Annotated in this window: 102 protein-coding genes, 1 tRNA gene and 2 pseudogenes (2 of these 105 running past the window's edge); 62 read left to right on the top strand and 43 right to left on the bottom strand. The window is 71.3% G+C overall.

Features of this window, described 5'->3' with window-relative positions; all coding sequences use genetic code 11:
- From HNR14_RS06190 to HNR14_RS06135, 12 genes are all read left to right on the top strand, one after another.
- Nucleotides 1–668, top strand: the 3' portion of a protein-coding gene (locus HNR14_RS06190) for an alpha/beta fold hydrolase (RefSeq protein ID WP_179700337.1). It extends 367 nt beyond the left edge of the window; only the last 668 of its 1,035 coding nucleotides appear in the window; its start codon lies beyond the left edge, outside the window; it ends in the stop codon at nucleotides 666–668.
- Between the two features lie 80 nt (nucleotides 669–748).
- Nucleotides 749–1,426: a class I SAM-dependent methyltransferase gene (locus tag HNR14_RS06185; protein WP_179700336.1), complete on the top strand. Its 678-nt coding sequence runs from the start codon at nucleotides 749–751 to the stop codon at nucleotides 1,424–1,426.
- Nucleotides 1,427–1,512: 86 nt separating this feature from the next.
- On the top strand, nucleotides 1,513–2,130 hold the full coding sequence (locus HNR14_RS06180; protein ID WP_179700335.1) for a hypothetical protein: 618 nt from the start codon (nucleotides 1,513–1,515) through the stop codon (nucleotides 2,128–2,130).
- A gap of 94 nt (nucleotides 2,131–2,224) precedes the next feature.
- Nucleotides 2,225–3,247: an alpha/beta hydrolase gene (locus tag HNR14_RS06175; protein ID WP_179700334.1), complete on the top strand. Its 1,023-nt coding sequence runs from the start codon at nucleotides 2,225–2,227 to the stop codon at nucleotides 3,245–3,247.
- Nucleotides 3,248–3,407: 160 nt separating this feature from the next.
- Complete coding sequence (locus tag HNR14_RS06170; protein WP_179700333.1) at nucleotides 3,408–3,794, top strand: DUF6264 family protein; 387 nt, start codon at nucleotides 3,408–3,410, stop codon at nucleotides 3,792–3,794.
- A 129-nt stretch (nucleotides 3,795–3,923) separates the two neighbouring features.
- Nucleotides 3,924–4,697, top strand: a complete 774-nt coding sequence (locus HNR14_RS06165; protein ID WP_179700332.1) for a C40 family peptidase — start codon at nucleotides 3,924–3,926, stop codon at nucleotides 4,695–4,697.
- A gap of 36 nt (nucleotides 4,698–4,733) precedes the next feature.
- A complete protein-coding gene (locus HNR14_RS06160) occupies nucleotides 4,734–5,012 on the top strand; it encodes a hypothetical protein (RefSeq protein WP_179700331.1) in 279 nt (92 codons plus the stop codon).
- 94 nt (nucleotides 5,013–5,106) lie between these two features.
- Complete coding sequence (locus HNR14_RS06155; RefSeq protein ID WP_179700330.1) at nucleotides 5,107–5,550, top strand: hypothetical protein; 444 nt, start codon at nucleotides 5,107–5,109, stop codon at nucleotides 5,548–5,550.
- 346 nt (nucleotides 5,551–5,896) lie between these two features.
- Complete coding sequence (locus tag HNR14_RS06150) at nucleotides 5,897–7,027, top strand: AI-2E family transporter (RefSeq protein ID WP_179700329.1); 1,131 nt, start codon at nucleotides 5,897–5,899, stop codon at nucleotides 7,025–7,027.
- A gap of 94 nt (nucleotides 7,028–7,121) precedes the next feature.
- Complete coding sequence (locus HNR14_RS06145; RefSeq protein ID WP_179700328.1) at nucleotides 7,122–7,904, top strand: FCD domain-containing protein; 783 nt, start codon at nucleotides 7,122–7,124, stop codon at nucleotides 7,902–7,904.
- Nucleotides 7,901–9,169, top strand: coding sequence for an MFS transporter (locus tag HNR14_RS06140; RefSeq protein WP_179700327.1), 1,269 nt, complete (start codon nucleotides 7,901–7,903; stop codon nucleotides 9,167–9,169). The genes HNR14_RS06145 and HNR14_RS06140 overlap by 4 nt, the downstream gene beginning before the upstream one ends.
- Before the next feature lie 53 nt (nucleotides 9,170–9,222).
- The gene (locus tag HNR14_RS06135) at nucleotides 9,223–10,062 is read left to right on the top strand and encodes a helix-turn-helix domain-containing protein (protein ID WP_179700326.1); all 840 of its coding nucleotides are present in this window, start codon (nucleotides 9,223–9,225) and stop codon (nucleotides 10,060–10,062) included.
- Nucleotides 10,063–10,169: 107 nt separating this feature from the next.
- Here the strand turns inward: HNR14_RS06135 and HNR14_RS06130 are convergent, their stop codons facing one another.
- Complete coding sequence (locus tag HNR14_RS06130) at nucleotides 10,170–11,177, bottom strand: NAD(P)-dependent oxidoreductase (RefSeq protein ID WP_343064562.1); 1,008 nt, start codon at nucleotides 11,175–11,177, stop codon at nucleotides 10,170–10,172.
- Between HNR14_RS06130 and HNR14_RS06125 the strand changes: the two genes are divergently transcribed.
- The gene (locus tag HNR14_RS06125; protein ID WP_179700324.1) at nucleotides 11,163–12,056 is read left to right on the top strand and encodes a LysR substrate-binding domain-containing protein; all 894 of its coding nucleotides are present in this window, start codon (nucleotides 11,163–11,165) and stop codon (nucleotides 12,054–12,056) included. The two genes, HNR14_RS06130 and HNR14_RS06125, sit on opposite strands and share 15 nt — an antisense overlap.
- A 79-nt stretch (nucleotides 12,057–12,135) precedes the next feature.
- Here HNR14_RS06125 and HNR14_RS21325 read toward each other — a convergent pair whose 3' ends face one another.
- Nucleotides 12,136–15,603: an Ig-like domain repeat protein gene (locus HNR14_RS21325; RefSeq protein WP_179700323.1), complete on the bottom strand. Its 3,468-nt coding sequence runs from the start codon at nucleotides 15,601–15,603 to the stop codon at nucleotides 12,136–12,138.
- A gap of 429 nt (nucleotides 15,604–16,032) precedes the next feature.
- On the opposite strand from HNR14_RS21325, the gene HNR14_RS06115 reads away from it, so the two are divergent.
- Nucleotides 16,033–16,821 carry a hypothetical protein gene (locus HNR14_RS06115; RefSeq protein ID WP_179700322.1) on the top strand — a complete coding sequence of 263 codons (789 nt, stop codon included), beginning with the start codon at nucleotides 16,033–16,035 and terminating at the stop codon, nucleotides 16,819–16,821.
- A gap of 83 nt (nucleotides 16,822–16,904) precedes the next feature.
- Entirely contained in the window at nucleotides 16,905–17,798 is an 894-nt protein-coding gene (locus HNR14_RS06110) for a L,D-transpeptidase (protein WP_179700321.1), read from the top strand.
- Nucleotides 17,799–17,803: 5 nt separating this feature from the next.
- Here HNR14_RS06110 and HNR14_RS06105 read toward each other — a convergent pair whose 3' ends face one another.
- The 6 genes from HNR14_RS06105 to ctaD form a co-directional block, all read right to left on the bottom strand.
- On the bottom strand, nucleotides 17,804–19,219 hold the full coding sequence (locus HNR14_RS06105; RefSeq protein WP_179700320.1) for an MATE family efflux transporter: 1,416 nt from the start codon (nucleotides 19,217–19,219) through the stop codon (nucleotides 17,804–17,806).
- A gap of 92 nt (nucleotides 19,220–19,311) precedes the next feature.
- Complete coding sequence (locus HNR14_RS06100) at nucleotides 19,312–19,791, bottom strand: MarR family winged helix-turn-helix transcriptional regulator (RefSeq protein WP_021761224.1); 480 nt, start codon at nucleotides 19,789–19,791, stop codon at nucleotides 19,312–19,314.
- A gap of 49 nt (nucleotides 19,792–19,840) precedes the next feature.
- Nucleotides 19,841–21,013: a thiolase family protein gene (locus tag HNR14_RS06095; protein ID WP_179700319.1), complete on the bottom strand. Its 1,173-nt coding sequence runs from the start codon at nucleotides 21,011–21,013 to the stop codon at nucleotides 19,841–19,843.
- Between the two features lie 72 nt (nucleotides 21,014–21,085).
- Nucleotides 21,086–21,697, bottom strand: coding sequence for a vitamin K epoxide reductase family protein (locus HNR14_RS06090; protein WP_179700318.1), 612 nt, complete (start codon nucleotides 21,695–21,697; stop codon nucleotides 21,086–21,088).
- A gap of 4 nt (nucleotides 21,698–21,701) precedes the next feature.
- Complete coding sequence (locus HNR14_RS06085; protein WP_179700317.1) at nucleotides 21,702–21,950, bottom strand: hypothetical protein; 249 nt, start codon at nucleotides 21,948–21,950, stop codon at nucleotides 21,702–21,704.
- On the bottom strand, nucleotides 21,947–23,656 hold the full coding sequence (gene ctaD, locus HNR14_RS06080) for an aa3-type cytochrome oxidase subunit I (protein WP_179700316.1): 1,710 nt from the start codon (nucleotides 23,654–23,656) through the stop codon (nucleotides 21,947–21,949). Before ctaD ends, HNR14_RS06085 begins: the two co-directional genes overlap by 4 nt.
- 138 nt (nucleotides 23,657–23,794) lie before the next feature.
- Between ctaD and HNR14_RS06075 the strand changes: the two genes are divergently transcribed.
- The gene (locus HNR14_RS06075) at nucleotides 23,795–24,418 is read left to right on the top strand and encodes a helix-turn-helix domain-containing protein (protein ID WP_179700315.1); all 624 of its coding nucleotides are present in this window, start codon (nucleotides 23,795–23,797) and stop codon (nucleotides 24,416–24,418) included.
- Nucleotides 24,419–24,430: 12 nt separating this feature from the next.
- Here the strand turns inward: HNR14_RS06075 and HNR14_RS06070 are convergent, their stop codons facing one another.
- Entirely contained in the window at nucleotides 24,431–25,309 is an 879-nt protein-coding gene (locus HNR14_RS06070) for a hypothetical protein (RefSeq protein WP_179700314.1), read from the bottom strand.
- Nucleotides 25,310–25,404: 95 nt separating this feature from the next.
- A complete protein-coding gene (locus HNR14_RS06065; protein WP_179700313.1) occupies nucleotides 25,405–27,939 on the bottom strand; it encodes an MMPL family transporter in 2,535 nt (844 codons plus the stop codon).
- 85 nt (nucleotides 27,940–28,024) lie between these two features.
- On the opposite strand from HNR14_RS06065, the gene HNR14_RS06060 reads away from it, so the two are divergent.
- From HNR14_RS06060 to HNR14_RS06050, 3 genes are all read left to right on the top strand, one after another.
- Complete coding sequence (locus HNR14_RS06060; RefSeq protein ID WP_179700312.1) at nucleotides 28,025–28,606, top strand: TetR/AcrR family transcriptional regulator; 582 nt, start codon at nucleotides 28,025–28,027, stop codon at nucleotides 28,604–28,606.
- Nucleotides 28,607–28,853: 247 nt separating this feature from the next.
- Nucleotides 28,854–32,300: a DUF7507 domain-containing protein gene (locus HNR14_RS06055; protein WP_179700311.1), complete on the top strand. Its 3,447-nt coding sequence runs from the start codon at nucleotides 28,854–28,856 to the stop codon at nucleotides 32,298–32,300.
- A 31-nt stretch (nucleotides 32,301–32,331) separates the two neighbouring features.
- Complete coding sequence (locus HNR14_RS06050; protein WP_179700310.1) at nucleotides 32,332–32,739, top strand: hypothetical protein; 408 nt, start codon at nucleotides 32,332–32,334, stop codon at nucleotides 32,737–32,739.
- A 33-nt stretch (nucleotides 32,740–32,772) separates the two neighbouring features.
- Here HNR14_RS06050 and HNR14_RS06045 read toward each other — a convergent pair whose 3' ends face one another.
- Complete coding sequence (locus HNR14_RS06045) at nucleotides 32,773–33,438, bottom strand: TetR/AcrR family transcriptional regulator (protein WP_179700309.1); 666 nt, start codon at nucleotides 33,436–33,438, stop codon at nucleotides 32,773–32,775.
- A gap of 96 nt (nucleotides 33,439–33,534) precedes the next feature.
- Here HNR14_RS06045 and HNR14_RS06040 point away from each other — a divergent pair, with 96 nt between their 5' ends.
- Entirely contained in the window at nucleotides 33,535–35,262 is a 1,728-nt protein-coding gene (locus tag HNR14_RS06040) for an MDR family MFS transporter (RefSeq protein ID WP_246311530.1), read from the top strand.
- A 23-nt stretch (nucleotides 35,263–35,285) separates the two neighbouring features.
- A complete protein-coding gene (locus HNR14_RS06035) occupies nucleotides 35,286–35,780 on the top strand; it encodes a MarR family winged helix-turn-helix transcriptional regulator (protein ID WP_246311529.1) in 495 nt (164 codons plus the stop codon).
- A 33-nt stretch (nucleotides 35,781–35,813) separates the two neighbouring features.
- Here HNR14_RS06035 and HNR14_RS06030 read toward each other — a convergent pair whose 3' ends face one another.
- Nucleotides 35,814–36,950, bottom strand: coding sequence for an ABC transporter permease family protein (locus tag HNR14_RS06030; protein ID WP_179700308.1), 1,137 nt, complete (start codon nucleotides 36,948–36,950; stop codon nucleotides 35,814–35,816).
- Between the two features lie 53 nt (nucleotides 36,951–37,003).
- Between HNR14_RS06030 and HNR14_RS06025 the strand changes: the two genes are divergently transcribed.
- Complete coding sequence (locus HNR14_RS06025) at nucleotides 37,004–37,771, top strand: hypothetical protein (protein WP_246311528.1); 768 nt, start codon at nucleotides 37,004–37,006, stop codon at nucleotides 37,769–37,771.
- Between the two features lie 58 nt (nucleotides 37,772–37,829).
- Here HNR14_RS06025 and HNR14_RS06020 read toward each other — a convergent pair whose 3' ends face one another.
- The gene (locus HNR14_RS06020) at nucleotides 37,830–38,840 is read right to left on the bottom strand and encodes a PHP domain-containing protein (RefSeq protein WP_179700307.1); all 1,011 of its coding nucleotides are present in this window, start codon (nucleotides 38,838–38,840) and stop codon (nucleotides 37,830–37,832) included.
- Between the two features lie 51 nt (nucleotides 38,841–38,891).
- Between HNR14_RS06020 and HNR14_RS06015 the strand changes: the two genes are divergently transcribed.
- Nucleotides 38,892–39,449 (top strand): dihydrofolate reductase family protein, encoded by a 558-nt coding sequence (locus HNR14_RS06015; protein WP_179700306.1) that lies wholly within the window; start codon nucleotides 38,892–38,894, stop codon nucleotides 39,447–39,449.
- A gap of 112 nt (nucleotides 39,450–39,561) precedes the next feature.
- Nucleotides 39,562–41,553: an acetate--CoA ligase gene (acs, locus tag HNR14_RS06010; RefSeq protein WP_179700305.1), complete on the top strand. Its 1,992-nt coding sequence runs from the start codon at nucleotides 39,562–39,564 to the stop codon at nucleotides 41,551–41,553.
- Nucleotides 41,554–41,662: 109 nt separating this feature from the next.
- On the opposite strand, the gene glgX is transcribed toward acs, so the two are convergent.
- Nucleotides 41,663–43,747, bottom strand: a complete 2,085-nt coding sequence (glgX, locus tag HNR14_RS06005) for a glycogen debranching protein GlgX (protein WP_179700304.1) — start codon at nucleotides 43,745–43,747, stop codon at nucleotides 41,663–41,665.
- A gap of 207 nt (nucleotides 43,748–43,954) precedes the next feature.
- On the opposite strand from glgX, the gene HNR14_RS06000 reads away from it, so the two are divergent.
- The gene (locus tag HNR14_RS06000) at nucleotides 43,955–44,218 is read left to right on the top strand and encodes a toxin HicA (protein WP_343064425.1); all 264 of its coding nucleotides are present in this window, start codon (nucleotides 43,955–43,957) and stop codon (nucleotides 44,216–44,218) included.
- A complete protein-coding gene (locus HNR14_RS05995) occupies nucleotides 44,215–44,541 on the top strand; it encodes a type II toxin-antitoxin system HicB family antitoxin (RefSeq protein WP_179700303.1) in 327 nt (108 codons plus the stop codon). The genes HNR14_RS06000 and HNR14_RS05995 overlap by 4 nt, the downstream gene beginning before the upstream one ends.
- Here HNR14_RS05995 and treZ read toward each other — a convergent pair.
- On the bottom strand, nucleotides 44,538–46,241 hold the full coding sequence (gene treZ / locus HNR14_RS05990) for a malto-oligosyltrehalose trehalohydrolase (protein ID WP_179700302.1): 1,704 nt from the start codon (nucleotides 46,239–46,241) through the stop codon (nucleotides 44,538–44,540). The two genes, HNR14_RS05995 and treZ, sit on opposite strands and share 4 nt — an antisense overlap.
- Nucleotides 46,238–48,574 carry a malto-oligosyltrehalose synthase gene (gene treY, locus HNR14_RS05985; RefSeq protein WP_343064561.1) on the bottom strand — a complete coding sequence of 779 codons (2,337 nt, stop codon included), beginning with the start codon at nucleotides 48,572–48,574 and terminating at the stop codon, nucleotides 46,238–46,240. The genes treZ and treY overlap by 4 nt, the downstream gene beginning before the upstream one ends.
- Before the next feature lie 191 nt (nucleotides 48,575–48,765).
- On the opposite strand from treY, the gene HNR14_RS05980 reads away from it, so the two are divergent.
- The 3 genes from HNR14_RS05980 to HNR14_RS05970 all read left to right on the top strand — a co-directional run bounded on the left by HNR14_RS05980 (nucleotide 48,766) and on the right by HNR14_RS05970 (nucleotide 49,965).
- Nucleotides 48,766–48,939 (top strand): CsbD family protein, encoded by a 174-nt coding sequence (locus HNR14_RS05980; RefSeq protein WP_021765607.1) that lies wholly within the window; start codon nucleotides 48,766–48,768, stop codon nucleotides 48,937–48,939.
- A 161-nt stretch (nucleotides 48,940–49,100) separates the two neighbouring features.
- Entirely contained in the window at nucleotides 49,101–49,634 is a 534-nt protein-coding gene (locus HNR14_RS05975; RefSeq protein WP_179700300.1) for a DUF6611 family protein, read from the top strand.
- A 49-nt stretch (nucleotides 49,635–49,683) separates the two neighbouring features.
- Nucleotides 49,684–49,965, top strand: a complete 282-nt coding sequence (locus HNR14_RS05970; protein ID WP_021765609.1) for a hypothetical protein — start codon at nucleotides 49,684–49,686, stop codon at nucleotides 49,963–49,965.
- A 27-nt stretch (nucleotides 49,966–49,992) separates the two neighbouring features.
- Here the strand turns inward: HNR14_RS05970 and HNR14_RS05965 are convergent, their stop codons facing one another.
- From HNR14_RS05965 to HNR14_RS05955, 3 genes are all read right to left on the bottom strand, one after another.
- Nucleotides 49,993–50,844 carry a 3-hydroxyacyl-CoA dehydrogenase gene (locus tag HNR14_RS05965; protein WP_179700299.1) on the bottom strand — a complete coding sequence of 284 codons (852 nt, stop codon included), beginning with the start codon at nucleotides 50,842–50,844 and terminating at the stop codon, nucleotides 49,993–49,995.
- A complete protein-coding gene (locus tag HNR14_RS05960; protein WP_179700298.1) occupies nucleotides 50,841–51,521 on the bottom strand; it encodes a TetR/AcrR family transcriptional regulator in 681 nt (226 codons plus the stop codon). The genes HNR14_RS05965 and HNR14_RS05960 overlap by 4 nt, the downstream gene beginning before the upstream one ends.
- 78 nt (nucleotides 51,522–51,599) lie before the next feature.
- A complete protein-coding gene (locus tag HNR14_RS05955; RefSeq protein ID WP_179700297.1) occupies nucleotides 51,600–52,340 on the bottom strand; it encodes a DUF308 domain-containing protein in 741 nt (246 codons plus the stop codon).
- 136 nt (nucleotides 52,341–52,476) lie between these two features.
- Between HNR14_RS05955 and HNR14_RS05950 the strand changes: the two genes are divergently transcribed.
- A complete protein-coding gene (locus tag HNR14_RS05950; RefSeq protein ID WP_179700296.1) occupies nucleotides 52,477–52,839 on the top strand; it encodes a DUF2200 domain-containing protein in 363 nt (120 codons plus the stop codon).
- Between the two features lie 21 nt (nucleotides 52,840–52,860).
- On the opposite strand, the gene HNR14_RS05945 is transcribed toward HNR14_RS05950, so the two are convergent.
- A complete protein-coding gene (locus tag HNR14_RS05945; protein ID WP_179700295.1) occupies nucleotides 52,861–53,805 on the bottom strand; it encodes a quinone oxidoreductase family protein in 945 nt (314 codons plus the stop codon).
- Nucleotides 53,806–54,038: 233 nt separating this feature from the next.
- On the opposite strand from HNR14_RS05945, the gene HNR14_RS05940 reads away from it, so the two are divergent.
- The 4 genes from HNR14_RS05940 to xrtR all read left to right on the top strand — a co-directional run bounded on the left by HNR14_RS05940 (nucleotide 54,039) and on the right by xrtR (nucleotide 56,926).
- Nucleotides 54,039–54,281, top strand: coding sequence for an LPXTG cell wall anchor domain-containing protein (locus tag HNR14_RS05940; RefSeq protein ID WP_179700294.1), 243 nt, complete (start codon nucleotides 54,039–54,041; stop codon nucleotides 54,279–54,281).
- A gap of 11 nt (nucleotides 54,282–54,292) precedes the next feature.
- On the top strand, nucleotides 54,293–55,648 hold the full coding sequence (locus HNR14_RS05935; protein WP_179700293.1) for an XrtP-associated glycosyltransferase: 1,356 nt from the start codon (nucleotides 54,293–54,295) through the stop codon (nucleotides 55,646–55,648).
- Complete coding sequence (locus HNR14_RS05930) at nucleotides 55,632–56,336, top strand: hypothetical protein (RefSeq protein ID WP_179700292.1); 705 nt, start codon at nucleotides 55,632–55,634, stop codon at nucleotides 56,334–56,336. The genes HNR14_RS05935 and HNR14_RS05930 overlap by 17 nt, the downstream gene beginning before the upstream one ends.
- A gap of 65 nt (nucleotides 56,337–56,401) precedes the next feature.
- Nucleotides 56,402–56,926: an exosortase R gene (xrtR, locus tag HNR14_RS05925; RefSeq protein ID WP_179700291.1), complete on the top strand. Its 525-nt coding sequence runs from the start codon at nucleotides 56,402–56,404 to the stop codon at nucleotides 56,924–56,926.
- 42 nt (nucleotides 56,927–56,968) lie between these two features.
- Here the strand turns inward: xrtR and HNR14_RS05920 are convergent, their stop codons facing one another.
- A complete protein-coding gene (locus HNR14_RS05920) occupies nucleotides 56,969–57,943 on the bottom strand; it encodes a helix-turn-helix domain-containing protein (RefSeq protein ID WP_179700290.1) in 975 nt (324 codons plus the stop codon).
- An 85-nt stretch (nucleotides 57,944–58,028) separates the two neighbouring features.
- Between HNR14_RS05920 and HNR14_RS05915 the strand changes: the two genes are divergently transcribed.
- From HNR14_RS05915 to HNR14_RS05905, 3 genes are all read left to right on the top strand, one after another.
- Nucleotides 58,029–58,247, top strand: a complete 219-nt coding sequence (locus tag HNR14_RS05915) for a hypothetical protein (protein ID WP_218874982.1) — start codon at nucleotides 58,029–58,031, stop codon at nucleotides 58,245–58,247.
- Between the two features lie 32 nt (nucleotides 58,248–58,279).
- A complete protein-coding gene (locus HNR14_RS05910; RefSeq protein ID WP_179700289.1) occupies nucleotides 58,280–58,933 on the top strand; it encodes an HAD-IA family hydrolase in 654 nt (217 codons plus the stop codon).
- 145 nt (nucleotides 58,934–59,078) lie between these two features.
- Nucleotides 59,079–60,080 carry an aldo/keto reductase gene (locus tag HNR14_RS05905; RefSeq protein WP_179700288.1) on the top strand — a complete coding sequence of 334 codons (1,002 nt, stop codon included), beginning with the start codon at nucleotides 59,079–59,081 and terminating at the stop codon, nucleotides 60,078–60,080.
- 19 nt (nucleotides 60,081–60,099) lie between these two features.
- Here HNR14_RS05905 and HNR14_RS05900 read toward each other — a convergent pair whose 3' ends face one another.
- The 3 genes from HNR14_RS05900 to HNR14_RS05890 all read right to left on the bottom strand — a co-directional run bounded on the left by HNR14_RS05900 (nucleotide 60,100) and on the right by HNR14_RS05890 (nucleotide 61,959).
- Complete coding sequence (locus tag HNR14_RS05900; RefSeq protein WP_039922054.1) at nucleotides 60,100–60,465, bottom strand: hypothetical protein; 366 nt, start codon at nucleotides 60,463–60,465, stop codon at nucleotides 60,100–60,102.
- 199 nt (nucleotides 60,466–60,664) lie between these two features.
- Nucleotides 60,665–61,654 carry a zinc-binding dehydrogenase gene (locus HNR14_RS05895; RefSeq protein WP_246311526.1) on the bottom strand — a complete coding sequence of 330 codons (990 nt, stop codon included), beginning with the start codon at nucleotides 61,652–61,654 and terminating at the stop codon, nucleotides 60,665–60,667.
- 8 nt (nucleotides 61,655–61,662) lie between these two features.
- On the bottom strand, nucleotides 61,663–61,959 hold the full coding sequence (locus HNR14_RS05890; RefSeq protein WP_021765299.1) for a GNAT family N-acetyltransferase: 297 nt from the start codon (nucleotides 61,957–61,959) through the stop codon (nucleotides 61,663–61,665).
- Nucleotides 61,960–62,149: 190 nt separating this feature from the next.
- On the opposite strand from HNR14_RS05890, the gene HNR14_RS05885 reads away from it, so the two are divergent.
- The 4 genes from HNR14_RS05885 to HNR14_RS05870 all read left to right on the top strand — a co-directional run bounded on the left by HNR14_RS05885 (nucleotide 62,150) and on the right by HNR14_RS05870 (nucleotide 64,085).
- The gene (locus HNR14_RS05885) at nucleotides 62,150–62,950 is read left to right on the top strand and encodes a dienelactone hydrolase family protein (protein WP_343064424.1); all 801 of its coding nucleotides are present in this window, start codon (nucleotides 62,150–62,152) and stop codon (nucleotides 62,948–62,950) included.
- The gene (locus HNR14_RS05880) at nucleotides 62,950–63,348 is read left to right on the top strand and encodes an MmcQ/YjbR family DNA-binding protein (protein ID WP_179700286.1); all 399 of its coding nucleotides are present in this window, start codon (nucleotides 62,950–62,952) and stop codon (nucleotides 63,346–63,348) included. The genes HNR14_RS05885 and HNR14_RS05880 overlap by 1 nt, the downstream gene beginning before the upstream one ends.
- Before the next feature lie 36 nt (nucleotides 63,349–63,384).
- Nucleotides 63,385–63,457: transfer RNA gene (locus HNR14_RS05875), tRNA-Arg, on the top strand.
- 148 nt (nucleotides 63,458–63,605) lie between these two features.
- Entirely contained in the window at nucleotides 63,606–64,085 is a 480-nt protein-coding gene (locus HNR14_RS05870; protein WP_179700285.1) for a nucleoside deaminase, read from the top strand.
- 55 nt (nucleotides 64,086–64,140) lie between these two features.
- Here the strand turns inward: HNR14_RS05870 and HNR14_RS05865 are convergent, their stop codons facing one another.
- Nucleotides 64,141–66,762: a family 78 glycoside hydrolase catalytic domain gene (locus HNR14_RS05865; RefSeq protein WP_179700284.1), complete on the bottom strand. Its 2,622-nt coding sequence runs from the start codon at nucleotides 66,760–66,762 to the stop codon at nucleotides 64,141–64,143.
- 171 nt (nucleotides 66,763–66,933) lie between these two features.
- Here HNR14_RS05865 and HNR14_RS05860 point away from each other — a divergent pair, with 171 nt between their 5' ends.
- Nucleotides 66,934–67,965, top strand: coding sequence for a LacI family DNA-binding transcriptional regulator (locus tag HNR14_RS05860; protein ID WP_179700283.1), 1,032 nt, complete (start codon nucleotides 66,934–66,936; stop codon nucleotides 67,963–67,965).
- A gap of 3 nt (nucleotides 67,966–67,968) precedes the next feature.
- Here HNR14_RS05860 and HNR14_RS21320 read toward each other — a convergent pair whose 3' ends face one another.
- Genes HNR14_RS21320 through HNR14_RS05840 form a run of 4 tightly spaced genes read right to left on the bottom strand, consistent with a single transcriptional unit; the run spans nucleotide 67,969 to nucleotide 76,319 of the window.
- Nucleotides 67,969–68,877, bottom strand: coding sequence for a CPBP family glutamic-type intramembrane protease (locus HNR14_RS21320; RefSeq protein WP_179700282.1), 909 nt, complete (start codon nucleotides 68,875–68,877; stop codon nucleotides 67,969–67,971).
- Between the two features lie 41 nt (nucleotides 68,878–68,918).
- Nucleotides 68,919–70,811, bottom strand: a complete 1,893-nt coding sequence (locus HNR14_RS05850) for a penicillin acylase family protein (RefSeq protein WP_179700281.1) — start codon at nucleotides 70,809–70,811, stop codon at nucleotides 68,919–68,921.
- On the bottom strand, nucleotides 70,808–73,117 hold the full coding sequence (locus tag HNR14_RS05845; protein WP_179700280.1) for a beta-galactosidase: 2,310 nt from the start codon (nucleotides 73,115–73,117) through the stop codon (nucleotides 70,808–70,810). Before HNR14_RS05845 ends, HNR14_RS05850 begins: the two co-directional genes overlap by 4 nt.
- A 40-nt stretch (nucleotides 73,118–73,157) precedes the next feature.
- A complete protein-coding gene (locus HNR14_RS05840) occupies nucleotides 73,158–76,319 on the bottom strand; it encodes a family 78 glycoside hydrolase catalytic domain (protein ID WP_179700279.1) in 3,162 nt (1,053 codons plus the stop codon).
- A 233-nt stretch (nucleotides 76,320–76,552) separates the two neighbouring features.
- Here HNR14_RS05840 and HNR14_RS05835 point away from each other — a divergent pair, with 233 nt between their 5' ends.
- The 6 genes from HNR14_RS05835 (at nucleotide 76,553) to HNR14_RS05810 (ending at nucleotide 86,307) form a co-directional block, all read left to right on the top strand.
- Nucleotides 76,553–77,557 (top strand): ABC transporter permease subunit, encoded by a 1,005-nt coding sequence (locus HNR14_RS05835; RefSeq protein WP_218874980.1) that lies wholly within the window; start codon nucleotides 76,553–76,555, stop codon nucleotides 77,555–77,557.
- Nucleotides 77,554–78,444, top strand: coding sequence for a carbohydrate ABC transporter permease (locus HNR14_RS05830; protein ID WP_179700278.1), 891 nt, complete (start codon nucleotides 77,554–77,556; stop codon nucleotides 78,442–78,444). Before HNR14_RS05835 ends, HNR14_RS05830 begins: the two co-directional genes overlap by 4 nt.
- A 75-nt stretch (nucleotides 78,445–78,519) precedes the next feature.
- Entirely contained in the window at nucleotides 78,520–79,965 is a 1,446-nt protein-coding gene (locus HNR14_RS05825) for an ABC transporter substrate-binding protein (protein ID WP_179700277.1), read from the top strand.
- Nucleotides 79,966–80,065: 100 nt separating this feature from the next.
- Nucleotides 80,066–83,446: a hypothetical protein gene (locus HNR14_RS05820; protein WP_179700276.1), complete on the top strand. Its 3,381-nt coding sequence runs from the start codon at nucleotides 80,066–80,068 to the stop codon at nucleotides 83,444–83,446.
- Nucleotides 83,447–83,536: 90 nt separating this feature from the next.
- A complete protein-coding gene (locus tag HNR14_RS05815) occupies nucleotides 83,537–84,547 on the top strand; it encodes a LacI family DNA-binding transcriptional regulator (RefSeq protein WP_179700275.1) in 1,011 nt (336 codons plus the stop codon).
- 20 nt (nucleotides 84,548–84,567) lie between these two features.
- A complete protein-coding gene (locus HNR14_RS05810; RefSeq protein ID WP_343064423.1) occupies nucleotides 84,568–86,307 on the top strand; it encodes an ABC transporter ATP-binding protein in 1,740 nt (579 codons plus the stop codon).
- 28 nt (nucleotides 86,308–86,335) lie between these two features.
- On the opposite strand, the gene HNR14_RS05805 is transcribed toward HNR14_RS05810, so the two are convergent.
- The 3 genes from HNR14_RS05805 to HNR14_RS05795 are packed head-to-tail and all read right to left on the bottom strand — an operon-like array spanning nucleotide 86,336 to nucleotide 90,449.
- Nucleotides 86,336–88,498 (bottom strand): alpha-galactosidase, encoded by a 2,163-nt coding sequence (locus HNR14_RS05805; RefSeq protein ID WP_179700274.1) that lies wholly within the window; start codon nucleotides 88,496–88,498, stop codon nucleotides 86,336–86,338.
- Nucleotides 88,495–89,202: a FadR/GntR family transcriptional regulator gene (locus tag HNR14_RS05800; RefSeq protein WP_179700273.1), complete on the bottom strand. Its 708-nt coding sequence runs from the start codon at nucleotides 89,200–89,202 to the stop codon at nucleotides 88,495–88,497. The genes HNR14_RS05805 and HNR14_RS05800 overlap by 4 nt, the downstream gene beginning before the upstream one ends.
- Nucleotides 89,199–90,449, bottom strand: coding sequence for a mandelate racemase/muconate lactonizing enzyme family protein (locus tag HNR14_RS05795; protein ID WP_179700272.1), 1,251 nt, complete (start codon nucleotides 90,447–90,449; stop codon nucleotides 89,199–89,201). The genes HNR14_RS05800 and HNR14_RS05795 overlap by 4 nt, the downstream gene beginning before the upstream one ends.
- A gap of 77 nt (nucleotides 90,450–90,526) precedes the next feature.
- On the opposite strand from HNR14_RS05795, the gene HNR14_RS05790 reads away from it, so the two are divergent.
- From HNR14_RS05790 to HNR14_RS05740, 11 genes are all read left to right on the top strand, one after another.
- Nucleotides 90,527–91,267 (top strand): SDR family NAD(P)-dependent oxidoreductase, encoded by a 741-nt coding sequence (locus tag HNR14_RS05790; RefSeq protein ID WP_179700271.1) that lies wholly within the window; start codon nucleotides 90,527–90,529, stop codon nucleotides 91,265–91,267.
- A gap of 150 nt (nucleotides 91,268–91,417) precedes the next feature.
- Complete coding sequence (gene aqpZ / locus HNR14_RS05785; RefSeq protein ID WP_179700270.1) at nucleotides 91,418–92,200, top strand: aquaporin Z; 783 nt, start codon at nucleotides 91,418–91,420, stop codon at nucleotides 92,198–92,200.
- 99 nt (nucleotides 92,201–92,299) lie between these two features.
- On the top strand, nucleotides 92,300–92,503 hold the full coding sequence (gene cspE, locus HNR14_RS05780; RefSeq protein ID WP_021760779.1) for a transcription antiterminator/RNA stability regulator CspE: 204 nt from the start codon (nucleotides 92,300–92,302) through the stop codon (nucleotides 92,501–92,503).
- Between the two features lie 118 nt (nucleotides 92,504–92,621).
- On the top strand, nucleotides 92,622–93,977 hold the full coding sequence (gene gad, locus HNR14_RS05775) for a glutamate decarboxylase (RefSeq protein WP_179700269.1): 1,356 nt from the start codon (nucleotides 92,622–92,624) through the stop codon (nucleotides 93,975–93,977).
- 58 nt (nucleotides 93,978–94,035) lie between these two features.
- Nucleotides 94,036–94,638 carry a TetR family transcriptional regulator gene (locus HNR14_RS05770; protein WP_179700268.1) on the top strand — a complete coding sequence of 201 codons (603 nt, stop codon included), beginning with the start codon at nucleotides 94,036–94,038 and terminating at the stop codon, nucleotides 94,636–94,638.
- A gap of 85 nt (nucleotides 94,639–94,723) precedes the next feature.
- The gene (locus HNR14_RS05765) at nucleotides 94,724–96,430 is read left to right on the top strand and encodes an MDR family MFS transporter (protein ID WP_246311525.1); all 1,707 of its coding nucleotides are present in this window, start codon (nucleotides 94,724–94,726) and stop codon (nucleotides 96,428–96,430) included.
- Nucleotides 96,431–96,545: 115 nt separating this feature from the next.
- The gene (locus HNR14_RS05760; protein WP_179700267.1) at nucleotides 96,546–96,830 is read left to right on the top strand and encodes a hypothetical protein; all 285 of its coding nucleotides are present in this window, start codon (nucleotides 96,546–96,548) and stop codon (nucleotides 96,828–96,830) included.
- 48 nt (nucleotides 96,831–96,878) lie between these two features.
- Nucleotides 96,879–97,280: an SRPBCC family protein gene (locus tag HNR14_RS05755; RefSeq protein WP_179700266.1), complete on the top strand. Its 402-nt coding sequence runs from the start codon at nucleotides 96,879–96,881 to the stop codon at nucleotides 97,278–97,280.
- A gap of 96 nt (nucleotides 97,281–97,376) precedes the next feature.
- Complete coding sequence (locus HNR14_RS05750; protein WP_179700265.1) at nucleotides 97,377–97,934, top strand: dihydrofolate reductase family protein; 558 nt, start codon at nucleotides 97,377–97,379, stop codon at nucleotides 97,932–97,934.
- Nucleotides 97,935–98,167: 233 nt separating this feature from the next.
- On the top strand, nucleotides 98,168–99,898 hold the full coding sequence (locus HNR14_RS05745; protein WP_179700264.1) for an ABC transporter transmembrane domain-containing protein: 1,731 nt from the start codon (nucleotides 98,168–98,170) through the stop codon (nucleotides 99,896–99,898).
- 1 nt (nucleotide 99,899) lies between these two features.
- Complete coding sequence (locus HNR14_RS05740) at nucleotides 99,900–101,894, top strand: ABC transporter ATP-binding protein (RefSeq protein WP_179700263.1); 1,995 nt, start codon at nucleotides 99,900–99,902, stop codon at nucleotides 101,892–101,894.
- A 68-nt stretch (nucleotides 101,895–101,962) separates the two neighbouring features.
- On the opposite strand, the gene HNR14_RS05735 is transcribed toward HNR14_RS05740, so the two are convergent.
- A complete protein-coding gene (locus HNR14_RS05735; RefSeq protein WP_021758329.1) occupies nucleotides 101,963–102,244 on the bottom strand; it encodes a hypothetical protein in 282 nt (93 codons plus the stop codon).
- Between the two features lie 140 nt (nucleotides 102,245–102,384).
- Between HNR14_RS05735 and HNR14_RS05730 the strand changes: the two genes are divergently transcribed.
- Nucleotides 102,385–103,347 (top strand): formylglycine-generating enzyme family protein, encoded by a 963-nt coding sequence (locus tag HNR14_RS05730; RefSeq protein ID WP_179700262.1) that lies wholly within the window; start codon nucleotides 102,385–102,387, stop codon nucleotides 103,345–103,347.
- Nucleotides 103,348–103,368: 21 nt separating this feature from the next.
- Here HNR14_RS05730 and HNR14_RS05725 read toward each other — a convergent pair whose 3' ends face one another.
- Entirely contained in the window at nucleotides 103,369–103,911 is a 543-nt protein-coding gene (locus HNR14_RS05725) for a type 1 glutamine amidotransferase domain-containing protein (protein WP_179700261.1), read from the bottom strand.
- A 55-nt stretch (nucleotides 103,912–103,966) separates the two neighbouring features.
- Between HNR14_RS05725 and HNR14_RS05720 the strand changes: the two genes are divergently transcribed.
- The gene (locus tag HNR14_RS05720; protein WP_179700260.1) at nucleotides 103,967–104,791 is read left to right on the top strand and encodes an aldo/keto reductase; all 825 of its coding nucleotides are present in this window, start codon (nucleotides 103,967–103,969) and stop codon (nucleotides 104,789–104,791) included.
- On the opposite strand, the gene HNR14_RS05715 is transcribed toward HNR14_RS05720, so the two are convergent.
- A complete protein-coding gene (locus HNR14_RS05715; protein WP_179700259.1) occupies nucleotides 104,733–105,287 on the bottom strand; it encodes an MFS transporter in 555 nt (184 codons plus the stop codon). The genes HNR14_RS05720 and HNR14_RS05715 overlap by 59 nt on opposite strands.
- A 130-nt stretch (nucleotides 105,288–105,417) precedes the next feature.
- A pseudogene (locus HNR14_RS21485) lies at nucleotides 105,418–105,855 on the bottom strand (MFS transporter); the annotation flags it as partial.
- Nucleotides 105,856–106,135: 280 nt separating this feature from the next.
- Here HNR14_RS21485 and HNR14_RS05705 point away from each other — a divergent pair.
- Complete coding sequence (locus HNR14_RS05705; RefSeq protein WP_179700258.1) at nucleotides 106,136–106,762, top strand: TetR/AcrR family transcriptional regulator; 627 nt, start codon at nucleotides 106,136–106,138, stop codon at nucleotides 106,760–106,762.
- A 102-nt stretch (nucleotides 106,763–106,864) separates the two neighbouring features.
- On the opposite strand, the gene HNR14_RS05700 is transcribed toward HNR14_RS05705, so the two are convergent.
- From HNR14_RS05700 to HNR14_RS05670, 7 genes and pseudogenes are all read right to left on the bottom strand, one after another.
- Nucleotides 106,865–109,003: a S9 family peptidase gene (locus HNR14_RS05700; RefSeq protein WP_179700257.1), complete on the bottom strand. Its 2,139-nt coding sequence runs from the start codon at nucleotides 109,001–109,003 to the stop codon at nucleotides 106,865–106,867.
- 4 nt (nucleotides 109,004–109,007) lie between these two features.
- Nucleotides 109,008–109,397, bottom strand: coding sequence for a hypothetical protein (locus HNR14_RS05695; protein ID WP_179699273.1), 390 nt, complete (start codon nucleotides 109,395–109,397; stop codon nucleotides 109,008–109,010).
- A 100-nt stretch (nucleotides 109,398–109,497) separates the two neighbouring features.
- A pseudogene (locus HNR14_RS21480) lies at nucleotides 109,498–109,788 on the bottom strand (FUSC family protein); the annotation flags it as partial.
- A gap of 745 nt (nucleotides 109,789–110,533) precedes the next feature.
- Nucleotides 110,534–111,427, bottom strand: coding sequence for an ROK family protein (locus HNR14_RS05685; RefSeq protein ID WP_179700256.1), 894 nt, complete (start codon nucleotides 111,425–111,427; stop codon nucleotides 110,534–110,536).
- Nucleotides 111,424–112,164, bottom strand: a complete 741-nt coding sequence (locus tag HNR14_RS05680; protein ID WP_179700255.1) for a copper homeostasis protein CutC — start codon at nucleotides 112,162–112,164, stop codon at nucleotides 111,424–111,426. Before HNR14_RS05680 ends, HNR14_RS05685 begins: the two co-directional genes overlap by 4 nt.
- Nucleotides 112,161–113,159 (bottom strand): asparaginase, encoded by a 999-nt coding sequence (locus HNR14_RS05675; protein ID WP_179700254.1) that lies wholly within the window; start codon nucleotides 113,157–113,159, stop codon nucleotides 112,161–112,163. Before HNR14_RS05675 ends, HNR14_RS05680 begins: the two co-directional genes overlap by 4 nt.
- Nucleotides 113,152–113,674 carry the 3' portion of an amino acid ABC transporter permease gene (locus HNR14_RS05670; protein WP_246311523.1) on the bottom strand. The gene runs 335 nt beyond the window's last position, so the window shows 523 of its 858 coding nt (coding positions 336–858); its start codon lies beyond the right edge, outside the window; its stop codon occupies nucleotides 113,152–113,154. Before HNR14_RS05670 ends, HNR14_RS05675 begins: the two co-directional genes overlap by 8 nt.

The following is a 113,674-nucleotide window of genomic DNA, read 5'->3' as shown; positions in this document are numbered from 1 at the left end:
CGTCCGTGCGCCGCCTGGTGCTCTACGGCGGCTGGGCATCCGGATCGCAGGTCGCGGCGCCCGCCGTGCGGGAGCACCTCCTCGGCCTCATCGAAGCGCACTGGGGTCTCGGCTCCGACGTGCTCACCGACGTCTTCGCGCCCGACGCGGGCGCCGCGCTGCGTGCGGAGATCGGCCGGTACCAGCGCGCCTGCTCGACCGCCGCGACCGCCCGCGCCCTGCTCGGGATGAGCTACGCGCTCGACGTCAGCGACCTCCTGGGCAGCGTGCGTGCCCCGACGCTGGTCGTGCACCGCGAGCACGACCGCGCGGCTCCCGTCGCCCAGGCGGAGGCGCTCGCCGCGGGCATCCCGGACGCGCGCCTGGTCGTGCTGCCCGGGCGATCACACCTGCCGTACGTGGGCGATGCGTCGGCCCTCGTGGCGACCATCCGCCGCTTCCTCGGATTGCGCGCGCTGCGGGAGGGCAGCGGGATGCTGACCCCACGACAGCAGGAGGTCGCCGCCCTCGTCGGCGAGGGCCTCACCAACCGGCAGATCGCCGCGCGGCTCGGCATCGAGGAGCGCTCGGCCGAAGGTCACGTCGACCGCATCCGGCAGCGGCTCGGACTCCGCTCCCGTGCGCAGCTCGCGGCCTGGTACGCAGCTCAGCGCGACGGCCGGGCGTGAGGCGGAGCGATGCGGTCGACGCGGCGAAGTGGGGTGGTTCCACGCCTGCCCGCGTGGCCCGGAGCGGCGACGCTGAGGCCATGACCGAGACCGATACCGAGACCGATGCCGAGACCGTCCAGCCGCCCGCCTTCGAGCAGCACGCCCTCCGCGGGCGTTTCAACGCCGCCTTCTTCCACGCGATGGATCCGGTGCTGCAGCGCAGCCTCCAGCCGCACAAAGACCGCGTCTTCGCCGACCTCCCCGGCACCGTCGTCGAGATCGGCTCGGGCGTCGGGGCCAACCTCCGCTACCTGCCCTCCGGCGGCACGCTCGTCGCCGTCGAGCCCAACCGGTACATGCACGACGGGCTCGCGGCCGCGGCGCGCGAACACGGCATCCACCTGGACCTGCGCGCGCGGGTGGCCGAAGACACCGGCCTCGCCGCGGGGAGCGTCGACACCGTGATCTCGTCGCTGGTGCTCTGCACCGTGCGGCAGCCGGAGGCGGTGCTCGCCGAGATCCGCCGCATCCTGCGACCGGGTGGGACCTTCCGCTTCGTGGAGCACGTGGAGGCCGCGCCCCGCACCCCGACCCGGGCGGCGCAGCGCCTGTGCAGGCGGCCGTGGGCATGGACCTTCGAGGGCTGCTCGTGCGAACGCGACCTCGAGGGCGCGGTCCGCGCCGCCGGGTTCGCCGACGTGGACGTCGAGAGGTACCGCATCCACACGCCGTTCCTGCCGTTCAACACGCAGATCGCGGGGGTGGCGCGAGCGTGAGTGACGCCGGTCGACGGTGATTTGACAGCGTCGACCTCGGATCGCCACGATCGGTCCATGCGCACTGCGAACCCACCCGCCGTCCCGTGGCGGTGAGATCGCCCGAGGAGGCGGCCTTCCTGCTGGGAGTGCATCCGGCCGCCTCGTCCGACGACATCCAGCGCATGTACGAGTGGAGTGTGCAGACGCACGATCCCGAGGACCGCGATGGCCTCGACCTGCTCACCCAGGCGCGGGAGGTGCTGCTGCGATCACGGGGTGCGGCTCCCCGCAGGCAGGGAGGTGCGCCGCGACGTCGCGGCCTCTCCACCGGGGCGATCGTCGGGATCTCGATCGGTGGCGCGGCTCTGCTGGGAGTGGTCGCCCTCCTGGCCGGGATCGCCGTCGTCGGTCCCGGCGACGTCGCCGGCGCGTTCGGCCCGCGGCACGCGGCATCCTCGACGGAAGGAGCGGTCGAGGTGCTCGACGGCGTCACCGTCCGCTACTCGGGGGAGGGGTGGACCTTCCTCCTCGATTCACCCCAGGACTGTCCCGCGGCCAAGGTCGTCGTCGGCTTCGCGGACACGCCGGGAGGCGAGTCCGTCGACGTGCTGACCGACACGGCACCGCTCCAGGCCGGCGTGACGTACACCTACGCGCCGGCCGACCAGGCGTCCACGCATCCCTACGCGCACATCGACGAGATCGTCTGCCACGCGATGTGACGCGCGAAGATGGTCCCCCGGGACGATCTTTCCGCTCGCGCCGCTGGTACCCGCGCCCGATCCGCCGCCGGGTCGGCCGCCATACGTTGAATACATGAATACCCGCACCGACGGATCCGGTCCTCTCTCCACCCCGAACGACCCTCACGACACCCCGCCGGCCCGCGCGCCGCGCCGCGGGAGGACGTTCCTGAAAGCCACCGCGTTCTCGATCGCGGGCCTCGTGGCCGTCGTCGGCGTCACGCTCGCCGTCACCTCCATCTCCAACGCCGTCGCCACGTCGGCCGAGGCGAAGGAGATCGAGCAGTACGGCCAGAAGGTCGACGTCGACGGCAAGAAGATGAACGTCGTCGTGAGCGGCCAGGGCGACCAGACCATCGTGCTGCTGCCCGGCTTCGGCACGTCGTCGCCGGCCCTCGACTTCGGCCCGCTCACCGAGAAGCTCGACGTGGACTACCGCACCGTCGTCGTGGAGCCGTTCGGCTACGGCCTGAGCGACCAGACCGACCGGCCGCGCACCTCCGCCAACATCGTCTCCGAAGTGCACGACGCGCTCGGCGAGCTCGACATCCACCGCTACGTGCTGATGGGCCACTCGATCGCCGGCATCTACGGTCTCGAGTACGCCAACGCCTACCCCGACGAGGTGACCGCGTTCGTGGGCATCGACAGCAGCGTTCCGACGCAGCCCGGGATGGACGACGAGCTGCCGATCGGGGCCATGCAGGCCATGAAGTCGCTCGGCCTGATGCGCGTGCTGACCGACCTGGCGGGCGACCCCTACGCCGGGGCGTCGTTCAGCGATGACGCGAAGAAGCAGATGACGATGCTCTCGATGCAGAACAGCCTGAGCCCGACCTACGTCGATGAGACGGAGCATTTCTCGCAGAACTTCCGCGACGCGCAGCGGCTCACCTTCCCCCGCGACCTCCCGGTGCTCCTGTTCGTGCAGGACGACAACACCGACGTGCAGGGGTGGATGACGCTGCACGAGGAGCAGGCGGCGAGCGTCGACCGCGGCGAGGTCGTTCCCCTGTCTGGCGAGCACTACCTCCACCACACCCTCTCGGCGGAGATCGCGCAGGGCGCCCAGCGGTTCCTGAACGAACCCCGCTGATCCGCCTGCCGGGTCTCGCTCGTCGCGCCCCGGCGCGGTAACGTGGCCCGACATCGGGGGGACTCGCCTATCGGGGCGACTCGTCTGGTTCGATTTCCAGAGTCCTCCACCATTCGATCCATCGGGGGAGGGGAGGGTGCCGTACCGGCACGCGCTCTCCATGTTCGACGAACCGACGGACCCGTGGCAGGTGAACAGTCGTCCTCCGGAGAGTCGGCCTCCTTCCACCGGGGATCTGACGTCGACCATCCTTCTGCTCGTCGTGCTCCTCGTCGCGGGAGTCGCGCTCTCGTTCGTGGTGCTGCTCGAGCACATGTCCGTGGCCCGCTGCGCCGGATCGCACGGTTGCGATTTCGCGCTGCTCGGAGTCACCACCTGGATCGTGCCGGCGGTCGTCCTGATCGGCGTTGCCGCGACGATCGCCGGACTCGCCGCACGCACGAAGACCGGATTTGTCTCCTGGTGGCTCCCGCTCGTCGGACTCGTCTTCACCGGTCTGGCGTTCGTCATCGCCTCCGCCTTGGTCGACCAGGCCACCGCGATCTGAGAGAACCCGAACCCGCAGCGGCGTCCTTTGCCGGTCGCGCCCAGAGTGGCCCGCCTAGGCTCGATCGGGTTGGGGAGGCCGGTCTGCACCGGGAGCACGCACTCACGGGGACGACGCGGAAGGAACGGGATGGCCACGAGCGGACGAGCGCGCCATCGGATCGAGCCCGGGACGACCCGGCCCGGGCGGAGACGGGCTGAGAAGCCCGAGACCACGAGCCGCTCCGATGACCGTCACCGCACCGGCCGTGCCGCCGCCTTCACCGCCTCCGCCGCAGCCCTCGCCCTGATCGGGGTCGTCGCCGTCGTGCCGCCCGCCGACGCCGCCACCTCGGCCACCGCGCTCGTCGACGCCTCGATGCTTGCGTCGTCGTCGTCCGCGAGCGGTTCCGGCGCCACGAAGAGTCAGCACCTGGCCTTGGCCCGCTTCGCCGCCTCCACCATCAGCCGCGACACGCCCGTCGCCTCCGCCCTGGCGGGTGTGGTGCAGTCCGAAGGCGGCGCCGCCGGAGACCAGGCCGCGTCGGCCATCATGGACTCCCTCGCCGCGGGAGGCGCCCGGGCTGCGATCGTGAACGCCGCGCTGTCGTACCTCGGCACGCCGTACGTCCTCGGCGGCGCGTCGCACTCCGGCATCGACTGCTCGGGACTCGTGATGGAGGCGTATGCCGCTGCGGGCATATCCCTCGGCCACCTCGTGCACCTTCAGGACGACGCCGGCACCGTGATCCCCGAGTCGGAGGCGAAGCCGGGCGATCTGGTCGTCTTCGATGATGAGGAGCACATCGGGATCTACCTGGGGAACGGTACGCTGATCCATGCACCCGATGTCGGACGCGATGTGTCGATCACCACGGTCTGGCAGGGCGTCGCGCACCACTTCACCCGCATCCTTCCCGGCTGACCCGCCGCGGGAGCCTCGACGCGAACGGAGGAACCCATGTCCGTCAGAACCGTCCGAGCACTCTGGTGCATCGTCCCCTTCGCGCTGGTCGTCGCCGTCGTCGCCTTCGCCCTCGTCGGCGCTCCCGGGATCGATCACGGACTCTCGACCACGAAGGTCCCGTCGCACACCGTCCTGACCCGTCGCGAGTGGGTCGACATCGGCATCGGCCTGCTCTTCACCCTGATCGCCCTGGTGACGGCCGCGCGGCTGCTCGGCGGTCGCCGCCGCACCGCAGCAGCCGCAGAACCCGCAGAGGCCCTCGTCACCAACTGAGATCCCGCCGCCGAGGTTCACGTAGTGGCGGCTTCGGGTCCCGGAATGAGCGCAACGACGTGAACCTCGGCGCCACGCTGGCTAGGCTCCCGGCATGGAGGGCTGGGGGAGGCGCGTCGTAGCGAGTGCGCTCGCGGCCGCGCTCGCGCTGACATTCGCCGGTTGCGGGTCGTCGGCCCGTTTCGGGATCGACCGCTGCCTGCCCGCCCCGCTCGAGGTGGCGCCGTCAGGGCCGGACGCGGGAACCACGGTCACCGTCTCCAGCCCCGCTGCGGAATGCGACCTCGGCTACTCCGCGGGGCACACGTACTCCGTCACGCTCGTCGCAGAGGGGGTGCCGGGCACTCCGGGCACCCAGACGCCGCCGGTGGAGGTGGAGGTCGCCGCCGACGGTTCCTTCAGCGTCCCCCTCGCGATACCGGACGACTTCCCGCGCGGCGACGCGTCCGTCGTCGTGACCGGGAGTCCGTACGACGAGTGCGGGAAGGACGGCACCGGATCCTGCGCCGGCTACACCGCGGCCGTCCGCGTCCGCTGACAGGGGGTCCCTGCTCTCGGCGATCGTCCAGGCTTACCGGCGGAGACCGCCGAGGATGCTGTCAGCGATGGCAACCAGGAACTCGGCTGCACGAGACGCCCACAGTCGCAACGTCCAAGGCCGTTCTTGCTCCATCGTGCACGCCCTGTCTTGATCCGATCGACACATGTTAGCGGGCCGACCCGATTACGCGTAGAGCCAGTTGGCGATCGCCGGGTGAGCTGCGAGTCAGATCTCGGCGGATGTCAAGGTCCTCCGCCCCGGAATGGCCCGGTGGTACGGTCGTGGTCCGGGCCTGTGCGGGCGGGCGCGGGATGGCCGAGCACCCGCGCTGAAGGCAGGGGACATGAAGCGCAGAAGCGATCCGGAGGCCGTGGCGGGTTCGCCCGCCGCCAGCGCCGCTCCTCATAGAGGTACCCTGCGCCGCATCCACCCCTTCACGTTCGGACTGGTCGGCGCGCTGGGCGTGCTCGTCGCCCTGCTGATCGGCTCCGTCATCGGCCAGCTCTCGACGGTGCTCGTCTACATCGGGCTCGCGCTGTTCCTTGCCCTCGGCCTCGACCCCATCGTGTCGTTCATCGAGCGCAAGCTCCCGCGCGGCGCCGCGGTCAGCATCGTGGTTGCCGTGGTGATCCTGGCGTTCGCGGGGATCATCCTTGCCATCGTCCCCGTGCTCGTCCAGCAGATCACGCACCTGGTGCAGACGCTGCCGACCACCATCGAGGACTTCACCAAGAGCAGTTGGTACAAGGACGTCACCAACCAGTACGGCGACAGCATCCAGCAGGGCCTGGACGGCGTGCTCAACTTCTTCAAGGACCCGGGCAACCTCGCCACCATCGGCGGCGGCCTGATCGCGGTCGGCGCGGGCATCGCCGGCGGACTGACCGGCGTGACGATCGTGCTCATCCTGACCCTGTACTTCATGGCGTCGCTGCGCTCGATCAAGCGGATCGCCGCCCGCTTCGTGCCGGAGTACCGCCGCGAGGGCTTCGCCGAGCTCGTCGACGACGTCTCCGGTGCGGTCGGCCGCTACGTGATCGGACAGGCGAGCCTGGCGCTGATCAACGGCATCCTGAGTCTGATCTTCCTCACCATCATCGGTGCGCCCCAGCCTGCGCTCCTCGCCCTGATCGCCTTTCTCGGATCGCTGATCCCGCTGGTCGGAACGCTGATCGGCGCGATCATCAACTCGCTGATCTGTCTGCTCGCGTCGCCCCTCACCGCGCTCGTCGCGTTCATCTACTACCTGGTCTACATGCAGGTGGAGGCGTACGTGCTCAGCCCGCGCATCATGAACAAGGCCGTGGCGGTGCCGGGCGCGATCGTCGTCATCGCGGCGGTCGGCGGCGGCACGATCGGCGGGATCCTCGGGGCGCTTGTCGCGATCCCGGTCGCGGCCAGCGCGATCATCATCATCCAGAAGGTCGTCTTCCCGGCGCAGGACCGCAAGGTGGTTCCCCCGATCGACGCATAAGTCGGGCGGGGGCCGGCGAGGGGTCGATTCAGCCGGTTTGCCATGTCGGCAAACTTTGTCCGACATTTGATCATTTGCTGCTAGCGTGGCCGTCATGCCTCGCCTCGCCCCGAACGTCCCGCTCTCGGAACGCATCGCCATCCAGCTGCGCCAACGCATCGCCGAGGGGGAGTTCCCGGTCGGCACCCTGCTCCCGACCGAGGTCGATCTGGCCCGGGAGTTCGACGTCAGCCGCGGCTGCGTCCGGGAGGCCGTTCGCTCCCTCGTGCACGCCGGGATGCTGGGTGCCCGCGCCGGGTACGGGACGTTCGTCGTCGCGACCAGCGATCTGGCACCCGCGCTCGCCCGTCGGCTCGAGCACGACCGCATCGCCGACGTGCTCGAGGTGCGGCTGCTGCTGGAGCGCGAAGGCGCCCGGCTGGCCGCGACCCGCGCGACGCCGGGGCAGCGGGAGGTGCTGGCCGAGGCGCTGGCGGAGCGCGCCACCGCCCGCGACACCGGCGACGCCCCCGCGTACGCCGAGGCGGACCGCCGGTTCCACCGCGCGATCTTCGAAGCCTCCGGCAACGTGCTGCTGGCCGAGCTCTACCGCGGGGCAGGCGGCAACGATCAGGCGCTCCTCCACCTGGACTCGCCGGACGTCGACCTCGACGCCCTCGCCGACGACATCGCGCGCATCGACGCGACGCACGTCGAGCTGGTGGCGGCGATCGAGGCCCGCGATCCGGATCGCGCCGCGGACGCCGCCGAACGGATGGTGCACGTCGCCCACGCGCAGGCCGGGTTCGAACCGTCGCAGGATGACCAACCCACGGCGCAGCCCACGGCCCAGCCCACAGCCCAGCCCGCCGACCAGCCCGAGGAGAACGCCCGATGAGCACCGAGACCCGTCCCACCCCCGCCCAGCGGGCCGCGCGGGCGCCCGCCGCCATCCGCCCGCTGCGGCCCGCCCTGGTCATCGCCGGACTGCTGCTCGTGGCCGGCAACCTCCGCGCCGGCATCACCACGGTCGGCCCGGTGCTCGCCGAGCTGCAGCACGACCTGGGGCTGTCGTCGCTGACGGCGTCCATCCTGATCAGCCTCCCGCTGCTCGCGTTCGCGTTCGTGTCGCCGGTCGCCCCGGCGTTCGCGCGCCGCCTCGGCCTCGAGCGCGCGCTCGGCGTCGCGCTCGCCAGTCTCGCGGTCGGGCTCGTGGTCCGCTCGCTGCCCGGACTGCCGCTCCTCTGGGTCGGCACGGGGCTGCTCGGCGTCGCCATCGCGATCCTGAACGTGGTGCTGCCCGCGCTTGTGAAGCGCGACTTCCCGACCCGCATCGGGCAGGTCACGGGCGCCTACTCGGCCGTGCAGGCCTCCTTCGCCGCGATCGCCGCCGGTGCCGCCGTGCCGGTCGCCGCGCTCACAGCGTGGGGCTGGCGCCTCCCGCTCGGGATGTGGGCGGGCCTCGCGCTCATCGCCCTCGCCGTCATGGTGCCGCAGCTGCGCCGCCGCACGGTCGTGCCGCCGTCCGAGGACGACGTCGCTCTGACCGAGCCGCACCACACCGCGCCCTCGGGTCGCGCGGCCGGCGCCCGGTCGCCCTGGGGCACGGCCATCGGCTGGCAGGTGACCGCGTTCATGGGGCTGCAGTCGGTCGGCTTCTACGTGTTCATCACCTGGCTTCCGTCGATGGAGGGCGCGGCCGGGGTGGATGCGGCCGCCGCCGGTGTGCACCAGCTGCTGCTGAACGCCTTCGGCATCGGGGGCAGCCTGCTCGCCTCCACGCTCATCCCGCGCTTCCGCGACCAGCGACTGCTCGCCGTCGCCGGACCCGCGCTCTTCGCGCTCGCCGCGCTCGGCGTGCTGCTCGCCCCGCAGCTCGGCGGTGTCTGGGCGAGCATGGCCGGGCTCGCCGGCGGGTCGAGCATCGTGCTCGCGCTCTCGTTCTTCGGCCTGCGCACCCGGCACCATGACCAGGCCGCCGCACTCTCGGGGATGGCCCAGTCGGTCGGCTACGTGCTGGCCGCCGCGGGCCCGATCGCCGCGGGTGCGCTGCACGACGCGACGGGCTCGTGGACGCCGGCGCTCGCCATCCTCGTCGGGCTGCTCGCCGTGCTCGGCGTGTTCGGCTACCTCGCGGGGCGCGCTCGGGTGATCGCGGACTGAGCCCGCCGCTACGGATTCCCGGTGCATGACCCATGCCGTAGGCTCGGTGCACCATGAGCGAAGGGCCGTCGAACGAGGCACCGGCGCCGGCGGGGTTCGGCTTCCGCCAGCGGACGGCCGGCGACGCCGTGGAGACGTGGGACGTCACCCTCGACGGCGTCGGGTTCGCCCGGCACCGGCACGAGACGTACGGGATCGGCGTGACGCTCTCCGGCGTGCAGCGGTTCTACTACCGCGGCGAACACCACGCGGGGCTCGTCGGACAGTGGCACATCCTCCACCCCGGCGAACTGCACGACGGGATGCCCGGAGACGCCGAAGGCATCGCCTACCGCATCTTCTACGTCGACCCGGCGGCGATCCGCGCGGCGGGTGGGACGACGGGCCTGCCGTTCGTGCGCGACCCGATCGCGCGGCCCGACCGTCTGCCGCTCCCCGGCGCGGCCACGGTCGCCCGCTGGTCGGCCGCGGGCGACGAGCTGCAGGAGGTGGAGGTCGTCGAAGCGCTCGCGCGCGTGCTGGTCACCGCCTCCGGGGGCGCGTCGCCGGCATGGTCGAAGCGGGTCGACCTCCCCGCCGTGCTTCGGGTGGCGCAGGCGCTGCGCGACGAGCCGCAGTCGGGTTGGAGCGCCGCGCGGCTCGAGGGGTTGTCAGGGCTCAGCCGGTGGGAGCTCGCCCGGCAGTTCTCGGCGGCCCTCGGCACGAGCCCGAGCCGCTACCGTTCGGCCAGCCGGGTGCGGGCGGCGCGTCGGCTCCTCGCCGACGGCTGGTCGCTCGCCGACGCCGCCGCCGCGGCCGGGTTCAGCGACCAGGCGCACCTGACGCGCGTGTTCCGCGAGACGCAGGGGCTGACGCCCGGCCGCTGGCGCGCCGCGCAGCGCGCCCCGCGCTGACCCGCGCTCCGCGCCCCACCTCCACTCCTCCCCGCCGAGCGGTCGAATTCTTCGCCGCCTCGGCCGTTTCGCGTGCACTTCGTGCCGCCTCGCCGCCCGGCCCCTCGTCAGCGGCGCGAGAAGGGTGCCCGCGCCGCGAGCGCGGTGACCACCGCGGCCATGTCCTCGCCCGCCCGGCCGCTTGCAGCGGTCTCGGTGAACAGCTCGCGGCACACGGTGATGAGGGGATGGGCCGAGCCTGCTTCGCGCGCCGCGTCCTCGATGAGGGCGGCGTTCTTGAGTACGTCGCCGATCGCCGCCTGCGGCGAGAGGTCGCCGTCGACGAGCTTGGCCGCCTTGCCGCGCGAGACGGCGGAGGCCATCGGGCCGGCGTCGAGCACCTCCCGCAGCACCCGCGGGTCCGCCCCGGTCACCTCGGCGAAGTGGAACGCCTCCGCGAGCCCCGTCACCATCGTGATGAGGAAGGTGTTGACCGCGAGCTTCATCGTGAGCGCCGCCGGAACGGCGCCGCAGACGAACCGCTGCGCACACATCGCGTCGACGATCGGCGCGACCTCGGCGACCGCCTCGTCCGGTCCGGCCAGCATCGCGACGAGCGTCCCCTCGGTCGCGGGGACGCGGGAGCCGGAGACGGGCGCCTCGACGTACGCACCGCCCGCTGTCGCGATCGCGGCTGCGAGCCCTCGGGAGTAGCCGGGCGTCATGGTGCCCATCTGCAGGACGATCCGGCCGGCCACCCGCTCGGCGAAGGCCGGACCGGCGCGGTCGAGCACGGCGTCGATCGCGTCCTCGGTGGCGAGCATGAGGATGACGGTGCGGCAGCGGGCGAACAGGTCGTCGACATCCCGGGCGATCGTGGCGCCGGCCTCGGCGAGCTCGGCGGCGGGGCCGGGCGAACGGTTCCAGACGACGAGGTCGACACCGGCCGAGAGGAGGTTGGCCGCCATCGGCCGCCCCATGATGCCGAGCCCGGCGAAGCCGACGGGGGAGGAGGTGGCGGAGTGCATGCTCCAGGGTCGCCCGCGACGGCACGCCGGGTCTTGAACGGATGTGCGACTACGGTGGGAGTCGCCACAACCGTCCCTTGTGTCTGGAGCCGCATGCGCGAACCCGATCTCGACAGCCTCCGCCTGCTCGTCGGCGTCGCCGCGTCCGGGAGCCTCTCGCGAGCCGCGCAGGCGACCGGCGTCTCCCAGCAGGCCGCGTCGGCGCGGATGGCCGCGCTCGAACGCGACCTCGGCGTCGCCCTCCTGACGCGCACTTCCCACGGCACCCGCCCGACCGGAGCCGGCGCGATCGTCGTCGAGTGGGCGACTGAGCTGCTCGCCGCCGTCGACCGATTCTCGTCCGCCACGGCGGCGCTGCGCGCGCCCGAGTCCGGGAGCCTCCGCGTGGCCGCGAGCATGACGATCGCCGAGCATCTCGCCCCGGCGTGGCTCACGGTTCTGCGGGCAGCCGAGCCCGGCGTGCGCATCGAGCTGACCGCGGCGAACAGCGTCGGCGTGGTGGAGGCCGTGCGCGGCGGGGCAGCGGATCTCGGCTTCATCGAGACCCCCGACCTCCCCGCGGGACTCCCGCACCGCACGATCGCGACCGACGAGCTCGTGGTCGTCGTCGGCCCCCGACATCCGTGGGCCCGACGCCGCTCGGGCGTGACCGCCGCCGAACTCGCCGCCGCCCCGCTCGTCGTCCGCGAGAGCGGCTCCGGGACGCGCCTGGCACTCGAACGGGCGCTCGCCGAGGCGGGTCTCGCACCCGTCGAACCGGCGCTCGCGCTCTCGACGACGAGTGCGATCCGCTCCACCGTCGCGGCCGGCGCCGGACCGGCCGCGCTCAGCATCCTGGCCGTCCGCGACCAGCTCGCGCAGGGCTCCCTCGTGCGGGTGCGCGTCCTCGACCTGCGCGTCATCCGCCCCCTGACCGCGATCTGGAGCGGAGGCGCCGCGCCCGCCTCGTCCGCCGCGGCCCACCTCCTCCGCCTCGCCGCCCGCTGACACCGCCCGCGCCAAACCGCCGAGTACGCGATTTCTCTGCGTACTCGGCGGTTTTTGGCCCCAGGTTCTTCGTACTCGGCTACTCCGCGATGCGGCGGCGGCGCGAGGCGGCGAGGAGGCCGGCTCCTGCGAGCAGCACGGTCACCCCGGCGAGCAGCCAGAGGCCGATCGCCGATCCCGTCTCGGCCAGCGCGCTCGCGCCGGCCGCAGCCGAACCCGTGCCGGATCCCGAGCCGGTCGATCCCGCTCCGCCCGTCTCGGATCCGCCGGTGGAGGCCGCCGGCGCGACGGTCACCGCGATCGGGTCGGAGGTGGAGGCGCTCGCGGTGGCGGTGCGGGCGAAGGAGGCCGTGATCGCGTGATTGCCGGCGGCGAGACCTCCGGGGAGCGTCAGGGTCGCGACGCCGTCCACGACCTCCACCTCTCCGAGCACCGTCGGCGCGGCCACCGCGACGAGGGCGGAAGCCGTCGCCGTGGGAGCGGCGGCCGGCTCGCCTCCGTCGAGGAAGGCGACCGTGCCCGCGGTGTCGCGGCCGGTCACCGTTGCGGTGAAGGTGACCTTCTGCCCGGCCGTCGGCGTCGCCGGGGACACGGTGACCGTCGTCGCGGTCGGTGCGAGCACCGAGACCGACACCGTCGCCGCACGGCCCGAACCGGAGCCCGTCGCCGTCGCGTCGGCGGGACCGAGGTCGGCGTCCTCTGCGACGGGCACCACGACCGAGGCCGTGCCGTCCGCATCCACGACCGCGGTGCCGAGGTCGGTGGCGCCGTAGCGGAACGCCACGGTCTCGCCGGCCCGGTACCCGGTCGCGCGGAGGGTGAACGAGTCGCCCGGAGCGACGTCCTCGGCCGAGGTCTCGAGCGGGACGGGGTTCGTCGCGGCGGCGAGCTCGGCGCACACGTCTCCCTGCGCGCCGACCGGGGCCAGCGCGGGAGCGGCACCCGTCACCCCGTCGTCCTCGCGGACGGTGAGGTTGGCGAAGGCGCTCGCGCCCATGACGGCGTTCGTGCTGTTCGTCACGCTGACCTTGAAGGCCGTGCTGGGCGAGGCGGAGGCGGCGGTGTTGCCGAGCGTCGGCACGGTGACGGCCTTGCAGGTCTCGCCGGGGGCGAAGGCGACCTTCTCCATCCCGATCCCGACGCCGACCGATCCTGCCGCCGCACCGATGACGCTGACGTAGGCCGTGACCGCCGACTTCTCCGCGCGGTTCAGGTAGACCGCGACGTCGGCGCTGCCGGGGCCGTTGCCCTCCTCGACAATCGTCGGCGCGACGTTCACCGAGGTCCGCGTCTGCACCACGGCGGTCCCGACGGACGGGGTGTCGAAGGCCAAGTCGGAGAGGTAGACGCCTCCCGTTCCGGTGCCGTCCGCGCCGACCGCTGCCGTGAGACGCACCTCACGCACGTCGGTCAGGTCGATGCCGGTGATGGTGGAGGTCGGGATGGTCAGCTGCTGCAGCACGACCTTGTTGAGGGTCGTGTTCGTCCCGCCCGGCATGCGGTTCACGGCGAGCGGGTTCACCGCGGAGGCGGCGATCGCGAACGTCTTGCCCGCGCCGTCCACGACGGTGATCCGGAAGTCGGTGCCGTTCTGCACGGCCTCGTCCGGCGCCGTCTTCAGCGTGAGCTGGGACTGTCGCGAGACGTCGCGGTGTTTCGCCGGGACGGTCACGCGCAGCTCGCCCGTGCTCGGCACGGCGGGATCGGTGGTCGATGCTCCGGTCCAGAGGAACCGGGTCACCGGGAACTCGGGCACGTTCGGCGCGAACGATCCGGGAGTCCAGTGCGGCACCTGGGCGGAGGCCTTGGTCGTGGCGCAGAACGGGAGCGACTGCGGCACGGTGCGGCCGGTCAGGTTCGTGCAGACCACGGCGGTCGCGCCTCCCGAGACGCGCACGAGCGAGCTCGTCTCGGTGAAGTCGTTCACCAGGGAGGTCTTCGAGGCGGGCTGCGTCGCCATCGTCCGCACGTCGGCGTAGGTCGTCGACGCGGTGGACGGCTTGACCGATCCGTCGAACAGCGACTGGAACTGCGTCTCGCCGCCCATGGTGAGGCGGAAGAAGCCGGTCATGTAGCTGACGCCGACCTGGTACTGCTGCGCCGCCGTCATGCGCGTCGGGTTGGTGGTCGCGCAGGTCGACGTGGTGTCGGTGGTGCGCCAGTCGTCGCCGGTGGCGGCCGGGTAGAGGCCCGGCGTCCACACGGTGTTGAAGAAGTTGTGGTTCGCTCCCATCACCCAGACGGCGGAGCGCAGCACGTCGTCGTCGAACGCGTGGCGCGAGTCGTCGATGAAGTGCTGGCCCTGCTGGTTGGAGACGTCGCCGTCGCAGTAGGGGAGGAACACGGCGGTCGGCACGTCGGGCAGCGTCATGCGGCCGAAGTCGACGGGTGCGAGCGGGAGCACCGACTCGATGCCGTACGGCTTCGCCAGCGCCTGGTTGAGGGTCGCCGCCGAGACGACGCCCTCGCCACCGCGCGAGTGGCCCATGATGCCGACGTGCCCGAGGTCGAAGCGTCCCTTCAGCGACGCGGCGGTGATGCCGGAGGCGGCGGCGGGCTGATCGGTGCGGGTGGTCGCCCGCACGAGGGCCTCATCCAGGGTCCGGGTCGTCGTGGTGCTCGGGACGGTGCTGGTCGCGGTGGTGATGTCGTCGTACGCGACCGCGTCGCCGGCCGTGGCCTTCGCCAGCATCCCGAGGGTGTCGAGGATGAGCTGGCCGCGGGCCTGCGCGCCGTAGTCGAGCGCGAGCTGGTTGTCGTTCGAGTTGACCGAGTTGGCCGCGATCGAGAGCACGTTGTAGCCGCGCGAGGCCAGCGCCCGCGCCGTGCCCTCGTAGCCGAGGTACGAGCGGATGTTCATCTGCGTCGGGCCGCAGGGCCAGCGCAGCGGGTTGGCTCCGGTGCCCGAGCACGAGGTGTGGCGGCCGTGCAGCAGGACGATCGTCGGCCGGGCGCCGGCCGCATTCGTCAGGTACATCTTGCCGGTGAGCTCGCCGCGGATGCCGCCGATCGCGGCCAGCGGTACGGCCTGGTCGCCGAAGTCGTACTCGGCCTCGGTGACCGCGTACGAGCCGAGGTCGGCCGGGTCCTCGACGGCGGCGAGCTGTGCGAACGACTTCAGCTGCTTGGTGAGGGTCGTGTTCTCGGGGACGGCCGGTGTGGCCGGAGCCTCGGGCGTCTCGGCGGCCTTGTCGTCGTCACCGCTCGACCATCCCTTGGTGACCGAGGAGGCGTTCGCGACGGCCGGGTCGGTGGTGACGACCCCGAGGGTCAGTCCGTCAGCCGACTCCGTGGCGAGGCCGATCGGCTCGCCGTCGACGACGAGGGTCGGTGCGTCGTCGACCATGGGCAGCGGCTCGTCGAGCTCGAGGGTGACGACGTAGCCGCCGGGGGAGGTGGTGACCGCCCAGTCGGAGCCGGAGGCCACGACCGGGTCGGGGGCGGGAGCCGCGAGGGCGGCGGGGGCGGTCGTCAACGCGACGACCGGGATGAGGGCTGCGGCGACGGTGAGCGCGATCCGTCGTCGTACAGGCAGGCGTTTGGGCACGGTTCTCCTAGCTCGGGGGCGTGGGGGAAGGTCGCCCGGGCATGGCGAAGCAGCCGGTCCGGGCGGCGAGGAGGAGCAGTGAGAGACAGGCTGAACGGTCTCTCAGAAAGGAGGTTATGGGTACCGGGATCGCCGGAGGGGCCGCGGAAACGGACTGGTAACACAACGTTTACGGCGGGCAAATAAACCAGCCACCGGTGATCAGAAAGCGCTTGCAGATGTCAAGCGTCGCGCCTCCCCAGTCCGAGGGGAGGAGGGTCTCCACCACTGGCCCAGCGGGACGTCGGCTGCGGAGAGGAGCGACGCGTCTACTGAACGCATGTTCGGCACTACGTAAATCGAGCCGGAGGCCGAGACCGCGCATCAGGCCGCCTCCTAGATTCGCACGTGGGCGACCTCGCCCGTCTACCTCACCAGTCAGGGAGTTCCATGCTTTCCACCACCAAGGTGCGCGCAGCGTCCGTTCTCGGTGCTGTCGCCGTCGCCGGTGCTCTGTCCCTCTCCGCCGTCCCCGCCAATGCGGCCGGCGCCGAGATCTCGCTCGCGTCGTCGACGTTCACCATCGGGGACTGGGGCTCCGGCCTCGCCGTCACGGGTTCGGGCTTCGACCTCGACGCCGACGTGACCGTGTCCCTCGTGGACGTCGAGTCGACCGGCCCGACCGTGCTCGACAGCATCATCACCGAGAGCGACGACGCCGGCGCCATCCTGCTGGACTGGACGCCGACCGCCAACGCCATGACGGCCGACTACGACAACGGCTACCTCGCGGTCGTCGCGACCGACGGCTCCGGCAATCTGGCCGCCGAGGTCCCGCTGACCCTGTTCGCCCCCGAGGGCATCTGGACCGACGCCGCCACCATCACGACGGCCGAGCTCGCCGACGAGAACGTCGGCGCCATCGTCTGGGCCGGCGGCTACACGCCGGGCGAGAGCGTCACCACGACCATCGTCTACAACGGCTACACGTTCGAGCACACCGATCCGGCGGACCGGTTCGGCGGCATCGCGTTCAGCTGGTCGCTCGTCGGCGGCACCGTCGAGGCCGGGACCATCGACTTCACCGTCGTCGGAGCCGACTCGAAGCTCTCGCAGTCGATCAGCGTCGCGGTGACCGGCCCCACGATCGAACTCGGTGGCGCTCCCGATGACGAGGTCACGCCGGTGCAGGTCTCGCCCGCAGGCGGCGCGGTCACCAGCCCGCGCGTCGCCGGCTGACCCTCAGCATTTCCGGCCGGCGGCACCTCGCGGTGCCGCCGGCCGTTTTCCGTTCGATCAGCCCGGACCACCGGAGAGCGCTCATGCCGAAGCCCCGCACCCTCATCGCCGCCGCGTCCGCCGTGGCCGTCCTCGCTGCCGCCATCGGCCTGACGGGCTGCGCGCAACCGGACCCCACGCGTACTCCGAAACCCTCCGCGTCGGTCACGGCCGTACCGACTGAGGCCGCGTCCACAGCCCCGCCCGTTCCCGCTCTGACACGTTCTGAGATCGCCGCGCTGCCCGCCGCGGTCTATGACGCCGTCGTCCCCGGCCTCCTGCCCGCGCCGGCCGGGAAGCTGACGGCGCCGACAGCGCACCGGGTGATGTTCGACGTTCCGCTGTTCGGCGCGGACCGTGCGACTCCCGTCGCCCGCATCCCGGCCACGGACTTCCGAGGCCAGCGCACCGTGGTCGTGCCCATCCAGCTCGACGGGCCCTGGGCGCTCGTCCTCACCCCGGCGCGGCAAGTGCTGCCCTCGCAGGTCGCGGCAGGCGAGGCCGCCGCCCCCGCGCAGACCGCGGCCTGGATGCCGGCCGCGAGCCTGGCCGGCACGACGACCCTCACCAAGTCGGTGCGCATCTCGGTCGCCGAGCAGTCGCTGAGCATCCTCGATGCTGCGGGCACGGTGACGGCCTCCTGGAAGGTGGGAGTCGGCACCGACGAGACGCCGACGCCGACCGGCGTCACGGGCTACCTGCAGGCCCGCTACACCGATCCCGACCAGGGGCAGTCCGTGCACCCGATCCAGCTCACCTCACTGCATGCGACCGCCGCCGACGAGCCCTTCGGAGGCTCTGACGGCGGCTTGATCGGCATCCACTATTTCGAGCAGAGCAGCGGCGCGGTGTCCCACGGCTGCGTGCGCCTCCCGGCGGACGCGCTCACGGCCGTGAACGCGCTGCCGCTCGGCACCCTGGTCGTCATCGAGGGCTGACGGCCTCAGGCCGCCACGGCCTCCTCGGCGGCGGCCAGCGCGGCCTCCGCCTGCTCGGGAGTGGCGACCAGCGCCTTCCGCGACGCGGCGAACAGGGTGGCGCCGAGGACCAGTACCAGCAGCTCGGTGACCGTCATCGCCCAGATGAGGCCGGTGATCCCGAACACCGCGTTGCCGATGAGCACCACCGGGATGAACAGGATGCCCTGCGCGACCGACATGATCGTCGCGTTGCGCATCTGCTCGGTGGCCTGGAAGACCGCGATGATCAGGCCGGTGAAGCCGTTGAACAGGGTCGAGACCAGCATGGCGGTGAGGATGAGCGTGCCGTCCTCGATGACCGACGGGTCGGCGCTGAAGAGCGCGAACACCTGGTCGCGGAAGAGGAAGACGATCGTGGAGAAGACGAGCACGATCCCGGCGATCGCGACGGCGCTGCCGGTGATGGCCTTGCGCAGCCGGGCGCCGTTGCGGGCGCCGAACGCGTAGGCGAACAGTGGGATGGCGCCCATGAAGACGCCCATGCAGATCATCTCGGGCAGCTGGGCGATGCGCAGTGCGACACCCATCGCGGCGAGCAGGGAGGCGCCGTAGGCGATCGCGATCCAGTTCATGACCAGCGTCGTGACGATGAGGAACGACGACATCAGCAGCTCGGAGGCGCCGACGCCGAACACCGTGGTGAGCATCTCGCGGTCGGCGCGGAAGAAGCGCGGCGCGAGGGAGACGGATTCGCTGCGGCGGGAGAGCCACCACACGTAGTAGGCGACCGTCACGACGTTCGAGAGGCCGAGCGCGATGCCGGCGCCGAGCACACCCCAGCCGAGGCCGAGGATGAAGACGACGTCGAAGAGCAGGTTCGCGATGGTCGAGGCGATGAGTCCGGTCATGGATGCGACAGCGGCACCCTCCGCCCGCACCAGCTGCTCCAGCGCGAAGGCGGAGACGTAGATCGGGGCGAAGGCGAACATCGCGCCGATGTAGAGCGCGGTCGGCGCGAGCGAGGCGCCCGACGCTCCGACGGCCATCGCGATCGGCGTCGCGAAGATCACGCCGAGCACGCCGATGACGACGCCGCCGGCGATCGCCCCCCAGAAGGTGAACGACGAGACCTGCTTGATGCGTGTGGCCGCAGCCTCCACGTCGGCGCCGGGCTCCTCCTGCGATCCGAGGAGGCGCGAGACGAACGTGCCGCCGCCGACCCCGAAGACGCCGCCGACCGCCATCACCAACGCGAAGACCGGGAGGGAGAACGTCAGCGCGGCGAGCAGCGGGGTGGAGTGGAGGGCGCCGACGAAGCCGGCGTTGATGATGTTGTAGACGGCGCCGACCGAGAAGCCGGCGATCATGGGCACGCAGAGGTGCACGAGAGCCCGCCAGATGGGGGCCGATGAAAGGGTGAGGCGGTTGGATGAGGACATGACGATGTCTCCGTTCCGGTGAACGGCTGGGAAGCCTGGTGATCAGGGGGATGCCGGCGCGAGGGCGGGTGCCGGCGCGCGGCGGATGCCGGCTAGCGGCGGCGGCTGCGCTCGGTGGTGCCGGGCGGCGGGGCGTCGCCCGCTTCGACGATGGAGTCGGCGAGCGGCTGGAGCAGGGCGATGAGGGCGTCCTGGTCGGCGTCGTCGAGCACCGCGAAGATGCGCTCCTGCGCCGCGGTCATGACGTCGTCGAATCCGGAGACGACCCGGGAGCCCTCCGCAGTGGCGCGGATGAGCTTCACGCGGGAGTCCGTCGGGGACGGCTCGCGCGTGATGTAGCCGCGCTCCTCCAGCCCCTGCAGGAGGCTGGTGACGCTGGCCGGCGTGGTACCGGACATCTCGGCCAGTTCGCGGGCGATCACTCCGCGGTCCTGGTTCTCGTCGAGGTAGGCGAGGGTGAACGACTGTGAGCGGGTGAGTCCGCTCTGGCGGATCCACTCCTCTCCGGCGGCCCGCTGCGCGAACAGGATCGTGCGCAGGAGGTCGGCCAGCCGCTCGGTTCTCGATGTCATAGTTAGAACTCTAATCATTAGAATTCAAACTGTCAACACCCGGCCATGGTCAGGCCTGCAGGACCACCGCCATGCCCTGGCCGACGCCGATGCAGATGGCGGCGACGCCGATCCCGCCGCCGCGCGCCGCCAGGGCGTGCGCCAGGTGCCCGACGATCCGCGCTCCGGAGGCGCCGAGCGGATGCCCGATGGCGATCGCGCCGCCATGCACGTTGACCTTCGCCGGGTCGAGTCCTGGCCAGAGCCGCAGACAGGCGAGGGACTGTGCGGCGAACGCCTCGTTCAGCTCCACCAGGTCCACGTCGTCCCAGGTCAGGCCACTGCGGGCGAGGGCGCGTTCGACCGCTGCGACCGGCGCGATCCCGAAAGCGTCGGGCTCGTTGCCGACGACCGTGCGGGCGACGATGCGTGCCAGCGGGGCGGTGTCGAGCGCGCCCTCGGCGCCGAGGAGCAGCATCCCCGCCCCGTCGTTGAGCGGGGAGGAGTTGCCCGCCGTCACCGTGCCGCCCTCGCGCCGGAACGCCGGCGCCAGACCGGCCAACGCCTCCGCCGTCGTGTCGGGTCGGATGCTCTCGTCGCGATCGAGCGCGACGCCCGGCACGGGCACGGCCTCGCCATCGTATGCGCCGGCGTCCCACGCCGCGGCCGCTCGCCGATGCGACTCCAGTGCGAACGCATCCTGCTCCTCGCGCGGGATGCCGAACCGATCGGCGAGCAGCTCGGCCGTCTCACCGAGGGGCACGGTCCACGCGGGCGGCATCGCCGGGTTCACGAGTCGCCAGCCGAGCGTCGTGGAGACCAGCGCCTGGTCGGCCGCGGGATACGGCCGGTCGGTCTTGGGGAGCACCCAGGGTGCGCGGGTCATGGACTCGACGCCGCCCGCGACGACGAGGGAGGCGTCCCCGGTCTCCACGGCGCGGCTCGCCTGCACGACCGCCTCGACACCCGACCCGCACAGCCGGTTCACCGTGGCTCCCGGAACCGTGACCGGGAGGCCCGCGAGCAGCACGGCCATCCTGGCCACGTTGCGGTTGTCCTCGCCCGCCTGGTTGGCGTCGCCGAGGAGCACGTCGTCGATGGTCGCCGGGTCGAGGCCGGGATGCCGGTCGACGAGGGCACGCAGCGTGGAGGCGGCCAGGTCGTCCGGGCGGACCCCGGCGAGGGCCTTGCCGTAGCGGCCGAACGGCGTGCGCACGGCGTCGTAGACGAACGCGGCGGTCATGCTGCCTCCTCCGGTCGCCGCTTCGTCGCGGGCGATCCTCCGCCAGCCTAAGACGTCGGGCGGGCGCGCGCGTCAGGCGAACGCGCGGTGGATCCAGTCGAGCTGGATCTGCGCGAGCACGGCGACCACCGCGTAGCTCGCGACCGTGAGCACGGGGACCCAGCCGTAGAGCGTGGCGAACAGGCGGCGCGCTCGTTCGGGGACGGGGATGGTGCCCGACTTCAGGTTGTACAGCGTCACGCCCCAGAAGGTCGGGATGGTGACCGCCCACGTGACCATGCACCAGGGGCAGAGGATGTGCAGCACGGTCAGCGATGCGGTGATGAGGAACACCACCAGCGCCAGCGCGAGCACGACGCCCGCGTTGAGGGCGATCCAGAACCAGCGGGCCAGGCCGCCGCGGCTCGCCAGCACGGCGACGCCCGCGGCGATCGTCGCCGTCCAGCCGATCAGTCCGAGCAGCGGGTTCGGGAACCCGAGCAGCGAGCCCTGCCACGAGGCGAGGTTCGTCGCGCAGCCGATCAGGACGTTGAAGCTGCAGGTGAGCTGCGCGTTCGGGTCGCGCAGCATGTCCAGCTTGTCGATCGTCAGGAGGAAGGCGGCGGCCAGGCCGATCGCGCCCGCGACGATCAGCCAGATCGCGAGCAGGCGCGGCCGCGGGTCGAGGCGGGAGGCGGTGGTCATCGGTTCACGCCGGCCACGGAAGCATGCAGATGCCCACGACGAGCATGGTGGCGGCTGCGATCGCCGCGGCGCCGGCGGCGGAGTGCCGGCGCGCATCCCGGGTGGAGCCCCACAGCTCGGCCCGCGCGCAGGTGCGCTCCGCATCCCGCACGATCTCGCCGGTGCCGGGGAGGCCGAGGTCGAGCACCCCGCGCCGCGCCTGCTGGCGGATGCGCGCGGCCTCCTCGACCGTCATCGCCGTCGCGCTGCTCATCGCGCCGGCTCCGACTCCTCGGCGGTGAGCGGCTCCGGCGCCCCGGCGGTCAGCGGCGCGAGCTGAGCGCCGGTGCCGTGGTGCAGGTCGAAAGCGGGCGACTCCGAACGGATGCGCGGGATCGACGTGAAGTTGTGCCGCGGCGGCGGGCAGCTCGTCGCCCACTCGAGCGATCGGCCGGTGCCCCACGGGTCGTCCACGGTGACCTTCGGCGCGCGACGCCAGGTCAGGTAGATGTTGACCAGCAGCGGGATCATCGACGCCGCCATCACCGCGGAGCCAAGCGTCGAGAGCTGGTTCATCCAGGTGAAGCCGTCCTGCGGCAGGTACGTGGCGTATCGACGCGGCATCCCGATGACGCCGAGCCAGTGCTGGATGAGGAAAGTCATGTGGAAGCCGATGAACAGCAGCCAGAAGTTCCACGTGGCGAGCGTCTCGTTGAGCATCCGCCCCGTCCACTTGGGCCACCAGTAGTAGAGGCCCGAGAAGGTCGCGAAGATGACCGCGCCGATCAGGACGTAGTGGAAGTGGGCGACGACGAAGTACGTGTCGGACACGTGGAAGTCGAGGGGCGGCGAGGCGAGGATGACACCGGTCAGGCCGCCGAACGTGAAGTTGATCAGGAACCCGATGGCGAAGAGCATGGGCGATTCGAACGTCAGCGAACCCCGCCACATCGTGCCGACCCAGTTGAAGATCTTCACGCCCGTCGGCACCGCGATGAGCATCGTCATCAGCGAGAACCAGGGCAGGAGCACGCTCCCGGTCACGTACATGTGGTGCGCCCACACAGTGATAGACAGGGCGGCGATCGCGACGGTGGCGTAGACGAGGGTCTTGTACCCGAAGATCGGCTTGCGGCTGAAGACCGGGAGGACCTCCGAGATGATCCCGAAGAAGGGCAGCACGATCACGTAGACCTCGGGATGGCCCCAGAACCAGAAGAGGTGCTGCCAGAGCAGAGCGCCTCCATTCGCCGCGTCGAAGATGTGGGCGCCGAAGACGCGGTCCGCCATGGCGGCGACGAGGGCCGCGGCGAGCACCGGGAACGCCATAAGCGCCAGGATCGACGTGATGAGCGTGTTCCAGGTGAAGATCGACATCCGGAACATCGTCATGCCCGGCGCGCGCATGGTCATGATCGTGGTGATGAAGTTGACCGACGAGAAGATCGTCGCGAAGCCGAGCAGGACCGCGCCGGCGAACCAGAGGGTGTTCCCGAGTCCCGGCGAGAAGGTCGTCGAGGCGAGCGGCTGGTAGGCGAACCAGCCGAAGTCCGCGGCGCCCTGCGGGGTGAGCAGGCCGCCCGCGGCGATGAGGCCGCCGAACAGGAAGCACCAGAACGAGAACGCGTTCAGCCGCGGGAACGCCACGTCGGGCGCCCCGAGCTGCAGCGGGATGATGACGTTGGCCGCGCCGGTGAAGAACGGCATCGCGTAGAGCAGCAGCATGATCGTGCCGTGCATCGTGAACATCTGGTTGTACTGCTCGCCCGACAGGATGTGCAGGCCCGGCTCCATCAGCTGCGCGCGGATGAGGAGCGCCATGATCCCGCCGATGGCGAAGAACACACCGGATGCGACCATGTACATGTAGCCGATGGTCTTGTGGTCCGTGGAGGTGATCCAGCTCACCACGATGTTGCCCTTGCGGGTCGGGCGGGTGAGCGCTCGCTGCTGCGGAGGGTCCGTGATGGTCGCGGTCATCCCTCGATCGTGGTGGCCGGGGGAGACGTGCCGCCGGGCGGAATGCCGGAAATAATACATACGTTGTGGCAGGCCCCGAGCCCTTCTACGATGTGTAGAAAAGCCGCCCCGTCCGGGCCGGGGAGCGGAGAAGAGCACGTGGCGCAGCGGCAGTCGACCGGCCTCCGGCGAACGTTGGTGTCATCGCCGCGCATCCGGCTCCTCGCACGCCTCCAGCAGGAGAGCCCGCAGACCGCGCCGCGCCTGGCGGAGGATGTCGACCTCCATCACAACACCGTCCGCGAGCACCTGGAACGCCTGATCGACGACGGCTTGGTCGTCCGCACGACCGAGCACCGCACCGTGCGCGGCCGTCCGCAGGTGCTGTACTCGGCCGCCAACGGGCTCGACGGGGCGAGCGAACGCGCACGAACCCAGACCGACGACGCGATCGCCCTGGGCCGCGCGTACCGCCAGGCGTACCCCGTCTCAGCGGAGGCCGGCACCGACACCGACACCGCGGCAGACGCGCAGCTCGATGTGCTCGAGGACTACCTCGACCGCTGCGGCTTCGAGCCTCGCGTCGACCGGCCCGCCCTCGAGATCCGGCTGACCTGTCCCTTCGGCGACCTGCGCTCCGAGCTCGCCGACTCCCTCTGCACGGTCGACCGGAAGGTGGTGTGCAGCGTCGTGGCGCGGGTCGAGGGCCCGCTCGACGTGACCGGCATCACGCCGACAGCGGATGCCGCGACGTGCGTCCTCACGATGAAGCGGCGGCTCTAGAACCGCCGGACGCTACTCCAGCCCGAGCTCGCGGCGCCAGTGCGCCAGGAACTCGGCGCCGGCGTCGTCGTGGATGGCGTCGCCGATCGTGATCACCTCGTACGGGCGATCCAGGATGCCGTCGGCCGGGCGCACATCCACGTGCGCGACATCGAAGCCGGCGTCGTGCACATAGTCGGCCATCTTGTAGTCGCTGCGGGAGTCGCCGACCGAGCGCCAGCGGCGGGGGAGCGGACCGCGCTCGGCGAAGTACTCGAAGGCGCGCTGCGCACCGCGGTCCTTGTCGAGCAGCACCGACTCGATGTCCGTCGAGATGATCGTCGGGTCGATTCGGAACGGCACCTCGCCGGCGGCGTCGGGCGTCGAGCGCTCGCCGTAGCGCAGGCCGATCCCGAGCGCGGTCAGGAGCTCGTACGCCGCATCCTCGAACCGGGGCTGCGCCTCCTTGTAGACGTCCGACTCCACGTCGGTGCGCTGCTCGACCGAGATCATCGCGCGCTTCGTCTCGTCGAAGAACATCGTGTCCGCGAACCGTTCCCGCACGAGAGAGCGGATGCCGTCGACCGCCTCCGTCGAGAACGCGACCGACTCGTCGACCGTCACGTCACCCATCCCGTCGGCCGTGATCGGCGCCCAGGCGCCGCCCTTCTCGAAGACGCCGAACATCCGGGCACCCTGCTGCTCGAGCGCATCCCCCAGCCCAGCGTCGAGGAGCGGCGCGACGACCTGGTGGCGGATGAAGTCGCCGGAGCGCCCCGTGATGAACGCGATCGGCACCCCGGCCGCCGCGATCGCGACGAGGTCGGTGACGATGCTGCGCACGTTGATGGTGCGGGTGACGGGACTGGCGAGCGGGCCGTCGACGTCGAAGAGGAGTCCGAGATTGTGCACACCCCATTCTCGCCGATGGTGCGCAGCCTCACATTCGTCACGAATGTCGTGAAAGCGACGCCCGAAGGCGACATTCGTGACGAATGTGATGACGGCTAGCGCGTCGGGAGGGGCTCCGCGTCCGTCGCGGGCGCCGCCGCCGCGTCCACCGGGGCGCCGTCGACGTGGTGCCGGCGCTCGAGGTTCGCGCCCTCCACATCCACGTTCGGGAGGATGCGGTCGAGCCAGCGGGGCAGCCACCAGGCGCCGCGCCCGACGAGGTGCATCAGAGCCGGCATGAGCAGCATGCGGACCACGAACGCGTCGAGCAGCACGCCGAAGGCGAGGCCGAAGCCGAGCGACCGGATGATCGTCGAGTCCGAGAAGATGAACCCGCCGAAGACCGACACCATGATGATGCCCGCCGCGATCACGACCGAGCGGCCGGCGCGGAAGCCCTGTGCCACGGCCAGGCGCGCGGGGGAGCCGTGCACGTACGCCTCCCGCATCCCGGTCGAGAGGAAGAGCTGGTAGTCCATCGCCAGCCCGAACAGGATGCCAACGAGGATGACCGGCAGGAAGCTCAGGATGGGTCCGGTGGTGTGGATGCCGAACAGCGCGCCGAACCAGCCCCACTGGAAGACGGCCACGATCGCGCCGTAGGTCGCGAACAGGGAGAGCACGAAGCCTCCCGTCGCGATCAGCGGCACCACGAAGGACCGGAACACCACGATCATGATGATCAGCGACAGTCCGACGACGACCGCGAGGTAGAGCGGAAGGATGCCGACGATCTTCTCGGAGATGTCGATGTTGCTGGCCGCCTGCCCGGCGACGCCGAGCGTGATGCCGTCGCCGACCGCGGGCAGGTCGCGCACGAGCTGCTCGGTGGAGGCGCTGCTCGGCCCCTCCTTCGGCACCACCTGGAACGCGGTGAGCCGGTGGTCGTCCGAGACGGCGATCGGGGCGACGGCGGCGACGTCGGACTGGTCGGCGAGCTTCTTCGCGATCGTCAGCTGCGTCGCGGTGACCTGGTCGTCGTCGAGGCCGGCGGGCAGCGTGGCCGAGACGAGCAGCGTGCCGTTGGCGCCGGCGCCGAAGGAGTCCTCGATCACCTGGTACGCGCGGGCGGTGGTGGAGCCGGCGGGCTCCTGGGCGCCGTCCGGGAGCCCGACGCGCATCGTGAGGATGGGCGCGGCGATGACGAGAAGGCCGACGATGGTGGCGACGACGGTCACCACGGCGCGCCACGTCTTCATCGGGCGCACCGGCTTCTGAGCGCGGCGTTCATGGGCGGCGGCGCGGGCGCGGGCCTTCTTGGTGAGCACGCGCATCCCGACCAGGCCGAGGAGGGCGGGCGTCAGCGTGATCGCGATCAGCACGGAGACGGCCACGGCGATCGCGCCGGCGGTTCCCATCAGGCCGAGGAACGGGATGCCGGTGACGTTGAGCGCCAGGAGGGCGATGACGACGGTCGCGCCGGCGAAGACGACCGCGTTGCCGGCCGTCCCGGTGGCGAGGCCGATCGACTCCCGCACCTCCGCGCCCTGGAGGAGCTGCTTGCGGTGCCGGTTGATGATGAAGAGCGCGTAGTCGATGCCGACGGCCAAGCCCAGCATCACGCCGAGCACGGGGGTGACGGAGGCCATCTGCACCACGCCGGAGAAGGCGAGGGTGCCGACCGCGGAGATGGCGACGCCGAGGATGGCGGTGACGAGCGGGAGCGCGGCGGCGATGACCGAGCCCAGCATCACGAGCAGCACGATGGCGGCGATGATCACGCCGATCAGCTCGCCGACGCCGAGCACCTCGGGCACGCCCTGGGCGAGCTCGGTGGAGAAGTCGGCGGTGACGCCCTCGACCGGGTCCTTCTCGAAGTGGTCGATGACGGCGTTCTTCGACTCCTCCGAGAGCTCGAGGCGCGGCTTGTCGAACGCGACGCTCACGAGCGCGGCGGAGCCGTCGGAGGAGACGAGGCGGATGTCCTTCGCGAGGCTGAGGAGTTCGGCACCCTGGTCGAGCTTCGCGGTCTGCGTCGTCAGCTCGGTGCGGCCGTCGGTGAGCTTCTGCTGCTGCTCCGCGAGCTGGGCCCTGCCGGCGTCGAGCTGCGCCTGCTGCGCATCGAGGGCGGTCGTGGGCTGCCCGGCGGCGACGAGCTGCTGCTTCGCGGCGTCGAGCTGCGCCTGGGCCGCATCCAGCTGGGCTGTGCCGGCGTCGAGTTGCGTCTGCCCGGCGTCGAGCTGCGCGGTCGCTGCGGTGATCTTCGCCCGGCCGTCGGTGATCTGCTGCTGCTGGTCGGCGCGCTGCTTCTCGGTCGAGAACGGGTCGGTCACGCCCGAGACGTCGGGCAGGTCCTTGGCGCTCTCGATGCGGTCGGCGATGGCGGTCTTCTGCGCATCGGTGAAGGCCGAGCCGTCCTTCGTGGTGAGCACGACGGTGCCGGAGGCACCGCTGAACTTCGGCAGCTTCTTCGCCAGATCGTCGGTCACCGCGCCGGAGGCCGTGCCCGGGATGTCGAAGCTCGAGCTGAGCCCCTTGTAGCCGATGAGGAACCCGGCGCCCGCGATGGCGAGCACCACGATCCAGGCACCGATGACGACCCAGGCCCGCTTGGCGGATCCCTTTCCCAGGCGGTACAGCAACTCGGCCATCTCATCCTCTCCCGTGGCGTCCACGCGCCGACTCAGTCGATGATACGCACCGTCTCGTATCGAAAGATGAACATAGGATGTGAGGATGACGGGCCGCAGCGGACGCTCGCGCAGCGAGGAAGCGCGCGTCGCCATCCTCGAGGCGACCGCGCGGCTCTTCGCGACCCGCGGCTACGACCACATGTCGATCGAGGGCGTCGCCTCCGAGGCGGGTGTCGGCAAGCAGACCATCTATCGCTGGTGGGGCTCGAAAAGCGAGCTCGTGGTCGACTGCCTGGTCGAGGGCGTGCTCATGCCCGAGCCGCTCATCCCGCCGGACACCGGCGACCTGCGCGCCGACCTGGTCTCCTGGCTGCACGACGTCTTCCACGTGCTGCAGCGCTCGGAGGGCGAGAACCTCATCCGGTCGTTCGCCGCGGCCGCCGCCGAGAACGCCGAGGTCGCGCGCCGCATCCGCGACAAGCTCGGAGCGGGTTCGGCCCTCTCGGCCCGCCTGGAGTCGGCGGTGGCGGCGGGCCAGTTGGCGCCCACCGTCCCGATGTCCGAGTTCGGCGAGGTCCTCGTCGGTGCCATCATCCTGCGCGCCCTGGCCCGGGTCGAGACCGACGACGCGTCGGCCGAGCGGCTGATCGCGGTCGTGCTCGACGGGCCCGCGCTCGACCGCTGAGCGGTACGCGTGACTCCTCCTCTACATCCTGAAAGTACTGCTCCGTCTACGGAGGACCCGCCCGTCGACACGGAACTTTCGTCGCGTGACACTGAGACCAGTGCAGCAGGCTCCAATGAGGCATATATGCCCGATACATTTCCGGTGGCCCTGTCCATGGGTGCGGTGATGCGGTGAGCGGAGTTTCGATATGCGCGGAGATGCGCCCCTGATCGGTCGGTCCTGGTGGAGGCGTGCGCTGGGCCTAATGATGGCCGCGCTGATCGCCGTCGCCGCCCTCGCGGGGACACCGGCGGCGGCCGTGGATGCTGGCCTGTCCGATCCCGTGGGCGAGTTCGCGTCGGTCGAGGTCGCTGTGCTCTACGACGGTCAGACCCCCGGAGCGCTGGACGACGGCCCGTCGAACGGGATCGTCGCGACGAACGACGTCGTCGGCTTCGCCTGGAACGTCACCGCGACGGACCTCAGCGGCGGAGTCCTCCGACAGACCCTCCCGGAGGGCTGGACGTGGGATCAGCAGAGCCTGCTCCCGGCGAACAATTCGACGGACTTCTTCCGCGTGACGGGGACGATCAGCCCCGACGGACGGACCCTCACGGTCGTCGTCGAGACGCTCGCACCGGGGAACCCCGCGCACTTCGAACTCGGGGCGCTCCGCGCCATCCCTTCGTCGGACGTCCCGAACGGCTCGGTCTACGCAGCGCAGCTCAGCGCGCGCGACGCAGCCGGCGAGACCACTACGACGGCGCCCGCGATCACCGTGGTGAGCGAACCCCGCGTGGAACTGTGGAAGTCGTACGTCGCGACCGCGGCGAACTCGCGAGCACACGACTTCGGTGACGGTGCGGGAGCGGTCGATGCGCGGTACATCGACTACCGTCTGAGCGTCAGGGAGCCTGAAGGCGAGTTCGCGATCGGTGCCTCCGTTGCGACGCTCGGGCAGCCGCTGGTGCTCGGCGACTCCTTCACGGTGATCGGCGCGAACGCGGCGGCGGAGTTCCAGGGCGAGGTGACGGCGACATCCGTCCCGGGAGCGAGTGCGGAGCTGGTGCAGACCGGCCAGACCTTCACCGTCAGCCTGGACGGTTTCGGAGCCGTGACCGCGGCCTGGATCGACGTGCGGATGTGGGTGCGGTACTCGGACCTTCCCAGTTCGGGATCGGCACTGACCGTGACCAACTCGATCGCACCGGTCGGCGACTGGTTGACCGCGGACGGGGTGCCGATCACTGTCGACCGGACGAATACGACCGTGGCCCGCACGATCTCCCGCCCCGCCGACACCGTGCCGGCATACGCGTCCAAAGCGATCTATCTCTTCGCCGATCAAGCCGTCACAGGCGATGTCACGGGCGACCCGGCCCAGCTGTCGTCGGAGTTCATCGCCCTCACCACGGGCACCGCGCTCGATCGGGAGGTCGCCCCGGGCTCGCTGGTCGCGTCCCGGTTGCGGGTGCGGGCGGGGACGGTCGCGGAGCTGTCGACCGGTCTGACGAATCTCGTCGCGTACGACTTCTGGAACCCCGGCGAGCAGCAGATCGTCGACGGCGCCTCCATCTTCGTCGGGCAGAACCTCGCGACCTCGTCGATCTCGTCCACCCGCTACACGGTGCAGTACACCTCCGGTGGGGACGCTGCCCACCCCGAGGCGAACCCGTGGTTCGACACGATCGAGGCCGCCGGCGGCGTCACGGCCGTCTCCGGCATCCGCATCGCGTACACCGGGGGCACCTGGAAGAAGGACGCCGATCCGTTCTACGCGTGGTTCACCGTCGGCGTGCCCTTCCGGCTCGTCGGCGCGGTCGGCACGCAGGTCGCCGACACCGCCACCAACCGGTACGACGAGAACAGCGCCGGCCTCTCCGTAAGCTCGTACATCGCCGTCGGCAGCCACCGACTGTCGACCGAGGTCGCGTCGTCGGCGAGCTCGATCATGTCGGGTGGCGCCATCGACTATGCCGTCACCCCGATCGCGACCGCCCCTCCCGGCGCCGAGTACGTCGCGACGATGCAGGGCCTCGGGGTCGACGTCACCGTACCGCCCGGTCTGCGCTCGGTGCAGGTCGACGACGTGCCAGACGGATGGAGCGTCACCGTGGTGGGGGACGCCGTCTCCGGGATGACGCTCCGGTACACGTATGACGGGGAGTGGGACACGTCCCGCGTGCTGCCGACGTTCACCTACCATGTCGTGACCGACATCCTGGCACCTGCCTCGAGGGCGTTCGTCACGACGGCGACCGTTCATGCGACCGGCAATCTGCAGACCGAGGCCACACGCACCAGCGTGAACACGGTCTCGGTGCAGCAGGTCGCCGCCGTGAGCGAGCAGAAGCTCGTCGTCGGCGACAGCACCCTGCAGCCCGGGGACACCGCGCGCTGGGAGGCGCGGTGGTACAACACCTCCAGCTCGAGCGCCGGCCGGTCGCATTTCATCGACGTGCTGCCCTTCGACGGCGACGGGCGGGGGAGCGCCTTCACGGGGGACCTCGTGGTCACCGGCGCCGAGATGACGGGCGCAGCCTCCGACGGGATGCAACTGCAGTACACGACGGCGCCCGGTGCCGAGGTCCGTGCCGCCGGGGAGGCAGAGAGCGGGATCGAGTGGGTCGACACAGACGGTACGGATCTCGCGGGGATCTCCGGCGTCACCGCGCTGCGCGTCGTCGTCGAGGACTTCGGCGCCACGGTGACCGGTTACATCGCGCTCCAGGTCTCCGCGCGCATCGACGGAGCCAAGGACGGCGACCGCTTCGTGAACACCGTGGACACCTGGCTCGGCGTCGGCGGTCACCTCGGCGAGTCGAACCGAGCGACGATCGACGTCGTCGCCGGAACGATCGGCGGCACGGTCTGGCTCGAATCGCCAGATCCCCGCCTCCTCACCGACCGGCGGCCGGTTCCCGGCGCTACGGTCAGCCTGCTCGACGACCAGGGCGAGTCGGTCGCCGTCGCGACGACCGATGCCGACGGCCACTATCTGTTCGACGGCCTCCGGGGTGGCGGCTACCGGACGATCGTCGACCCCACGACACTCGGCGCCGCGGACCGCGAGCACATCGTGAACGTGTTCGACCGGGACGGGAACGTCGACAACGACTCGGGGCCCATCGCACTCGAGGTCGGCGAGACGGTCGGCGAGGTCGACTTCGGTTACCGCTTCGATCCGATCGCGATCGCGCTCGACAAGACAGGGCGCGTCGGGAATGATCCTCACCCCGGCGACCCCGTGGAGTGGACCTTCACGATCACGAACACCGGCGCGACCGATCTGCTGGGTGTGACCCTGATCGATCATCTCGACGGTGTCCGCGATCTCTCCATCGCGTGGGGTGACGGCACGCCGGGTGAGCTTCCGGCGGGGGCGAGCGTCAGCGCCACGGCGTGGTCGCCGCTCGGCGCAGCCGACCTCGCCGCCGGCTCGATGACGAACACCGCGACGGCGGAGGGGACCGGCCCAGGCGGGATCGTCGTCACAGCGGACGCCGACGCGACGGTGACCTGGACGATCCCCGTGCCCGGTGCCGTGCCGGGGGATGATTCCCCAGAAGCCGGGAAGACCACCCCAGGTGGTCTGGCCGTCACGGGCACTGACGGCCGATCCGGCGCCCTGGCGGGACTCGGCGCTGTCGGTGTGCTGGCGCTCGGCGCCCTCGCGCTGCTCGTCTCGACTCGGCGCCGACGGACGCACTGACCGTTCGAGCGCGCGGCGTAGCCTGGGACGCATGACGCGCTACGCGATCGACGCCGCCGTCGCGCTGCGGCTGGTCGGATCGGCGGAGCCCGTGCCGGCGCTCGCCGCAGGAGCCTCCCTCGTGGGGCCGGCCGTGCTGCGTTCCGACGCACTGCGCTTCCTGTACGCGGACGTCCGCGCGGGAGACCTTGATGAGCGGGAAGGTCGCCGTCGCCTCGAGCGGCTCGCCGGGCTCCGCATCCGGCTCCTCGGCGACAGGGTGTCGCGCGCGACCGCCTGGCGGCTCGCCGTCGAGCTCGGCTGGGACGATCCGGGGCCGGCCGAGTACCTTGCCGTCGCGACGCTGCAGGCGGACGTGCTGGTCACGCTGGACCCGCTGCTCGAGCGAGCGGCGGCCGGCCGCATTTCGACCGCACCGATCGACGTACTCCTGAACTGAACGGGCTGGAACGACCCGTCAAGACGCGCCGTGCTACAGAACCGTCCCCATCGACCGCGCGATGGCGACCGTGCGCGCGGCGATCTCGTCCGCCGTGTCGGTCGCGCCCGCGTCCGCCCACTCGCGGACGGCGATGCGCACGGCGCCGATGCACACGACGACGAGCATCTCGGCGCGGGACTCTCGGTCGACGTCCGGGTCGGCGATCGCCGCGCCCGCCTCCTCCGCGCGCTCGATCAGTTCGGCGACGGCCGTGATGAGCCCGTCGCGCAGATCGCCCAGGCGCCGGAGGCGACGGTGCACGACGCCGGGGTCGCGGGCGGCGAGGAGCATCCGCGCCTCGTGCAGCGACGGGTCGCTGGTCTCGGCGGGGAGGCCGCGGAAGAGGGTGTGCACCACCGCCGCGACGAGGTCGCCGTCGTAGGCCTCGCCGAGCTGGGCGGAGACGAGCTCTCGATCGCCCCAGGCGCGGCGGATGCCGTAGAGGGCGTCCTCCTTGCTGTCGAAGTAGTTGAAGAAGGTGCGGTGCGACACGGGGACGCGGGCGCAGATGTCGTCGACGGTGACATCGTCGGGGCCGTGGTCGAGGGCGAGTTCGACGGCGGCGCGCTCCAGGTCGGAGCGCGTCTGGGCCTTCTTGCGCTCGCGGAGGCCGGGGGTCGGCGACGCTGCCGGAGGGATGTGCGGAAAATCATGCATAAGAGGAAATTTTGCGTGAGTGCAGTTTGTTAGTTGATTTCGGTCACCTAATTATATATGGTTGCTCACTGTCAACCAATTGTGCGAAGGAATCACATGTCAGGAACTCTTACCAAGGAGGACGCAGCGCCCGCTTCGGCGATGTCGCACCGCCAGGTGCTCGAATCCCTCTCCGGGCTGCTGCTCGGGATGTTCGTCTCGATCCTCGCGGGCACGGTCGTGTCGACCTCGATGCCGCGGATCATCTCGGAACTCGGCGGCGATCAGACCGCCTACACCTGGGTCGTCACGAGCACGCTGCTCGCGACCACGGTCTCCACCCCGATCTGGGGCAAGCTCGCCGACCTCTTCAACCGCAAGCTGCTCATCCAGCTCGCCCTCGTGCTCTTCGTGCTCGGCTCGGCGCTCGCCGGCTTCTCGCAAGACACCAACATGCTCATCGGCTTCCGCGTGGTCCAGGGCCTCGGCGCCGGTGGCCTCACCGCCCTCAGCCAGATCATCATGGCCGACATCATCAGCCCGCGTGAGCGCGGCCGCTACATGGGCCTCTTCGGCGGCATCATGGCGGTCGGCACGGTCGGCGGACCGCTGATCGGCGGACTGCTCACCGACTCCATCGGCTGGCGCTGGAACTTCTTCGTGGGCGTGCCGGTCGCGATCGTCGCGATCATCCTGCTGCAGTTCACGCTGCGCCTCCCGAAGCGCGCGATCCGCAAGGTCCGCATCGACTACCTCGGCGCGATCTTCCTCGCCGGCGGCATCTCGCTGATCCTGATCTGGGTCTCGATGGCCGGCACCAACTTCGACTGGTGGAGCCCGGAGACCATCTGGATGGTCGGCGGATCGATCGCACTGCTCGCCGCCACGGTCATCACCGAGCTGGTGGTCAAGGAGCCGATCATCCCGCTCGCGATGTTCAAGAACCGCACGTTCACCCTCGCGGTCATCGCCTCCATCTCGGTGGGCGTCGCGATGTTCGGCACGTCGGTGTTCCTCGGCCAGTACATGCAGGTCGCCCGTGGCGCGACGCCGACCCAGTCGGGCCTGCTGACGCTGCCGATGATCCTCGGCCTGCTGCTGTCGTCGACGATCGTCGGCAACCTGATCAGCCGCTTCGGCAAGTGGAAGAGCTTCATGGTCGTGGGATCCATCCTGCTGACCATCGGCCTGTACCTGATGAGCACGATCAAGTACGACACGGACTACGTGCTCGTCTCGCTCTACATGCTCATCCTCGGAGCCGGTGTCGGCATGGTGATGCAGAACCTGGTGCTCATCGTGCAGAACACCGTGCGTCCGGAGCAGCTGGGAGCGGCGAGCTCCAACGTGGCGTTCTTCCGCAGCCTCGGCGGCACCATCGGCGTCTCGGTCATGGGAAGCATCCTGGGCACGAAGGTCGCCGACGGGATGGCCGCACACGGCGCGGAGCTGCAGGGCATCCTCGCCAAGCTCGGGGCGAAGGGCGCCGAGATCGGGCAGCTGCTGAAGAGCGGAACGCTGCCCGAGGTGAACACCCTCCCGGCGAGCGTGCGCAGCATCGTCGAATCGGTCTACGGCCAGGGCGTCGCCGACGTCTTCCTGGTGGCGGTGCCGCTCGCGATCATCACCATCATCGCGATCGCGTTCCTCCCGAACAACACGCTCGGCACGAAGACCGCGGTCGAGCTGATGAAGGAGAAGGCCCCGGAGTCGGCCGTCGAGGCCGCCGAGGAGAACCTCGTGGAAGTCGCCGAGGCGATGATCGCGGCTCCGGTCACCGGCTCCGTCGGGGCGGTCCGTTCCGGGCAGCCGGCTGGCGATCGTCCCGCTCAGGAAGATCGCTGATCGGACCGGTTATGATCGCGGCCATGGACAACACCGAGCGGGCGACGGCGCGAGACGCCGCCGCCCGTTCGGCCGCCCCCGACCCGGCGGTCGACCAGGCCATCGCGTCGGTCGAGGAGCAGTTCACCATCCTCTTCAACCAGGTGAGCTCGGGGATGCGGGAGCGCGCCGCGAAGGTGCACCCCGATCTCCAGCCGGTCGGCTACCGACTGCTCAGCACGCTGGTCCGCACGGGCCCGCTGCACGCCGGCGCCCTGGCCGGCCTGCTCTCGACCGACAAGAGCGTCGTGAGCCGACAGGTTCGAATCCTCGAAGATCTCGATCTGATCGAGCGCCGCGTCGATCCGTCCGATCGCCGCGCGAGCTTCCTCGTGGCGACGCCGCCCGCGATCGAGAAGGTCAACGAGGCGCGCGTGGCCGATCAGGCGCGGCTCTACCGCAGCCTGCGCAAGTGGGGCGCCGACGACGTCGGCCGCCTCGCCGACCTGCTCGCGCGGCTGAACTCGACCCAGCTCTGACGGGTCTCGGGGTCCGGTCCCGCTGGCCCGGGCCTAGGTGGCGGCCTCGGCGCCTGCGCTCGCGCCCGCCTGCCCGGGCCGCCAGGCGATGCTGCGCCAGGTGTGCAGGATGTCGCCGGGCGCGCCAGGGCCGTACCGGAACAGCCGCACGGCGGTGAACAGCCCGACCGAGGCGACCAGCCAGACGGCCAGCACGATGTACGGCTCGAGATGCAGATTCTCCGGGAAGTACGTCAGGTCGCGCACGGCCCGCACGGTCGCCCCGGTCGGCAGCCAGCGCCCCATGAACTGGTAGAACGGCGGCAGCAGCTCGGGCGCGACCGCGCCGCCCGACGACGGGTTGCTGATCAGCACGAACACGATCCAGGTCGGCAGCATCGCCCACCGCGCGCCGATCAACACCCTCCAGAAGCTGTACGTCGCTCCGGCGATCAGCATCGTGGGGGCGAGCACTCCCCAGACGGCGAAGAAGGGGATCGGCAGCACGCCGAGCAGCGGGCCGACCGTGAACGCGATCGCGAAGCCGCCGAGCACGGAGCGCACCACATCCCAGAACAGCTCGCCGCCGAGGGTCAGCTTGGCCGCGTTCACCCGGGTCTGGATGGCGCCGACGAACCCGATGACGACCGCGGCGAGGGCGACGTAGAACAGCACGAGGCCGTTCGGATCCTTCGGACCGAGCGGATGTGCGTCGATGACCGTCACCGGCTGCCCGATCGACTGCTCCAGGCGCGGGGCGTCCGCCTCGAGGAGCCGGGCGACCGAGGCCCCGGATGCGCTCGAGACGTAGAGCCGCACCGAGCCGTTCAACTGCTCGACCAGCGCGCCGTAGACCACCTGCTCCCGGATCGCTGCCTCGGCGTCCGTCTCGGTGTCGTACGGGCGGACGATGAAGGTGGTCCCGGTCCGCGCCTGCAGCTCCGTCGCCAGCTCGTCCGGGGTGTGTGTCGTCGAGACCAGGCCGATCGGCACATCGTGCGGCTGCGGGTCGCCCATCGCCCAGGCGTAGGTGCCGGCGAAGAGCCCCGCGATGACCGTGACGATCAGAGTGACGACGAGGGCGGGCAGATGCGGGCCGTCGCGGAACCGGCGGGAGGGGGTGTCGGCGGGGACCTCCGCCGCCGTCGATGCGGTGCCCGTGGGCTCCGCTGCGTTCTCGTTCGAGGTCATCGGTCCCTCCTCCCGGTTCCATTCCAGCACGCCTTTGGTACTCTCGGTCGGGTATGCAGCCCGCATCCGTCACCCCCGGCGCCCGCGGCCGCCGTTCGGCAGGCCGTCGCAGCGCAGCGCCCGCCCCGGCTCCCACGCCGGTGCGGAGCCTGGTGACCCGCATGCCGCTCCACCACCGCCTGGGCGTCACGCTCGCCCTCGTCGCCCTGGTCGCCGGCTTCTCGATCGTGCCCACCGACGCGGCGCTGGCCGCCACAGTACTCGCCGCCCCCGTCTCCACCCTCGCGCCGGGCCAGACCCCCGTGGACGGCGGCCCCACCGAACCCGATCAGCACCTCGCCGTCGACGCGACCATCGCCGCTCCCGTCATCGACCGTGACGCGATCGGCGCGACCGACGGCCTCCAGACCCTCGCCACGGTCGGCACCAACGAGGCGTGGGCCAAGCTCGTCCTGATGTTCGGCGGCTGGCCGCAGACCGAGGCCAACGTCACCGTGATGCTGCGCTGGATGCGGCAGGAGAACGGGCCGCCGGACTGGTGGAACCGTAACAATCCTCTCAACAACGGCTACGGCTCCGGAGGCGGAGCCGGCCTCGGCAGCTACACCGACCTCGTGAGCGCCGCCGAGTACTGCGCGAAGAACCTCCAGCGCGGATACCCCGGCATCGTCGCGGGCCTGCAGGCCGGCACGAGCGCGGACGCCACCGCCGCCGCGATCTGGGCGTCGCCGTGGGCGACGAGCCACTACGCGAACGGCGCGCACTGGAGCACCCGGCCCGTGGAGATCGTCCAGGCGCCTGCGTCGGCCTGGGGCCAGTAGGTCCGCGCGGGTCACCGCGTGCTGCACCTGTCTGCCCCGGAGATCGAGCACCTCGGCGCTAGCTCTTCCTGAGCCAGTCGCGCAGCCGCTCCAGCGGCCAGGTGGTGACGATCCGGTCGGCGGGAACGCCGTTCGCCGCCGCGCGGGCGGCGCCGTAGGAGAGGAAGTCGAGCTGCCCGGGTGCGTGCGCGTCCGTGTCGATCGAGAAGAGGCAGCCGGCGTCGAGAGCAAGCCGGATGAGGTCGTCGGGCGGGTCCTGCCGTTCCGGACGCGAGTTGATCTCGACCGCCACCTGGTTCTCCGCGCACGCCGCGAACACGTCCTCCGCGTCGAACTCCGACGGCGGCCGGGTGCCGCGGGACCCCTGCACGAGACGGCCGGTGCAGTGGCCGAGCACGTTGGTCTGCGGGGAGCGGATGCCGCCGAGCATCCGGGCGGTCATCGTGCGGCGGTCGGCGCGCAGCTTGGAGTGCACGCTCGCGACGACCACGTCGAGCCGGTCGAGCAGGTCCGGCGTCTGGTCGAGCGTGCCGTCCTCCAGGATGTCGACCTCGATGCCGGTGAGGAGGGTCACGGACCCCGTGTCGAGGGCGGCGATGGCCTCCAGCTGCTCGGTCAGGCGCTCGGCGCTGAGCCCGTTCGCGACGGTCAGGTTGGGGGAGTGATCGGTGATGGCCTGGTACTCGCGGCCGAGCAGCGCCGCGGCGGCCGCCATCGCCTCGATCGGCGTCGTGCCGTCCGACCACTCGGTGTGCGCGTGGAGGTCGCCGCGCAGCTGCGCGCGCAGCTCGGCGCCCGCGGCATCCAGCGGTTCGGTGTTCTTCGCGCGCAGGTCGGCCAGGTAGTCGGGCACGTCGCCGGCGACGGCCTGCGAGATCACCTGGAAGGTGCGGTCGCCGATGCCCTTGGTCCGCTTGAGCCGGCCGTCGGCGACGCGGTCGGCGAGCTCGCCCGGGTCGAGAGGGGCGATGATCGCGGCGGCCGTGCGGAACGCCTTCACCTTGAAGCTGGGGGCCAGGTCGCGCTCCAGCCAGAAGGCGATCTCGGTCAGGGCGTCGACGGCATCCATGCGCCCATGCTCCCACCGAGGGGTGTCGGTCGTCACCGGTACCGTCGCCACATGGGAAAGATCGTCTTCGACACCGCCACGTCCGTCAACGGCTGGATCGCCGACGAGCAGAACTCGCTCGCCTGGCTTTTCGCGGTCCCGGGAGGGGACGAGCCCGCCGAGGGCCTCCTACCGGACGACGCTGCCGTCATGGTCGAGGGGTCGACCACGTACGAGTGGGTGCTCGCCGAGTCCGACATCCTCGCGCATCCCGAACGGTGGCACGAGTTCCACGGCGACCGGCCGACATTCGTGTTCACGCATCGGGACCTGCCCGTGCCGGAGGGGGCCGACATCCGGTTCGTCTCGGGCTCCGTCGCCGACGCGCTGCCAACGATCCGGGAGGCTGCGGGCGAGGGCGACATCTGGGTGGTCGGCGGCGGAGAGCTGGCCGGCCAGTTCCTCGACGCGGGAGCCCTCGACGAGCTCGCGATCTCGGTCGCGCCCGTCGCGCTCACCGGCGGCGCCCCGCTCTTCCCGCGCCGCATCGAGTCCGACCGGCTGACGCTCGAGTCGGCGGAGGCGATCGGGCAGTTCGCGCGGCTGCGATACCGAGTGCGAAGCTCATAAGGGTTTCTCGCGTTTTTATGAGCTACGCCCGGAGCTCATAAGAATCGGCGCCGATTACGCAGCGTTGCGCGCATCCCGGCGGGCCGCGCGGTCGCTCGGCTAGCGTCGGAGCGTGAGTGCGCCCATCGAGAACCTCGGCCGTGAGAGCCGCCTCTACGAGCCGTCCCCCGAGTTCGCCGGGCAGGCGAACGTCGATGCGAGCGTCTTCGTCGACGCGGCCGACCCGGTCGCGTTCTGGGAGCGGCAGGCCGCCCGGCTCGACTGGGCCGAGCCCTGGCACACCGCGCACACCTGGGAGCCCGCGACCCGGGATGCGGACGGCGCTCTGAGCATCCCGCGCGCCGAGTGGTTCGCCGGCGGCCGCCTCAACGCCGCGGTGAACTGCGTCGACCGGCACGTCGACGCCGGCAACGGCGACCGCGTCGCGCTGCACTTCGAGGGCGAGCCGGGCGACACGGAGACGATCACGTACGCCGAGCTCCAGCGACGCGTCGCGCAGGCGGCGAACGCGCTCACCGCGCTCGGGGTCGGGAAGGGAGACCGCGTCGTCGTCTACCTGCCCGTCATCCCCGAGACCGTCGTCATCACGCTCGCGATCGCCCGCGTGGGCGCCATCCACTCGCTCGTCTTCGGCGGCTTCTCGGCAGAGGCGCTGCGCTTCCGCGTGGAAGACACCGGCGCGAAACTGCTGGTCACCTCCGACGGACAGTTCCGCCGCGGGACGGCCGTGCCGGTGAAGGAGAACGCGGACGCGGCCGTCGCGGGCGACAACGCGATCGAGCACGTGCTCGTCGTGCGCCGCACCGGCGACCTCACGCCGGACATCCCGTGGACCGAGGGACGCGACGTGTGGTGGCACGACGTGGTCGGCACCGCCTCCGACGTGCACGAGCCCGAGTTCTTCGACGCCGAGACCCCGCTCTTCATCATCTACACCTCCGGCACGACGGGGCGGCCGAAGGGCGTCGTCCACACGACCGGTGGCTACCTGACGCAGGCGTCGTGGAGCCACTGGGCGCTCTTCGACGCGAAGGACTCGGACGTCTACTGGTGCACGGCCGACCTCGCCTGGGTCACCGCACACACCTACGTGCTCTACGGGCCGCTCTCCAACGGCACCACCTCCGTCATCTACGAGGGCACGCCGAACACGCCGACGACCGGCCGCCACTTCGAGATCATCGAACGCTACGGCGTGACGACCTACTACACGGCCCCGACGCTCATCCGGACCTTCATGACCTGGTTCCCGGAGGGGCTCGGCGACCGCTGGGACCTCAGAAGCATCCGGCTGCTCGGCACCGTGGGCGAGGCGATCAACCCGGAGGCGTGGGTGTGGTTCCGCGAGCAGATCGGCGCCGGCCGCGCGCCGGTCGTCGACACCTGGTGGCAGTCGGAGTCCGGCGCCGCCATCGTCGCGCCGCTGCCGGGCGTCACCGCGCTCAAGCCGGGGTCGGCGACGGTCGCGGTTCCGGGAGTGACGGTACGTGTCGTGGATGAGCGCGGGAACGATGTGCCGCGCGGTTCGGGCGGCTCGATCGTGATCGACGGCACCTGGCCGTCGATGTCGCGCACCGTGTGGGGCGACCCCGAGCGGTACCGCGACTCGTACTGGGCGCCGTACGCCGACCGCGGCTACTTCCTCGCCGGCGACGGGGCGGCGGTGGATGCGGACGGCTACATCTGGCTGCTCGGCCGCCTCGACGACGTCATCAACGTCTCGGGCCACCGCCTCTCGACGATCGAGATCGAATCGGCGCTCGTCGCCCATCCCGCCGTCTCCGAGGCCGCCGTCGTGGGTGTCGGGGACGAGACCACGGGCCAGGCGGTCGCGGCGTTCGTCGTGCCGTCGGGAGGCGCGCCCACCGGGGCGGAGCTGCGCGACCAGGTGACGCGCGAGATCGGCGCGATCGCCAAGCCGCGTCACATCGTGCTCGTCGATGACCTCCCGAAGACCCGCTCTGGCAAGATCATGCGCCGCCTGCTGGTCGACATCTTCGACGGCCGCCCGCTCGGCGACACCACGTCGCTGCAGGACGAGACCGTCCCCGCCCGGATCGTGGAGGCCGTGCGCGCTCCCGCCGCCGCCGTCCCGACCGCTTAGCCCGCCTCAGTCGCCGCAGATCCGGGGAGCCGGGCGCGATGGCGCCGAATCTCCGGAGTTCCGGAGGCGTGGCCGCGGGAGTGCCGCAGGCGCGCGCCCCCCCTCACGCCTACTCGTCCCGGTGGTCGTCTCCATCCGCGCCCTGGTTGTCGTCCGCGCGGCGCGAGCGCAGCAGAGCGAAGGAGGTCTCGCCCAGGATGACGTTGGGCGCGTCGGCGGCCACGGTCAGCTCGGGGTCGCTGGACAGTGCGAGCTCCCACGGCTGCCCGTCGGACGCGGGCAGCGTGAAGTCCACCCCGTTGCCCGCGGCGTTGAAGAGCAGGAGGAAGGCATCGGCGTCCTCGTGGCGCAGCACGAACCCGATCGAGCGCGCCTCCGGGTCGCCCCAGTCGTCGTCGCCGAAGGGCTCGCCGTCGGTGCGGACGATCTGCACGGTGTCGGGGCCGCCGACCTCGGGCGCGTGCCGGTACCACTCGGGGCGCAGCGCCGGCTCCGTGCGCCGCAGCCGGATGAGTTCCGTGGTGAAGCGGTGGAGGTCCCAGTCCGCGTTCTCCCAGTCGAACCAGGAGATCTCGTTGTCCTGGCAGTAGGCGTTGTTGTTGCCCTGCTGCGTGCGCCCGATCTCGTCGCCGCCGAGGATCATCGGCACGCCGGCGGAGAGGAGCACCGTCGCGAGGAAGTTCTTGCGCTGCCGGATGCGGAGGGCGTTGATCGCCTCGTCGTCGGTCGGACCTTCGGCGCCGTAGTTGCGGGAGCGGTTGTCGGACTCCCCGTCGCGGTTGTCCTCCCCGTTCGCCTCGTTGTGCTTCTCCTCGTAGCTGGTGAGGTCGGCGAGGGTGAAGCCGTCGTGGGCGGTCACGAAGTTGACGCTCGAGAGCGGGGCGCGGCGGGAGTCCTCGTAGATGTCCGGGCTGCCCAGCACGCGCTGCGACAGGGTCGACAGCACCCCGGGCGTTCCGCGCCAGAAGTCGCGCACGTCATCCCGGAACTTGCCGTTCCACTCGGACCAGTCGGCCGGGAACCCGCCCAGCTGGTAGCCGGCGACATCCCACGGCTCGGCGATGAGCTTGACCTCGGCGAGCGTCGGGTCCTGCTGGATGAGGGTGAGGAAGGCGCTGTGGAGGCTGGCGTCGCCGCCCTGGCGGGTGAGCGTCGTCGCGAGGTCGAAGCGGAACCCGTCGATGTGCATGTCCTCGACCCAGTAGCGCAGCGAGTCCATGATCAGCTGCAGCGCGGCCGGGTGGCTCACGTTGACGCTGTTGCCCGTGCCGGTGGTGTCGAAGTAGTGGGCGGCGTCGCCCTCCACCAGCCGGTAGTACGAGGGGTTGTCGATGCCCTTGTAGCTGTACGTCGGGCCGAGGTCGTTGCCCTCCGCGGTGTGGTTGTAGACCACGTCGAGGATGACCTCGATGCCCGCGGCGTGCAGCGCCTTGACCATCCCCTTGAACTCGTCGACCTGGTGGCCGGTGTCGCCGGTGGCCGCGTACTCGTTGTGCGGCGCGAAGAAGCCGATCGAGTTGTAGCCCCAGTAGTTGCGCAGACCCTTCTCGAGCAGGTGCGCATCCTGGACGAACTGGTGGATGGGCAGCAGCTCGACCGCGGTGACCCCGAGGTTCTTGAGGTACTCGACAGCGGCGGGGTGCGCGAGCCCGGCGTAGCTGCCGCGGAACTCCTCCGGCACCCACTCCATCAGCTTCGTGAATCCCTTCACGTGCAGCTCGTAGATGATGGTCTCGCTCAGCGGGGTGTGAGGCCGCTCGTGGTCGCCCCAGTCGAACTCCTGGCGGTCGACGGCGACGCCGAGCGCCACGTGCCGGGCGCCGTTCGTGTCGCTGCGGCGGCGCGGGCGGCCGAGCTGGTGCCCGAAGACCGCCTGCGTGTTGTCCCACGACCCGGTGACGGCGCGGGAGCGGGGAGGCAGCAGCACCTTCGCGGGCGCGAAGCGGAGGCCGTTGGCCGGGTCCCACGGGCCGTGGACGCGCAGGCCGTGGCGCGTGCCCGCGGTCAGCCCGGGGACGAAGCCGTGGAAGACGTGGCCGGTGCGCTCGGTGAGCACGGTCTGCTTCTCGCGTCCGCGGTGATCGAAGATCGAGACGACCACCTTGTCGGCGCGCTCGCTGTAGACGGCGACGTTCGCACCGCCCTCGACGAGCGTGACCCCGAGCGGGTACGGCCGCGAGCGCTCTGCCGTCACCTGACGGCCCCGCGTGCGCGGGCTGCAGCTGGTGCAGTGCGGGGGTGGGATGGGCTGGGCTCGCTCACGGCGCCTCCGATCGTGGAACCGCAAGAGTACCGGGCACCGACGCCCCCTCACCAGCGGTTGACAGCGGGGGTGCGGGTCGTTAACGCAGCGGGGAGGAGTGGAGGCTCCCTCCGCGCGCCTTGTAAAATGGTGGCAATAGTGACACCATTGGATATGACCGGCGTCGAGAAGATCCTCGTTGAGATGCGCTCCAACCCGAAGGGCGTGTCATTCGTCGACCTGGTCAAGGTGTGCGAAGAATTCTTCGGGCCACCGCGTCAGAAGGGATCCAGCCACATGGTCTTCCGGATGCCCCGGCCCGGCGACCCGCGGGTGAACATCCAGAACGGTCGCGGGGCGAAGCCGCACCAGGTCCGTCAGGTGCTGACGGCGATCGACCGGCTGAAGGGACAGGGACGATGAGCGAATATCTGCATTACACGTACCGAGTCGAATGGTCCGCGGAGGATGGCGAGTTCGTCGGCAAGGTGGCGGAGTTCCCCGCCCTCTCCTGGCTCGCGGCGACCCAGGCCGGAGCCTTGACCGGGATCGTCGACCTCGTGCGCGAGGTGGTTGCCGACCTCCAGAGCGCGGGTGAGCCGATCCCTGTGCCGTTCTCGGAGCGACGCTACAGCGGAGAGTTCAAGGTCCGCGTCCCACCAGAGTTGCACCGCGCGCTCGTGGTCCGTGCCGCCGAAGAGCACGTGAGCCTGAATCGTCTGGTGAGTATGAAGCTCGCCTCCTAAGCGACCAGGCGGGTCACGCGGACGGCGTCGGCGAAGGAGGCGACGGCCTCCCCGTCCGCCGCGGCCTCGGCCAGGCCGCCGCCGCTCAGCGCCGCCTCCACCCGGAGGCCGCCGCGGGTGAACGCGAAAACGCCGCCATCGAACGTGACGTCGGTCGCGCGGGCGAGCGCCGGGATGCCGCGGCGCAGTGCGGTGAGGGTGCGGTACCAGTCGAGCAGGCGCGCGTGCTCTGCCCGCTCCGACTCCGACCAGTCCAGCTTCGAGCGGACGAAGGTCTGCGGGTCCTGCGGGTCGGGCACGGTCTCCGGGTCCCAGCCCATGCGGGCGAACTCGGCGATGCGGCCGCGCGCGGTGGCCTCGCCGAGCTCCTTCTCGGGGTGGGAGGTGAAGAACTGCCACGGGGTCGTCGCCCCCCACTCCTCGCCCATGAAGAGCATCGGCGTGAACGGGCCGAGCAGGGTGAGGGTGGCGGCGACGGCGAGGGAGCCGGCGCCGAGGGTGGCGGTGAGACGGTCGCCGGCGGCGCGGTTGCCGATCTGGTCGTGGTCCTGGCTGAACGCGACGAGCCGGGTGAACGGGATGTCGGCGTCGAGGGGGCGTCCGTGGTGGCGCTCGCGGAAGCTCGACCACGTGCCGTCATGGAAGAAGCCGCGCTCGAACACCTTCACCAGGGCGGCCGGATCGCCGAAGTCGGCGTAGTAGCCGGTGACCTCGCCGGTCAGGTTGGCGTGCAGCGCGTGGTGCACGTCGTCATCCCACTGTGCGTCGAGGCCGTAGCCGTGGTGGGCGCGGGATCGGATGAGCTTCGGGTCGTTGAGGTCGCTCTCGGCGATGAGGGTCGTCGGGCGTCCTGTCCGCTCGGTCACGGCTGCAGCCTCCCGGGCCATCGCCTCCAGGATGTGCTCGGCCCGCGAATCGTGGAGGGCATGAACGGCGTCGAGCCGCAGCCCGTCGACGTGCATGTCCGCGAGCCAGTACCGCACGTTGTCGAGGATGTACCGGCGCACCTCGTCCGACTGCGGACCGTCGAGGTTCACGGAGGCGCCCCAGGTGCTGTGCGCGTCGCCGAGGTACGGCCCGAAGACGGGCAGGTAGTTGCCGCTCGGGCCGAGATGGTTGTAGACGACGTCCTGGATGACAGCGACACCCCGCGCGTGGCAGGCGTCGACGAAGCGCTGGTACGCCTCCGGGCCGCCGTACGGCTCGTGCACGGCGTACCAGAGCACGCCGTCGTAGCCCCAGTTGTGCGTGCCGTTGAACGCGTTGACCGGCAGGAGCTCGATGGCCTCCACGCCGAGGTCGACGAGGTGGTCGAGCCGGCCGGCCGCGGCATCCAGGGTGCCCTCGGGGGTGAAGGTGCCGAGGTGCAGCTCGTAGATCACGGCTCCGGTCAGGTCGCGGCCGCGCCAGGCGGAGTCGCCCCAGGCGTATGCGCCCGGGTCGAACTCGCGGCCGGGGGCGTGCACGCCGCCCGGCTGCCGCAGGGACCGCGGGTCGGGACGCGGGTCCGACCCGTCGACCGAGAACGCGTAGTCCACGGGTTCGGGGGAGGCCGGGAGCGGCTCGGCCAGTCGCCACCAGCCGCCGTCCTCGCGGGTGAGCGGGAGGGGGTCGCGGCCGGTCACGACGAGGTCGACGCGCTCGGCGTCGGGCGCCCAGACCGGGAAGGTGCGGGCGGGGAAGGTGCGCTCCACGCTCATCGTGCGTCCTCCTCGGTGGCGGCGGTGGCGTCGGCCGGGACCAGCAGCGCGACCGGGTACCGGTCGAACACCTCGGCCAGGCGGGCGCGCCCGCGATGGGTGCGGCCGGTGAAGGCGTCGCGCAGCATCCCGTCGCCCACCATTCCCTCGCCCAGGTCGACCGTCGTCTCGCCCCAGCCTCCCGCCTCGGCGAGCCGGTGCGGCAGGCGCGTCGCGAGCGTGATCGCGCCGCCGCGGTCGAAGCCGACCAGGTGGGCGGCGGCCGGGCCCTCGGCGACCACCGGGCGGTAGCCGGTGAAGAGGTCCGGCCGATCGCGGCGCAGCCGGAGCGCGCGGGAGGTGACCAGCACCTTCGCCGCGCCCGACGAGTCGATCGGCGGCTGCCAGCCCTCGTCGATGTGCGCGAGGAGCGCCTCCGCCGCCTCGAACTCGACCGGGCGCCGGTTGTCCGGGTCGACCAGCGAACGGTCCCAGCGCTCGGTGCCCTGGTACACGTCCGGGACGCCGGGGACGGTCAGCTGGATGAGCTTGGCCGCCAGACCGTTGCTCGCGCCCGGAGCCGCCACGATCGCGGCGATCGCCTCCACCTCGGCCCGCACGCGGTCGTCGTCGAAAGCGGAGTCGACGAGCGCGGCCATCCGCTCCTCGAACGCGGCGTCGGGGTCGATCCAGGAGGTCGAGGCCCCCGCCTCCCGCGCGGCCTTCAGCGCGTAGTCGTGCAACCGCTCGCGCGACGCCGGCCACGCGCCGACGATCGACTGCCAGAGCAGGTCCTCCAGCGGCTCGTCGCCGAGCGCGACCCGCTCGCGCACGGCGTGCAGGAAGCGGGCCCAGCGCTCGGGCAGCTCGGCCAGCACCGCGACGCGCGCGCGGGTGTCCTCGCTGCGCTTCGTGTCGTGCGTGGTCAGGGCGGTGAGCGAGTGCGGGAGGTCGACCGCCCGCGCCGCCTGCAGACGATGGAAGGCTTCCACGGTCAGGGAGAAGACGTTCGGCTCGCCGCCGACCTCGGTCAGCGACACCAGCCGGGGGTAGCGGTAGAAGGCGTTGTCCTCGACGCCCTTCGCCATGATCGCGCCCGTGGTCTGCTCGAACCGCGCCGTCGGGGAGCCAGGGCCGGGGGCGCCGACGCGCTCGACCACGGCGGCGATGGTCGCGGCGAGATCGGGCCGGGAGGCGGTCGCCGCCTCCTGCGCCTCCGCCAGGTGATCGGCGCCGAACGGCAGGTAGCTGCGGTACACGGGGAAGTTCGCGGCCAGCTCGGCGACGGCGTCGGCCGTGCGCTCGACGACGTCGGCGGGCTGCTCGGTGTCGGCCGCGCTCAGCTCCCGCACGACGCGCAGCACCTCCGAGCGCAGGATCCCGTCGGCGACCGCCCGCTTGCGCTCGCGCACCAGCGCGGTCCACTCGGGCGCCCCCGCCAGCGCGGTCAGCTCCTCCTCCCCCGCCGGGTCGGTGAGCACGCGGTCGACCAGCCCGAGCGCGTCGTAGCCGGTCGTGCCGTCGACCGGCCAGTCCGGCATCCGCTCGTCGCCCTCGAGGATCTTCTCGACCCAGATCGGGGCGCCGTCCGCCAGGGCGGCGAGGCGCTCCAGGTAGGCGCCGGGGTCGCGCAGCCCGTCCGGGTGGTCGACGCGCAGGCCGTCGACCAGCCCCTCCCGCAGCCAGCGCCCGATCTCGGCGTGGGTGTCGTCGAAGACGCGGTCGTCCTCCACGCGGAGCCCGGCCAGCGTGTTCACGGCGAAGAAGCGTCGGTAGTTCAGCTCGTCGTCGGCCCGCCGCCACGACATCAGCTCGTAGTGCTGCCGGTCGTGCACCTCGCGGGGGCTCCCGTCGCCGGTGCCGGGCGCGATCGGGAAGCGGTGGTCGTAGTACCGCAGCTCGCCGTCCTCCACGCGCAGCGCATCCAGCTCGTCCGGGCCGTCGCCGAGGATCGGGAGCCGCAGCCTCCCGCCGCCGAAGTCCCAGTCGATGTCGAAGAAGTCGGCGTGCTCGGCGTCGCGGCCGTGGGTGAGCACCTCCCACCACCAGGCGTTGTCGCGCGGCGTCGCGACGCCCATGTGGTTCGGGACGATGTCGACCAGCACCCGCAGGCCGCGCTCGTGGGCGGCCGCCGCGAAGTCGCGGAAGGCCTCCGGGCCACCGCGGGACTCGTCCACGTGGCTGTGGTCGATCACGTCGTACCCGTGGTTGGAGCCGTGCTCGGACTGCAGCAGCGGCGACAGGTAGACCCAGTCGGCGCCGAGCCGGTGCACGTGGTCGAGCACCCGGGCGGCGTCGCGGAGGGTGAAGTCGGCGGAGATCTGGAGGCGGTAGGTGCTGGCGGGGCGGGGGATGCTCACAGGCATTCATTCTGTCCGTCGCGCCGGAGCAGGTGAAGAGGCGCACCGTCAGGCTTCTGGGGGTTGATTTCCCAGGGGTCCCGTGCGGGCTGGACGAGGGGCCGCGGCGGTGGGAATGTCGGAGATGTCCGAGAGACGGACCACGTCACACGGACGACACGAACTCACGGACGAAAGGGGACGACATGGGACTCGACGACAAGATCGAGAACGCGGGCGAGAAGCTCGGCGGTCAGGCCAAGGAGACCACCGGCAAGGCGACCGGCGACGAGCGCCTCGAAGCCGAAGGCAAGGGCGACCAGGTCAAGGCCGACATCAAGCAGGCGGCCGAGAAGGTCAAGGACGCTTTCAAGCACTGACCCACGCGTATCGAACGCCCCCGTCCGCGATCTGCGGCCGGGGGCGTCGCGCGTGTGAGGGGCGTCGCGCGTGTGAGGGGTGCGTGAGGATGCGGCTGGAGGCCGTGAGGATCTCGTGAGGATCGGCCCAGGCGAGGCCGCCCCCGCGTAGACCGGGATGTGTGACAACCACGATCCACCTCCCCGCACCGCGCACCCGCACCACCCGCCTCCTCGAAGGCGCGTACCGCTGGGGCCGGTTCGAGGAGAGCACCGCCCTCTTCACCGCGCGCACCGGCGTGTGCGTGCGGCAGCTCGTCGTCTACGCGCCCGGCACGGACGCGGCCGACCGCCGCATCCTGACGCTCTGGCGCTCGTGGCCGCTCGTCGGCGGCGCGCTGGCGTTCGCCGTCGCGCTCGCGCTCGCTCCGGTCGCCCCACTCGCTGCCCTGGCCGGGATGCTCGCCGTGTACATCGGCGGCCTGGCGGTCGTCGGGAGGCGTTCCCGGCGTGCGCGGCGCGCCTGCCGCTCCCTCAAGGCGTCGAGCGTGCAGCTCAGCACCGGCGTCGAGACCGTCGGCGACGAGGAGGCGCTGGAGCGCGCATTCGCCGAGCTCGCCCTGCTCGAGAGCCTGCGCGATCGCGGCCGCATCGACGAGATCGGCTTCGAGCTCGGCTGGGCGCGCGTCTACGACCGCCTCGGAACCGGCCGTTAACTGCGCGTTCATCTGGCATCAACCGCGCAGGCGGAGTAGTTTTCGCCGCATGGGAGACCGTGCGGAGCGCGCCCGGGCGTGGCGCGGAGTGAGTGCCGGGACCGTGCTCGCGGTCCTGGCGCTGATCGCCACGGCGGCGCTCGCCGTGGCCATCCCGACCCAGGGGGAGAACCCGCGGGCCTGGGGCATCATCGTGTGCGGCGTCGTGACCGCCGGGCTGTGCGCGTCGGTCGCGCGCCGCAACTGGCTGCTGCTGCGGCACTTCCGCGGCGACGACCTGAAGACGGTCGCCGCCGCGCGGGTGCAGCATCCGAGAGTGCGGCATCACTGAGGCGGGGGAGGCCCGCCCGGCTGCCGATCAGTACCGGTAGAAGCCCTCGCCGGTCGCGAGGCCCAGCTTGCCCTTGTCGATGTAGTTCTCCTTGAGGTACGCGGCGAACTCGCGCTGCTTGGGGCCGGAGACCGAGGCGATGTTGTAGGCGGTGGTGAGGCCGACGATGTCGTAGATCTCGAACGGCCCCTTGGGCGCGCCGGTGCCGATGCGCCAGGTCTTGTCGATCGTCTCGGGGTCGGCGATGCCGTCCACGAGCAGCTCGGACGCCGCATCCAGCAGCGGGACGAGGAGCGAGTTGAGCACGTATCCCGCCTTCTCCTTCTTCAGCTCGATCGGCACCATCCCGATCGCGGAGGCGAACTCGACGACCTGCTGGTACACCTCGGGGTCGGTCTTCGTCGTGCCCATCACCTCGGCGGTGTTATTCACCCACACGTGGTTGGCGAAGTGCAGGGCGAGGAACTTGTCTCCGCGGCCGGTGTAACCGACCAGGTCGCTCGGCAGCAGGGTGGAGGAGTTGGTGGCGAAGATCGTCTTCGCCGGCGCCAGCTCGCCCAGCTTCGTGTAGATGTCGCGCTTGAGGTCGAGGCTCTCCGGCACGGCCTCGATGACGAGGTCGGCGTCCTTCACGGCCTGCGCCAGGTCGTCGGAGTAGCGGATGCCGCCCAGCGCCTTCTGCGCGGCGCCGTCTGCAGCGCCCGCGACCTCCTTCTCGTACACGGCCGCGAGGCCCTCGAAGCGCTTCTTGGCGGCGTCGAGCGCGTCGGTGTTGATGTCGTACGCGGTGACGGCGAAGCCGTGGAACGCGGTCTGGAACGCGATCTGCGAACCCAGCACGCCGGTTCCGAGAACGGTGACATTCGTGATGCCGGTCATTTCTCTTCCTGTCCTGACTGTCCTGAGGTGGTCGGGTCTGTCTCGTAGCCGCGGACGATCACCTCGAAGTCCGCGGCGAGGTCGGTGAGCAGCTCACCCGTGGGGCGGCCGTGCGCCGCAGCATCCGCGATGGCGAAGTGCAGCACGGCGGAGAGTGCGCGGGAGGCGGCGGCCGGGTCGGGCGCTGCGCGGTCGGGCGCGGCCGCTTCGGGTGCGGCCGCGACGGCCCGCGCGCGCTCCCACGTGTCGGAGAGCAGGGCGCCCATCCGCTCGCGCAGCTCGCCGAACAGGGCCAGCCCCTCCTCCCGGTACCGCTCTCCCTGGTCGCCGAACAGCAGCTCGCGCTGATACGCGAGCGTGTTCTCGTCGTTGTCGCGACCGGCGAGGACCAGGGGGGTGATGAGGGCGAGGATGCGGGTCGTCGCGGGAGCGGACGGGTCGTCCGCCTCGACGCCGGCCCGGATGCGCTCCCGGCTGCGTTCGTTGCTGACCATCATCAGCAGTTCGGCCTTGGTGGCGGCGTACCGGAACACGGTCCCGGCGGCGACATCCGCCTCGTCGGCGATGCGCTGGGTGGTGACGTTCGCGAAGCCCAGTTCGTCGAAGAGGCGCTCGGCGGCATCGAAGATGCGCGTCTGCTTCTCCTCCTTGTTGCGCTCGCGGCGTCCTGCCGGCATCGTCCTCAACCCCTTAAGTGAGTTTGCTCATTTATGAGTGTACTCACTTTTTGAGAATCCGCCAGTGCCGGACAGGCGTCAGCGGAACTCCACGGTCCCGCTCGGGAGGCCGGACTCGTCAGAGACCGTCATGCTGAAGCCGGTGTCGGTGCGGGCGTACTCCAGCAGCATCCCGGGTGGGAGGGAGCCGACGGGTCCGGAGGGGGAGGTCACCGTCCGGTCGTCGGCGACGGTGAGCGCATCCGGGTAGGCGCCGCCCGCGGCCTGCACGCACACGGCATCGGCGAGCACGGCCATCGCGCTCTGCACCGCGTCCGAGCGTTGTTGCTCGGCACTGCTCGCCTCGGCCGCCGGCACGGGCTCGGGCGACTCCACGCGGCATGCGGGCGCTCCCGCTCCGGCATCACCGGACGCCCCGCCGTGCGCCGCGGCCGGGATGCCGAACACCGACGGGAGCGCGGGGATGGTGCCGGGCAGTCCCGCCGCGGCCAGACTCCAGATGCACAGGATGCTCCCGAGTAACCCGAGGGTGGCGGCGATCGAGGGGAGGACCGTCCCGCCGCCCGCCTTCCGGTACCAGAGGGCGATGGACACGGCGCTGACGCCGGCGGACGTGACGGCCCAGCCGACGCCGGACGGCGAGGCCGACGACATCCCGAGCGGCCACACGACGGCGAACACGCCCAGCAGCAGGGCGACGGCCATCCACCAGCCGGTGGGGCGGGTGCGGCCGGTGGGTTCGGTGGGGTGAAGCTGCGGGTGCGTCGTGGCCGGCTCGTCCCAGTAGCCCGCCGGTGACCAGTCCCGTGGTCCGCTCATCCTTCGCCCCCGCCCCTTCGCCCCTCGGCGTCCGCTGCCGACCGCGATCGGGCAGCGCAGCCCATCCGAGCGCAGGCGCGCGAACGTCCGCCGAACCGCGGGTTGCGGAGCGGTGACGGCTGGCTAGGCTCGGTGCATGGCCTCCCACCGCATCTTCGCGACGCCGTTCGCGAGCATCCACCCGCTCTACGTGGCCAAGGTGGAGCGCAAGGGACGCGACGCGCAGGACGTCGACCGGGTCATCTCCTGGCTCACCGGATACGACGACGCCGGCCTGCAGAGCGTCATCGCCGACGGGGCAACGCTCGAGGAGTTCTTCGCGCAGGCACCGGCCATGAACCCGGACGCCGCCCTCATCACCGGCGTGATCTGCGGGGTGCGGGTCGAGGAGATCGACGACCCGCTGATGCAGCGCATCCGGTACATGGACAAGCTGGTCGACGAAGTCGCCCGGGGAAAGAAGATGGAGTCGATCCTCCGGTCGGCCGCCACCTCCTGAGCCGCGGAGGCCCGCTCGGGATCAGGGGAGCAGGACGACCTTGCCGCCCGGGTGCCCTGATTCGACGAGGCGGGCGGCGTCCGCGGCCTCGGCAAGAGGGAACGTGCGGGCGATGTCGACCTCGAACTCCCCGCGCGCGATCAGGTCGAGCACCAGGTCGTAGGCCTCGTCCCGGAGCGCGCTCTGCTCTGCCGTGAGCGGCACCGGGTTGCCTCCCGCCCAGGCCTGGATGCCCAGCTCGGCCGCGCGGCCGCCGACCACGACCGTGCCGATGCGCGACCGATCGTCGACCAGGGCGAACGAGGTCTCCAGCGCCTCGTCGGTGCCGACCGCGTCCAGGATGCGGTCGTAGCCCTGCGGGGCGGCCGCGCGCAGGCGCTCCAGCAGCCCGTCGCCGTACGCGACCGGCGTGGCGCCGAGCTCGCGCAGGCGCTCGTGGTTGGCGGGGGAGGCGGTGGCGACGACCGTCGCTCCCGCGCGTCGCGCGAGTTGCACCGCTGCCCGGCCGACCGCACCCGAACCGCCGTGGATGAGGAGCGTCTCGCCGTCCGCGACGCCGAGCGACACGAGCGCCTGGTGGGCCGTGCTCACGGGGATACCGATCGAGGCGGCCTGCTCCCACGTCACCTCCGCGGGCTTGCGCACCAGCTGGGCGGCGTCCGCCACGAGATGGGTCGCGTACGCGCCCTTCGCGCCGCGGACCACGACCTCGTCGCCGACGGCCCAGCCGTCGACACCGTCGCCGACCTCGACGATCGTCCCCGCCGCGTCGCCTCCCGGCACCCGCGGCCCCGTGAAGGGACCGCTCGGGCGGCCGCCGCTGCGGAGCTTGCCGTCGATCGGATTCACGCCCGCCGCGTGCACGCGCACCACCGCACCGCCCGTGGGCGCCGTGGGATCGGGGACGTCGGCGACCTCCAGGACCTCCGGTCCGCCCAGCTGCTCGTACTGCACCACGGTCGCCATCGCGCGTCCTCTCGTCGTCGGCCGGCGCGTCCGGCCCTCCCCAGGATGCAGCCATCGAGGGCCGCAGCGCATTCCCGTGTGACGTCGTCTGACGCGTACTTCCTCTGCAGCCACTGGGTTCACGTCCTCCGCTACGCGGGTGCGCGATGCCCAGTGCCGAATGTCCCGCCCATCGCTACTTAACTCAGGCGGAAGGGGTCTGTCCCGCAGGTAGCGTCGACAGAGCGAATTCCGTGAAGAACACGAACTACAGGGGAGTGAGCAGGTCTCTTCTTCGCATTGCGACCCGAGAGAAGAGAGAAAGAAGCAGCATGTACGGAAATGTGGGTGGAGGGCTCGGAACTGCCGGAGTCCTCGCCGCGACCGGTGTGACCGGCAACCCGGTGTTCATGATCCTCGGAGGATGCGTCGCCGTCTCGATCGGCGTCGCGTTGTTCGCGCGGGAGCGTTGGCTGCGTCGCATCAGACCCAGCTGACGGCGCGGCAGATGTTCGCGATCGTCAACGCGCTCACGCTGGTCCTGAGCGTCATGTTCGTCACCTACGTGTTTCTCATCCTGGTCCCCTTTCTGCGCCACGCGCCGGTGAAGGAAGGCTCTGTGGAACAGTTCGGATGGCACTTCTTCATCCCGTGCCGCGATGAAGCCGCCGTCATCGAAGCAACGATCTCGCGCGCACGCGAGACCTTTCCCGAGGCCCACGTGTGGGTCATCGACGACGACAGCGATGACGACACTCTGTCGATCGCGCAGTCGTTCGAGCGTCTCGACGACCATGTGCACGTCGTCTCGCGCCGACGCCCGGATGCCCGGGTCGGCAAGGGGGCGGCGCTCAACGCCGCGTACCGCCAGTTCGACGAGTGGCTGCCGGCGGACGCGGACAGGAGTCGCATCATCGTCAACGTCGTCGATGCCGACGGCGAGTTGGCCGAGAACGCCCTCCGCTCGGTCGCGTCCGACACGGTGTTCGGAGACCCCGCAGTGGGAGCGGCCCAGATCTCGGTGTGGATGAAGAATCGCGACGATCCCGAGCCGTTGCCGGGGCGCGGGTATCTGCCGAACCTCTTCGCTCGCCTGCTCGTGCGCGTACAGGACATCGAATTCCGCACCTCGATCGCGGGCATGCAGTCGTTGCGGGCCCGGACAGGGACCGTCGCCCTGGGCGGGAACGGTCAGTTCACGCGACTATCCATCCTGGACGAGATCGACCGGGAGTACGGCGACCCGTGGCACGGCTCACTGCTCGAGGACTACGAACTCGGAGTCCACGTGCTTCTGGCCGGTGCCGCGACGAGACACGTCTACGACACTCACGTGTCGCAGGAAGGCCTTCCTTCGTTCAAACGACTGGTGACGCAGCGGACGCGCTGGGCGCAAGGGAACATCGACTGCGTGCGCTATATCCCGAAGATCCTCCGGAGCCCGCACATCGACTCGGCGGGGGTGCTCGAGAGCTGCTACTACCTCGTGCTCCCGTTCCTGCAACTGCTGGGCATGATCGCGTTCCTTCTCGTCGGTGGTGCGACGGTCGCGAAGGCCGCGAGCGATCCGGCCGCGTTTGCCGAATATCTCGGGCAGGGGTGGGCGACGCTCATGCTGTTCGCCGTCTTCGCGATCGCCCCGTTCGCGTTGTGGGGCCCGGTCTACCGATGGCGATGCGAGCCGCAGATCTCGCCGCCGGTGGCTGTCGGCTACGGCTTGGCCCTCTGGCTGTACATCTACTACATGTATTTGGTGATCCCGCGCGCCTTCTACCGTTCCATCCGCGGCAAGCGCGGGTGGGCGAAGACGCGGCGGAACGCCGAAGGTCACGCGAAGGGTGCGAAAATTGCACTCGAAGAATAAGCGGCACGTCGGACGGCTCGGCATCGTCGGCTGGTCGCTCGTGACACTGGCCTGGGACGTCGTGCTCGTCATCGTCGGTGCCAACATCCTGTGGCTCAACGGCGGGGTGACCGTGAGCACCGGCCCGCTCCTCGGGCTCGTTCTGTTCGTCGCGGCCCTTTCCGCGTGCTTGTTCGCGCGGGGTGTGTTTCCCGGCCGGCCGGCCGGACCGGACTTCTCGAGCGCGTCGATCGCCTTCGAGCGGAACCTCGTCATCGGAGACGCGATACTGCTTGCCGGCGCCGTCACCGCATGGATCGTGTCGTCCTCCTACTTCGTCGGCTGGGTCGCCGTCTTCGGCGCGTCGATCTACTTCACCGGCCTGGTGATCCAGCTCCTCACCGATGTTCTGACCGGTCGTGCGGCGCAGCGCACCACCGGGCGAAGAGAGCGGAGGCGGCCGGTGCGCACGTCGCTCGAATTCGCGCGCTTGGTCGCCATCGGTTGGGCAATCGTCGTGTTCCTGATCTTGGAACCCGTTCACCAGTGGCGCGAGCTGCTGCTGAACCCGCTGACCGTGATGCTGGTCCTCGCCATCGGCATCCACGACGTCTTCATCCGTTTGTTCGTGCTCCGTGCCGAGCCGGCAAGAGGAGAACGACCGAGCGCCACCCTTCGAACCCGAGAAAGAGGCCAACTATGGCTGTGACCCCGATCGCCACAGACGATCTCCAATCGACACCCGGAGCTGCACCCGCGCGCAGACATGGCTGGGTGACCCGCGGAGTGAGTGCGGCTGCACTGCTCGCGGTCGCCGTGGCGTTGGTCCTGCTCAACCACCCGGCCCGCCAGCTGGAGGCCGAACTGGCGGCCTGGGCGGCCGCTCACACCTTCGCGGACGGGGCGGCGACGGGATTCAGCAGCGGGTCGCCGATGTTCGCGTTCGGAGTGGACGGCGAGTGGCGCGCCCTCCGGATCACGACGGAGTGCGCGATCTCCTTCGTCATCGCACCGTTCCTGGTGATGTTCGCCGCGTTCACGCTCGTCCAGCGATTCCGCCTGCTGAGAATCGCGATCGCCGTGTCGGTGTCCGTCGTCCTGTTCGTCCTGCTCAATCAGATCCGGTTCCTGGTGATCGCGATCGCTTTCGCCGACGGCGGACACAAGGGCTACAGCATCGCGCACTCGCTCGTCGGGAGCATCATCATGTTCGTCGGCATCGCCGCGATCGTCGTCATGTCACTGTTCATCGTCGCCGGGCTCCGGCGCCGCCGCGTCGTCCGTCAGCGGAGGCACTGAGCGCGGTCGATGCGCGCCGGACGTGCGCCGTATCTCCGCCGCTCAGGAAACGGGCACCGCCTGCGCCTCGCGCTGCGCGAAGGCGGCGCGGTACCGGGTGGGCGGCACGCCGACCTCCTGGTCGAAGTGGTGGCGAAGGAGGGTGGCGCTGCCGAAGCCGCAGCGGCGGGCGACCTCGTCGATCGGGAGGTCGGTGGTCTCGAGCAGCAGCCGCGCGCGCAGCACCCGCTGCGTGGTGAGCCACTGCATCGGCGAGACGCCGGTCTCCGCCACGAACTTGCGCGAGAAGCTGCGGGTGGACATGTGGGTGCGGGCAGCGAGCCCGCTGACGGTGTGGTTGTCGTCGAGGCGATCGGTCAGGTAGTCGATCAGCTCGCTGAAGGTGTCGTCCTCGCAGTCCGAGACGGGCTTGTCGATGTACTGGCGCTGACCGCCGTCGCGCTGGGGAGGCACGACCATGTTGCGTGCGATCGCGTTGGCCGCGGCGCTGCCGAGCTCGCGGCGCACGAGGTGCAGGCACGCGTCGATGCCGGCGGAGGTGCCGGCGCTGGTGATCACGTCGCCGTCGTCGATGAAGAGCACGTCGGGGTTGACCCGGGCGTTCGGGAACCGGCGCTGCAGCGCGTCCGCGTAACGCCAGTGGGTCGTGCACTCGCGGCCGTCCAGCAGGCCGGCCTCGCCGAGCACGAAGGCGCCCGAGCAGACGCTGAGCAGAGTGGCGCCGCGCGCGGAGGCCCGGCGCAGCGCGTCGAGCAGCTCCTCGGGGTAGCTGTCGCGGATGTCGGCCGCGGGCACGGCGATGAGGTCGGCATCCTCCATCGCGCTCAGATCGTAGGGCGCGATCAGCCGCACGCCGTTGCGGCCGCCGAGCGGCTCGGTGGGATCGATCGTGCACACGCGGAAGTCGAACGGCTCGAGCCCGGCATAGGTGCGGTCGAGGCCGAACACCTCGCACACGACCCCGAACTCGAACATGGCGAACTCGTCGATGAGCGGCACCGCGACGGATTTCAACATTCCCTCATGATAGTGGCCGTATCTTTGCGAAGATAGACCCAGAGCCATCTCGTGGCAGTTTCTTTACGCTCGTAACGTCTATGTCATGGCTACTACGACATGGACATCGGGCATCGACCACGGCTGGATCGCCCATCCGGCCCGCACCGTGGACGGCGGGGAGCAGCCGCGCCGCCGGCGCTTCGTGCTGAGCGACTGGTTCGCCTCTGCGATCGCCGCGCGAGGCGGCACCCCCTCCCGCGAGACCGAGCGTGCGCTCTCGGACCTGCGCGCCGCCCGCGACATCCAGGACCCGCGTCGCTGATCCCGTTCACGCCCGGCCCCTAGGGTGAGGGCATGGATGTGACAGCGCGCGGATTCCTCTTCGACATGGATGGCACCCTCGTCGACTCGACGCCGGTCGTCGAGCACGTGTGGGGCGAGTTCAGCGCGGCGCACGGACTCGATGCGGCCGCCGTGCTCGAGTACGCGCACGGCCGACCGGCACCCTCTACGGTGGCGCACTTCCTTCCGCAGTACTCCGCCGAGGAGCGCGAGCGCATGACCGACAGCCTCCTGGAGGAGGAGGTCACCCGCACCGACGGCATCGTCGAGATCCCCGGCGCCGCTGCACTGATCGCGGCGTTGACCGACGCGGGCGCTCCCGTCGCCCTGGTCACGAGCGCCCCGCGCGCGCTGGCGGTTGCCCGCATGGAGGCCGCCGGCGTCCCGCTCCCCGCCGTCGTCGTGACGCCCGCCGACGTCGAGCACGGCAAGCCCGCTCCCGACCCGTACCTGCTCGGTGCGCGGAGGCTGGGTGTGCCGATCGCGGACTGCGTGGTCTTCGAAGACGTCGAGGCGGGCCTCCGCGCCGGCATCGACGCGGGCGCCCGCACGATCGTCGTCGGGTCGTACGCGTCGGCGACGACGGAGGGGCTCCCGCGCCTCCCGGACCACACCGGTGTCGCGGTGACCCGCGACGGCGACGCGTTCCGCCTCCGCACCGCGTAGATCGGGGCGGCCGCCTGGCCCGCACATTCGGCACGAATGTCGCGAATGGTGCGCGCTTTCTCGACATTCGGCACGAATGTCGTGGCGGCGCGGGCGCGGGAGGAGCGCGGTGGGACCGGTCCCGCGAAGTTGCTAGGTTGTGGGAGTGACTCATCTCGCCGACCCGAACCGCTACGACCGCATCCCGTACCGCCGAGCCGGACGGAGCGGCCTCGTGCTCCCCGAGCTCTCGCTCGGCCTCTGGCAGAACTTCGGGCACGCCCGCGCCTATGAGGTCCAGCGCGCCATCGTGCTGCGCGCCTTCGACCTGGGCATCACCCACTTCGACCTCGCCAACAACTACGGCCCGCCTCCCGGTGCCGCCGAGGAGGTCTTCGGCCGCATCCTCGCCACCGACCTCAAGGCCTACCGCGACGAGATCGTCGTCTCCACCAAGGCCGGTTACGAGATGTGGCCCGGCCCGTACGGCGATGGAGGCTCGCGCAAGTACCTCCTGTCGTCCCTCGACCAGTCGCTGAAGCGCCTCGGCCTCGACTACGTCGACGTCTTCTACCACCACCGTCCGGACACCGACACGCCGCTCGAGGAGAGCATGGGGGCGCTGGTGACCGCCGTGACGAGCGGCAAGTCGCTCTACCCGGCGATCTCGAACTACGGCCCCGAGCGCACGGTGGAGGCGGCCGGGCTGCTCGCCGCCGCGGGCACTCCGCTGCTGCTGCACCAGCCGCGCTACTCGATGTTCGACCGCACGGTCGAGCAGGGTGTGCTGGATGCCGTGGACGAGGTCGGCGCCGCCGCGATCGTCTTCTCGCCGCTGGCGCAAGGGATGCTGACCGACCGCTACCTGAACGGCGTGCCCGAGGGGTCGCGCGCGCTCACGAGCGTGTTCCTGCACGAGTCCGACATCACGGAGACCTACCTGGAGCGTGCCCGCGGCCTCAACGAGATCGCGGCCGGTCGCGGCCAGAGCCTCGCGCAGCTCGCCCTCCAGTGGGTGCTGCGCCGTCGCACCGTCGCGTCGGCGATCATCGGCGCGAGCAGCGTCGCCCAGCTCGAGCAGAACGTCGGCGCGCTCGACGGAGCCCCGCTCACCGATGCCGAGCTCGCCGCGATCGACGAGTTCGCCGTCCACGGCACGCTCGGCTAGCCTCGCGCGCTCGGGAGGCTCAGAACGCGAACAGCTGCCCGAGCACGACGAGCAGGATCAGCAGGATCACCACGACGGCGCCGATCACCGTGAGGGTGCGCACCGAGAGCTTCGCGATCCCGTACCCGACGATGAACGGCAGCGCCAGGCAGGCGAGCGCGAGCACCCACCAGAACGCCTGGAAGCCGAACTGCGACGCCGACTCCAGCCGTCCGCCGAACAGGCGCTGCGTGGCGGGGTGCGTCGCGAACGCGATGCTGGCCGACAGCGGGTACGCGATCAGGACGGCCGTGATCAGGCCGGCCAGCGCGCCCCACAGCCCGCGGTGATCGCGGATCTCGAGAGTGGTCTCCGGATGCGGCCCCTGGCGGCTCTTCGTGCTCATGCGGCACAGCATATCCAGCAGGCCCAGCGGTGACGAGAGGGCATCTCAGGTTGACTGCACCGTCTACTCCACCGTTACCCTGGAGGGGTCAGCCGGTTCGTGCAGTGCGCGCTAGGGGGCGTCTCGAACGGACCGGTGGCTTACCCGAATGCCCGTATGGGGGTGGTCCTTCCACTCCCATACGGCCGCGGGTGCCCCCTCAGACCGCGAGAACGACCTTCCGCCCGGGCTCGACCCGCTCCGCCGCCCGGTCCGCCTCCCACAGGTCGTCGAACGCGTAGACCTCTGGCGCGGCGACCCGGAGACGCCCGTCGTCGATCGCGGCGAGCAGTCCGCTCAGCAAGGCGCGGTACCGAGGCCGCTTCGTGAGCAGGAAGTACGGGACGCTGCAGACGCGCTCGCGGGGGTGCCCGCGCCGACGCCCGGCCGCCTCCGCGGAGCCGCGCAGCGAGTCGGCGCGTTCGTGTCCGGCGCGGCCGGCGAAGGCGGTGTGCACGAGGATGCCGTCCGGCGCGAGCGTCTGGCGCACCTGGGGCGCGCCGGTGTGGTCGATCGCGGCGTCGAAGGGGCCGCCCGCCGCGCGGCGCGCCTGCCCCATCCAGTCGGCCCCGCGGTAGTCGACGACGGGGATGCCGAGCTCTTCGGCGAAGGCGCGGGTGCGTGAGGAGGCGGTCCCGACGACGGTGCGGCCTTCCTGCGTCGCGAGCTGCACGGCGATCGACCCGACGGCTCCGGAGGCACCTTGCACGAGCACGCGAGGCGCATCGCCCGTCATGCGCAGCGCGAGTCCGGCGGTGACGGCGTCGAGCGGGGCGGTCGCCGCGGCGGCGGAGTCCAGACCGTCCGGCACGGCGACGAGGAAGGTCGGCGACAGCACGAGCCGGGTCACGTGCGAGCCCATCCGGGGCAGCACGCCGGCGACGCGCGCGCCGGTGCGGAGGCCGAGGGCGACCGAGACGGCCGACTCCGTCTCCAGGACGCCGACGAAGTCGTAGCCGGGCGTGAATCCGGGGAGCGGCTGGAACACGTAGCCGCCACGGCGCGCGAGCACGTCGGTCGTGCCGACGGAGGCGTGCGTCACCCGCACGACGACCTCGTTGCCGCGGGGAGGCCGGATCGACTGTTCCGCCAGCACCAGCGAGGTGGAGTCGCCGAACCGGGAGACCAGGACCGCTCGTCTGTCCGCCATCGTCGCGCTCAGCCCGCGCTGCGCTGCTGCAGCAGGCCGGCGCGCTCGGGGTGGTCGTCGAACCATTGGGCGACGTACCAGCACATCGGAACGATGGTCAGCCCGCCCGTGTGCGCGATGTCGTCGACCGCGTACTCGACGAGCTGGGCTGCGTATCCGTTGCCGCGCTTCGCCGGGACGGTGAACGATCGGGTCAGCGAGATCGACCCGCCCAGGACGCGGTAATCGAGCACGCCGACGAGCTCGCCGTCCATGTGCATCGCGTACCGGCTGGCGTCCGTCTCGTTGCTGAACTGGGTGACCATGCGCCCATGGTACGACCGTCGCCTCCGCGTGGGCCGCCCGTCGCGCGCCCGGGGCGACCGAGGTAGGGTGTCGATGTGGGACCCGACCCGCACCGGGGGTCCCGCGCGCAGTCCGCGACCGAGTCACAGCAGGCCAGGCCGCTGGCGACGTCCGTCGCCCGCGACGACGCGACCCGATGGAGAACATCCCGTGACGCTCGCCCGCCCGACCGCCCGTTCGACCACCCTGCCGACCGCCCTCTCGCCCGCGCACGAGCGGCTGCTCGCCCAGGTGCCCGTCGGCGAACGCTCCGTCATCGAGACCGAGACGATCGCGTACGACCACGAAGGCCTGCCGCTGGAGGGCTACCTCGCCCGCGACGCGCAGGCCGACGAGCGGCGGCCGGCCGTGCTGGTGCTCCACGACTGGCACGGCGTCGGCGACAACGTGCGGATGCGCGCCCAGATGCTCGCGCGCAGCGGCTACGTCGCGTTCGCCGCCGACCTCTACGGCGCCGACGTGCGGCCCGAGGGCGATGCGGCCCGGGAGGTCGCCGGCACCTACTACCGCGACCTCGCCCTGCTGCGCGCCCGCGTCGCGGCCGGCTTCAGCTGGCTGCAGCAGCATCCCGCCGTCGACCCCGCTCGCCTCGCCGTGATCGGCTACTGCTTCGGTGGCACCGCCGCGCTCGAGTTCGCCCGCACCGGAGCGCCGGCGCGCGGCGTCGTCTCGTTCCACGGCGGCCTCATCGCGCACGACCCCTCCGACGCCGCCGCGATCGCCGCCTCCCTGCTGGTGCTCACCGGCGGGGACGACGCGGTCGTGCCCGACTCGGCGGTCGCGGCCTTCCAGGACGAGTTGCGCGGCGCCCCGCATGTGGACTGGCAGGTGACGACCTACTCGGGAGCGCCGCACGCGTTCACCATTCCGGGCCGAGACAGCTACCGGCCGGTCGCCGACGCCCGCAGCTGGCGCGCGCTGGTCTGCTTCCTCGACGAGGTGTTCGCCTGATGGAGCACCCCCTGCTGTTCGAGCCGGGCGACGAGCTGGTCGCCCGGGTGCGCGCCCGCAGCCTCCACCTCCCGGAGGCCGTCGAGATCCTCACGCACGGCCGCCCCGCATTCAAGGCGGGGGAGAAGGGCCGCGTCTTCGCCCTCGTCGGCGCCATGATGGACCGCAGCGACTCCGTGGTCTTCAAGCCCGATCCGGCCGAGGATCCGGCGCTCCGGCAGGACCCGCGCGTCTTCATCCCCAAGTACTGGGGCGCCAGTGGGTGGCTCGGGATCGACATCGACCGCGCGTGGCCCGACGACGCCGACCAGTGGACAGAGATCGGCGAACTGATCGAGACCTCCTACCGGCAGGTCGCCCTCCGCCGCCAATTGGCGGTCTTGGATGCGGTCATGTAAGCTCTAATCCGGCCCGCGCGAGAGCGTGACGGTCATGCGCCACTAGCTCAACGGATAGAGCATCTGACTACGGATCAGAAGGTTGGGGGTTCGAATCCCTCGTGGCGCACACTGGTTGAGACAGTAGGAGAAGCCCCGGTTCGCCGGGGCTTTCTTCGTTCCCGGGGCGCTGCGCGAGATGTGACTTGTTGCGGGTCCTGGGGGGCCCGCACCCGCAACAAGTCACGTCTCGCGAGCGGCTCGGTAGGCTCAGCCGCATGACTGACAACTCCGCCGATCTCGAGCACCTCCGCCGCGCCATCGCCGTCGCCGACGCGGCCCGCGGCCACGGCAACCACCCGTTCGGCGCCATCCTGGTCGCCCCCGACGGGTCGGTCGCGCTGGAGGCGGAGAACACGGTCGACACGGAGAAGGACATCACGGGGCACGCCGAGACGAACCTCGTGCGGCTGGCCGGCCGCGCCATCCCGGGCGACGAGCTGCCGGGCTACACGCTGTACACCTCGTGCGAGCCGTGTGCGATGTGCTCGGGCGCGATCTACTGGTCGGGCATCGGCCGCGTGGTCTACGCGCTGCCCGAGGAGGCTCTCTACGCGATGACCGGCGACCACGCGGACAACCCGACGCTCGCCCTCCCCTCGCGCACCGTACTGGGCGCGGGGAGTCGGGTCATCGAGGTCTCGGGCCCGCACCTCGAGCAGGAGGCCGCCGCCTCCCACCAGGGTTTCTGGGGATGACCGCCCGCGAGAGGTGACTCGTTGCGGGTGAGGCGGGGGTTTTACCCGCAACAAGTCACCCCTCGGCGGAGGCGGCGGAGGCGGCGGAGGCGGCGGGAGCGGCGGCGGCGGGCGCGGGGACGGGGAACGTCCAGCTGTGGGTGCCCGAGCCGACGGTCACGGGCGAGGGGGTGCCGGGCAGGTGCACCTCGGCGCGGGAGTTCGCGGGCACCGTGGCGGTGAGTTCGACCCGGTCGCCGTCGCGATTCCACTCCACCTCGGCGAAGCCGTACGGGGTCTCGTGGGCGCAGCGCACCCGGTCGAAGCCCGCGTAGCCCGCCGGATCGATCCGGATGGTGCGGTAGCCGGGGGAGGCCGGGGCGAGGCCGCCGAGGGAGCGGTGCATCCAGTCCACGATGCTGCCGAGCGCGTAGTGGTTGTAGCTGGTCATCTCGCCGGGGTTGACCGTGCCGTCGGGGAGGAGGGAGTCCCAGCGCTCCCAGACGGTGGTCGCGCCGAGGAGCACCTGGTAGAGCCACGACGGGTTCTCGGTCTGGAACAGGAGGCGCAGGGCGTCGTCCACGTGGCCCGTGGCGGTGAGGGCGTCGAGCAGCACGGGGGAGCCGAGGAAGCCGGTGGGGACGCGGTGGCCGCCCTCCGCGACGAGCTCGGCCAGACGGTCGCCGAAGGCCGCACGGCGCTCGGGGCGGCCGCCGTCGAGGCCGAACGCGAGGGCGAGCGCGTACGCGGCGGGGGCGTCGGAGGCCAGACGGTCGTCGTCGCGCAGGTACTCGCGGTCGAACGCGATCCGGGTGTCGGCGGCGTAGGCCGCATAGCGCGAGGCGGCCTCCTCGTCGCCGAGGGTGCGTGCCGCGCTCGCCGTGAGGTCGAGCGAATGGACGAGGTAGGCGTTCGCGACGAGGTCCGGGTCGGTGCGCGCATCCATCGGGCGGTCCGGCGGTGCGGCCGGGTCGAGCCAGTCGCCGAACTGGAAGGGCGCCCGCCAGAGGCCGTCGTCGTCCGTGCGCGACAGGATGGCGTCGCACCAGGCGGTCATCTGCGAGAACTGGTCGGCGAGCGCGCGGCGGTCGCCGAAGCGCTCGAACAGGGTGGCGGGGACGACGGTGGCGGCGTCGCCCCACCCGGCGGCCGCGGCGGCGCCCCACTCGCCGAGCACGTTCGGCACCATGTACGGGCACACGCCCCCGTTGCCGCGCTGCTCGACGGCGACATCCCGCAACCAGGAGGCCAGGAAGGCGTCGCTGTCGTAGAGGAAGGAGGCGGAGGGCGCGAAGACCTGGGCGTCGCCGGTCCAGCCGAGACGCTCGTCCCGCTGCGGGCAGTCGGTCGGCAGGGAGAGGAAGTTGCCGCGCATCCCCCAGACGGCGTTCTCGTGCAGGCGGTCGATCAGCGGATCGGAGGTCTCGAGCCAGCCGGTGCGCCGCATGTCGCTGCCGAGTACGACGGCGGAGACGGCGGCCGGGTCGAGGTCGGCCCAGCCCTCGACCTGCGCGTAGCGGAAGCCGTGGAAGGTGAACTCGGGTTCGAGCGTCTGCTCGCCCGCGCCGGAGAGCACGAACGTGTCGGTCGCGGCGGCGAAGCGCAGGGGGCGGAGGGCGAGTTCGCCGTGCTCCAGGACCTCGGCGTGCCGCAGGGTGATCGTCTGCCCCGCCCGGCCGGAGACGCGCAGGCGCAGGCGGCCGACGAGGTTCTGGCCGAAGTCGAGCACGGTCGCCCCCGACGGCGTGGTCAGCACCTCGACGACGGGGAGCAGCTGCGTGCGGCGCACGGGCTCGGCGCGCTCGGCCTCCGGGATCACCGTCGTCGGGGAGGTGCGCACCGGTGCCCAGCCCGTGTCGTCGAAGCCGGGTGCGTCCCACCCGGGGGCGGCGCGGCGGGTGTCGACCGATTCTCCTTGGTAAAGGCTGGAGGAGACGAGGGGTCCGTCGCCGGAGGCGCGCCAGTGCTCGCCCGTCTCGATGGTCTCCACGGTGCCGTCCGCGTACTCGACGCGGACGAAGAGCGTCACCGCCGGCTGGTCGCCGTAGAACCGCTTCCCCTGGCCGGCGAAGCCGAACTCCTCGGTCCACCAGCCGCCGGCGAGGCGGACACCGATCGCGTTGCGGCCGGGAGAGAGCAGGCCGGTGACGTCGGTGGAATCGTGGATGCGGCGCTCCTGGTAGACGGTCCAGCCGGGCTTGAGCACGGCGTCGTCCACGTCCCGGCCGTTGAGGGACACCTGGTAGACGCCCTCGGCGCTGGCGTACAGGAGGGCACGGGAGACCGGGCGGTCGAGGGAGAACTCGTGGCGCAGGGAGACGGGCTGCGCCGGTGCCGCCGGGTCGGCCAGGGCGATGGTGGGCGCGGTCCACTCGCCTTCCGCGAGGAAGACGGCGCGCACGGCGAGCGGGGCGCTCCACTCGGAGGTGCTCCCGTCGACGCCGGTGACCCGCACGCTCAGCTCGCCGGTCTCGTGCGGAGCGAGCGGAGCGAAGGGCCAGTCGACGAACGACGACTCCGCGGTCTCGACGGTCGCGGTCCGGTCGCCGAAGCGCAGCTCGACGCTCCGCTGCCACCAGTCCGGGAGGTCGGACTCGACGAGCCAGCCGAGCTGCGGGTCCGGGACGCTCGCGAGGGCGGCATCCCGTCGCCGGTCGACCCTGACCTCGGCGATGCGGACGGGGTGGGATGCGGACACGGTGCCTCCTTGGGGCGCACGGCGGCTGTAGATCGATATACACACGGATGTCCGCCCCACGTTACCGAGCGGCCCTCGCCCCGTCAATCGATATACGGAGAGCCGCGATCTCCGCTAGATTCGCCACGGCGGCCGGCACACGGCCGCGCCGACGGCGGAGGGAGCACGACCATGACCGACGGGCCGCGCCCCGCGCCACTGCGCGCCGCCACCCTCGCCGACGTCGCCCGCGAGGCCGGCGTCTCCCCGGCGGCGGTCTCCAAGGTGATCCGCGGCGCCTACGGTGTGAGCGACGGGATGCGCGAGCGCGTCGGAGCGGCGATCGAGCGCCTCGACTACCGGCCGCGGACGGCGGCGCGGGCGATGCGCGGGACGACGACGACCTTCGGCATCACCGTGCCGCAGCTCGGCAACGAGTTCCTCACGACGGTGGTCCGCGGCGCCGTGGCCGCGCTCGACGGCACCGGGTTCGACGTCATCCTGGCGCCCTCGGAGTTCGCGTCGTCGATGCACGCGGTGGAGAGCCTCCTCGACCGTCAGGTCGCGGGCATCGTCGCGATCGCGCCGCCCTCCGATCCCGAGCGGCTCGACCGGCTCGCGCGTCACGTCCCGCTCGTGCAGCTCGGCGGACACGAGTACTCGGAGCGGTTCGACACCGTCGCCGGCGACGACAGGGCGGGTGCGCGGCTCGTGGTCGACCACCTCCTGGCCCTCGGGCACCGACGCATCGCCCACCTGACCCACGCGTACGCGGCCGAGGACGACCAGCGGGTGGATCCGCACTCGCTGCGGCTGGTCACGTACGCCGCCGCGATGCGCACCGCCGGCGCGGAGCCGCAGGTCGTGCAGTCGGAGGCGTCGGAGGAGAGCGCGCACGCCGCCGCGCTTCGCTTGCTCGACGGCGCCGACCGGCCGACCGCGATCTTCGCGGCCAACGACACCCTCGCCCTCGGCGTGCTGCGTGCCGTCGCCGAGCGCGGGCTCACCGCCGCGGACGTCTCGGTCGCCGGCTACGACGACATCGATATCGCCCGGCATCCGCTGCTCGACCTCACCACCGTGGATCAGCGCGGCGACGAGATGGGGCGAACCGCGGCGACCATGCTGCTCGAGCGGCTGGCGGGGCGCACGGAGCCGAGGCGCTTCCGCACCGACCCGCGGCTGCGCGTGCGCGGCTCGACTCGCCCGGCACCCGCCGGCTGACGCTCAGGACAGCGTCGTCGCGGGCGGCTTCAGTCCGTACGCGGCCTCGCGGTCGACGCGACCGCGCACGAAGATCAGCGGCACGAGCGCGACGAACATGACGACGAAGTTGCCGAGCCCGGCGATCCCCGCGAGCGGACCCGGGTGGAGGGAGCCGCCGGTGGCATCGATCCCGCCGGTGAGCAGGAAGAGGCTCGGGTCGGTGGAGGCGTGCAGCAGAATGGGCCAGATGAGGTTGCCGGTCACCCGCAGGGCCGTGTACATCACCAGGCCGAACGCGAACGTGTAGACCACGGTGAAGCCCACCGCGAGCGGGCTCTGGCCAGTGAGAATGTTGCCCGAGTGCATGGCGGCGAAGAGCAGGGACGACAACAGCATCACACTGCGCTCGCCATAGCCGCCGCGGCGCAGCAGGTTGACGGCGAAACCGCGGGTGACCACTTCTTCGGCGAAGCCGATGAACAGCCCGGAGATCAGCACGGCGACGACCGCTCCGGCATTCCAGCCGGGGTAGTCCGCGCTGACGAAGCGCAGCACGTTGAACAGGATCACGACGCCGACGCCGATCCACATCCACCACGAACCCCGGATCGGCTGGGGCCCGAACAGCTCCTTCAGCCAGCCCAGCGAGAGCGCGAATACGACGAGCAGGATGCTGCCGACCACGATCGGCGCGCCCACTGCGATGAACGTGCTGATGCCGTTCGCGAAGATGTCGTGCTCGTCGATCAGGCCGCCGAACGCCAGCCCGATCAGCCAGCCGGCGAGCTGGTAGAGGCCGTAGTAGACGGCGATGACGAGCAGCGCCTTCCACCAGCCGCCGCGGTTCCAGAACCGCCGCCAGCCCGACTCGGCCGTGTGCTCCGCGCCGCGCGGCTCCTGCTGGACCTGCTCCTGCTGTTCCGAACTCACGGGGCTCCCTCCGCCTCGTCTCGCGAGCCGGACGGCTCGCGTCACACTTTATCGGTGGCGGTGAGCCGTCGCACGGCGTCCACGTCGTCCGCATCGCGCGGATGGAACGCCGTCGGCAGCACCTCGCCGCGCGAGAACGCCGCCGCCTGTCTGGGCAGCAGGAGGCTCCACGACCGCATCCCGTCGGAGCCGAAACGCACGACCCGCAGCGCAGGTCCGCCGGCGAACGCCTCGCCGTCGGCGAAGTAGGTCGCCCGCAGCGCCGCCTGCATCGTCGGCTGCACGTCGCCAGCGGCCCCCGGACGCACGGTGAACGAGCCGCCGCGCCCGGGATGCCCGGCGATGGTGTGCAGTTCGCCGTACGGCCGGGTCTCGAGCGCGCAGTGTTCGAGCGCACCGAGGAGCAGCTCCGGGTCGAGGGCGTCGACGCGGTCGCGCAGGGTCTCCGGCGCCTCCGGGGTGCGCGCGATGTCTCCCCGCCAGGCGAGCCAGGCGCTCGCACCGACGGACGTAGGGGAGGCGTGCCCGTCGAAATCGAGCAGCAGCCGGAGGAACGCGCGGCGCTCGGCGGGCAGCGCCGCGATGCGGGCGGGATGCGCGTCGACGGCCGCGGCCAGGCCGTCCTGCCAGGCGGGGGTGTCCGGCCACAGATCGTCGACCGCCCACGCGAGCATGTCGTCCGCATCGACGTCGACGGCCCGGGCGAGCAGCTGGATGGCGCGCTCGCTGCGCGGGGTCTGCCGGCCGGGGACGTCGTTGAAGGCGTCGGCGCTCCATCCCTCGGCCGAGAGCTCGGGCGCGACCGTGTCCGGCGCGGAGTTGGCGTTCTGGAGGTAGCCGGACGGGGCGCCGTCGAGGTGGACGAGCTCGTCCTGCTCGAGGAAGCCGTTCCACCGCTGCTGCGGGTCGAGCACCCCGGTCGCTCCGTCCGGGCGCCGCGGAACGCGTCCCGTGCGGAGATAGAAGGACGCGCCCGTGCGGTCGGCGGCGAGCACGTTCTGCGGGGGGAAGCCTCCCGCAGCGAACGTCTCGCGGAGCTCGCCGGCATCCCGCGCGCGCAGCATCGCGAGCAGCTGCAGCTCGGTCGCGGCCGCGCGGTCCGTATACGGCGAGCAGATCGCGTAGGCGGCGCCGTCGTGGCGGGCGACGATCGGGCTGCGGACGCCGTTCAGCTCGACGGCGGGCTCGGCCGTGTCGGGCACGCGGTAGGCGTCGGAGACGCGCGGACCGCCCGTTGTGACGCCCCAGGCGATGTCGGCGGTGTGGGCGAGCGGAGGGAGCATCGCCCCCAGGAACGTGAAGCCGGTGTAGTGCAGGGTCGGGGTGACGACCGTCGCCTCGTGCATCGCGTACGCGCCGCCGAACGGCAGATGCGGGTCGCTCACGAGGAAGGCCTCGCCGTCGCGGGTGCGCCAGGGCGCGACGACCCAGGCGTTGGAACCCGGGGTCATCGGCGTGCGGTCGAGCTCCGAGACGACCTCGGGCAGCGGGATGCCCGCGGCCCGCAGCTCCTGCGCGGCGTCGGCGATGGTCCAGTAGAGCATGACCGTGCGGTTGACGCCGATCGGGAGGGCCGGTTCGAGCGGGGGCGCCCAGGCGGGCAGCAGCCGGGGATGCTCGTCGAAGTACGCGCTCACGCCCGCGATGAAGGCGCGGTAGCAGTCCTGGAGGGCGGCCGGGAGGCTCGCGAAGGCCGTGCGGGCCTCCTCCAGCACCTGCCAGCGGCGCTGGTTCTCGTCGCGTCCGGTCGCGCCCGGCCCGTCGACCGTCGCGAGCTCCCCGCGGACGAGGAGGTACTTCCGGAGGAGCGCGTCGGGTTCGTCGGCGGCTTGCGCGTAGCCGAGGCCGAAGAAGGCAGCGGGCTCGGTCTCGGCCTCCAGCAGCGGCATCCCGGTCGCCGATCGGCGGACCGTCACCTCGCCCCAGGCGGTCATGCGCCGAGGTCCACGACCGTCGTGACGCGCTCGGCGAACGCGAGGCCGTCGATCGTCGCGTCGCCCTGGGGCTGCTCGGCGTGGTCGAGCAGGATCCCTTCGTCGTCGGGCACCTCGACGCGCTCCGACAGCGGCTCGACGCGCAGCTGCAGCCCGTCCGCGCGGAGGGCGTCGGCGAAGCGGCCGAGGCGGATCCGCCACGGGATCCCGCGGCTGAAGTCGTCCGCGACGAGCAGGCCGGTCGCAGCGTCGAACAGGCGGCAGAGGTCGCCCGAGTAGGCGATGTCGAGCCAGAGCCCGTCGACGTCGGCGGCCGGGTCGCGCAGCGTCAGCAGGGCGCGGCCGGGGGCGAGCTGTTCGACCGCGATCGCGTCGACGGCGATCGCCGGCGCGGGGAGATCGACGACAAGGTCGGTGCCCGACGTGTGCCGGCGCAGGACGGCCGCCGTGCCGTCGCCCTCGCCGAGCGGGCGCAGCAGCGACAGCTCGACGGTCGTTCCCCGCGTGCTCAGCTCAGCGTCGCTCGACACGAGCTGCCGCCCGGCGGGGGTCGCGACGATCGCGCTGTGCTCGGCCTGGTCGGTCGGGAGCGTGATCAGCTCGACGGTGCCGCCGGGACCGGCGATGCGGAAGGATCGTGCCGCATCCACCGTCACGAGCACGGTCGCGCCGTCGGGGTCGTCGAACACCTCCACGCCGGTGCCGGCCTCGACGGCCTCCACTCCGATGCCGGTGAAGGCGAACTCGGCGACCGACCCCGCGGGCGCGTGGAAGGCGACCACGGGGGTGACCGCGCTGCCGAGCCGGGCGAGCGGCTGTGCGGTCGCCGTGGCGAGGGTCAGCCCGGCGCCGAGGTCGAGCCCGATCGGCAGCACCAGGGCGGCACTGCTCGCGACCGTCAGCTCGGCGCGCCGCGGGAACGCGACCGTGCCGGCGTCCGTCGCGACTGTCACCGTCACTCCCGCGCGCTCACTCAGCGGGTGGATGTCGCCGTGGTTGACGAGGAACACGAAGCCGCGGGACCCGTCGGCGCGCAGCACCGCCCGCAGGCGGTCCTCGTCGGGATCGACCACCGGGTCCGCCGGCTGCACGACCTCCGTGCGGGCCAGGTCGGCGCCGAACTCCTGCACGAAGCGGTTGAACGGCAGGGCGAGGTGGAACGACTCCCGGCGCTCGCCGAACTCGCTCACGGGCGCCCAGAAGTCGTAGGAGCGCTGCGGGAAGGCCGGCTCCTTCGTCGTCCAGCCGAACCCGTCGCCGCGCACCGGGTTCGTGCCGCCGTGGAACAGGTAATAGCCGAGGAAGATGGACTCGATCGAGGCCAGCCGGGTGACCGCGGTCGTCAGCATGGACTCCGGCGGCGTCATCGCGCGGTAGGCGGCCCGGGCCGGCGAGCCGGTGCCGAGTTCGCTGAAGAGGATCGGGTCGACGCCGCGCGTCGGGTAGTCGCCGGGGACGAAGGTCGTGAGCGTGTGGTTGCCGCCCGTGTTCGGGTGGAGGTCCATGTACGCGCCGTAGCTCGGGAGGTAGCCCTCCGTCGGCAGATCGCCCGGGAGGCCCCACGCCGTCATCGAGAAGTACGGCGGCAGGATGCCGGCGTCGATCGCGAGGCCGCGCAGGGAGGCCATGTGCGCGTCGAAGTCCGCAGCGCCCGGCCCGCGATGGTCGGTGGCCGTGTAGCCGAACAGCGTGCGCCAGTCGTTCGGTGCGTGGGTGAGCTCGTTCTCCAGCTGGACGACGACGATCGGGCCGCCGTCGGACCAGTAGAGCCCGCGCAGCTCCTCGGCCAACCGCTCGAAGTAGCGGCCGACGCGCGCGAGGTAGCGCGGGTCGTCGCTGCGCTCGGTCAGCGGCATCCCGTACAACCACGGCGGCAGACCGCCGAGCAGGAACTCGGAGTTGTTGAACGGGCCGACGCGCGGCGCGAACAGCATCCCCTCGTCGGCGCAGACCTGCGCGAAACGGCGCACGTCGTTCGAGCCGGTGAAGTCGAACTCCCCGGCGCGTGGTTCGACCTGCCCCCAGAAGACGTACGACGAGACCACGGAGCAGCCGCCGTCGCGCAGGGCGCGGACCGCCTCCGGCCACTCGTCGACCGGATAGCGCTGCAGGATGAGCTCGCCCGAGACGAGCGGCAACGGTTCGCCGTCGAGTGTCAGGTGGAAGTTCGTGGCGCCGAGCACACGCCCGTCGGGGGCGACGGCGCCACGGGCCTCCGTGCGTGCCGCGGTGGGCGCGAGGCCTGCGCCGGTGGCGTCGAAGACGAGCGCGGGGGAGGCGGCCGTGGCGGAAGAGAAAGGAGTCATCGGTGTCTCCAGGATCGGGGATGGGCGGAGGCCGGCGTGGTCACCAGGTGCGGCGTGCCGTGCTGAGGCCGAGGCCGCCGAAGTGGAAACCGCCGGGGGCGTCATCGGCGGACTGCGGCATGAGCTGGTCGTCGCCGCCGTGCTCCGGGAAGCGCAGCGAGACCTCGGCGGCGACGATGGCGGAACGTCCCGGCCAGTCGCCGAGGTCGGCGGCGACGCGGTTCCAGCCCGCCGGCCAGGTCTCGCCGACGGCGAGGAGGTCGGAGTCGTCGGCCGCGATCAGCCGCAGCGTCGGCAGGGCTCCCCGCGCCGAGCGCTCGTCGCAGAGGTCGACGAGCGCGAACGCGAACGTCGCGTCCGAGGCGTCCACCGGTTCGTCGAAATCAACGCGCGCGACGGGCCGGCTGCCGTCGACGGGGAGCACCTGCGCGATCGGCCCGAGCGGCTGGGCGTGCGGGATGGGCATGCACACCAGCCGGTCGAGCACCGCGAGCTCCGAGCCCGGGGCGGTGAGGGCGCCGCGGTCGACCGCCCGGCGCAGCAGGTCGTCCGGTCCGGTCACGTCGGCGGCGCGCGGCGCCAGTGCCGGGGCGGCCCACGGCTCGGCGTCGGGCGCCGGATCGACGGCGCCGACGCGTTCGAGGGCGACGGTGAGCGTGTGCTGCCCGGGCGCCAGCTCGCGCGGCGCCTGGCCGGGGAGGGCCACCGTGCCGACCGTTCCGGGCGGGACCTCCACCGTCAGGGAGACCGTCGTACCGGTGAAGCGGTAGGACATCCCGATCGTGCCGCGCGGAGTGGCGGTGCGCACCGCGAGGTCGTCGACGCCGGAGACGAATTGCGGCTCCAGCGTGAACGTACGGTAGCCGGCGGAGGTCGGCCGGAGGCCGGCCAGCGACTCCCACGCCCACCCGGCGAACACGCCGCCGAGCCCGACATGGTCGAGCGAGCCGGTGCCGGTGTTGGCCGGGTCGATCCACCAGCACTCCCAGAAGGTCCCCGGCCCGCCGGCGAGCATCGCGCCGATGCCGGGCTCGGCCGGCTGCTCCAGCATGTCCATCACGACCTGCGAGCGCCCGGTCGCGGCGAGGGCGCGCACGATCGAGCGGGTGGTCGCGAAGCCGCCGGAGATGCGGTTGCCGCGGTCGCGCACGTCGCGCTCGATCCGGCGACCCGCCTCGTCGGCGTCGGCGCCCGTGAGGATGCCCGCCTCGATCGCGACGGCCCAGGCGCCCTGGGAGCCGTTCGCGAAGACGCCGCGCTCCGGGTCGTGGAAGCGCCGCCGGGCGGCCGCGCGGAGCTGCTCCACCTGGTCGAGGCGCTCGCCGGAGGACGCGTCGTCGCCGAGCTCGGCTTCCAGCCGCGCCAGGGTGAGCAGGCAGTCGATGACCGCGCCGGTGTGGTGGACCGGGGGAGGGGTCTGCTCCAGCGCGAGCCAGTCATGGCCGTAGCTGATGGGCGAGAGCCCGATCACGCCGTGCCCGTCGGTGCAGGCGACCTGGAAGTCGGCCCACCGCCGCAGCGCCGGGAGGGCCTCCCGCACCAGCGACTCGTCGCCGTAGTGCAGCCAGTGGCCGAGCAGGAGGCGATGGAACGCCGAGCCCCACACCGGGTCGGCGGGCATGCGCGGCTCGCGCACGTCGGGCGCGATCGCCGGGAACGAGCCGTCCGGCTCCTGGCTCGTCATGAGGTCGCGCAGCCACTTGGCGAGGAAGGCCTCGGAGTCGAACGCGGCCAGCTCGTACTCGGCGACGGAGGCCGTATCGCCCGTCCAGGCCGCCTGCTCCCGGGTCGGGCAGTCCTCCGGCACGCCGTGCACGTTGTTGAGCAGGGTGCGTGCCGCGCGCTCGAGCAGGCGACCGACGGTCGGATTCGAGACCTCGATGGCGCCGGCCGGCTGCAGATCGGTGTGCAGGGTCTCGGCGACGACCTCGGCGCGGGCGTCGTCGGGGAGGCCGTGCACCTCGATGTAGCGGAAGCCGTAATAGGCGAACCAGGGCTCGACCACATCCCCCGGCTCTCCGGAGGCGACCCACTCCATCACCTGGCGCACGCGGCCGTTGTCGAAGGGCATCGTGAGGTTGGTCGTGTCGAGGCGGCCGGCGGCGTCGACGTGCTCGCCGTGGACGACCCGGATCACGGACCCGGCGGCCAGCGCGTCGCCGACCTCGACGCGGCTGCGTCCCGCGATGTTGACGCCGACGTCGTAGAGGCGCACGCCGCCGCCGCGGGAGAGCTCCGTCGGGTGCAGGCGTGCGACGACGCGGACGGGCGGCGTCGAGTCGGGCTCGATGCGTGCGGGGGGTGCCCCGGCGCCTGTGCTCTGCGCGTCGGGCGAGACCAGAGAAGTGGGATCGACCGGCGTCCACGAGGTGCCACGGTCCGCGGAGGGGTCGTGACGCTCCAGATAGAAGGGCTCGTCGACGACGATGCGGCTGGGCGAGACGAGGGAACCGGCTCCGGGATGCACGATCTGCGTCGTGCCGTCCCGGTGTCGCAGCACGAGCGACGCGAGCACGCGAGGTGGGAGGCCGGAGCGCTCCCACTCGCCGGTGCCGGCGACGAGGTCGAGGACGTTCTCCCCGGCCGCGATCAGGTCGGTCACGTCGTAGGTGCGGTAGAGCGCGCGGACCGCGTCGGTCCGGGTCGCATCCAGGTGGCCGTCGTTGACCGCGACGCCGCCGAGCTCCGCCCGCACGAGCCCCTGGGCCGTGACGTGGAGCCGCGCCCGCTCGATCTCGCCGGTGACGTCGAACGGCTGACGCACGCGGGTGCCGGCGGCCACGCCGATCCAGGACCCGCCGAACCGGTCGAGCCCGTGCGGACCGGTCTCGAGCTCGGCGCGCGACCAGCCCGACCAGCCGTGCTCGGTGCGCGTCCGGACCTGCCAGGCGTACAGTCCGCCCTCCTCGAGCGGAGCGTCGACGGTCACCGCGGTCTCGGTCGACGCGACCGCGCCGGAGGCCCAGATCGTCGTGCCCGCCTCGTCGGCGACCGTGACCTCGTAGCCGGTCCGCTGCTGCGCCTCGTCGTCCGGCGTGCGCCAGGAGAGGCGCGGGCGGGGGCGGGAGGTCAGGTTCACTCCGCGAGCGCCGTCGCCGTCCTCACGCGGGGGGCGGCCGTCGACGCGGAGGTCGTGGGGTGCCGAGGGGACCGTCGTGCGGCCGGGGAGTCCCGGCGTGGTCGTCTGCTTCTCGAGTGTCATGCGTCGGTCTCTGTGCCCTCGTCATCGTCGGTGTACGGAGTGAATGCTTTCACTTTCCGTTTCGCAATGCAAACCTTTTCGCGCGATCCAGTGGAGGCGAAGAGGAGTGAATCCCCAGCAATCGAGCGGAATCGACGGACTCACGCTTGACATCGGCCGCTCGGGCAGTTACAAATGAATCGTTTTACTGCAGTCGGTCCGTCCGGCTGAGAGCTCGATGATGAGAGGTGCACGTGGCAACGGTGATCGAACGGCGCGAACCCGATCCGGCGACGGCCCCCGTCGTGGGCGATGGAGCACCAGTGCACCCGTCGCCCCGCCGGCGTCGCAGGCGGATCCCCGTCGGCGTCTACCTGGCACTGGTGCCGGTCTTCGCCCTGCTGGGGATGTTCCAGTTCTACCCTGCCATCAGCGGCATCTGGTATTCGTTCTGGAACTGGATCCCCTCCGGTGGCTCGACGTTCATCGGATTCGACAACTACGTGGCGATGTTCAGCGACGGCGTCTGGTGGGACTCGTTCAAGAACCTCGGCATCATCTTCGTCTTCGGCGTGGTGATGTGGATCTTCCCGCTCCTCGCCGCCGAACTGCTCATCAGCCTCCGCGGGCAGCGCGCCTCGTTCGTCTACCGCACGCTGCTCATCATCCCGATGGCGTTCCCCGGCGTGGTCACCGCCCTCGTCTGGCAGTTCTTCTACGACCCCAACAACGGCGTCTTCAACGCGGCGCTCACCGCGATCGGGCTCGGCGACTTCACCCAGAACTGGACGGGCAGCCCGAACACCGCCCTCCTGTCGCTGCTCTTCGTCGGGTTCCCGTTCATCGCCGGCCTGCCCTTCCTGCTCATGTACTCGAGCCTCCAGAACATCCCGCGGGAGATCTTCGAGGCCGCGTCGCTCGACGGCGTGAGCCGGTTGCGCCGCATCTGGACCTTCGACCTGCCGCTCATGGCGAGCCAGGTGCGCGTCCTCCTCTTCTTCGCCGTCGTCGGCACCCTCCAGTACGGCTTCACCGCGTACATCCTCACCAACGGAGGGCCGGACAACGCGACCCAGGTGCCCATCCTCCGCGTGCTGAACCAGGCCTTCCAAGCGCAGAAGTGGGGCTACGCCGCAGCGCTCTCCACCACCCTGTTCGCCATCACCCTCGTCCTCAGCTGCATCGTCATGTTCGTCCGCCGACGTGAAGCGACCGACGCCACCGCGCAGCGACGCGCGCAGAGAAGGAGTGCCCGATGAGCACCGTCACCCAGCAGACGTTCGCGGCGGCCACCGAGCTCGCCCACGCCGAGCCGAAGGTGCGCAAGCGCCGGCCCTCCCGCCAGATCGGCGTCCACATCGGGCTCCTCGTGCTCGTGTTCCTCAGCCTCGCGCCGTACCTCTTCATGCTCGTCACGTCGCTGAAGGACAACCAGCAGTACAACGAGAACTTCTGGGCCCTCGCCTTCCCGCTGCACTGGGAGAACTTCGGCACGGCGTGGACGCAGATCCAGCCCTATCTCGTCGCCTCCGTGATCGTCGCGGTCGGCTCCGTCATCGGCATCATCGCGGTCTCGCTGCTCGCCGGGTTCGTGCTCGCACGGTTCCGGTTCCCGGGCCGGACGTTCCTGTTCACGCTCATCGCCGCCCTCATGATGGTGCCGAGCATCTCGAGCCTCATCCCCCTGTTCCTGATGATGCGCGACCTGGGGCTGCTCAACACTTTCGCGGTGCTGATCATCCCGCAGGTCGCCACCGGGGCGATCCTCGGGACCATCCTGATGAAGACCTTCATCGAGGGGATCCCGCAGACGCTGTTCGAGGCGGCCGCGATCGACGGCGCGGGACCGGTGCGGCTCTTCCGTTCGATCATGCTCCCGCTCTCGCTCCCGGTGATCGGCACGGTCAGCCTGGTGACGATCCAGGGCGTCTGGAACGACTTCTTCTGGCCCCTGCTGACGGTGACCGACAACAATCTCAAGACCGTGTCGGTCGGCCTCCTCTTCTTCCAGGGCCAGTCGTCGACGGCGTACGGGCCGATGTTCGCCGGCTACCTGCTCGCCAGCATCCCGCTGCTCGTCCTCTTCATCTTCTTCTCGCGGTACTTCCTCGCCGGGATCCAGGGCGGCCTGCCCGGCTCCCACTGACGTCGGCGCTCCCCGAGCGGCCGAGAGCTCCACCCCCTCACAGACGCACCACCCGAGCATCAACCAAGGAGAACCATGCACACGAAACCCCGGTCCGCGGCGCTGCGGACCCTCGGCGTCCTCGCCACGGTGGCCACGGCCGCCGTCACGCTCGCCGGCTGCTCCTCCAGCGGCGACGACGCGAGCGGCAAGACGGTCATCACCCTCGCCGGCCCGAACCAGTGGAACAACGAGGCCGGCACCTTCGGCAAGCCGTGGGAGGACCTCATCGCCCGCTTCGAGAAGGCGGAGCCGGACATCGAGGTCAAGACCACGGTCCTGCCGATCGCGAGCTTCTCGGACACCTTGTCGACGCAGCTGTCGGCGGGCACGGCTCCCGAGCTGATCTTCGCCCAGGCGCCGCACACCCCCGAGCAGATCGTCTCGCTCGACAAGTACCTCGCCGAGCCCAACCCGTTCGTCAAGGGCAACACGAAGTGGCAGGACATCTTCAACCCCGCCACGTTCGGCGACGCCAACCGCAACGTCAAGGGCAAGCTGGAGTTCATCCCCTTCAACCTGGTGACCGCCGGCCTCTTCTACAACGAGGACGCGCTGAAGAAGGCGGGCGTCACCGCCCCCGTCGAGAGCATCGGCGACCTCACGAAGGCCTGCACGAAGCTCAGCGACGCCGGCTACTCCGGGCTCGCGATGGACAACGGCAGCCTCGGCACGGGCTGGACCAGCGAGACGATACTCAACAACCTCCTCGCGAAGTACTTCGACGCGTGGAACAAGTACGACACCGCAGGCAACCCGGGCACGGCCGACGAGAGCCTGAGCCAGAAGAGCCTCGCCCGCGCCGTGCTCACCGGCGAGCTCGACGCGACCAAGACCCCCGAGGTCGCGGAGGCGGCGAAGCTGCTCAAGGACGTCTACGACAACTGCGCGACCAAGAACTGGTCGGGCACCGCCGCCTCCGCCACCTTCGTCGGCGGCCAGGAGTTCCTCGCGGGCAAGGCGGCGACGGCCTGGGGCACCAGCTTCGCGTCGACGAACCTCTCGGACGTCAAGTGGGGCTGGTCGACCATGCCGTTCCCGACCGTCACGAAGGACGACACCTCGCTCGCCTCGGGCGACGGCGCCCGCTTCGGCGCCTCCGCCGGCGGCACCAGCTACATGATCCCGGCGACCACCAAGGGCAAGAAGTTGGATGCGGCGGTCAAGTTCCTCCAGTACGTCTCCAGCCCCGAGGGCGGCACGCAGTGGATCAAGGACACCGACGCCATCCCGGCGACGACCGGTACCGAGCCCTCCAAGGCCGTCGCGAACCTGACCACCGGCGACTGGGCGAAGCCGTCGCAGATCGGCGTCAGCGCGCTCATCTCGAAGGCCGAGGCCGGCAAGAACCTCTGGGACGGCTACCTGCTCGGCACGAAGACGCTCGACCAGCAGCTGACCTTCCTCGAGTCGGTCTGGAAGGACGCCGCCCACGAGGGCGTCCAGGCGGCCGGCTGGACCGAGGACTGGACGAAGAACTGAGCACCGGCGCCCCGGCGGAGCGATCCGCCGGGGCGCCTCCCCGCACCACCCCTGCACCCTTCCCGCACCATCCGCCTCTCGACGACGAGGACGAACCGACATGGGATCCACACTGCTCGCACGTACCGCGACGGCCGCCACGGCCGCCGTCGCCCTGATCGCCGGCCTGCTCGGCGCCGCGCAGCCCGCGAACGGTGCCCCGGCGACCCCGGCGGCCCCCGCCGCCACGGGCACCGCGCACTACATCGACAACCGCTCCGGCTCGAACTGCTCCGACACGGGGGCCGGCACGAGCACGACGGCGCCCTGGTGCTCCTTCGCACCCGCGGCCTCCCTGACCCTCGGCGCGGGCGACAGTCTGCTGCTCGCCCGTGGCGCCTCCTGGTCGGAGCGCCTCGTCGTCGCGCTGCACGGCAGCGCCGCCGCGCCCGCGACGCTCGGCGCGTACGGCACGGGAGCCGCGCCCCGCATCCTCTTCAACGACAGCGCCATCGGTGTGGACCTGACCGACCCCGACCACGCGGTCGTCTCGGGCCTGGACATCGGAGCCAAGACCGCCGCCGGCACGAGCGCGCTCTCGTACGGCCTGATGGTCACGTACACGAGCCCCGGGCACGACGACCTCACGCTGAGCGACCTGTCGGTGCACGACAACCGCATCGTCGGCCTGTTCGTGCGCAACACCGCGAACACCACCAACGCCCAGACCGTGCTCGACGGGGTGACCATCTCCCGCGTCACGTCGACCCACAACGGGCACGGCATCGTGCTGACGAACCAGGGCGCCGTCACGGACATCCCGACGCCGCAGTCGCCGGGCAACTCGGGGTCGAACGTGTTCGCGCACGTGCTGGTGGACGGCATCCACCAGACCGCGGACGACAACAACAACCCGCCCGTCGACGAGGTCTTCTCGCAGATCGACGCGGGATGCCCCGACAGCCTGGCCATCTCCAGCGCGTCGAACGTGACCGTGCGCAACTCGATCCTCGACGGCTCGGCCGCGTGCCGCACGGGGGCGGGGACGGCCGCGCTGTTCCTCGGCAACGTCAACCACGCGATCGTTGCCAACAACATGATGGTGAACACGCCGAACACGGGGAACCCGGACATGGTGGCGATCGACCACGAGGCCACCACCAGCGATGTGACGATCGCGGGCAACTACTTCGCCGACAACTACGGTGGTGCGATCGAGTACCTCGCCATCCACGGTCCGAACGACTTCTCGACGGGCAATACGGCCACCGCGAACGTGTTCCTGCGCAACGGCGTCTCGCACGCCATCCCGTATCCCGGCGACGGCGCGATCGCCCAGGTGGGCGGCAGCATCGCGACCGACGCGACCATCTCGGACAACCTCGCCTTCGAGCCGTACGGCCTCCTGACCGCGCAGCTCGGCGGTGACGTCACGCACTACACGTCGACCAACAACATCGCCACCGATTCGGCCGACGACATCTCCCAGGCCGCGGCGCAGTTCGGCGCGAACGGCACCCCGTGGGGATACCAGCGCATCTCCGGCGGCTCGTGGAAGGCGCTCCCGTACGACACGGCGTCGTCCAGCTACACGGCGTCGGGGGTCACGGTCGGCCGGTTCGCCCTCACGCCCTCGGCGACGAGCGATGCCGGGATCACCTGGACGGCTCCCCGCTCCGGCGTGATCAGCCTGCGCGGCTACCCGCTCGCCCTGTCCGGCACCGCTGCCGTGAAGGTGACCGTCAACGGGACCGCTGTCGCGACCGCGACGATCGACACGGTCGGAGCAGTGCTCAAGGCGGACGATGTCACGGTCCACGACGGCGACGTCGTCCGCTTCTCGGTCGCAGCGGGTAGCGCCCCGGTCAGCTGGGTGCCGGCGGTGGCCTACTCCTCGAAGGCGACGTCGTCGGACGGCAAGGGGGAGTGGACGTTCTCCGTCGCCGGTGACGCCCAGGGCTGGTCGAGCAGTGCTCCGGCGCAGATCCATCGCGGTCTGGCCGACATCAGCACGGCGGGCGGCACCACCACCCTCGATTCGGCCGCGGGGCTGAAGCTGTCGGCCGCCGCCAGCTCGAGCCTGCGCCTGCGCTACTACAACGGCACCGCCGCGACCTCCGGCACCGTGTACTTCACGACGGCCTCCGGGCAGTCGTTCACGGCCGAGCGCTCCGTCCCGTTCTCGATCAACCCCCGGAGCACCGCCGGCGTCGTCGAAGGGTTCCAGAGCGTCCTCGTGCCCCTCGCCGGCAACGCGGCGTGGACCGGGACGATCGACCGCATCCGCATCGCGATCACCGGCGCGAGCGGCACCTTCGCGGTCGACAGCGTGCAACTGACGAAGCCGCAGACGACCGGCTGGGAGTTCGACACCGCCTCCGGCTGGACGGCGAAGTCCAACGTCAGCTGCGCCACCACCGGCACCGCCTCGGCCTCGCCGACCGTCGACGTCGACAACACCGCCGGCGGGTTCTCGCAGTACGCCGACATCAACTGGACCATGACGCGCATGCAGACCTTCCCGGTCAGCACGCCGCGGTTGGCCCAGGTGGACTTCTGGGCCTTCAAGACCGGTGACCCGCAGGGCTGCCTGTACTTCCGCATCGTGAAGATCACCGACCCGGCCACGCACCGCGGAGACACCCTGTTCACCGGAGCCGTCCCGGCGTCGGCCGTCAGCACCGACGGCGGCTTCGTCAGCGTCTACCCCGGACTCACGGGCCTCGACACCGCGGCGACCTACGGGCTCGAGATCTTCAACCCCTACGTCGTCCCGGGCGGCGGGAACTTCGGGGTCGCCTACAGCGACGACGGCTCGCGCCCGATGGCCGGCCGCGAGTTCTACTCGGTGAACAACAACGGCACCTGGAACGGGCCGGAAGGCGCCCGCAGCCTGAAGTTCCGCACCTACACGGCGGCGACCATCGCGGCGCAGAACCCGACGGAGGGCTACGCGCCCGTCACCGTCGCCGACGGTGCGGTGCAAGGCAGCGGCGGCTACGAGCCCGCGCTGCTCTCGCCGGGAAAGCTCGGCATCACCGCCTCCGGCACCCGCTACATCCACATCCGGATGAGCAACCCGACCAACCAGCCCGTCGCCTACCTGCTCTTCACGACCAACGCCGACCCGGCCTTCGACCAGCCCGGCGACGGCTCGCCGCCGCCGGAGGAGTCCGGCAAGGGATACGTGTTCTCGCTCCTCCCCGGCGCCGACTTCCACGAGTACACGCTCGACATGTCGACCGTGGCCGGGTGGACGGGCACGGTGCAGCAGTTGATGGTCCAGCCGGCCAACCGGTGGAACTACCGGATCAACGATCTGAGCAGCACCTGGTCGGGCAAGATCGACTACATCCGGCTCGACAGCGGGACGACGGCGGCGGCCGCGGGCACCGCGTCCCCGCCGGCCACCGGCCCGGCCGCGGCGCTGGCCGCCGCGCTCGCCGCCATCGTGGCGGCGCTCAAGGACTGGTGCACCCGCACCGGCTGGTGCGCGTGGTGACGCGACATGGCTAATGTGTCAACGGACGGTCCGGTGACACGCCGATGAGGACGTCGGGGGCCTGTGTGGCGCCGACCGTGAAGGAGAGGTATGGCTGTCGGTATTCGTGACGTCGCGGAGCACGCGAAGGTCTCGGCGGGGACGGTGTCGAAGTTCCTGAACACCCCGGAGCGGGTGGCGCCCGGCACGGCGAAGCGCGTGCGCGAGGCGATCGAGGAGCTCGGCTACGTCCGCAACGACGCCGCGCGCCAGCTGCGCGCGGGCCGGAGCCGCACGATCGGGCTGCTCGCGTTCGACATCGCGAACCCCTTCTTCATCGATCTCGCGCACGGGGTGGAGCGGCAGGCCACGAAGCACGGCCTGTCGGTCCTCCTCGGCAACAGCGACGAGGACGAGGAGCGCGAGTCCGCGTACCTCAACCTGTTCGAGGAGCAGCGCGTGCACGGCGTCCTGGTCTCGCCGATCGGGTCGATCGACAAGCGCATCGAACGGTTCCGGCGCAGCGGCATCCCGGTGGTGCTGGTCGACAAGCAGGGCGACCCCTCGCTCAGCCCGTCGGTCTCGATCGACGACGTCGCGGGAGGCTACATGGCCGCCGCGCACCTGGTGTCGCGCAAGCGCACGCGGATCGCGTTCGTGGGAGGGCCCTCCGGCCTCCGGCAGTTCGACGACCGTCTCGCGGGGGCGCTGCAGGCCGTCGCCGACCACCCCGGTGTCTCGCTGGAGGTCATCCAGGTGCGCAACCGCGACGTGGAGGAGGGCCGCAAGGTCGGCGAGGCACTGCTGATGCGGCCGCCGCGCGACCGGCCGGACGGCGTCTTCGCGATGAACGACCGGCTCGCGTTCGGTCTGCTGCAGACGGTGGTCGCCGAGGGCAGTGTGCGGGTGCCGGAGGAGATGGCGGTGATCGGCTTCGACGACATCGAGTTCGCCGCCGCCGCGGTCGTGCCGCTCAGCTCCATCCGGCAGCCGCGGGACGAGTTCGCGGAGATCGCGGTCGGGCTGCTCGTCGACGAGGACCTCTCGGTCGAGGTCGACGAGTACCCGCAGGTCGTGCTCGAGCCCGAGCTCGTCGTCCGCGCCAGCACCCAGGCGAGGTGAGGGGCGACAGGGGAGCCTCCGTGCAGATCCGGGCCGCCTCCCCTCTCCGTTCGCTCGGCAGCATGCTGCGCCCGTACCGCGGGCGCATCGCCGCGGCCGCGTTCTTCCACCTGCTGAAGGACAGCCCGCTGTGGCTGATCCCCGTGTTCACGGCGATGATCATCGACACGGTGGTCGCGGGGACCGACGTGGCGCGCCTCGCCGTGCTCGTCGCCGCCGCCGCGCTCGTGCTGGTGCAGAACTACCCGAACCACCTGCTGTACGTGCGGATGTTCAGCCGCGTCTACCGGTCGGTGGCCGCCGATCTGCGCAACACGCTCACGGCGCGGCTGCAGGGCCTCTCGATCGGGTTCCATTCGCGGCGCAATGCCGCGGTCATCCAGACCAAGGTGGTGCGGGACGTCGAGAACGTCGAGCTGCTGATGGCGCAGGTCTTCCCGATCGTCGCGGTCTCGGTGAGCATCTTCGTCGGGTCGGTCATCGTGACGGCGGTGCAGGCGCCGGCGTTCCTCGTGGTCTTCGCGCTCACGGCGCCGGTCGCGGGCGGTCTCATTGCGGGGATGCGCAAGCGCGCCGCCCGGCGCAACGAGCGCTTCCGCACCGAGATGGAGAGCCTGTCGGCGAGCGTGGGCGAGATGGCGAGCCTCATCCCGATCACGCGTGCCCATGGTCTGGAGGGCGTCGCCGCCCGCCGCGTCGCCGCTACGGCCGAGCAGGTGAAGACCGCGGGCCTCGCCCTGGACCGGCTCAACGGCCGGTTCGAGACCACGTCGTGGGTCGCCTTCAACGTGCTCTCGGTGCTGTGCCTGGGCCTCGCGGGTTACGCGGCGATGTCGCACCTCCTGCCGATCACGGCGGGGCAGGTCGTCCTGCTCAGCACCTACTTCGCGACGTTGACCGGCGCGGTCTCGCAGCTGGTCGGCCTGACGCCGATCTTCAGCCGCGGGCTGGAGTCGATCCGGTCGATCGCCGAGGTGCTGGAGGATCCGGACGTCGAGCAGAACGAGGGCAAGACGGTCGTCGACCGCGTCATCGGGGAGCTGCGGTTCGAGGACGTCTCGTACACGTTCCCGGATGCCGAGGAGCCGGCGATCGCGGACCTCAGCCTCACCATCGAGCCGGGGGAGACCATCGCCTTCGTCGGGTCGTCCGGCTCGGGCAAGTCGACCGCGATGAACCTCGTGCTCGGTTTCATCCGTCCGACCGGCGGTCGCCTCCTGCTCGACGGCCGGAACACCGCGAGTCTCGACCTGCGCACCGCCCGTCGCTTCATCTCGGTCGTGCCGCAGGAATCGGTGCTCTTCGAGGGCAGCATCCGCGACAACGTCGTCTACGGGCTCGACGACGTCACCGACGAGCAGGTCGCCGCCGCGCTGCGGGATGCGAACGCGAGCGAGATCGTCGCCGCTCTGCCGGACGGCTGGGACACCACTGTGGGCCAGCGCGGCGCGCGTCTCTCCGGCGGCCAGCGGCAGCGCATCGCCATCGCGCGCGCCCTCATCCGCGACCCGCGCATCCTGCTGCTCGACGAGGCGACCAGCGCCCTCGACAGCGAGTCGGAGGCGCAGGTCCAGCGTGCGTTGGAGACGCTCCGCCGGGGCCGCACCTCCCTCGTCGTCGCCCACCGACTCTCCACGATCCGCGACGCGGACCGCATCGTGGTGATGGACAGGGGCCGCATCGTCGAGATCGGCAGCCACGAGGAACTGCTGCGCGCCGAGGGGCGTTACGCGCGGCTGCACGCGGCGCAGAGCCGCTGAGCCAGTGAGCCGCTGCGCCGGAGCTCGATCAGAGCCCGCGGCTGAACCGCAGCACCACCGCCGACGGCGCATCGAGCGCGATCGTGAGGGTGCCGGCGTCGAGCGACACGGTCGCTGACGAGTCGGCCGGGAAGACGCGCTCGATCCGAACGGGCTCGTCGCCGGTTACACCCGCCAGCAGCCGCGCCGCGGGAAGCTCGAGCACGTCGGGGGAGGCCGCGTCCCGCCGCCAGACCGTGAGATACGCCTCCTCTGCTCCGACGAGTCCGGCCGCCGCCCAGGCGTCCTCCCACCCGGGCAGACCGATCGGCCACGTCGGGTGCAGCCGGCCGAGGGATCCGCGGACGCGCTTATGGGCCGCCACGTACTCGCGCAGGCGGGCGAACTCCGTCTCGTCCAGCCGATCGAGGTGGCCGGAGAGGATGGGCCGGGCGAGCACGCTGTTGGCGAGCGTGACGGTCGCGACGCCCGGCGACATCCCGTGCTCGGGGTACGACCAGACGCCCGCCTGCTCCGGCGGCACCAGGGTGGTCGCCGAGGCGGCCACGGGGACGCAGCGCAGCGCGTCCTGCTGGTCGCTCGTCGAGAGGAGCGCGAAGTGCGAGACGGTGCGCCAGTCGGCGCGCATGCCGCCCGAGGCGCAGTCCTCCACGATCAGCCGGGGGTGCCGGGTGTGGAGGCCGTCGATCCAGTCCAGATACGCCGCCGTCGCGTCGTAGAGGCCGGCGCCGGGGCTGTCGGCGCCCTGGTCCGTGCCCGGCTCGGGGTCGATGTTGTAGTCGAACTTCACGTAGCCGATGCCGTGGTCGGCGATCAGGCGGTCGAGCACCCCGTCCATCCGCTCGATCACGGCCGGGTGACGGAAGTCGAGCTGGTACCGGCCGTTGTCCACCAGCCGCACGCCGTGCCGGGTGTAGAACGCGGCGTCCGGCAGCTCACGGGCCACGGGGCTGTTCACCCCGACGACCTCGGGCTCGAGCCACAGGCCGGGCGTCATGCCGGCGTCGCGGATGGCGTCCATGACGCGGTCGAAGCCGCCGGGGAAGCGGCGGGTGGAGGCGACCCAGCCGCCCACGGTGTCCCACCAGCCCTGCTCGTCCGTGTACCAGCCGGCGTCCACCACGAAGATCTCGGCCCCCGCGCGTCCGGCGGCGTCGATGAGGGGCAGCAGCTTCTCGGTGGTCGGGTCGGCCATGAGGGTGTTCATGTAGTCGTTGAAGATCAGCGGGAGGCCCTCGTCGCCCGCGTACGGCCGCCGGTCGGCCCGGCGGTGCGCGGTCAGTCGCGCGAGCGCGCCCTCGAAGCCGTCGGCGGAGACCGCGATCGTCGTCACCGGAGTGGTGAAGGAGGCGCCGTCGGACAGCCGAACGGACCAGTTGTGGTCGGTGTCGCCGGGGCCCGAGGCGACCAGCCCCAGGGTCCCGAGCGGCGCGCTGCCGAGCGGATCGGCCCCGCCGTTCTGGGCGAGCTGCCACCGCCAGCCGCCGTTCGACTCCACCTGCCAGAGCAGGGTGCGGCCGTCGGGCGCTTCGAGGGCGCCCATCGGCACGTGCGCGCCCGTCGACCAGGTGCCGCGTCCCGCGAGGGCGATGCAGCCGCGCGGGCGAGCGCCGCCGTGCGCGGCCATCGCGACATCCGGCTCGCCGAGCTCGGTGAAGGTGCCGCTGCGCCACCGGCCCTCCGCGAGCCAGTCGCTGTCCGCGAGGTGGATGCGCGTGTCGGCGACGCCCCACGAGCCGTCGTCGAGGGCGGCGCTGCTGACGAACAGGACCACCGTGGGCTCCGGGCCGTCGTCGGCGATGCGCACCGAGGAGGAGACCGTGCCGGATCCGGGGCGCATGGCGTAGCGGACCGACACGGTGAGGGTCGAGAGCGGATCGCGCAGCTCGATCTCGAGCGCGGCGATGCCGTCGGCGACGGTCGAGCTGTGCCGCACATAGCGCAGGTCGCCGCCGAGGTCGGTGTGGTCGAAGCGCGGGCCCGACGGCTTGCTCCGCTGCGCCGTGACGATCTCCACGAGCGGGAGGGCGATCTCGAACGGGGCAGGACGCCGCGCCGGATCCTCCGGGCCGAACGACACGAGACGCGTGCGCCCGTCGGCGTCGACGGCGACGATCAGGCGGAGGGCGGCATCGCCCCAGCTGATCTCGGTCGCTCGGTCGATCTGCGTCGTGCGGTCGATCTCGGTCACAGGGAGTCCTCCTCGGGGGCGGGGCCGTCGAGCACGACCTCGAGCATGGCGGCGGCGGCGGCCTCCGCATCGCCGTCTCGGAGCGCATCCAGAACGATCACGTGGCGGGCGGCGTCGGTGGCGAGGTCGACGGAGCTGCGACCGTCGTCCTGCTGAATGGCGAACGCGATGCGCAGCACATCGCCCACGAGCGCGCCGAAGCGCACCAGGAGGGGATTGTGGCTGGCGACGAACACGGCCTGATGGAAGGCTGCATCCCACTCGGGATACGCGGCTCGGTCGTGCACGGCGGCGGTCAGCTCGCGCGCGGCGCGCTCCAGATCGGCGAGCTCGGCCAGCGTCGCGCGCTGCGCGGCCAGACGGGCGGCCTCCGGTTCGATGACGCGGCGGAGCTCGACGAGCGCCGCCATCAGGTCCTCGCCGGAGCCCTCCGCGTGCGCCCAGCGCCACAGGTCGGAGTCGAACACGTCCCACTCCGGTCGCGGCCGGACGACCGTCCCGGTCTTCCGGCGGATCTCGATCAGCCCCTTGCCGGCGAGCACCGCCATCGCACCGCGGACGGTGGTGCGGCTGACGCCGTGCGCGGTGCACAGGTCGTCCTCGCGGGGGAGGACCTCGCCCGACGGGCGGCGGCCCGACACGATGTCGCGGCCGACGGACTCGGCGACGACATCCTGCCGGCTGCGGGAGGCGCTCGCCGTCATCGGGACGCTCCGCGCACTCCGACCGCTTCGGGCTCCGACGACTCCGTGGTCTCCCCTTCCGGCGCCTTCAGCCCGGTGCCGGCGAAGAGCAGCTCGCCGTCGACCCGGATCTCCACGCTCCTCCGGTAGACGGAGAGCGCGCCCAGGTCGACCTCCACGCCCAGTCCGGGTGCGTCGGGAGCACGCAGCTCGCCGTCGACGATCGGCAGGTAGTCGCGGGTGAGGTCGACGGCCAGGCGGCGCGGCTCCGCCGGGTACTCGCAGATGCGGTGATCCCGGAGGCCGGCGAACGGCTGCAGGGACGCCGACAGCGCGAGATGCGTCGTGAAGGTGTGGTTGACGAAGGTCGCGCCCGCCCGGTCGGCGTAGAGCGCGGCGCGGTGGGCCGGCCCGATGCCGCCGATGCGGCCGGTGTCCACCTGCAGGTAGCCGACGTGGCCGTAGTCCAGGAGGGTGCGGGCGAGCGCTTCGCTGTGCGCGGCCTCGCCTCCCGCCACCCGCACCGAGCCGGATCGGCTCGCGGCGGCGGAGAGGGCGGCGTACGCGCCGTACTCGGCGCCTTCGAACGGCTCCTCGATCCAGGTCGCCCCGACATCCTCGAGGGCGGCGAGGCGTGCTTCGGCCGCCTCGACGTCGCCGCCCCACACCTGGCCCGCGTCGACCAGCAGCAGCCCGTCGGAGCCGATGCCCTCGCGGGCGGCGTGGAGCTGGTCCGCATCCGCAGCGACCGAGCCCTCCCCGAAGCCCGCCCAGCCGTACTTCACGGCGCGGAACCCGCGGGCGACGAGCTCCCGCCCCTTCTCCAGGGTCTCCTGCGGCGTCGCGCCGAACAGCGCGGAGGCGTACGGCGTCTTGGCGTACGAGTGCTCGAAGCCGAGCAGGCGCCACACCGGCTCCTCGCGCAGCCGGCCGAGCAGGTCCCAGAGCGCGATCTCGATGCCCGAGAAGGTGTGCGCCGCCTGGAGCAGGTCCATGCTGTTGCGCCGCACGAGCGCCGCGATCCGGTCGATGTCGGCGGGGGAGTCGAGGCGCTCGCCGAGCACCGAGTCGGCGACCGGCAGGCACGCCCCGTGCGATCGCGGCGTGACGAACGCGGCGATGGAGGTCAGCGGCGAGGCCTCGCACTCGCCCCAGCCCACGTGCCCGCCCGCGGTGACGCGCACCACGAGGGCGTCCTGGCTGCCGTCGGCGTCGAGGGTGACCTCGGGCATCGCGACGTAGAAGAAGTCGACACTGTCGATGCGCATGGCGCTCCCTTCGATTTTTTAGATCATACCTTTAACAGCGACAGGTATGATCTGAAAATCCGATCGAGGGAGAAGACATGGGCGAGACGACCCGCGCGGCGCTGATCACGGGAGGCGCTGGAGGCATCGGCGCCGCGATCGCCGAGCGCCTGCGCGCGCAGGGCGCGGCGGTCTGGATCGCCGACCGCGACGAGGCCGCCGTGTGCGAGACCGCGCGACGCCTCGGGGCGATCCCGCTCGTCCTGGACGTCTCGTCGCCGGAGAGCCTGAACGACGCGGCCGCGCGCCTCCCGGAGACTCTGGACGTGCTGGTCGCGTCCGCCGCCGTCGCGGGCGGCCCCGGGCTCTCCGCGGAGACCGTGCGTGCCGTCCTCGACGTCAACGTCGCGGGAGTCGCCGCGATCGTCGAGGCCGCCCTCCCGGCTCTGCGCCGATCGGCCGCACCCCGCGTCCTGACCATCGGCTCGGTGCAGGCGACCCGTGCCGGTGGCGGATCGCCCGCCTACGTCGCGAGCAAGGGTGCGGTGCACGCCCTCACGCGCGCGCTCGCCGTCGACCTGGCCCTCGACGGCATCCTGGTGAACGCGCTCGCGCCCGGCTTCGTCGACACCGCAATGGCGCTCCTCCCCGACGGCACGAGCGAGTACGACACCGACTGGTTCCAGGAGGTCTACGTCGGCCACGGCGGCGTCCCGCTCCGTCGCCCGGCGCGCCCCGAGGAGGTCGCGGCCGCCGCCGACTTCTTCCTCTCTCCCGCGAACACCTACGTCACGGGCGCCGTGCTGGCCGTCGACGGAGGGCTCACGGCGGCGCTGTGAACGTCGGCTGAGCCGGGTCCGGCTGGCCCAGCGGTCACGGTCGGCCCGTGACGCTCCGTCATATTCGCTGCGTGTTGCCGGTGCGTTCGCTACGTTGACCGTGGGAGTCTCCTCCCGATCGTCTCGAGATCACACCCGCCAAGGAGAGCCATGTCCGAAACCGTCCCTCCCGCCACCGTCTCGGCGGCGCCCACCGCTCCCGTCGCACCGACCGTCGGCGCACGCCTCGCCGCCGAGGTCGCCGGCACCTTCGTCCTCGTCTTCGGCGTCATCGGCACCGCGATCTACGCGGCCGGTTTCAGCGGAGGCGACGGCGGGCTGAACGTCGGGTTCCTCGGCGTCGCGCTCGCGCTCGGCCTCAGTGTCGTCGTCTCGGCCTACGCGTTCGGACCGGTCTCGGGCGGCCACTTCAACCCGGCCGTTACCCTCGGCCTGGCGATCGCCGGCCGGTTCGGCTGGAAGGACGTCGTCTCCTACATCGTCGCCCAGATCGTCGGCGGCATCATCGCCACCTCCCTCCTCGTCGCCATCGCGGCGGGCGCACCGAACGGCTTCCTCGCCGCTGCGCAGAAGGGCGGCTTCGCCTCCACCGGCTGGGGAGAGCTCTCACCGGGCGGATTCCCGCTCATCTCGTCACTGCTGATCGAGATCATCACGACGGCCGTGTTCGTCTACGTGATCCTCGGCGTGACCAGCTCCCGCGCGGCCGACGGCTTCGGCCCGCTCGCGATCGGCCTCACGCTGACGCTGCTCGCGCTCATCACCATCCCGGTCTCGAACGCGTCGTTCAACCCCGCCCGTTCCATCGCGACGGCGATCTACGGAGGGCCCACCGCACTCGGCCAGCTGTGGCTCTCGATCGTCGCCCCGATCGTGGGAGCGCTCATCGCCGGCGCAACATCGCGACTTCTCTTCGACAGAACCAAGGCGTAAAACCGGCTTTTCGCGTATCCTGGACATCGCGCTTTCCGTAAGCAGCTCCGGAACGGTTCCGGCGGCGTCGGTCATCGCAGATTGAAAGAAGAAAAAACGATGGCAACTGGCACCGTCAAGTGGTTCAACTCCGAAAAGGGCTTCGGCTTCATCGCCCCGGACGACGGCTCGGCCGACGTGTTCGCTCACTACAGCGAGATCACGGGCAACGGCTTCCGCAACCTCGAAGAGAACCAGAAGGTCGAGTTCGAGGTGACGCAGGGCAACAAGGGCCCGCAGGCCTCCAACATCCGCGCTCTCTGAGCCTCCCCGAAGCGCCCCGTCCGATTCGTCTGGCGGGGCGCTTCGTGTTTCCCGGAGGCGGTCGCTGCCCTCGTCCCGTGCGTTGCCGCGCCTCGGTGCCGCCGTTAGCATCGGCCCCATGACGCCTCAACGATTCGTCCCCGAAGGCTCCACCACACCGGCGTACACCGGGAGGCTGTCGCGGCAGAGCCCGCCCGACCGGCTCCCCGCCGAGCCGACCGACCCGGACGGCGTCTACCGCCTCATCCACGACGAACTGCTGCTCGACGGCAGCTCCCGCCTCAACCTCGCCACCTTCGTGACGACGTGGATGGAGCCGCAGGCCGAGATCCTGATGGCGGAGTCGTTCGACAAGAACATGATCGACAAGGACGAATACCCGTCCACGGCCGCCATCGAGCGCCGCTGCGTCTCCATCGTCTCCGACCTCTTCCACGCCGAGCCCGGGGAGCCGACCGGCGCCTCCACCGTCGGCTCGAGCGAAGCGGTCATGCTCGCCGGCCTCGCGCTCAAGTGGCGCTGGCGCGCCCGGCGCGGGCTGACCTCCGGCGGCACGCCGAACCTCGTCCTCGGCTCGAACGTGCAGGTCGTGTGGGAGAAGTTCTGCCGCTACTTCGAGGTGGAGCCGCGCTATCTCCCCATGGAGAAGGGGCGCTACGTCATCACGCCCGAGCAGGTCCGGGACGCGGTCGACGAGGACACGATCGGCGTCGTCGGCATCCTGGGCACGACCTTCACGGGCGAGCTGGAGCCGATCGCCGAGATCTGCCAGGTGCTCGACACCCTCGCCGACTCGGGCGGGCCGGACGTCCCCGTTCACGTGGATGCGGCCAGCGGCGGCTTCGTCGTGCCGTTCCTGCACCCGGACCTGGAGTGGGACTTCCGGCTGCCGCGCGTGGTCTCGATCAACGTGAGCGGTCACAAGTACGGGCTGACCTATCCCGGCATCGGCTTCGTCGTCTGGCGCTCGCCCGACCACCTGCCGCCCGAGCTGGTGTTCAACGTGAACTACCTCGGCGGCGAGATGCCGACCTTCACCCTCAACTTCTCCCGCCCCGGAAACCAGGTCATCGGCCAGTACTACAACTTCGTGCGGTTGGGCCGGGGAGGTTTCACCGCGATCATGAGCGCCCTGCGCGACACCGCGGTGCGCATCTCCACCGGGCTGGCGAGGGAGGAGGACCTCCGAGTGCTGACCGACGGCACGGCCATCCCCGTCATCGCGTTCGAGGTGAAGGAGGACGCGCCGTTCACCGTGTTCCAGGTCTCGCACGAGCTGCGTGCCCGCGGCTGGCAGGTGCCGGCGTACACGATGCCGGCGAACGCGGAAGATGTCGCGGTGCTGCGCATCGTGGTCCGCGACGGTTTCAGCGCCGAGCTCGGCGACGACCTCGTCGCCGACGTGCGCGCGGTGTGCGCCGAGCTGCGCACCGGCGACCCCAGCCGCATCCCGAAGACCGCGTTCTCGCACTAGCCGCAGGGCACTCCCGCTCACATTGCACTATCAGCTTGAGGGTGCAAGATTGCACTTCGTGAGCGAGAGTGCAATGTCGACGCGAGAGCGTCGCAAGGAGGAGACCGCCCGCGGTCTGCGCGAGGCGGCCCGTCGGCTGACCATCGAGCGCGGACTCGCCGGGTTCACGGTCGAGGAGCTCTGCGAGGAGGTCGGCGTCTCCCGCCGCACCCTCTTCAACTACTACGCGTCCAAAGAGAACGCGGTCATCGGCATCCCCGTCGACCTCGACGAGTCCGGAGCCGCCGAGCGGTTCCTCGCCGAGGGCCCGCGGGGCATCGAGCACCTCCTCGACGACCTGATCGCCCTCAACCTCGCGCGCTGGGACTACGGCGGGCTGACGGTCGACGACATCCGTGAGCTCATCAAGGCCGTCGATCGCGAGCCGCGGCTCGCCGCCCACATGCTCAAACTGGCCGGCGAAGGCGAGCGGGAGGACATCCTCCTCGTCGAGCGCCGCGAAGGTCTCGCATCGGGCGACCTGCGAGCGGCGGCTGCCGTCCAGCTCGCCGGCGGCCTCCTGCGAGCCAGCGTCGAGGAGTTCTTCCGCCCCGAGGGCTCGGACGAGCTCCCCGCTATCATCCGCCGCCGCATCGACGCCGTCCGCGAGCTCTTCGCCTGACGCTCGCCTGACGCCCGCCCCCTGATCACGCCCCACGGCACCACCTGCATCCCACCCCCGCACCACCCGAGAACGAACGGACCCCATGACCGCCATCGCGCCTGCGCCGCTGCTGCTGACCAAGCGGCGCATCTGGATCATCTTCAGCGCACTGATCGCCGGGATGCTGCTCAGCAGCCTCGACCAGACGATCGTCTCCACCGCCATGCCGACCATCGTCGGCGACCTCGGCGGCGTCGAGCACCAGGTGTGGATCACCACCGCGTACATCCTCGCCACCACCATCGTGATGCCGGTCTACGGCAAGCTCGGCGACGTGCTGGGCCGCCGGTGGCTGTTCATCGCCGCCATCGCGATCTTCACCGCGGCCTCCATCGGCTGCGCGTTCGCGGGCGACTTCTGGACCTTCGTGGTGTTCCGCGCCATGCAGGGCCTCGGCGGCGGCGGTCTGATGATCCTGTCGCAGGCGATCATCGCCGACATCGTGCCCGCCAACGAGCGCGGCAAGTACCTCGGCCCGCTCGGCGCCATCTTCGGCCTCTCCGCCGTCGCCGGTCCGCTGCTCGGCGGCTTCTTCGTCGACCACCTGACCTGGCAGTGGGCGTTCTACATCAACATCCCGGTCGGCATCGCCGCGCTCGTCATCGCCCTGTTCGCGCTGACCCTGCCGAGCAAGCGCGCGACCAACCCCATCGACATCCTCGGCATCCTCTTCCTGTCGATCGCCACGACCTGCCTCATCTTCTTCACCGACTTCGGCGGCGATAAGGACCACGGCTGGGGCTCCTTCGCGACCTGGGCGTGGGGCATCGGGATGCTCCTCGCGGCTGTCGCGTTCGTGATCGCCGAGGCGCGCGCCAAGGACCCGATCATCCCGCTCAGCCTGTTCAAGAACCCGATCTTCATCAACGCGACCGCCATCGGTCTCGCGCTCGGCATCGGGATGTTCGCCGCCATCGGCTTCGTGCCGACCTTCCTGCAGATGTCGTCCGGCACCTCCGCGGCCGCCTCCGGCCTGCTGATGATCCCGATGATGGTCGGCCTGATCGGCACCTCGATCGTGTCGGGCATGGCCATCACGAAGACCGGCAAGTACAAGCTCTACCCGATCCTCGGCACGATCATCACCGGCATCGCCATGGTCTGCATGACGACGCTGGCCGCCTCCACCCCGATCTGGCTCATCTGCGTCTACCTGTTCATCTTCGGCGCCGGTCTCGGCCTGATCATGCAGGTCGTCGTGCTGGTGGTGCAGAACGCGGTCCCCGCCGCGCAGATCGGCACCGCGACCTCCACGAACAACTACTTCCGCGAGGTCGGCGCCGCGCTCGGCACCGCCGTGTTCGGCACGCTGTTCACCACCCGGCTGAGCGAGAACCTGAAGGACGTGTTCACCCAGGCCGGAGCCTCGCCGTCCGACGCGGCCGGCGCGACGGCGACGCTGAGCCCGGAGGCGCTGAACAAGCTCCCGGAGGCCGTGCACACCGGCGTCGTGAACGCCTACGCGGACGCGCTCGCCCCGGTGTTCTGGTACCTCGTGCCGTTCATCGCGGTCGCGCTCATCCTCGCCCTCTTCCTCAAGCAGATCCCGCTGTCGGACCAGGCCGGGCTCGTGGCCCGCGGCGAGGCCATCAGCGGCGAGGAGGCGGAACGCCTCGAGGCCGAGCAGCGCGGCGGCCGGGTGACCGCGGGTGCGGGTGCTGGTTCTGCCAGCGGTAGTGGAGGTGGGGGTCCCGCCGGACCGGGTGCCGGAGGCGCGAACGTCGCGCCGCCCACCGAACCGGAGGCCTGACTCACCGCGAGACGCCGTTCCGCTCCTGCCGGAACGGCGTTTCGCGTACCCGGGGCGCCTAACGCGCTGCCTTGCTGTGCCGATAGTGGCCCAGTACCCGAAGAGAAGGACCCCCATGGACGCCGACCCGACTCCCGCCCAGCTCCGCCGCGATCCCGTGGACGACGTCCCGGTCGTCGCCGACCCGTCCCACCTCTCGCGTACCGAGCGCAACCCGTACTGGCGCGAATTCTGGATCAGCGCGGTCGTCGCGGCGCCGGCCGGTGTCATCTCCGGCGCCGTGGAGGTGAGCCGGGACACGCCTCCGGTCGACGCGATCCTCGGCGGCTCGATCGTGTTCCTCGCGGTGACGCTCATCACCCCGCTCATCCGACACGCGGTCCTTCGCCGCTCGCGCTGATCGCGCGCGGCCTAGACGCCGGGCCGCGACGGGTCGAGCATGGTCGGCATGAGCGGTCTCACCGTCGACCGGCACATCCCGGCCCCTCCCGAGCGCGTCTGGCGTGCGCTCACCGATCCCGCCGAGCTCGCGACCTGGTTCTGGCCACCGCGCTTCGAGACCGTCGTCGAGCTGGATGCGCGCGAGGGCGGAGCGCTCCGCATCGCGTCCGGTCCGGCGGCGATGGCCGTGACCGGCACGGTGACCGCCGTCGACCACGGGCACGGGCTCTCCACCACCTGGCGCTGGGACGGCGAGGACGTCGAGACGCGTGTCACCATCGCGCTCACCCCGGACGCTGACGGCACGCGCGTCACCGTGCGGCACGACGGCTTCGCGGACGGGGACGCGGCCACCGAGCACGTCCGCGGCTGGAACGACTGCCTCGACCGCCTGCCGGGCGTGCTCTGACAAATGGATGCCCCGGGCCTGACGCCCGGCTGAGTACTGTCCTAAGCTGTTCGGCAGTGGACGGGCCTGCCCGTCGGCCGGCCGGAAGGGGATGCCATGGGGACCATCGCAGTGCACGAGTTCGTCTCGCTCGACGGGGTCTTCCAGGATCCGAGCTGGACCGCCGAGTACGGCTTCGATCCCGCGATGGGCGACGACATCGGCCGCATCACGCGCTCGGCCGACGCCATCCTGCTCGGCCGGCGCACCTTCGAGATGTTCGCCCCGGCGTGGTCGACGCGCACCGCGGCCGACGACCCCGGCGCCCCGTTCTTCAACGACTCCACGAAGGCCGTCGTCAGCAGCACCCTGGACGACGCGGCCACCGAGGCGGCGTGGGGCAACTCGCGGTCGCTCGGCGCCTACGACGCCGACCGCATCCGCGAGTACAAGGACAGCGTCTCCGGCGGCCTCTACATCAGCGGCAGCGGCACCCTCGTGCGCGCGCTGCTCGCCGACGGACTGGTCGACTCGCTCCACCTCTTCGTCTACCCGGTCGTGCTCGGCACCGGTGCGCGACTCTTCCCCGACGGCTCGGCACCGGCGAAGCTGCGCCTGCGGCACTCGGAGGCCTACGACAACGGCGTGCTGCACCTGCACTACTCGCCCGCCTGAAACACCTCGCCCGACGCCGGATTGCGGTCACGACATGACCGCAAGTCCGCATAGCGTCGGGAGAGTCCACTCCTCCGGACACGTACGTCGGAGGCCCGCGCTACCGTAATCGGTGTTCGAGATCACTCAGACAGCGACGTCATAGTGGCGGCCTTCCGGCGTCGTGTTTGACTGGGGCACTTGTGCTCCGGCCTCCCGGCACCTCACCAGCACTGCGACACTCAGGAATTCTCGTGACTCTTCTCCGAATGGCTCTGCGGTTCGGTCGTCCCTATTGGCGGTCGGCCCTCGCGGTCGTGATCCTCCAATTGATCGCGACCCTCGCGGCCCTCTACCTCCCGACCCTCAACAAAGACATCATCGACAAGGGCATCGTCACCGGCGACACCGGATTCATCTGGTCGACCGGCGGGATGATGCTCATGGTCTGCTTCGTGCAGGTCGTCGCGGCCATCGCCGCCACCTACTTCGGCGCCCGCGCGTCGATGTCGGTCGGCCGCGACATCCGCCGCGACTTCTACCGCAAGGTGGACTCCCTCCCCTCGCTCGACCTGGCCCGCTGGGGCATGCCGACCCTGATCACCCGCAACACGAACGACGTGCAGCAGGTGCAGATGCTCGTGCTGCTGACGCTCAACTTCATGGTGTCGACGCCGATCATGTGCATCGCGGGCATCATCCTCGCCGTGCAGGTGGATGCGGGGCTCTCCTGGCTCATCTGGGTCTCAGTGGCCATCCTGTTCGTGGTGGTCGGCCTCCTGGTGTGGCTGCTGCTGCCGCTGTTCCGCCAGATGCAGGAACGCATCGACGGTGTGAACGGCGTGATCCGCGAGCAGATCGTCGGCATCCGCGTGATCCGCGCGTTCGTCCGCGAGAAGTTCGAGAGCCTGCGCTACGACGAGGCCAACCTGGCCCTGACCCGCGTCTCGGTCCGGGTCGGCAACATCTTCGTGCTGATGTTCCCGCTCATCATGCTGATCCTCAACGCCGCCACCGCCGCCGTGCTGTGGTTCGGCGGGCACCGGGTCGGCGCGGGTGACATCCAGATCGGCGCGCTCACGGCCTTCCTGCAGTACCTGCTGCAGATCCTCACCGCGGTGATGATGGGCGTCTTCATGGCGATGATGATCCCGCGCGCGATCGTCTGCGCCGAGCGCATCGACGAGGTGCTCAGCGCCGTCCCGTCGCAGGGGCAGGGCGCGCACGCCGCAGAGCTCCCCGCCGACGGCCGCGTGGAGATCGAGGGCGTGACCTTCGGCTACCCCGGTGCGGAGAAGCCGGTGCTGAGCGACGTGTCGTTCACCGCCGAGCCCGGCCGGATCACCGCCATCGTCGGCTCCACCGGATCGGGCAAGAGCACGCTGGTCTCGGTGATCGCCAACCTGTTCACGCCGCAGACCGGGCACGTGCGCATCGGCGGCGTGGCCGTCGACGCCCTCAGCCGGCAGCAGCTGGCCGGGCAGCTCGGGCTCGTGCCGCAGCGGCCGTACCTGTTCTCGGGCACGATCGCCAGCAACCTCCGCTTCGGCCGTCCGGACGCCACGGACGAGCAGCTGTGGGAGGCGCTGCGCATCGCTCAGGCCGAGGACTTCGTGCGCGCCAAGGAGCACGGCCTCGACGAGCGGATCTCCCAGGGCGGCACGAACGTCTCGGGAGGTCAGCGCCAGCGGCTCTGCATCGCCCGTGCTCTCGTCGCCCAGCCGAAGGTATTCCTCTTCGACGACTCGTTCTCGGCGCTCGACGTCGCGACCGACGCCCGCCTGCGCGCCGCGCTCGCGGAGTCGACCGGCGACGCGACGGTCATCGTCGTCGCCCAGCGCGTCTCGACCATCCGCGAGGCCGACTCCATCGTCGTCCTCGACGACGGCCGGGTCGTCGCCCGCGGAACCCACGACGAGCTGCTGGAGACGAGCGAGACGTATCGGGAGATCGTCGAGTCCCAGCTGAGCCTGGAGGTGGCCTGAGATGGCACGAGACAAGAAGACGAAGCGCGGCGCCGCCGCGACCGAGGCGGACCGCGCCGCCCGCGAGAGCGCCGTGGAGGCGACCCTCGAAGAGGTCGCCTACGAGTACACGCCGGGGGAGTCGGACGGCGACATGTTCGGCGACGCCCCCGCGCGCAAGGCCGAGAACTTCTGGCCGTCGTTCAAGCGCCTCCTGGGTCTGCTGGGCACCGAGTGGGTCGGGATGACCTGGGTCACCCTGCTCGTCGTGATCTCGGTCGCGCTCGTCGTGATCGCACCGCGGATCCTCGGTCAGGCGACCGACGTGATCTTCTCCGGCGCCGTCGGGACGATCGACGACAAGGGCACGCTGATCCCGGGCACCGGGATCGACTTCGTCCAGCTCGGCCGGCTGCTGATGATCGTGCTCGCGATGTACATCGTGGCGTCCCTCCTGCAGTGGTGGCAGGGCTACATCCTGAACGCCCTCGTCATGCGGGTCGTCTACGGCCTGCGTCGCGACATCGAGACCAAGCTCAACCGCATCCCACTGCGCTACTTCGACGCCCGCCAGCGCGGCGACCTGATGTCGCGCGTGACGAACGACGTGGACAACATCCAGACCGCGCTGCAGCAGGCGTTCTCGCAGCTGATCCAGTCGGTGCTGATGGTCGTCGGAATCGGCATCATGATGTTCATCGTGTCGTGGCAGCTCGCGCTGATCGCGCTCATCTCCATCCCGCTGTCCGGCGTCATCGCCGGCGTGATCGGCAGCCGGTCGCAGAAGCTGTTCAAGCAGCAGTGGGCGTCGACCGGCAACCTGAACGGTCACATCGAGGAGTCGTACTCGGGTCTCGACCTGGTGCGCGCCTTCGGTCGCGACGGCGTGATGCTGGAGGAGTTCGACGGCCGCAACCAGAAGCTGTACCGCTCGATGGTCGGTGCGCAGTTCGTCTCGGGCATGATCATGCCGGCGATGAACTTCGTCTCGTACCTGTCGTACGTGCTGATCGCCGTCGTCGGCGCGCTCCGCGTGGTGTCGGGCCAGATGACGATCGGCGACGCGACCGCGTTCATCCAGTACTCGCGCGAGTTCTCGCAGCCGATCGGGCAGATCGCCGGCATGGCCAACATGCTGCAGTCCGGCGTCGCCTCGGCCGAGCGCACCTTCGAGTTCCTGGACGCCGAGGAGCAGACCCCCGACCACGAGACGCGGCACCTCCCGGAGCGCGCCGACGGGCGGGTGGAACTCGACGACGTTGAGTTCTCGTACGACCCCGAGACGCCGCTCATCCAGGACCTCAGCCTCTCCGTGAAGCCGGGTCAGACGGTCGCGATCGTGGGGCCGACCGGTGCGGGCAAGACCACGCTGGTCAACCTCATCATGCGGTTCTACGAGCTGAACGGCGGCGCCATCCGCCTCGACGGCATCGACACGACGGACCTGTCGCGGTCGGAACTGCGCGGTCAGGTCGGCATGGTGCTGCAGGACGCCTGGCTGTTCTCGGGCAGCATCCGCGAGAACATCCGGTACGGCCGCCTCGACGCGACCGACGAGGAGGTCGTGGAGGCCGCCAAGGCCACCATGGTCGACCGCTTCGTGCGCCAGCTGCCGGAGGGCTACGACACCGTCATCGAGTCCGACGGCGGCAACGTCTCGGCCGGCGAGCGGCAGCTGATCACGATCGCGCGGGCGTTCATCGCGAACCCCTCTCTGCTGATCCTGGACGAGGCGACCTCATCGGTCGACACCCGCACCGAGCTGCTCGTGCAGCACGCGATGGCCGCGCTGCGCACCGACCGCACGTCGTTCGTGATCGCGCACCGCCTCTCCACGATCCGGGATGCCGACACCATCCTGGTGATGGAGAACGGCAGCATCGTGGAGCAGGGCGACCACGCGACGCTGCTCGAGCGCCGCGGCGCGTACTACGACCTCTACATGACCCAGTTCCGCGGCGCCGCCGCGGAGGCCGAGACCGAGGCGGAGTCGGAGTCGAGCGCGCAGCCCGCGTAGCTCGCCGACAACGCGAAAAGTGCGCCGTCTCGCATCGAGACGGCGCACTTTTCGCGTTCTGGGCGGCTCTAGGCCAGCGCGCCGATGGCGAAGCTGACCGAGCCCTGCTCGTCGACCTGGGCGTCGAGCACCTTGTCGTCGAGTGCTGCGGCGGCTCCCTCCTCGAGGAAGAGGCGCGCACCTCCCGCGTCCACGATCTGGTCGGCGGGGTCGGGTGTCTCCGACACGGCGGCCGCGAAGGCCGTGTGCTCCGGGTTGCTGCTGCTGATGCGCAGTCCCGCGTCGTCGGCCGGCGACTGGTCGGTGAGGGTCTTGACGATCGTGCTGGCGTTCTCAGTGAGGGTGAGCATGTGCTCTCCTTCCGTTCGATGTCTCCAGGAGCCAGCCACGTTCCCGCGCCTCCGCCGGGCCCGCAACCCCGATGCGTCCCATTGCCAGGAAACACTCACGAAGGCTCGGCAGGGAGGCCGATCCGCGACAGAATGAGCGCATGACGGACTCGCACGACTGCTGCGCCCCCTCCCGCGCCGATCTGTTCCTCGGCGTCCGGGCGGAGTCCGCGCCGACTCCGGCGGCCGCGCTGGGCCGTCATCCGATCGCCCAGGCGAGCATCCCCGCCCAGACCTTCACGATGGGCGACGCCCACGGCGACGACCGCTGGCACGACGGCGAGACGCCGCTCCACGCGGTGACGCTCGAGGCCTTCACCATCGACACCACGAGCGTCACCAACGCTGCATTCGCCGCCTTCGTCGAGGCGACGGGTTACCGCACCGAGGCGGAGACGTTCGGCTACTCCGCCGTCTTCCACCTCGCGCTCGCGGCCGACGACGCGGACGTACTCGGACAGCCTCCCCAGACCCCGTGGTGGCTCGGCGTCGCCGGCGCGGACTGGCGGCATCCGGGTGGCCGTCATTCCGGAATCGACGGCATGGACGACCACCCCGCCGTCCACCTGAGCTGGAACGACGCTGTCGCGTACTGCGAGTGGGCCGACCGGCGACTCCCCACCGAGGCCGAGTGGGAGGCCGCCTCGCGCGGCGGCCTCGAGAGCGCGCGCTACCCGTGGGGCGACGAGCGCGGCGGCGTCGAGGAGGAGCCGGGAGGCTGGCGCGCGAACATCTGGCAGGGGGCATTCCCCGACCGGAATACGACTGCCGATGGCTTTCTGACCACCGCGCCCGTTCACACCTTCGAACCCAACGCGTACGGGCTCTGGCAGACCGTGGGCAACGTGTGGGAGTGGGTCGCCGACTGGTACGACCCCGGCTACTACGCGGTGTCGCCCGGCTCCGACCCCCGCGGGCCGAAGCGCGGGGCTCAGCGCGTCATGCGCGGCGGATCGTTCCTCTGCCACGACTCCTACTGCAACCGGTACCGGAACGCAGCGCGCTCGTCGAACACCCCGGACTCGTCGATGGCGAACACGGGGTTCCGCACCGTCGCGCGCTGATTCGCGACCGGCGTTCCGGCCCTACCCCAGCGCCGCGAGCAGCTCCCGGTTGAACGCGGGCAGGTCGTCGGGCTTGCGCGACGAGATCAGGGTGAACGGTCCGTCGTCGACCACGACCTCCTCGTCCACCCAGGTCGCTCCGGCGTTGCGGTAGTCGGTCTGGAGGCTCGGCCAGCTCGTGAGGCGCCGCCCGTCGACGACGCCCGCCTCCACCAGCACCCAGCCGCCGTGGCAGATCACCGCGATCGGCTTGCCCGCGGCCGCGAACTCCTGCACCAGCTTCACCGCTCCGGGGAAGGTGCGCACCTGGTCGCCGTTCGCGACGCCGCCCGGCAGCACCAGCGCGTCGAAGTCGTCGGCCGACGCCGCATCCAGCGTCACGTCCACCGGGAAGCGGTCCGCCGGCGTCAGGTGCTCGAACGCCTGCACCTCGCCCGAATCCTTCGAGATCAGCCGCGGGGTGCCTCCCGCGTCGGCCACCGCCTTCCACGGCTCGGTCAGCTCCGCCTGCTCGATGCCCTCGGGTCCCACCAGGAACGCGATCGCTCGTCCGTCTGCAGTCATGTCGTCTCCTTACGTCACCTCCACTGGTACGCCGGGGGAGCGGGAGAATGAACCCATGACGAGCATCCCCCAGGTCACTCTCAACGACGGCAGCAGCATCCCGCAGCTCGGCTTCGGCGTCTACAAGATCCCGGAGGCCGAGACGGTGGATGCGGTGCTCGCCGCGCTCGACGCCGGATACCGGCACATCGACACGGCTGCGTTCTACGAGAACGAGCGCGGCGTGGGGGAGGGCGTGCGTCGCAGCGGCCTCGACCGCGACGACGTGTACGTGACGACCAAGGTGTGGTGGACGGAGAACGGCTACGACTCGACCTTGCGGTCGTTCGACGCGAGCCTGGAGCGGCTCGGCTTCGACACGGTCGACCTGTTCCTCATCCACTGGCCGGCGCCGAAGCACGACAAGTACGTCGACACCTGGCGCGCGCTGGAGCGCATCCGGGAGGAGGGCCGCGCCCGGTCGATCGGCGTCGCGAACTTCCACACGCACCACCTCGACCGGCTCGCCGCGGAGACCGAGGTCGTCCCCGCTGTCAACCAGGTCGAGCTGCACCCGTGGCTGCCGCAGGAGGAGGTGCGCCGCTACGACCGCGAGCACGGCATCGTGACCGAGGCCTGGTCGCCGCTGGCGCGCGGGCGGGTGCTCGGCGACCCCACCCTCGATGGGCTCGCGCGGAAGCACGGCGTCACGCCGGCGCAGGTCGTCATCCGCTGGCAGCTGCAGCTCGGCAACGTCGTCATCCCGAAGTCGTCGACGCCCGCGCGCATCCGCGAGAACCTCGACGTCTTCGGCTTCGAGCTCGACGCCGACGACCTCGCCGCTATCGCTGCGCTCGAGACCGGCGAGCGGACGGGGAAGGACCCTGACGACCTGGGCTGACCGGGCGCCCGACGAGCGTCGCGATCCAGCCGACGGCGACGATACCGCCGGCGACGAGGAGGACCGGAGCTCCGCCGAGACCATCGAAGAGCAGGCCGCCGGCGAAGGCACCGACGGCGATCGCGCCGTTGAAGACGCCCGACCACATCGCAGAACTCCGCTCCACCAGCGCCGGATCGGCGGACCGGATCCACGCCTGCGTCGCGACGCCGATGGCGCCGTACCCGGCCCCCCAGAGCGTCAGCACGGCGAAAGCGGTCCAGATCGCGGCGACGGCGACGGGGAGGAGGGCGGTGCCCAGCGCGATGGTGCTGAGCGCGATCAGCAGCACGGCGCGGGGGCGGCCGGCGGCGAACGGGCCGAGGACGGCGTTCCCGACGATGCCGGCGAGACCGAACGCGGCCAGGGCTGCCACGACGAGGGGCGGAGTGATGTCCGGGTCGGTCTCGAGGACCGGCCGGATGTACGTGTAGGCCATGAAGTGCCCGGTCACCACGAGGGCGGTGATGGTGAATCCGGTCCGGACCTCGGTCGTGCCAGGGGAGGAAGGTGCCCGCGAGGCGCGCACGTTCGACGACCGGGAGCCGCGGCATCGCCACGAGGGCGCAGAGCGCGCCCGCCGCACTCAGCGCGGCGACCGCCCAGAAGGCGGCGCGCCATCCGGCGAGTCCGGCGATGAACGTCCCTGCGGGCAGGCCGAGGACCATGCCGATCGAGGTGCCGGAGAAGATCGCGGTCATCGCCCGGCCGAGGTGAGCCGGATCCGCCAGCCGCGGACCGAGCCCTCCCGCCGACGCCCACACCACGCCCATCGAGACGCCGATGAAGACGCGGGCGACCGCGAACATCGCGAAGCTCGTGGAGAGGGCGCTCACGATGTTGGCCAGCGTCAACAGCGCGAGGAACCCGACGAGGAGCGTGCGCCGATCCCCGCGACCCGCGATCACGGGGGTGAGAGGAGCGACGATCGCGGCCAGCACGCCCGTGATGGTGAGCGACATCCCCGCGAGCCCGGTGTTCACCCGCAGGTCCGCGGCGATCGACGGGAGAAGCCCCACCGGCATCATCTCGGCCGTGACGACGGTGAACGTCGACAGCGCCACCGCGAGCACTGGAGCCCACCGGAAGACGGGGACGGGGGACGGGGTCGAGGGCGCCGCGGGGTCGATTCGCTGAGTCGTCATGGGGAGGAGCTGCTTTCATCCGGTCGGCGGACACATACGCCGCGTATGTGGATGACGGTATTCACATACGACGCGTATGTCAATTAACATGCGCCGCGTATGCGAGCTAGACTGGAGCCCCACCCCCCGACGACCCCCACCCCCGGACGACGGAGAATCGATGGCCGCGACCTCCACCGCACGCAAGCCCGAGCGTCGTTCGCGCGCCCAGATGATCGACGAGACGCGGGACCAACTGCTCACAGCCGCGCGGGCGCATTTCGCCGAGCACGGGTACGCGGGGACCTCCATGGACGAGCTGACGGCGTCCGCCGGGCTCACCCGGGGCGCGCTGTACCACCACTTCGGCGGCAAGCAGGGACTGCTCGACGCGGTCGTGCGACAGCTCGATGCGGAGCTGTGCGCCCAGCTGAGGACGATCCTCACCGGCCACGACGATCCGCTCGTCGCTCTCGACGAGCGCAGCCGCGCCTACATCGAGAAGACCCAGTCGGCCGAGTTCCAGCGGATCATGTTCACGGACGCACCCGCCGTCATCCCGGACGCCGTGGAGGAGACGTCGGCCGCGTGCATCGCGACCCTGGCCGAGGTCGTCGAGGAGGCCCGGAACCGCGGCATCGTCGCCGAGCACGTGTCACCGGTGGCGATCGCGACCATGCTCAACGGGGCGCTCGCGGATGCCTCGCGCTGGGTCGCCGCCGCGTCCGGGTCGGATGCGGGCAGACGTCGCAGAGTCGCCATCGAGTCGGCGTCCGCGCTCATCGGGGGCCTCCGCACGAACCCGTGACTGCAGCGGCGCGCTTCTCCCGAGCGGTCTGACTGCGGTGCTGCGGGACATCTGCGGCTGCTCGCCGCGCCGCAGATGTCCCGTGGGACCGCAGTCGCGGGACTACTCCCCGGTCGGGTGCGCCCCGATCACGTCGAGCATCCACGCCAGCGAGAACGCGCGCTCGCGCCAGGCGGAGTAGCGGCCCGAGACGCCGCCATGCCCGGCCGCCATCTCGGTCTTGAGCAGCGCATCCGCGCCGGCGACATCCCTCAGCTTCGCGACCCACTTGGCCGGCTCCACGTAGAGCACGCGGGTGTCGTTCAGGCTGGTGACCGCGAGGATCTTCGGATAGCGCGTCTCGTGCACGTTCTCCAGCGGCGAGTACGACTTCATGTACGCGTACACGTCGGCGTCGTGCAGCGGGTCGCCCCACTCGTCCCACTCGATCACCGTGAGGGGGAGGGAGGGGTCGAGGATGCTGGTCAGCGGGTCCACGAACGGCACCTCGGCGAGCACGCCGGCGAAGTACTTCGGCGCCAGGTTGGCGATCGCGCCCATCAGCAGACCGCCGGCGCTGCCGCCCTGGGCGACGAGCCGGTCGGGGGAGGTCCAGCCCTCGTCGATCAGGTGACGCGCCGACTCCACGAAGTCGGTGAAGGTGTTCTTCTTGTGCAGCTTCTTGCCGTTCTCGTACCAGAGCCGGCCGAGCTCGCCGCCGCCGCGCACGTGGGCGATCGCGAAGACGACGCCGCGGTCGAGCAGGCTGAGGCGCGGGATGCCGAACGACGGGTCCATGCTGGCCTCGTACGACCCGTAGCCGTAGAGCACCATCGGGGCGGGCTCGCCCGGCGTCACGAGGTCGCGGCGGTAGACGAGCGAGATCGGGATGCGGGTGCCGTCCTTCGCCGTCGCCCACTCGCGCTTCTGCTCGAACAGCCCGGGGTCGAACTCGCCGAGCACCGGCTGCTGCTTGCGCAGGGTCAGTTCGCGGGTGCGCACGTCGTAGTCGTAGACGCTCGACGGGGTGACGAAGCTGCCGTAGCCGAGCCGCAGCGACGGCTGGGTCCACTCGGGGTTGCCGCCGACGCCGACGGTGAAGAGCTCCTCGTCGAAGTGCAGCTCGTGGAGGGTGTCGTCGCTCGATCCGCCGTCCTCCGGGATGCACGCGACGGCTACGCGGGTGAGGCCCTCACGCCGGTACTCCAGCGCCACGAAGTCGCGGAACGCATCCACCCCTTCGATCCGGACGGCCGGGTTGTGGGCGAGGATCGTCTTGCGCGGCCCCTGCGGGTCCTCGGCGGAGACACTCACCAGCTCGAAATTGACGGCCTCGTCGTTGTGGACGATGAGGAGGCGGTCGTGGCTGCCGACCACCACGTGCTCGATGTCGTACTCGACGCCGTCCTTGCGCGGCCAGACGACGGTGAACTCGCCGGTCGGGTCGTCCGACGACAGCAGCCAGGCCTCGCTGGTGACGCTGGACCCGGCTTCGATGACGAGGAAGCGGCGGCTCCGCGTCAGCCCCACGCCGATCCAGAAGCGCTCGTCCGGCTCGTGGAAGACCTGCGCGTCCTCCTCACCGTCCGGGCCGACGCCGACCCGGTGCCGCCACACGGTGTCGGGCCGCCACGCGTCGTCGACGGTCGTGTAGAAGATGTGTTCGCCGCTCTGGTCGAAGAGCGCGCCGGCGCCGGTGCCCTCGATCTCGTCGGGGAATGCGTCGCCGCCGGCCGTCAGGGACCGCACGCGGATCGTGTACCGCTCGTCGCCCTCGGTGTCGACGCCGTAGAGCAGCCGCGTGCCGTCGGCGCTCACGTCGAAGCTGCCGAGCGCGTAGAAGTCGTGCCCGTCGGCCTCCACGTTGTCGTCGAGCAGGATCTGCTCGCCCGGCAGTCCCTCGACCTGCGCTCTGTCGTCGAGCGCCGGCGGCTCCCAGTCGTCGGGGGAGGCGATGGGGGCGCGGCAGTGGATGCCGTACTGCTTCCCCTCCACGGTGCGCGTGTAGTACCACCAGTCGCCCTCGCGCACCGGCACGCTCAGGTCGGTCTCGCGCGTGCGTCCCTTGATCTCCTCGAAGATCTGCTCGCGCAGCAGCGACAGGTGCTCGGTGCGTGCGTTCGTGTACGCGTTCTCCTCGTGCAGGTGCGCCAGCACCGCCGGGTCGTCCTTGTCGCGCAGCCACTCGTACTCGTCGATGTAGACGTCTCCGTGCTGGATGCGTTCGGTCGGCTTCTTCGCGGTGACGGGCGGGGTGAGCATGTGCTCAGGCTACCGGGCCGCCCTGGAGCGCCGATACGAGTCCGTTCAGCCGTGCGCGCACGCGCTCGAGGTCGGCGGGGGCGGCGAGGCTGGCGCGTGCCAGCCGGAGTGCGTCGCGCACCCGCTCGCGCTGCTCCGGCGACATGCGGCCGCGCTCGGCTGCAGTGAGTCGCGTGTCGAGCGCCGGGCCCAGGGCGCTCGCCGCATCGATGCAGTCGATCGGCTGGACGCCCGTGCCGCCGAACAGGCGCCGGGCCCGGTGGGCGGGGGCGAGTTCCTCGACGCGCCGGAGCGCTGCACGGAAGGAGGCTGCATGTGCCTGCCGGTCGTCCGGCTCGGCCGTGAGCACCGACCCGACCGCGATCAGGAGGTCGGCGAGCCGTTTGCGGAGCACGTCGGTCGAGCGGACCGGCAGTACGAACCAGGCCGGCGCCGATCCCGAGGAGCGCGCCCACGAGGATCGCGAGCACTCGCTCCAGGAGCAGCCCGGTCTCCCCGGCGGCCGGGGTGACGCCGACGACCTGCTGCAGGATCGTCAGCACGACGGTCACCGCGAGGGCCCAGAAGGCGTAGCTGTACGAGCGCAGCCAGGTGCCCGCGAAGAGGGCCACGAAGACCACGACCACGGCGGCGAACCCGCTTGCCGTCGGAGCCGCGGCCGCGAGCCCGAGGGCGAGCACGGTGCCGCCGATCGCGCCCGCCACGCGCAGCGCGCTCTTGTGCAGCACGTCGGCCCGGCCGCGGTTGCCGGAGTTGACGATGAACGCGGTGAGCACGACCCACATCGCGTGCTGCGGGAAGACCAGCCAGCCGACGACGAACGCCGCGGCGAGGGCGACCGCCATCTGGATGGCCATGCGCGTGCTCGCGGGGAGTCGCCGGCGCGAGGTGGAGGAGGCCGAGGGCGCCGCCCGGGCAGCCGCGGGCCGCGCAACCGCCGCAGCCGCCGCAGCCGTCGCGGCCGGCTCGCCGTGGCCCGGGCCCATGCGCAGCAGCCCGAGCACCTCCCGCGCCACCGCCACCCACAGCACGGCGACCGCACCGGCACCGGCCGTCAGCAGCGCGGCCGCCCACCACGGCGTCCCGGAGGCCGCGGGGACGACGGGCACGATCAGCACCGCCGTCAGCGGGAGCGCGATGAGGGCGCCCAGCCGGGCGGCGAACGGACCGAACCGGCGGAGCCAGATCGGGACGCTCATCCCGGCGATGTAGAGCAGCGCGCCCACGACCGGCACGATGACGAGCAGCCAGCCGACGCCGGCCGCCGCGACGCCGATCACGGGCAGGAGCACCGCCGAGCGGGCGAACTCGCGGCGTCCGGAGACGGTGCGCCGGGCGAGGCTGAGGGCGACGACCGTGGCGAGCACCGCGGGGGACCCCGCGGCAGCCGGACCGGCGATGGCGCCGACGGTCAGCCACACGGTCGCGCACGCGGCTGCGGCGGCGGCCGTGGTGATGAGGGCCGCCAGGCCGAGCCGCAGGTGCTTCACCCGGTCATCCTCTCACCGAGCGCCGACGGGGAGGGGTCGCTCAGCGCGCCGCGCCGAAGGCGAGCAGTCCCGCGCCCGTGCGCCCGGCGTCGCCGCCGAGCGCGCTCTGCACGATCGCCGGGGCCGCACGCCAGGCGAGCCCGTCGCGCACCTTGCGCTCCAGTGGCCCGAACATCGCGTCGCCGGCCTGCGAGACGCCGCCGCCCAGCACGATCACGCCCGGGTCGAGCATCAGGGTCATCGTCACGAGTCCCTGGGCGAGCACCGTCACGGCCTCGTCCCAGATCCGGTCGGCGAGCGGGTCGGAGCCGAGCCGGCTCACGATGGTCCGCGCGCTGAGCGGCTCACCGCCGGCCTCCGCGTAGCGGCGGGCCACGCCGGCGCCGGACATGTAGACCTCCAGGCAGCCGCGCTGCCCGCAGGTGCACGGCTCGCCGCCCGGGATGACCGGGATGTGCCCGAACTCGCCGGCCGCGCCCGTGGCGCCGGTGATGGTGCCGCCCGCCGTGACCAGTGCCGCGGCCACGCCCGTCCCGATCGGGATGAGCACGAAGTCGTCGAAGCCGCGGGCCGCACCCAGGCGCCGCTCGGCGAGGCCGGCCGCGCGCACGTCGTGCCCGACCGCGACCGGAAGCCGCAACTGCGACTGCAGGATGTCGAGCAGCGGCACGTCCCGCCAGTCGAGGTTGGAGGCGTAGTGGACGATGCCGCGCTCCTCGTCGAGGATCCCGGGGGTCGCGACGCCCGCGCCGACGACCTCGTCCGGAGCGACGTCGCGCAGGTCGCGCAGCAGGGTCACGAGCGCGCCGAGGATGTCGGCGGTGGGCGTCGGGCGCGTCAGCTCGGCGACGACGGCCCCGGCCTCGGACACGACGGCGCCCTTCATGGCCGTGCCGCCCAGATCGACGGCGAGGGCCAGCGGTCCGCCGCTCACGCCGCGACCTCGCGCAGCGCGTCCACGACCGCGGCGACGATGGGGGAGGAGGTGACGTCGCGCATCCCGCTGTCGTACCCGCTGAGGACGAGGGAGGCGCTGGCCGCCTGCTCGACGGCCCGCAGGTGCACCTCGGAGACGCCGGAGCGCTCGACGAGGTCCACAACGTTCGCCGGGCGGACGCCGCCGCCGGCGAGCACCGTGATCCGGTCGGCGGCCTGCGCGACGAGCGCCGCGAGCTCGGCGACGCCGTCGGGCGCAGTCGTCGCGCCGCCCGAGGTCAGGACGCGTGCGACTCCGAGGGCGATCAGCTCCTCCAGGGCGGCCGCGCGGTCGGGCGTCTGGTCGAACGCCTTGTGGAAGGTCACCGGTGCGTCGCCGCAGGCGCGCACGAGCGCTCGGGTCGCGTCCGCATCCACGGTGCCGTCCGGGTGCAGCGCACCGACCACGAAGCCGAGCGTCACGCCCTCCGGCCGGTCCACGGCACGGAAGGCGCGGATGTCGGCGACCATCGCCGCCAGCTCGTCGTCGTCGAAGACGAAGTCCGCGGGGCGCTGGCGGATGAGCACGTTCACACCGATGCGGCGGGCCAGCCCGAGCGCGGCGGCCACCGTCCCGATCGACGGGGTGAGGCCTCCCGTGGCGAGGGCGGAGCACAGCTCGATGCGATCGGCGCCCGCCTCCTCCGCCCGCCGCACCCCGGCGAGATCGTCGAGGCAGATCTCGACGACGGTCACGCGATGCGCTCCAGCGCGGCGGCCAGGTCGGCGGCGATCTCGATGCGGCCGACGGGCACGCCGCCGCCGAGCACGGGCAGTTCGACCAGCGACACGGCGCCGTCGATGGAGGTGCCGAGCGCTTCGAGCACCCGCAGGGCGATGAGCGTAGTGGCGCGCGGGCTGCCGTCGACGATCTTCATCGAGACGGCGGTGCCGTCCGCGGCGGCGACACCGATGACGCCCTCGGCTCCGCCCTTGGCGAGGGCGCCTGGCACCTCCTCCATCAGCGAGGAGTTCTGGTGGCCCGAGCCGCCCACGTAGAAGGGATGGGTGCGCATCGCGTCCGCGACCGCGCGCTCGGGGGTGCCGGGTGCGGCCTGCACCAGGCGGCCGAAGGCGCGGGCGACACCGCGCACGGTGGTCCCGAAGAGTGGGGCGCCGCAGCCGTCGACCGCGTCGGCGGAGACGGGGACACCGGTGAGCTCGGCCATGGTGGCGCGGACATGCTGCTGCAGGGGGTGCGCCGGGTCGAGGTAGCCGGCGACGTCCCAGCCGTTCGCGGCGGCGGCCAGGATCATGGCGGCGTGCTTGCCGGAGCAGTTCATCCGCACCCGGGCGCGGGGCTCGCCGGCGCGCACCAGCCGCTCGAAGGTGCCCTCGTCCTCCGGCCGGTCGACCGGGCAGCCGAGCGCCTCGTCGTCGACCCCCGCGCGGGCCAGCAGCTCACGCACGACCCGCACGTGCTCGTCCTCGCCGGTGTGGCTGCCCGCGGCGATCGCGAGCTCCGGCCCGGCGAGCGGGGCGCCCGCGGTCAGGCAGGCGAGCGCCTGCAGCGGCTTGACGGTGCTGCGCGGCAGGATGACCGCGTCCGCGTCGCCGAGTTCCAGGAGGGTGCTCCCGTCGGGTGCGAGGGCGACGAGGCTGCCGAAGTGACGGCTCTCGATCATCCCGGAACGACGGACGGCGGCGAGCTCGGCCAGACCCGCTCCGGGGTGGCTGGTGGTGCTAGGCATGGGATTCTTCCTGGTGCGGGGTCGCCGGCAGGGGCGGCAGAGGCGGCTGCGTCGAGGGGCGGCGACGCGAGCCGCGCCGCGAGCCGCGCTGCAGCCGGGACGCGAGTGCCGAGAGGCTGCCGTTGACGACGAGATAGATGACGGTCACCGCGACGTAGGTCGGGATGAGCAGGTGCAGGTACGAGGCGAGCACCTGTCCGCGGTAGAGCAGCTCGGTGAAGGCGACGATGTAGCCCAGCGAGGTGTCCTTCAGGAGGCTGACGAGCTGGGTCACCAGCGACGGCGCGACGTTACGCAGCGCCTGCGGGAGCACGACGTGGCGCATCGCCTGCACCGGCCGCATCCCGAGGCTGAGCGCCGCCTCGCGCTGACCGCGGGGGAGGCTGAGGACGCCGGCGCGGACGATCTCGGCGAACACCGCCGAGTTGGCGATGGTCAGCGGAACGACCAGCTTCCACAGGGTCGGCAGGTTGATGCCGAGCTGGGGGAGGCCGAAGAGCATGAGGTAGATCATC

The organism is Leifsonia naganoensis (genome assembly GCF_013410615.1).
Classification (GTDB): Bacteria; Actinomycetota; Actinomycetes; order Actinomycetales; family Microbacteriaceae; genus Leifsonia; species Leifsonia aquatica.
This window is presented reverse-complemented; position numbering and strand designations above follow the sequence as displayed.

Coding starts and splice junctions, on each gene's coding strand:
- HNR14_RS05700 (WP_179700257.1), bottom strand. CDS start 109,003: ATGCTCACCCCGCCCGTCACCGCGAAGAAGCCGACCGAACGCATCCAG.
- HNR14_RS06140 (WP_179700327.1), top strand. CDS start 7,901: ATGAGCACCGAGACCCGTCCCACCCCCGCCCAGCGGGCCGCGCGGGCG.
- HNR14_RS06135 (WP_179700326.1), top strand. CDS start 9,223: ATGAGCGAAGGGCCGTCGAACGAGGCACCGGCGCCGGCGGGGTTCGGC.
- HNR14_RS06160 (WP_179700331.1), top strand. CDS start 4,734: ATGTCCGTCAGAACCGTCCGAGCACTCTGGTGCATCGTCCCCTTCGCG.
- HNR14_RS05870 (WP_179700285.1), top strand. CDS start 63,606: ATGACTGACAACTCCGCCGATCTCGAGCACCTCCGCCGCGCCATCGCC.
- HNR14_RS05950 (WP_179700296.1), top strand. CDS start 52,477: ATGGCCTCCCACCGCATCTTCGCGACGCCGTTCGCGAGCATCCACCCG.
- HNR14_RS05965 (WP_179700299.1), bottom strand. CDS start 50,844: ATGACCGGCATCACGAATGTCACCGTTCTCGGAACCGGCGTGCTGGGT.
- ctaD (WP_179700316.1), bottom strand. CDS start 23,656: ATGACCGCGACCATCACGGACCCTCCGCAGCAGCGAGCGCTCACCCGC.
- HNR14_RS05740 (WP_179700263.1), top strand. CDS start 99,900: ATGGCACGAGACAAGAAGACGAAGCGCGGCGCCGCCGCGACCGAGGCG.
- HNR14_RS06065 (WP_179700313.1), bottom strand. CDS start 27,939: ATGGCCGAGTTGCTGTACCGCCTGGGAAAGGGATCCGCCAAGCGGGCC.
- HNR14_RS05920 (WP_179700290.1), bottom strand. CDS start 57,943: ATGTTGAAATCCGTCGCGGTGCCGCTCATCGACGAGTTCGCCATGTTC.
- HNR14_RS05765 (WP_246311525.1), top strand. CDS start 94,724: ATGACCGCCATCGCGCCTGCGCCGCTGCTGCTGACCAAGCGGCGCATC.
- HNR14_RS06035 (WP_246311529.1), top strand. CDS start 35,286: ATGGACAACACCGAGCGGGCGACGGCGCGAGACGCCGCCGCCCGTTCG.
- HNR14_RS05900 (WP_039922054.1), bottom strand. CDS start 60,465: ATGAGCACGAAGAGCCGCCAGGGGCCGCATCCGGAGACCACTCTCGAG.
- HNR14_RS05970 (WP_021765609.1), top strand. CDS start 49,684: ATGGGAGACCGTGCGGAGCGCGCCCGGGCGTGGCGCGGAGTGAGTGCC.
- HNR14_RS06185 (WP_179700336.1), top strand. CDS start 749: ATGACCGAGACCGATACCGAGACCGATGCCGAGACCGTCCAGCCGCCC.
- HNR14_RS06090 (WP_179700318.1), bottom strand. CDS start 21,697: ATGACCACCGCCTCCCGCCTCGACCCGCGGCCGCGCCTGCTCGCGATC.
- HNR14_RS05815 (WP_179700275.1), top strand. CDS start 83,537: ATGGCTGTCGGTATTCGTGACGTCGCGGAGCACGCGAAGGTCTCGGCG.
- HNR14_RS05760 (WP_179700267.1), top strand. CDS start 96,546: ATGGACGCCGACCCGACTCCCGCCCAGCTCCGCCGCGATCCCGTGGAC.
- HNR14_RS06155 (WP_179700330.1), top strand. CDS start 5,107: ATGGAGGGCTGGGGGAGGCGCGTCGTAGCGAGTGCGCTCGCGGCCGCG.
- HNR14_RS05730 (WP_179700262.1), top strand. CDS start 102,385: ATGACGGACTCGCACGACTGCTGCGCCCCCTCCCGCGCCGATCTGTTC.
- HNR14_RS05795 (WP_179700272.1), bottom strand. CDS start 90,449: ATGCGCATCGACAGTGTCGACTTCTTCTACGTCGCGATGCCCGAGGTC.
- HNR14_RS06060 (WP_179700312.1), top strand. CDS start 28,025: ATGACGGGCCGCAGCGGACGCTCGCGCAGCGAGGAAGCGCGCGTCGCC.
- HNR14_RS06030 (WP_179700308.1), bottom strand. CDS start 36,950: ATGACCTCGAACGAGAACGCAGCGGAGCCCACGGGCACCGCATCGACG.
- HNR14_RS05960 (WP_179700298.1), bottom strand. CDS start 51,521: ATGCCGGCAGGACGCCGCGAGCGCAACAAGGAGGAGAAGCAGACGCGC.
- HNR14_RS05860 (WP_179700283.1), top strand. CDS start 66,934: ATGACCGACGGGCCGCGCCCCGCGCCACTGCGCGCCGCCACCCTCGCC.
- HNR14_RS05995 (WP_179700303.1), top strand. CDS start 44,215: ATGAGCGAATATCTGCATTACACGTACCGAGTCGAATGGTCCGCGGAG.
- HNR14_RS06165 (WP_179700332.1), top strand. CDS start 3,924: ATGGCCACGAGCGGACGAGCGCGCCATCGGATCGAGCCCGGGACGACC.
- aqpZ (WP_179700270.1), top strand. CDS start 91,418: ATGTCCGAAACCGTCCCTCCCGCCACCGTCTCGGCGGCGCCCACCGCT.
- HNR14_RS06040 (WP_246311530.1), top strand. CDS start 33,535: ATGTCAGGAACTCTTACCAAGGAGGACGCAGCGCCCGCTTCGGCGATG.
- HNR14_RS05675 (WP_179700254.1), bottom strand. CDS start 113,159: ATGCCTAGCACCACCAGCCACCCCGGAGCGGGTCTGGCCGAGCTCGCC.
- HNR14_RS06125 (WP_179700324.1), top strand. CDS start 11,163: ATGCGCGAACCCGATCTCGACAGCCTCCGCCTGCTCGTCGGCGTCGCC.
- HNR14_RS05845 (WP_179700280.1), bottom strand. CDS start 73,117: ATGACTCCTTTCTCTTCCGCCACGGCCGCCTCCCCCGCGCTCGTCTTC.
- cspE (WP_021760779.1), top strand. CDS start 92,300: ATGGCAACTGGCACCGTCAAGTGGTTCAACTCCGAAAAGGGCTTCGGC.
- HNR14_RS06115 (WP_179700322.1), top strand. CDS start 16,033: ATGCTTTCCACCACCAAGGTGCGCGCAGCGTCCGTTCTCGGTGCTGTC.
- HNR14_RS05840 (WP_179700279.1), bottom strand. CDS start 76,319: ATGACACTCGAGAAGCAGACGACCACGCCGGGACTCCCCGGCCGCACG.
- HNR14_RS06105 (WP_179700320.1), bottom strand. CDS start 19,219: ATGTCCTCATCCAACCGCCTCACCCTTTCATCGGCCCCCATCTGGCGG.
- HNR14_RS05750 (WP_179700265.1), top strand. CDS start 97,377: ATGGGGACCATCGCAGTGCACGAGTTCGTCTCGCTCGACGGGGTCTTC.
- HNR14_RS05755 (WP_179700266.1), top strand. CDS start 96,879: ATGAGCGGTCTCACCGTCGACCGGCACATCCCGGCCCCTCCCGAGCGC.
- HNR14_RS06045 (WP_179700309.1), bottom strand. CDS start 33,438: ATGCATGATTTTCCGCACATCCCTCCGGCAGCGTCGCCGACCCCCGGC.
- HNR14_RS05955 (WP_179700297.1), bottom strand. CDS start 52,340: ATGAGCGGACCACGGGACTGGTCACCGGCGGGCTACTGGGACGAGCCG.
- gad (WP_179700269.1), top strand. CDS start 92,622: ATGACGCCTCAACGATTCGTCCCCGAAGGCTCCACCACACCGGCGTAC.
- HNR14_RS05820 (WP_179700276.1), top strand. CDS start 80,066: ATGGGATCCACACTGCTCGCACGTACCGCGACGGCCGCCACGGCCGCC.
- HNR14_RS06095 (WP_179700319.1), bottom strand. CDS start 21,013: ATGACCGCCGCGTTCGTCTACGACGCCGTGCGCACGCCGTTCGGCCGC.
- HNR14_RS06100 (WP_021761224.1), bottom strand. CDS start 19,791: ATGACATCGAGAACCGAGCGGCTGGCCGACCTCCTGCGCACGATCCTG.
- HNR14_RS05945 (WP_179700295.1), bottom strand. CDS start 53,805: ATGGCGACCGTGGTGCAGTACGAGCAGCTGGGCGGACCGGAGGTCCTG.
- HNR14_RS05825 (WP_179700277.1), top strand. CDS start 78,520: ATGCACACGAAACCCCGGTCCGCGGCGCTGCGGACCCTCGGCGTCCTC.
- HNR14_RS06110 (WP_179700321.1), top strand. CDS start 16,905: ATGCCGAAGCCCCGCACCCTCATCGCCGCCGCGTCCGCCGTGGCCGTC.
- HNR14_RS06015 (WP_179700306.1), top strand. CDS start 38,892: ATGGGAAAGATCGTCTTCGACACCGCCACGTCCGTCAACGGCTGGATC.
- HNR14_RS05830 (WP_179700278.1), top strand. CDS start 77,554: ATGAGCACCGTCACCCAGCAGACGTTCGCGGCGGCCACCGAGCTCGCC.
- treZ (WP_179700302.1), bottom strand. CDS start 46,241: ATGAGCGTGGAGCGCACCTTCCCCGCCCGCACCTTCCCGGTCTGGGCG.
- HNR14_RS05725 (WP_179700261.1), bottom strand. CDS start 103,911: ATGACTGCAGACGGACGAGCGATCGCGTTCCTGGTGGGACCCGAGGGC.
- HNR14_RS05880 (WP_179700286.1), top strand. CDS start 62,950: ATGGAGCACCCCCTGCTGTTCGAGCCGGGCGACGAGCTGGTCGCCCGG.
- HNR14_RS05735 (WP_021758329.1), bottom strand. CDS start 102,244: ATGCTCACCCTCACTGAGAACGCCAGCACGATCGTCAAGACCCTCACC.
- HNR14_RS05980 (WP_021765607.1), top strand. CDS start 48,766: ATGGGACTCGACGACAAGATCGAGAACGCGGGCGAGAAGCTCGGCGGT.
- HNR14_RS05850 (WP_179700281.1), bottom strand. CDS start 70,811: ATGACCGCCTGGGGCGAGGTGACGGTCCGCCGATCGGCGACCGGGATG.
- HNR14_RS06145 (WP_179700328.1), top strand. CDS start 7,122: ATGCCTCGCCTCGCCCCGAACGTCCCGCTCTCGGAACGCATCGCCATC.
- HNR14_RS06170 (WP_179700333.1), top strand. CDS start 3,408: ATGTTCGACGAACCGACGGACCCGTGGCAGGTGAACAGTCGTCCTCCG.
- HNR14_RS06085 (WP_179700317.1), bottom strand. CDS start 21,950: ATGAGCAGCGCGACGGCGATGACGGTCGAGGAGGCCGCGCGCATCCGC.
- HNR14_RS05720 (WP_179700260.1), top strand. CDS start 103,967: ATGACGAGCATCCCCCAGGTCACTCTCAACGACGGCAGCAGCATCCCG.
- HNR14_RS05800 (WP_179700273.1), bottom strand. CDS start 89,202: ATGACGGCGAGCGCCTCCCGCAGCCGGCAGGATGTCGTCGCCGAGTCC.
- HNR14_RS06020 (WP_179700307.1), bottom strand. CDS start 38,840: ATGGATGCCGTCGACGCCCTGACCGAGATCGCCTTCTGGCTGGAGCGC.
- HNR14_RS06025 (WP_246311528.1), top strand. CDS start 37,004: ATGCAGCCCGCATCCGTCACCCCCGGCGCCCGCGGCCGCCGTTCGGCA.
- HNR14_RS05790 (WP_179700271.1), top strand. CDS start 90,527: ATGGGCGAGACGACCCGCGCGGCGCTGATCACGGGAGGCGCTGGAGGC.
- HNR14_RS06050 (WP_179700310.1), top strand. CDS start 32,332: ATGACGCGCTACGCGATCGACGCCGCCGTCGCGCTGCGGCTGGTCGGA.
- HNR14_RS06055 (WP_179700311.1), top strand. CDS start 28,854: ATGATGGCCGCGCTGATCGCCGTCGCCGCCCTCGCGGGGACACCGGCG.
- HNR14_RS05915 (WP_218874982.1), top strand. CDS start 58,029: ATGGCTACTACGACATGGACATCGGGCATCGACCACGGCTGGATCGCC.
- HNR14_RS06150 (WP_179700329.1), top strand. CDS start 5,897: ATGAAGCGCAGAAGCGATCCGGAGGCCGTGGCGGGTTCGCCCGCCGCC.
- HNR14_RS05890 (WP_021765299.1), bottom strand. CDS start 61,959: ATGGTCACCCAGTTCAGCAACGAGACGGACGCCAGCCGGTACGCGATG.
- HNR14_RS06175 (WP_179700334.1), top strand. CDS start 2,225: ATGAATACCCGCACCGACGGATCCGGTCCTCTCTCCACCCCGAACGAC.
- HNR14_RS05910 (WP_179700289.1), top strand. CDS start 58,280: ATGGATGTGACAGCGCGCGGATTCCTCTTCGACATGGATGGCACCCTC.
- HNR14_RS05895 (WP_246311526.1), bottom strand. CDS start 61,654: ATGGCGGACAGACGAGCGGTCCTGGTCTCCCGGTTCGGCGACTCCACC.
- HNR14_RS05705 (WP_179700258.1), top strand. CDS start 106,136: ATGGCCGCGACCTCCACCGCACGCAAGCCCGAGCGTCGTTCGCGCGCC.
- HNR14_RS05935 (WP_179700293.1), top strand. CDS start 54,293: ATGTTCGCGATCGTCAACGCGCTCACGCTGGTCCTGAGCGTCATGTTC.